General features: G+C 64.3%; 110 protein-coding genes and 1 tRNA gene (2 of these 111 cut by a window edge). 62 read left to right on the top strand and 49 right to left on the bottom strand.

The genetic code is table 11. The features are described from left to right. The 4 genes from KHP60_RS02780 to KHP60_RS02765 form a co-directional block, all read right to left on the bottom strand. Positions 1–605: the 5' portion of an alpha/beta hydrolase gene (locus tag KHP60_RS02780; RefSeq protein WP_213562045.1), read on the bottom strand. Its footprint begins 205 nt before the window's first position; only the first 605 of its 810 coding nucleotides appear in the window; its start codon is at positions 603–605; its stop codon lies beyond the left edge, outside the window. Positions 606–639: 34 nt separating this feature from the next. Then, complete coding sequence (locus KHP60_RS02775; RefSeq protein WP_213562044.1) at positions 640–1761, bottom strand: FUSC family protein; 1122 nt, start codon at positions 1759–1761, stop codon at positions 640–642. A gap of 76 nt (positions 1762–1837) precedes the next feature. Next, complete coding sequence (locus tag KHP60_RS02770) at positions 1838–2020, bottom strand: hypothetical protein (RefSeq protein ID WP_213562043.1); 183 nt, start codon at positions 2018–2020, stop codon at positions 1838–1840. A gap of 69 nt (positions 2021–2089) precedes the next feature. Continuing rightward, positions 2090–2464, bottom strand: coding sequence for an SPW repeat protein (locus tag KHP60_RS02765; protein WP_213562042.1), 375 nt, complete (start codon positions 2462–2464; stop codon positions 2090–2092). A 132-nt stretch (positions 2465–2596) separates the two neighbouring features. Between KHP60_RS02765 and KHP60_RS02760 the strand changes: the two genes are divergently transcribed. Next, positions 2597–2863 (top strand): hypothetical protein, encoded by a 267-nt coding sequence (locus KHP60_RS02760; protein WP_213562041.1) that lies wholly within the window; start codon positions 2597–2599, stop codon positions 2861–2863. 20 nt (positions 2864–2883) lie between these two features. Here the strand turns inward: KHP60_RS02760 and KHP60_RS02755 are convergent, their stop codons facing one another. Next, the gene (locus tag KHP60_RS02755; RefSeq protein ID WP_213562040.1) at positions 2884–3120 is read right to left on the bottom strand and encodes a hypothetical protein; all 237 of its coding nucleotides are present in this window, start codon (positions 3118–3120) and stop codon (positions 2884–2886) included. Between the two features lie 141 nt (positions 3121–3261). On the opposite strand from KHP60_RS02755, the gene KHP60_RS25605 reads away from it, so the two are divergent. From KHP60_RS25605 to KHP60_RS02710, 9 genes are all read left to right on the top strand, one after another. Further along, complete coding sequence (locus KHP60_RS25605) at positions 3262–3645, top strand: response regulator (protein ID WP_213562039.1); 384 nt, start codon at positions 3262–3264, stop codon at positions 3643–3645. Further along, a complete protein-coding gene (locus tag KHP60_RS02745; protein ID WP_213562038.1) occupies positions 3642–4277 on the top strand; it encodes an SGNH/GDSL hydrolase family protein in 636 nt (211 codons plus the stop codon). The genes KHP60_RS25605 and KHP60_RS02745 overlap by 4 nt, the downstream gene beginning before the upstream one ends. A 121-nt stretch (positions 4278–4398) precedes the next feature. After that, positions 4399–4560, top strand: coding sequence for a hypothetical protein (locus tag KHP60_RS02740; protein WP_213562037.1), 162 nt, complete (start codon positions 4399–4401; stop codon positions 4558–4560). A gap of 178 nt (positions 4561–4738) precedes the next feature. Further along, positions 4739–5374 carry a hypothetical protein gene (locus KHP60_RS02735; protein ID WP_213562036.1) on the top strand — a complete coding sequence of 212 codons (636 nt, stop codon included), beginning with the start codon at positions 4739–4741 and terminating at the stop codon, positions 5372–5374. 246 nt (positions 5375–5620) lie between these two features. After that, the gene (locus tag KHP60_RS02730; protein ID WP_213562035.1) at positions 5621–6712 is read left to right on the top strand and encodes an ABC transporter ATP-binding protein; all 1092 of its coding nucleotides are present in this window, start codon (positions 5621–5623) and stop codon (positions 6710–6712) included. Further along, complete coding sequence (locus tag KHP60_RS02725) at positions 6705–7838, top strand: extracellular solute-binding protein (protein ID WP_213562034.1); 1134 nt, start codon at positions 6705–6707, stop codon at positions 7836–7838. The genes KHP60_RS02730 and KHP60_RS02725 overlap by 8 nt, the downstream gene beginning before the upstream one ends. 93 nt (positions 7839–7931) lie before the next feature. Then, positions 7932–8765, top strand: a complete 834-nt coding sequence (locus KHP60_RS02720; RefSeq protein WP_213562033.1) for an ABC transporter permease — start codon at positions 7932–7934, stop codon at positions 8763–8765. Continuing rightward, positions 8762–9676: an ABC transporter permease gene (locus KHP60_RS02715; protein WP_213562032.1), complete on the top strand. Its 915-nt coding sequence runs from the start codon at positions 8762–8764 to the stop codon at positions 9674–9676. Before KHP60_RS02720 ends, KHP60_RS02715 begins: the two co-directional genes overlap by 4 nt. Positions 9677–9691: 15 nt before the next feature. Next, entirely contained in the window at positions 9692–10534 is an 843-nt protein-coding gene (locus tag KHP60_RS02710) for an endonuclease/exonuclease/phosphatase family protein (RefSeq protein WP_213562031.1), read from the top strand. A gap of 561 nt (positions 10535–11095) precedes the next feature. On the opposite strand, the gene rpmG is transcribed toward KHP60_RS02710, so the two are convergent. The 5 genes from rpmG to parE all read right to left on the bottom strand — a co-directional run bounded on the left by rpmG (position 11096) and on the right by parE (position 17636). Next, on the bottom strand, positions 11096–11263 hold the full coding sequence (gene rpmG / locus KHP60_RS02705; RefSeq protein WP_152717461.1) for a 50S ribosomal protein L33: 168 nt from the start codon (positions 11261–11263) through the stop codon (positions 11096–11098). A 381-nt stretch (positions 11264–11644) separates the two neighbouring features. Further along, positions 11645–12370, bottom strand: a complete 726-nt coding sequence (locus KHP60_RS02700; RefSeq protein WP_249688461.1) for an NUDIX hydrolase — start codon at positions 12368–12370, stop codon at positions 11645–11647. Next, positions 12348–12827: a DUF983 domain-containing protein gene (locus KHP60_RS02695; protein ID WP_213562029.1), complete on the bottom strand. Its 480-nt coding sequence runs from the start codon at positions 12825–12827 to the stop codon at positions 12348–12350. The genes KHP60_RS02700 and KHP60_RS02695 overlap by 23 nt, the downstream gene beginning before the upstream one ends. Positions 12828–12845: 18 nt before the next feature. Further along, positions 12846–15170 (bottom strand): ribonuclease R, encoded by a 2325-nt coding sequence (gene rnr, locus KHP60_RS02690; RefSeq protein WP_213562028.1) that lies wholly within the window; start codon positions 15168–15170, stop codon positions 12846–12848. 405 nt (positions 15171–15575) lie between these two features. Further along, positions 15576–17636, bottom strand: coding sequence for a DNA topoisomerase IV subunit B (gene parE / locus KHP60_RS02685; protein WP_213562027.1), 2061 nt, complete (start codon positions 17634–17636; stop codon positions 15576–15578). Between the two features lie 246 nt (positions 17637–17882). On the opposite strand from parE, the gene KHP60_RS02680 reads away from it, so the two are divergent. After that, positions 17883–18068, top strand: coding sequence for a hypothetical protein (locus tag KHP60_RS02680; RefSeq protein ID WP_213562026.1), 186 nt, complete (start codon positions 17883–17885; stop codon positions 18066–18068). Here the strand turns inward: KHP60_RS02680 and KHP60_RS02675 are convergent. From KHP60_RS02675 to KHP60_RS02665, 3 genes are all read right to left on the bottom strand, one after another. Then, positions 18057–18557, bottom strand: a complete 501-nt coding sequence (locus tag KHP60_RS02675; RefSeq protein WP_213562025.1) for an MgtC/SapB family protein — start codon at positions 18555–18557, stop codon at positions 18057–18059. The genes KHP60_RS02680 and KHP60_RS02675 overlap by 12 nt on opposite strands. Positions 18558–18562: 5 nt before the next feature. After that, positions 18563–21271: a type I DNA topoisomerase gene (gene topA / locus KHP60_RS02670; protein ID WP_213562024.1), complete on the bottom strand. Its 2709-nt coding sequence runs from the start codon at positions 21269–21271 to the stop codon at positions 18563–18565. A gap of 137 nt (positions 21272–21408) precedes the next feature. Further along, positions 21409–23046: an isovaleryl-CoA dehydrogenase gene (locus KHP60_RS02665; protein WP_213562023.1), complete on the bottom strand. Its 1638-nt coding sequence runs from the start codon at positions 23044–23046 to the stop codon at positions 21409–21411. 364 nt (positions 23047–23410) lie between these two features. On the opposite strand from KHP60_RS02665, the gene KHP60_RS02660 reads away from it, so the two are divergent. From KHP60_RS02660 to dprA, 4 genes are read left to right on the top strand one after another with little or no spacing between them, the layout of a single operon-like run. Beyond that, positions 23411–24358: an aspartate carbamoyltransferase catalytic subunit gene (locus tag KHP60_RS02660; protein WP_213562022.1), complete on the top strand. Its 948-nt coding sequence runs from the start codon at positions 23411–23413 to the stop codon at positions 24356–24358. An 8-nt stretch (positions 24359–24366) separates the two neighbouring features. Next, complete coding sequence (locus KHP60_RS02655; protein WP_213562021.1) at positions 24367–25659, top strand: dihydroorotase; 1293 nt, start codon at positions 24367–24369, stop codon at positions 25657–25659. 10 nt (positions 25660–25669) lie between these two features. Next, the gene (gene plsY, locus KHP60_RS02650) at positions 25670–26272 is read left to right on the top strand and encodes a glycerol-3-phosphate 1-O-acyltransferase PlsY (RefSeq protein WP_213562020.1); all 603 of its coding nucleotides are present in this window, start codon (positions 25670–25672) and stop codon (positions 26270–26272) included. A 3-nt stretch (positions 26273–26275) separates the two neighbouring features. Further along, positions 26276–27463, top strand: coding sequence for a DNA-processing protein DprA (dprA, locus tag KHP60_RS02645; RefSeq protein ID WP_213562019.1), 1188 nt, complete (start codon positions 26276–26278; stop codon positions 27461–27463). Between the two features lie 5 nt (positions 27464–27468). On the opposite strand, the gene KHP60_RS02640 is transcribed toward dprA, so the two are convergent. Beyond that, positions 27469–27714 (bottom strand): hypothetical protein, encoded by a 246-nt coding sequence (locus KHP60_RS02640; protein WP_213562018.1) that lies wholly within the window; start codon positions 27712–27714, stop codon positions 27469–27471. A 94-nt stretch (positions 27715–27808) separates the two neighbouring features. Then, positions 27809–28735: an AEC family transporter gene (locus KHP60_RS02635; RefSeq protein ID WP_213562017.1), complete on the bottom strand. Its 927-nt coding sequence runs from the start codon at positions 28733–28735 to the stop codon at positions 27809–27811. 157 nt (positions 28736–28892) lie between these two features. Between KHP60_RS02635 and arfB the strand changes: the two genes are divergently transcribed. Further along, the gene (gene arfB, locus KHP60_RS02630) at positions 28893–29315 is read left to right on the top strand and encodes an alternative ribosome rescue aminoacyl-tRNA hydrolase ArfB (RefSeq protein ID WP_213562016.1); all 423 of its coding nucleotides are present in this window, start codon (positions 28893–28895) and stop codon (positions 29313–29315) included. 4 nt (positions 29316–29319) lie between these two features. On the opposite strand, the gene KHP60_RS02625 is transcribed toward arfB, so the two are convergent. The 4 genes from KHP60_RS02625 to epmA form a co-directional block, all read right to left on the bottom strand. After that, a complete protein-coding gene (locus tag KHP60_RS02625; protein ID WP_213562015.1) occupies positions 29320–29688 on the bottom strand; it encodes a hypothetical protein in 369 nt (122 codons plus the stop codon). A gap of 101 nt (positions 29689–29789) precedes the next feature. Further along, positions 29790–30170 carry an SPW repeat protein gene (locus KHP60_RS02620; protein WP_213562014.1) on the bottom strand — a complete coding sequence of 127 codons (381 nt, stop codon included), beginning with the start codon at positions 30168–30170 and terminating at the stop codon, positions 29790–29792. A gap of 112 nt (positions 30171–30282) precedes the next feature. Beyond that, positions 30283–31332 (bottom strand): lysine-2,3-aminomutase-like protein, encoded by a 1050-nt coding sequence (locus tag KHP60_RS02615; RefSeq protein ID WP_213562013.1) that lies wholly within the window; start codon positions 31330–31332, stop codon positions 30283–30285. Then, positions 31329–32381 carry an EF-P lysine aminoacylase EpmA gene (gene epmA / locus KHP60_RS02610; RefSeq protein ID WP_213562012.1) on the bottom strand — a complete coding sequence of 351 codons (1053 nt, stop codon included), beginning with the start codon at positions 32379–32381 and terminating at the stop codon, positions 31329–31331. The genes KHP60_RS02615 and epmA overlap by 4 nt, the downstream gene beginning before the upstream one ends. 200 nt (positions 32382–32581) lie before the next feature. Between epmA and efp the strand changes: the two genes are divergently transcribed. The 5 genes from efp to KHP60_RS02585 all read left to right on the top strand — a co-directional run bounded on the left by efp (position 32582) and on the right by KHP60_RS02585 (position 37443). Beyond that, a complete protein-coding gene (gene efp, locus KHP60_RS02605) occupies positions 32582–33103 on the top strand; it encodes an elongation factor P (protein ID WP_246408201.1) in 522 nt (173 codons plus the stop codon). 141 nt (positions 33104–33244) lie between these two features. After that, positions 33245–34429 (top strand): aminotransferase, encoded by a 1185-nt coding sequence (locus KHP60_RS02600; protein WP_213562011.1) that lies wholly within the window; start codon positions 33245–33247, stop codon positions 34427–34429. Between the two features lie 226 nt (positions 34430–34655). After that, on the top strand, positions 34656–35660 hold the full coding sequence (locus tag KHP60_RS02595) for a Ppx/GppA phosphatase family protein (RefSeq protein ID WP_213562166.1): 1005 nt from the start codon (positions 34656–34658) through the stop codon (positions 35658–35660). Further along, on the top strand, positions 35657–36355 hold the full coding sequence (locus KHP60_RS02590; protein ID WP_213562010.1) for an RlmE family RNA methyltransferase: 699 nt from the start codon (positions 35657–35659) through the stop codon (positions 36353–36355). The genes KHP60_RS02595 and KHP60_RS02590 overlap by 4 nt, the downstream gene beginning before the upstream one ends. 152 nt (positions 36356–36507) lie before the next feature. Beyond that, positions 36508–37443 carry a Gfo/Idh/MocA family protein gene (locus KHP60_RS02585; protein ID WP_213562009.1) on the top strand — a complete coding sequence of 312 codons (936 nt, stop codon included), beginning with the start codon at positions 36508–36510 and terminating at the stop codon, positions 37441–37443. A gap of 147 nt (positions 37444–37590) precedes the next feature. Here the strand turns inward: KHP60_RS02585 and KHP60_RS02580 are convergent, their stop codons facing one another. Both KHP60_RS02580 and KHP60_RS02575 read right to left on the bottom strand, forming a co-directional pair. Beyond that, a complete protein-coding gene (locus KHP60_RS02580) occupies positions 37591–38448 on the bottom strand; it encodes a dienelactone hydrolase family protein (RefSeq protein WP_213562008.1) in 858 nt (285 codons plus the stop codon). A gap of 37 nt (positions 38449–38485) precedes the next feature. Continuing rightward, complete coding sequence (locus KHP60_RS02575; RefSeq protein WP_213562007.1) at positions 38486–39922, bottom strand: DHA2 family efflux MFS transporter permease subunit; 1437 nt, start codon at positions 39920–39922, stop codon at positions 38486–38488. Between the two features lie 175 nt (positions 39923–40097). Between KHP60_RS02575 and guaB the strand changes: the two genes are divergently transcribed. Together guaB and KHP60_RS02565 are read left to right on the top strand one after the other, a co-directional pair. Beyond that, positions 40098–41591 (top strand): IMP dehydrogenase, encoded by a 1494-nt coding sequence (guaB, locus tag KHP60_RS02570; RefSeq protein WP_213562006.1) that lies wholly within the window; start codon positions 40098–40100, stop codon positions 41589–41591. A gap of 21 nt (positions 41592–41612) precedes the next feature. After that, a complete protein-coding gene (locus KHP60_RS02565; RefSeq protein WP_213562005.1) occupies positions 41613–42044 on the top strand; it encodes an MAPEG family protein in 432 nt (143 codons plus the stop codon). 41 nt (positions 42045–42085) lie between these two features. Here the strand turns inward: KHP60_RS02565 and KHP60_RS02560 are convergent, their stop codons facing one another. Continuing rightward, positions 42086–42235, bottom strand: a complete 150-nt coding sequence (locus tag KHP60_RS02560) for a hypothetical protein (RefSeq protein ID WP_213562004.1) — start codon at positions 42233–42235, stop codon at positions 42086–42088. Positions 42236–42357: 122 nt separating this feature from the next. Here KHP60_RS02560 and KHP60_RS02555 point away from each other — a divergent pair, with 122 nt between their 5' ends. Genes KHP60_RS02555 through KHP60_RS02540 form a run of 4 tightly spaced genes read left to right on the top strand, consistent with a single transcriptional unit; the run spans position 42358 to position 46386 of the window. Beyond that, a complete protein-coding gene (locus KHP60_RS02555) occupies positions 42358–43656 on the top strand; it encodes an RsmB/NOP family class I SAM-dependent RNA methyltransferase (RefSeq protein ID WP_213562003.1) in 1299 nt (432 codons plus the stop codon). Positions 43657–43709: 53 nt separating this feature from the next. Next, complete coding sequence (gene guaA / locus KHP60_RS02550) at positions 43710–45266, top strand: glutamine-hydrolyzing GMP synthase (RefSeq protein ID WP_213562002.1); 1557 nt, start codon at positions 43710–43712, stop codon at positions 45264–45266. Positions 45267–45269: 3 nt separating this feature from the next. Then, positions 45270–45617: an ArsC family reductase gene (locus KHP60_RS02545; protein WP_213562001.1), complete on the top strand. Its 348-nt coding sequence runs from the start codon at positions 45270–45272 to the stop codon at positions 45615–45617. Between the two features lie 25 nt (positions 45618–45642). Then, entirely contained in the window at positions 45643–46386 is a 744-nt protein-coding gene (locus KHP60_RS02540) for a hypothetical protein (protein WP_213562000.1), read from the top strand. Positions 46387–46693: 307 nt separating this feature from the next. On the opposite strand, the gene KHP60_RS02535 is transcribed toward KHP60_RS02540, so the two are convergent. Both KHP60_RS02535 and KHP60_RS02530 read right to left on the bottom strand, forming a co-directional pair. After that, positions 46694–48586 carry a TRAP transporter large permease subunit gene (locus KHP60_RS02535; RefSeq protein WP_213561999.1) on the bottom strand — a complete coding sequence of 631 codons (1893 nt, stop codon included), beginning with the start codon at positions 48584–48586 and terminating at the stop codon, positions 46694–46696. 40 nt (positions 48587–48626) lie between these two features. Continuing rightward, a complete protein-coding gene (locus KHP60_RS02530; protein ID WP_213561998.1) occupies positions 48627–49250 on the bottom strand; it encodes a TRAP transporter small permease subunit in 624 nt (207 codons plus the stop codon). 299 nt (positions 49251–49549) lie between these two features. Between KHP60_RS02530 and KHP60_RS02525 the strand changes: the two genes are divergently transcribed. The 3 genes from KHP60_RS02525 to der all read left to right on the top strand — a co-directional run bounded on the left by KHP60_RS02525 (position 49550) and on the right by der (position 52259). Then, positions 49550–50140: an NnrU family protein gene (locus tag KHP60_RS02525; protein ID WP_213561997.1), complete on the top strand. Its 591-nt coding sequence runs from the start codon at positions 49550–49552 to the stop codon at positions 50138–50140. A gap of 84 nt (positions 50141–50224) precedes the next feature. Continuing rightward, on the top strand, positions 50225–50899 hold the full coding sequence (locus KHP60_RS02520; protein WP_213561996.1) for a tetratricopeptide repeat protein: 675 nt from the start codon (positions 50225–50227) through the stop codon (positions 50897–50899). 13 nt (positions 50900–50912) lie between these two features. Next, on the top strand, positions 50913–52259 hold the full coding sequence (gene der, locus KHP60_RS02515) for a ribosome biogenesis GTPase Der (protein ID WP_213561995.1): 1347 nt from the start codon (positions 50913–50915) through the stop codon (positions 52257–52259). 145 nt (positions 52260–52404) lie between these two features. Here der and KHP60_RS02510 read toward each other — a convergent pair whose 3' ends face one another. Both KHP60_RS02510 and KHP60_RS02505 read right to left on the bottom strand, forming a co-directional pair. After that, on the bottom strand, positions 52405–54801 hold the full coding sequence (locus KHP60_RS02510; RefSeq protein ID WP_213561994.1) for an EAL domain-containing protein: 2397 nt from the start codon (positions 54799–54801) through the stop codon (positions 52405–52407). A 737-nt stretch (positions 54802–55538) separates the two neighbouring features. Continuing rightward, positions 55539–56099 carry a M10 family metallopeptidase C-terminal domain-containing protein gene (locus KHP60_RS02505; RefSeq protein ID WP_213561993.1) on the bottom strand — a complete coding sequence of 187 codons (561 nt, stop codon included), beginning with the start codon at positions 56097–56099 and terminating at the stop codon, positions 55539–55541. Positions 56100–56360: 261 nt separating this feature from the next. On the opposite strand from KHP60_RS02505, the gene KHP60_RS02500 reads away from it, so the two are divergent. Further along, the gene (locus tag KHP60_RS02500) at positions 56361–57560 is read left to right on the top strand and encodes a helix-turn-helix transcriptional regulator (protein ID WP_213561992.1); all 1200 of its coding nucleotides are present in this window, start codon (positions 56361–56363) and stop codon (positions 57558–57560) included. Here KHP60_RS02500 and KHP60_RS02495 read toward each other — a convergent pair. From KHP60_RS02495 to rpsF, 13 genes are all read right to left on the bottom strand, one after another. Continuing rightward, entirely contained in the window at positions 57557–58177 is a 621-nt protein-coding gene (locus KHP60_RS02495; protein ID WP_213561991.1) for a LysE family translocator, read from the bottom strand. The genes KHP60_RS02500 and KHP60_RS02495 overlap by 4 nt on opposite strands. Positions 58178–58350: 173 nt before the next feature. Continuing rightward, positions 58351–59094 (bottom strand): SDR family NAD(P)-dependent oxidoreductase, encoded by a 744-nt coding sequence (locus KHP60_RS02490; protein WP_213561990.1) that lies wholly within the window; start codon positions 59092–59094, stop codon positions 58351–58353. An 8-nt stretch (positions 59095–59102) separates the two neighbouring features. Then, positions 59103–60590, bottom strand: coding sequence for an amidophosphoribosyltransferase (gene purF / locus KHP60_RS02485; RefSeq protein WP_213561989.1), 1488 nt, complete (start codon positions 60588–60590; stop codon positions 59103–59105). 110 nt (positions 60591–60700) lie between these two features. Continuing rightward, positions 60701–61306, bottom strand: a complete 606-nt coding sequence (locus KHP60_RS02480; RefSeq protein ID WP_213561988.1) for a CvpA family protein — start codon at positions 61304–61306, stop codon at positions 60701–60703. Positions 61307–61599: 293 nt separating this feature from the next. After that, entirely contained in the window at positions 61600–62616 is a 1017-nt protein-coding gene (locus tag KHP60_RS02475) for an NADP-dependent oxidoreductase (protein ID WP_213561987.1), read from the bottom strand. A gap of 185 nt (positions 62617–62801) precedes the next feature. Beyond that, the gene (locus KHP60_RS02470) at positions 62802–64043 is read right to left on the bottom strand and encodes a calcium-binding protein (RefSeq protein WP_213561986.1); all 1242 of its coding nucleotides are present in this window, start codon (positions 64041–64043) and stop codon (positions 62802–62804) included. A gap of 139 nt (positions 64044–64182) precedes the next feature. Continuing rightward, positions 64183–65583, bottom strand: a complete 1401-nt coding sequence (gene radA, locus KHP60_RS02465) for a DNA repair protein RadA (protein ID WP_213561985.1) — start codon at positions 65581–65583, stop codon at positions 64183–64185. Beyond that, positions 65583–66749, bottom strand: a complete 1167-nt coding sequence (gene alr, locus KHP60_RS02460; protein WP_249688446.1) for an alanine racemase — start codon at positions 66747–66749, stop codon at positions 65583–65585. Before alr ends, radA begins: the two co-directional genes overlap by 1 nt. Next, positions 66746–68239 carry a replicative DNA helicase gene (locus KHP60_RS02455; protein ID WP_213561984.1) on the bottom strand — a complete coding sequence of 498 codons (1494 nt, stop codon included), beginning with the start codon at positions 68237–68239 and terminating at the stop codon, positions 66746–66748. Before KHP60_RS02455 ends, alr begins: the two co-directional genes overlap by 4 nt. A gap of 402 nt (positions 68240–68641) precedes the next feature. Further along, entirely contained in the window at positions 68642–69208 is a 567-nt protein-coding gene (rplI, locus tag KHP60_RS02450; RefSeq protein ID WP_213561983.1) for a 50S ribosomal protein L9, read from the bottom strand. A 23-nt stretch (positions 69209–69231) separates the two neighbouring features. After that, on the bottom strand, positions 69232–70194 hold the full coding sequence (locus KHP60_RS02445; RefSeq protein WP_213561982.1) for a DUF2232 domain-containing protein: 963 nt from the start codon (positions 70192–70194) through the stop codon (positions 69232–69234). A gap of 256 nt (positions 70195–70450) precedes the next feature. Beyond that, on the bottom strand, positions 70451–70711 hold the full coding sequence (rpsR, locus tag KHP60_RS02440; protein ID WP_213561981.1) for a 30S ribosomal protein S18: 261 nt from the start codon (positions 70709–70711) through the stop codon (positions 70451–70453). A gap of 2 nt (positions 70712–70713) precedes the next feature. Further along, positions 70714–71118 carry a 30S ribosomal protein S6 gene (gene rpsF, locus KHP60_RS02435; protein WP_213561980.1) on the bottom strand — a complete coding sequence of 135 codons (405 nt, stop codon included), beginning with the start codon at positions 71116–71118 and terminating at the stop codon, positions 70714–70716. A gap of 642 nt (positions 71119–71760) precedes the next feature. Between rpsF and KHP60_RS02430 the strand changes: the two genes are divergently transcribed. The 5 genes from KHP60_RS02430 (at position 71761) to era (ending at position 75512) form a co-directional block, all read left to right on the top strand. After that, complete coding sequence (locus KHP60_RS02430) at positions 71761–72522, top strand: pyridoxine 5'-phosphate synthase (RefSeq protein WP_213561979.1); 762 nt, start codon at positions 71761–71763, stop codon at positions 72520–72522. Continuing rightward, on the top strand, positions 72519–72917 hold the full coding sequence (gene acpS / locus KHP60_RS02425) for a holo-ACP synthase (protein ID WP_213561978.1): 399 nt from the start codon (positions 72519–72521) through the stop codon (positions 72915–72917). Before KHP60_RS02430 ends, acpS begins: the two co-directional genes overlap by 4 nt. 203 nt (positions 72918–73120) lie before the next feature. Continuing rightward, positions 73121–73897 (top strand): signal peptidase I, encoded by a 777-nt coding sequence (gene lepB, locus KHP60_RS02420; RefSeq protein WP_311924548.1) that lies wholly within the window; start codon positions 73121–73123, stop codon positions 73895–73897. Between the two features lie 3 nt (positions 73898–73900). Next, the gene (gene rnc / locus KHP60_RS02415) at positions 73901–74611 is read left to right on the top strand and encodes a ribonuclease III (protein WP_213561976.1); all 711 of its coding nucleotides are present in this window, start codon (positions 73901–73903) and stop codon (positions 74609–74611) included. Beyond that, positions 74598–75512, top strand: a complete 915-nt coding sequence (gene era, locus KHP60_RS02410) for a GTPase Era (RefSeq protein WP_213561975.1) — start codon at positions 74598–74600, stop codon at positions 75510–75512. Before rnc ends, era begins: the two co-directional genes overlap by 14 nt. A 205-nt stretch (positions 75513–75717) precedes the next feature. Here the strand turns inward: era and KHP60_RS02405 are convergent, their stop codons facing one another. Beyond that, positions 75718–77466 carry a methyl-accepting chemotaxis protein gene (locus KHP60_RS02405; RefSeq protein WP_213561974.1) on the bottom strand — a complete coding sequence of 583 codons (1749 nt, stop codon included), beginning with the start codon at positions 77464–77466 and terminating at the stop codon, positions 75718–75720. Positions 77467–77807: 341 nt separating this feature from the next. Here KHP60_RS02405 and KHP60_RS02400 point away from each other — a divergent pair, with 341 nt between their 5' ends. Then, on the top strand, positions 77808–79583 hold the full coding sequence (locus tag KHP60_RS02400) for an adenylate/guanylate cyclase domain-containing protein (protein WP_213561973.1): 1776 nt from the start codon (positions 77808–77810) through the stop codon (positions 79581–79583). Between the two features lie 56 nt (positions 79584–79639). Here the strand turns inward: KHP60_RS02400 and KHP60_RS24935 are convergent, their stop codons facing one another. Continuing rightward, the gene (locus KHP60_RS24935) at positions 79640–81469 is read right to left on the bottom strand and encodes an OmpA family protein (protein ID WP_249688445.1); all 1830 of its coding nucleotides are present in this window, start codon (positions 81467–81469) and stop codon (positions 79640–79642) included. A gap of 343 nt (positions 81470–81812) precedes the next feature. On the opposite strand from KHP60_RS24935, the gene recO reads away from it, so the two are divergent. Together recO and parC are read left to right on the top strand one after the other, a co-directional pair. After that, entirely contained in the window at positions 81813–82544 is a 732-nt protein-coding gene (recO, locus tag KHP60_RS02390; RefSeq protein ID WP_213561972.1) for a DNA repair protein RecO, read from the top strand. A 66-nt stretch (positions 82545–82610) separates the two neighbouring features. Beyond that, positions 82611–84857 carry a DNA topoisomerase IV subunit A gene (gene parC / locus KHP60_RS02385; protein WP_213561971.1) on the top strand — a complete coding sequence of 749 codons (2247 nt, stop codon included), beginning with the start codon at positions 82611–82613 and terminating at the stop codon, positions 84855–84857. A 154-nt stretch (positions 84858–85011) separates the two neighbouring features. Here the strand turns inward: parC and wrbA are convergent, their stop codons facing one another. The 6 genes from wrbA to hemB form a co-directional block, all read right to left on the bottom strand. Continuing rightward, the gene (wrbA, locus tag KHP60_RS02380) at positions 85012–85692 is read right to left on the bottom strand and encodes an NAD(P)H:quinone oxidoreductase (protein ID WP_213561970.1); all 681 of its coding nucleotides are present in this window, start codon (positions 85690–85692) and stop codon (positions 85012–85014) included. A gap of 575 nt (positions 85693–86267) precedes the next feature. After that, complete coding sequence (locus KHP60_RS02375; protein ID WP_213561969.1) at positions 86268–87014, bottom strand: arginyltransferase; 747 nt, start codon at positions 87012–87014, stop codon at positions 86268–86270. Between the two features lie 271 nt (positions 87015–87285). Then, positions 87286–87768, bottom strand: coding sequence for an RDD family protein (locus KHP60_RS02370; protein ID WP_213561968.1), 483 nt, complete (start codon positions 87766–87768; stop codon positions 87286–87288). Between the two features lie 10 nt (positions 87769–87778). After that, positions 87779–89020, bottom strand: coding sequence for a threonine ammonia-lyase (locus tag KHP60_RS02365; RefSeq protein WP_213561967.1), 1242 nt, complete (start codon positions 89018–89020; stop codon positions 87779–87781). A 29-nt stretch (positions 89021–89049) separates the two neighbouring features. Then, on the bottom strand, positions 89050–90417 hold the full coding sequence (locus KHP60_RS02360; RefSeq protein ID WP_213561966.1) for a branched-chain amino acid ABC transporter permease: 1368 nt from the start codon (positions 90415–90417) through the stop codon (positions 89050–89052). A 172-nt stretch (positions 90418–90589) separates the two neighbouring features. Then, positions 90590–91633 (bottom strand): porphobilinogen synthase, encoded by a 1044-nt coding sequence (gene hemB / locus KHP60_RS02355; RefSeq protein ID WP_213561965.1) that lies wholly within the window; start codon positions 91631–91633, stop codon positions 90590–90592. Positions 91634–92027: 394 nt separating this feature from the next. On the opposite strand from hemB, the gene KHP60_RS02350 reads away from it, so the two are divergent. From KHP60_RS02350 to KHP60_RS02340, 3 genes are all read left to right on the top strand, one after another. Continuing rightward, complete coding sequence (locus KHP60_RS02350; RefSeq protein ID WP_213561964.1) at positions 92028–93080, top strand: enoyl-CoA hydratase/isomerase family protein; 1053 nt, start codon at positions 92028–92030, stop codon at positions 93078–93080. Further along, a complete protein-coding gene (locus KHP60_RS02345; RefSeq protein WP_213561963.1) occupies positions 93080–93541 on the top strand; it encodes a hypothetical protein in 462 nt (153 codons plus the stop codon). The genes KHP60_RS02350 and KHP60_RS02345 overlap by 1 nt, the downstream gene beginning before the upstream one ends. Before the next feature lie 260 nt (positions 93542–93801). After that, complete coding sequence (locus tag KHP60_RS02340) at positions 93802–95061, top strand: murein L,D-transpeptidase (protein WP_213561962.1); 1260 nt, start codon at positions 93802–93804, stop codon at positions 95059–95061. Between the two features lie 98 nt (positions 95062–95159). Here KHP60_RS02340 and KHP60_RS02335 read toward each other — a convergent pair whose 3' ends face one another. Next, positions 95160–95780 (bottom strand): hypothetical protein, encoded by a 621-nt coding sequence (locus KHP60_RS02335; RefSeq protein WP_213561961.1) that lies wholly within the window; start codon positions 95778–95780, stop codon positions 95160–95162. On the opposite strand from KHP60_RS02335, the gene KHP60_RS02330 reads away from it, so the two are divergent. From KHP60_RS02330 to KHP60_RS02285, 10 genes are all read left to right on the top strand, one after another. Continuing rightward, a complete protein-coding gene (locus KHP60_RS02330; protein ID WP_213561960.1) occupies positions 95773–96879 on the top strand; it encodes a hypothetical protein in 1107 nt (368 codons plus the stop codon). The genes KHP60_RS02335 and KHP60_RS02330 overlap by 8 nt on opposite strands. 618 nt (positions 96880–97497) lie before the next feature. Further along, positions 97498–98802, top strand: coding sequence for a serine hydroxymethyltransferase (glyA, locus tag KHP60_RS02325; RefSeq protein WP_213561959.1), 1305 nt, complete (start codon positions 97498–97500; stop codon positions 98800–98802). 216 nt (positions 98803–99018) lie between these two features. Then, the gene (nrdR, locus tag KHP60_RS02320; protein WP_152709242.1) at positions 99019–99528 is read left to right on the top strand and encodes a transcriptional regulator NrdR; all 510 of its coding nucleotides are present in this window, start codon (positions 99019–99021) and stop codon (positions 99526–99528) included. Positions 99529–99584: 56 nt separating this feature from the next. Then, entirely contained in the window at positions 99585–100664 is a 1080-nt protein-coding gene (ribD, locus tag KHP60_RS02315) for a bifunctional diaminohydroxyphosphoribosylaminopyrimidine deaminase/5-amino-6-(5-phosphoribosylamino)uracil reductase RibD (protein ID WP_249688444.1), read from the top strand. After that, a complete protein-coding gene (locus tag KHP60_RS02310; protein ID WP_213561957.1) occupies positions 100664–101299 on the top strand; it encodes a riboflavin synthase in 636 nt (211 codons plus the stop codon). Before ribD ends, KHP60_RS02310 begins: the two co-directional genes overlap by 1 nt. A 177-nt stretch (positions 101300–101476) precedes the next feature. Continuing rightward, positions 101477–101968: a 6,7-dimethyl-8-ribityllumazine synthase gene (ribH, locus tag KHP60_RS02305; RefSeq protein WP_213561956.1), complete on the top strand. Its 492-nt coding sequence runs from the start codon at positions 101477–101479 to the stop codon at positions 101966–101968. Between the two features lie 2 nt (positions 101969–101970). Further along, on the top strand, positions 101971–102453 hold the full coding sequence (gene nusB / locus KHP60_RS02300; protein WP_213561955.1) for a transcription antitermination factor NusB: 483 nt from the start codon (positions 101971–101973) through the stop codon (positions 102451–102453). Between the two features lie 242 nt (positions 102454–102695). Continuing rightward, positions 102696–103682 carry a thiamine-phosphate kinase gene (thiL, locus tag KHP60_RS02295; protein WP_213561954.1) on the top strand — a complete coding sequence of 329 codons (987 nt, stop codon included), beginning with the start codon at positions 102696–102698 and terminating at the stop codon, positions 103680–103682. Continuing rightward, positions 103657–104886 carry an MFS transporter gene (locus KHP60_RS02290; RefSeq protein WP_213561953.1) on the top strand — a complete coding sequence of 410 codons (1230 nt, stop codon included), beginning with the start codon at positions 103657–103659 and terminating at the stop codon, positions 104884–104886. The genes thiL and KHP60_RS02290 overlap by 26 nt, the downstream gene beginning before the upstream one ends. 156 nt (positions 104887–105042) lie before the next feature. Then, positions 105043–107169 (top strand): sodium-translocating pyrophosphatase, encoded by a 2127-nt coding sequence (locus KHP60_RS02285; protein ID WP_213562163.1) that lies wholly within the window; start codon positions 105043–105045, stop codon positions 107167–107169. A gap of 124 nt (positions 107170–107293) precedes the next feature. Here the strand turns inward: KHP60_RS02285 and KHP60_RS02280 are convergent, their stop codons facing one another. Next, complete coding sequence (locus tag KHP60_RS02280) at positions 107294–107746, bottom strand: outer membrane protein assembly factor BamE (RefSeq protein WP_213561952.1); 453 nt, start codon at positions 107744–107746, stop codon at positions 107294–107296. Positions 107747–107848: 102 nt separating this feature from the next. Here KHP60_RS02280 and KHP60_RS02275 point away from each other — a divergent pair, with 102 nt between their 5' ends. From KHP60_RS02275 to KHP60_RS02230, 10 genes are all read left to right on the top strand, one after another. Continuing rightward, positions 107849–108379 (top strand): ubiquinol-cytochrome C chaperone family protein, encoded by a 531-nt coding sequence (locus tag KHP60_RS02275; RefSeq protein ID WP_213561951.1) that lies wholly within the window; start codon positions 107849–107851, stop codon positions 108377–108379. A gap of 12 nt (positions 108380–108391) precedes the next feature. After that, on the top strand, positions 108392–108907 hold the full coding sequence (locus tag KHP60_RS02270) for a DUF177 domain-containing protein (RefSeq protein WP_213561950.1): 516 nt from the start codon (positions 108392–108394) through the stop codon (positions 108905–108907). 143 nt (positions 108908–109050) lie between these two features. Further along, a complete protein-coding gene (gene plsX / locus KHP60_RS02265; RefSeq protein WP_213561949.1) occupies positions 109051–110085 on the top strand; it encodes a phosphate acyltransferase PlsX in 1035 nt (344 codons plus the stop codon). Between the two features lie 12 nt (positions 110086–110097). Then, on the top strand, positions 110098–111075 hold the full coding sequence (locus KHP60_RS02260) for a beta-ketoacyl-ACP synthase III (protein ID WP_213561948.1): 978 nt from the start codon (positions 110098–110100) through the stop codon (positions 111073–111075). 124 nt (positions 111076–111199) lie between these two features. Next, the gene (locus tag KHP60_RS02255; RefSeq protein ID WP_152709275.1) at positions 111200–111511 is read left to right on the top strand and encodes an integration host factor subunit alpha; all 312 of its coding nucleotides are present in this window, start codon (positions 111200–111202) and stop codon (positions 111509–111511) included. Between the two features lie 22 nt (positions 111512–111533). Next, entirely contained in the window at positions 111534–112037 is a 504-nt protein-coding gene (locus KHP60_RS02250; protein ID WP_213561947.1) for a MerR family transcriptional regulator, read from the top strand. A gap of 157 nt (positions 112038–112194) precedes the next feature. Further along, positions 112195–112271 (top strand) — tRNA-Asp (locus KHP60_RS02245). Between the two features lie 482 nt (positions 112272–112753). Then, positions 112754–113119, top strand: a complete 366-nt coding sequence (locus tag KHP60_RS02240; RefSeq protein WP_036351452.1) for an NADH-quinone oxidoreductase subunit A — start codon at positions 112754–112756, stop codon at positions 113117–113119. Then, positions 113110–113694: an NADH-quinone oxidoreductase subunit B family protein gene (locus KHP60_RS02235; protein ID WP_213561946.1), complete on the top strand. Its 585-nt coding sequence runs from the start codon at positions 113110–113112 to the stop codon at positions 113692–113694. The genes KHP60_RS02240 and KHP60_RS02235 overlap by 10 nt, the downstream gene beginning before the upstream one ends. 14 nt (positions 113695–113708) lie before the next feature. After that, on the top strand, positions 113709–113927 hold the beginning of the coding sequence (locus KHP60_RS02230; RefSeq protein WP_213561945.1) for an NADH-quinone oxidoreductase subunit C. The gene runs 384 nt beyond the window's last position; only the first 219 of its 603 coding nucleotides appear in the window; its start codon is at positions 113709–113711; its stop codon lies beyond the right edge, outside the window.

The following is a 113927-nucleotide window of genomic DNA, read 5'->3' as shown; positions in this document are numbered from 1 at the left end:
TTTTCCTTCACCAGATCGATGACAGGCATCTGATGGCGCAGAACCAGTCCTGTCGGCGCCCAGGAGAAATGTTCTTTCGCCAATGCTCTCAAGGAATCGAACGGGGTGACGAGGATCAGTCCGGTCACAGGACGGTGGTGCGCCAGAAAGGATGCAACGCCGCTGCCGATGCTGAAGCCTATTGCAATAACGGGGCGCGGCCGCTCCTGTTGGAGATGGCCGAAGATCGTCAAAGCATCGTCGAACAGAGCCTTCGCGCTCGGCTCGCCGCTACTCGGTGGATAGCCCCGGTAATGGAAGGCGATTACCTCATGGTCGGGAAAGAGGCCATGAAGATAAAGCGCCATGGAATCCGCATTCCAGGCGTTGCCGCCGAAGCCGAGCAGGGAGGGCCTCCGATCTGATGGAGCTCCCAGCCGAACTCCGATCAAGCGGTGGCCGTCGGGTGTCGTCGTCTCGAGCCGTTCGGCTGATGGCGGCAGCAATGGTCGGTTTGCAGCCGCCATCTGCACAGGAAAAAGCATCTTCGTTTGAAGCAGCGCCGCAATCAGCACCAAGCCTGCGTAAAGAAGCGCGATCCCGAGGATCAGGTAGAAGAGCCACATTGGTGCCGACCAGGATTTTCGAGCCACGAGCGGTTCAAGTCTCCGCAGCCTTGTGGGCGGGCTCCAGGGTGAGATCGTCTGCGCGGAGCAGAAGATCGCTCAAGTCCTTCTGGAACTGCTCGAACGCGAAGCCCAGAGCGAAGACCTGTCCGAAGGTTTTCCCTGGCAGATCACGCGTGAGAGCCTCTGACCTAAGCGCTTCCGCCTCGCTGCTGAAGGCATTCAGGGCTTCCTGAAAGGCATGGGGCTCGGGCGGGGCCTTGCGATGCTGAAGTGCCTGCGCGAGATCGAGGAGCAGAGCGCGAGTCGCCTCATGCAGGGCGATGAGAGAAGGGCCGAGCCTCTCCCGAATCGGAACCGGCAGGGGCGTGGAGGCCGCGCGGCCGATCATCACCAGATCATGACGCACCCGATAGAGCGTACGGATGAGCGGCTCCGGATCGGGGGCTTCCGTCAGGTGGCTTTGTCTTTCCCGCGCGGCCTCTTCGGCGGCCGCCTCCGCCTTCTTCAAGGCGGAACGGATCTGGGGGTGGAGCTTCTGAAGGGGCGCGCGTCCTTGTGGGGTGGCCGCCAGCTCCTCGATGAAAACGGAGAACAGCTCGGCGTTCAGGGACACGACCTTGGCCGCAGCGTCGGTCATCAGGGTATGCGCTCGTGCCGGCAGGATAAGGAGGGAGACCGCCACACCGACAATATTGCCGAGTGTGATCTCCAGCACCCGATCGAGCGCGGAGGCAAGGGGGCCTATGGCCTGCCCGGTGGGCGGCAGAAGCATGATGAGCGAGGTGATAGGTGCGACCCGAAACGCAGGGTTCACCGCTGCCAGAAGCGCTAATGGAAACAACGCCAGGGCGATGGCCATTCCCAAGCTCAGAGGGGTAGTATGGGGCACGAGGGCAGCGATCAGGCCGCCATAAATCGCCCCGGCGAGGGTGCCGCTGAACCGTTCGACAGCAGCCTTGAGCGACCCGCCGACGCTTGCCTGCGTGACGACGACGGCCGTAATCACGGCCCAGTAGCCCTGCGGCAGATCGAAAATCTTCGTGACGGCATAGGCGCAGATGCCCGCGATGGTGACCCGCAGCGCCAGCTTCAATTCCGCGGGACGCGCTCCGATGCGGTTGCGTATCCGTTCGATCCACCCAGACGATGCCATGCGATTCTCCGGCCGCAGAGCATAGAGGGCGGTTCACGGGCCCCGCTACGGGAAAGACGACCTGCTTCGTCGTGCCCTATTCGCGCGGCAGCACGACCAGACCCGAACCGCAATCCTCGCAGATACCCAGAACGGGGGATGCGATCATCTGTGTTGTCCGGCATTCGGGGCAGCCTTTCAGCGCCATATGAAGCGACCCGTGCATCTGCCGTGCACTTTCGCGGAACGCCTCGCTCACTTGGACAGCTTGTTCGAACATGGGCGCCTCCCTCGAGAGCCCCGATGCTGCGCCTCTCGCACGCCTTGGTCAACCGAGCAGTCCCAATCTCTAGACAGGCTCCCGGTGGCCGGTCGGCAGCATCGTTTCCATGCGGGTGACGAGGCTGGCCGTGACGGAGAAGAGGCCGAAGAGAACATGCGGCCAAAAGACCTGATCGGAGAAGCCGAACAGGAACGCGGAGGCAGCGAGCGCGCCCCCGCCGATCCCATCGAGAATGAGGTGGAGGGACACCGGCAGAATTTTGAGAACGCCGAACTCATAGGCGGTGAGTGCGGAGTACAGGATCGCACCTAAACCGAAGGTCACGGCTGTCCATTTCGCTGCCGGCACATCGGCAAAGCCGAAGAGCCACGGGGCCGCGAGGAGCGCCAGACCCCAGAGATAGTCGATCACACCATGTACACTGGTGGGTATGAAACGCATGCCGACATCCCCTTGCTCCATCGCGTTCGCACCAACGTTGTTCTGATACGGGCTGTTCCTTGCCCTGTTCGAGGCAGCTTGTGCGGAGACGGGCGTGCTCTAGTTCGCAAGGAGCGAAAGGCAGAGCGGCGGATGAGCAGGATTCGGTGGCAGCAGGACCAGGTGGCCGGTGTGCCGCTCAACCGCCATGTCGGTTTCGTCGGCCCCATCGAGGTGGGAAGCGTGGCTTACGACGGTAGCAACAGATTCTGGATCTGGTCGACGCCCCTGCAGGAGGATGCCTGGGGTTATGGGCCGACGGAACAGGCAGCCAAAACAGCCCTGGAGCTGTGGCTGGTATCTTGGCTCGAAAACTTCAGCTCCTTCATTCGAGCAGACGGGGACCCACCGTCGGCGTGACCGCTGAGGGGACTTGGCCTTCAGATCCGGGTGCTCCGGCCGCGACCCAGGAAGTAGAAGAGCAGGACGGCCACCACCGCGATCAAGGCAATGATCCAGAGCCAGTTCATTCCACCGTCTGCGGCGTCGGTCGTGGTTCCTGCTGGCGGGGCTGTCGCGCCTCCAGGTGTGCCCCCTGGGGTTGTTTGGGCTACGGCGATGGCACTCCACGCCATCAGCACCATCGTCAGTGCGGATACTCTGAATGTCTCCAGCATCTGATCTCTCCTCGGCCCGCTTTCGGGCTAGTGAATCAACGTCTGCCAGGGACGCGACGTTCCTCACACGGATCATCCGGAACAAGGCCGCTTGCGCCAAGTTGTGCCGGCACGGTTTCCATCCCTGATGGAGGAGCACGAGTGCCTTCGATACAACAGCAATCCCCTCTGATCGTGCTCGTGGACGAGGAGCCGACCATCCGCCAAGCCGTTGCCGACCACCTGCGGGGGGCTTCCTTCGAGGTTGTGGAGGCCGCAGACTCGGACGAGGCCGTGGCATTCCTCGAAAAAAGCTCGGCCGTGCAGGGCCTCGTGGTCGATGCTCATGTTCCCGGAAAGATGGACGGGGTCGAACTGGCGGAGAGGGCGCGCATTCACTGGCCGGACGTGGCGGTGGTGCTGATGTCGGGTCATTCGGATGCGACATCGGGCCCTGTACCGGAAGGCGGTGAGTTCATCGCCAAGCCCTACCTGACGACTCATCTCGTTTCGACTTTGAACCGGCTGCTCGGGAGAGACTCATGACCCACGTGGTTCTCCTGGGCGACAGCATCTTCGACAATGGCGCCTATGTGCGTCGTGGCGAGCCTGACGTGGTGGCGCAGGTCCGTGCCAAGCTCCCCTCAGGCTCGAAGGCGACTCTCTGCGCGGTCGATGGAGCCGTCACGACGGGAGTCGCACATCAGGTGCCGCGAACGCCCGCCGACGCCAGCCATCTTGTCGTGAGCGTCGGCGGCAACGATGCCCTGCGCAACAGCGGAATCCTGCGCGAACAGGCTCGTTCGGTGGCGGAGGTGATGACGAGATTCGCGGACGTGCGGGACGAATTCGCCCGCAACTATCGCGCCATGCTGGATGCGATCCTGGAGCGGCGGCTCCCGACGGCGCTCTGCACGATCTACGACGCGCGCTTCCCTGAGCCACAGGAGCAGCGTCTCGTCGTGACGGCCCTGTCGATTTTCAACGATGTCATTACCCGCGAGGCTTTCACCCGCAGGCTCCACCTCATCGACCTTCGCCTGATCTGCGACGAGCCCGACGACTACGCAAATCCTATCGAGCCCTCCGCCAAGGGAGGCGACAAGATCGCTGGCGTGATTGCACAGGTCGTGGCCGGAAACACGATCTTTCCGCGCTCTCAGGTCTATGCTCGTTGAGTAGCCGGCGCGCCACGGGAAAGCCCGAGCACCCGCCGGACGCCGACGCCCGGAACTCCGCGCCGGCCTGCCTGTTCTTTCCGTCCGCGTCGGAGAACGATGTCTACGCTGAGGGCAAAAGATGGAAAAACCCGATACTCAGGACCGGCGGATCGAAGATCTCGTCGTCTTCCTCGATCCTGTTGCCTTCGAGCACGGACAGGATCTTGCCCTGGCCAAGCGGCGCAAGGCGGTGTGGCGCGAGGCAACCAGCCGGATCACTTGCTCCCAGACTTCAACCTAGTGGTTGGCTATGCGAACCTTCCCGTCCAGAAACCGCAAGAAATTCTGACAATCTGTTCAGAAACCCTTGAATTCTCTAAAGAAAGAAGCGCGTTCATCGGCCAAGCTGCGAACCAAAGCTCAGGCTTCCGAATTATTTTGTTATTGAAGGGTATTTGCCACTTCTCATGAGGTTGGTCATGAAAAAGCTAGCGTTACTGGCAGGTGTGGCTGCGATCACCGTTGCGAGCATCGGCTCTGCTGAAGCCCAGCGATGGCGCGGCGGCGGTTGGCACGGTGGTGGTTGGCACGGCGGTGGTTGGCGTGGCGGTGGTTGGCGTGGCGGTGGTTGGCGTGGCGGCTACTATCCCACCTACTACCGCCGTGGCGGCTGGGGCGGGGGCGGTGCGCTTGCCGCCGGCCTGATCGGTGGCGCCGTTCTGGGTGGTCTGATCACCGCCGCAGCTACTCCTGCCTATGGCTACGGTTACCCATATGGCGGCTATCCAGCCTACGGGTACCGGTACGGCTACGGCTATCCGGCAGCCTATAATTACCCGGCCGATGGATACGGCTACCCGTCCTACGGCTACTACTCGGCTCCCGTCACCCGGGTCGTCTACCGGCCTGCCCCTGTTTATCGGACCCGTGTGGTCTATCGCGAGCCGGTCTATAGGACACGGGTTGTCTATCGCCAGCCTCGTACCGTAACGCGTGTCGTTTATCGGGACCGTGGTCGCGTGGTGCGAGCCGTTCGTCGCGACGTGGTGACAACCGGCTCGGTCGGTCGACGAAACGTCAGGCATATCCGTCGGATCGAAGGCGTGTACCGCTGAAACATCGAAGGCGGCCCCGGCTGGGCGGCTCTACCCTGGAACAGACGGAAAACCGCCCAAAGAGGGCGGTTTTCATTTGATGGACCTGCATTGCCCCGATGCGCTCCCTCCTGACCAGGCTTGGTTGTGGGCGGGAGATTCGGAGGGAGGCGAGTGACCGTAGGGTACACTTCCCACTGACATCCAAATGTGATCTTCTCCTTCGATAAGAGACGCGGAAAAGCGCGTTCGGGAGGATACTTAGACGTGGACAGTTCTGTCTTGGCCGCGATCGATGTCGATCACCTTCAGGTCAGTTATGGCAGTCAGCGGGTGCTCCATGGGGTCAGCCTTTCAGTTGCGCCTGGCGAGTTCATAGCCATTCTGGGCTCCTCCGGCTGCGGGAAGACCACATTATTGCGGACCATTGCCGGATTTCAGAAGGCTGCCGGCGGAGCGATCCGCCTGTCCGGCCGGGATGTGGTGAACATGCCGCCAGAGAAGCGCGGCATGGCCATGATGTTCCAGTCCTATGCTCTCTGGCCGCACATGACCGTCCTCGGCAACGTGGGCTATGGCCTCCGCTTGCGCGGGCTCCCCAAAGAGGAGATCCGGGCCCGCGTCGCCAGCGTGCTGAAGATGCTGAACCTGTCCGGCCTCGAAGACCGGAAGGTGACGGATCTGTCGGGAGGCCAGCGCCAGCGCGTGGCCCTGGGGCGGGCCTTGGCCATCGAGCCCGGAATCCTGCTTCTCGACGAGCCCCTGTCCAATCTGGACGCCAAGGTGCGCATCCAGCTTCGATCGGAAATCAAGTCTCTTCAGAACCGTCTCGGCTTCACGGCGATCCATGTCACGCATGATCGGGAGGAGGCCATGACCATGGCCGACCGGATCGTCGTGATGGATGCCGGACGGATTGCGCAGGTCGGGTCTCCGAAGGAGGTTTACGACCGCCCGAACTCGCCCTTCGTGGCCAGCTTCATGGGGGCGGAGAACACCCTCGACCTGGATGTCCGCCCCTCGGGGGCCGGTGTCGAGGTCAGGGTTGACGACAGCACGGCGACGGCCCTCGGCGCAGACGTGCCCGTCGGGCACGTAACCGCCTACTTTCGCGACGATATCGCTTCGCTCGTCGATCCGCATGCACGGATCGACGGCTCGATCGTCCTACCGGGAAAAATCACGCAGAGAACGTATCCCGGAGGACACTACAGGTACGTGGCCGCCATCGGCGACCGTCACTTCACTGTGACGGACGATCGCTATCACGAGCTCGACCGCCCGGTTGGCCTGCGCCTGCCGCTGGCGTCGTTGCACCTGTTTCCCAAAACCCAGACAACGGGAGGACACCATGCATAAAAGCTTACTGGCTGCGGGACTCGCAGCCCTTCTGATGAGCAGTGCGGCGAGTGCGCAGACGCTCAACGTCGCGACTGCCGGCGACCAGAACATGGTCGATTACATCAAGGATTATCTCGGGCCACTCTTCGAGAAGAGCCATCCGGGTGTGAAGGTCGTGGCCGTCGGCACCGGGCCGGGAGACGGCGGATCGCAGAAGATCTTCGAGAAGCTCGATGCGCAGAAGAAGGCCGGCGCCAACGCGGATTTCGACGTGGTGGTCATTCACCAGAAGGCCGCAGGCACGATGGTGAAGGACGAGCTGCTCAAGAAGTATCGCGACTCACTTCCGACCGGAAAGCTGGTGACCCGAGACACGGCCACGAACTCGCTCGGCACGGATGTCTCCGGCTACGTCATGCCCATGTTCCATTCGCAGACGGCGATCGCCTACAATCCGGATCTGATCAAGAATCCGCCCAACAATTACGCCGAGCTGCGCGACTGGGTGAAGAAGAACCCGAAGCAATTCGGCTATAACGGCATCAAGGGCGGTATGTCCGGCGTCGCTTTCGTTACCGGGTGGATTTCCGCCTTCGGCGGCGATGCGGCAAAGCTCGAAAAGGGTCCTTACGATGCCGCCACGAAGGCGACCTGGGACAAGGCGATGGCCGATCTGAAGGAATTCAACCAGAACGTGGTCATCACCCCCGGCAATGCGGGCACGCTTGACATGCTCAACCGCGGCGAGATCGCCATGGGCCCGGTCTGGGTGGACATGTTCTATACCTGGAAGGCCGACGGAAAGCTTCCGCCGAATATGCGCCTGAAGCTCGTTTCGCCCGGCATGCCCGGCCAGCCGATGTACTACGCCATTCCATCAAGGACGGCGCAGGATAAGCTCGCCGCCGAGTTTATCGCCCTTGCGACGAGCCCGGACGTGCAGGCGGAAGGCATCGTGAAACGCTTCAACTGGTATCCGGGCATCGATGCCAAGAACCTGGAAGGCAAGCTCGATCAGGCCGCCTGGAACCAGCTCTTCGCAGACATCCCGCCGGATACGCTCGCGGCGAACGGCAAGCCGTTCCCGATCGGCCCTTACTTCAACGACATTCTCGAGACTTACGAGAGGAAGGTGGCCAACTAGGTCATCCGTCAGAATGCGGGCGGCCTGCAACAGAGGCCGCCCGCGCCTCATGAACCCGATGCGCTTCCTTCGGGAACGGGACAGTTCCAGACCATGGCGAGACCTTCCTTCTTTGGCCTTCTGCTCATCGCACCGGCGCTCGCGATGATCTGCGCGCTGTTTCTCTATCCCCTCGGCTTCTCGCTGGCCGCAGCATTCACGGAGCCGGGAGGGGGCCTGTCGCTCATGCACTTCCGGAAGGCCTTCGATCTCTACTCCACCGACATTCTCTTCACGCTCTTCATCGTCGTCGTTTCGACGCTTCTGACGGGCCTGTTCTCGATCGCGATAGCGGGGATTCTCACGCTCGGCGAGACGCCCTGGCTGGTTGCAGCGCTGCGGGCGCTCTATCGCTGGCCGCTTTTCATCCCCTTCATCGTCGCGGCTCAGTGCATGAGGACCTTCCTGGCCAAGAACGGCCTGATGAACAACTCTCTCGTGGCGCTCGGTGTGATGGAACCGCTCCAGGCCACGAGTTTCCTCGACTGGCGCGGCATCATCATCACGTTCGTGTGGAAGCAGGTGCCTTTCGTAACGCTCATGCTTGCTGGAGCGATGGCCTCCATCGACCGCGCAACCATCGAGGCGGGGCGCAATCTTGGTGCTTCGCGGATCCGGGTTCTGATCGAGCTCGTCCTGCCGCAGGTGGTGCAGACGCTCCTCGTCGGCCTCGTCCTTTCCTTCGTCACCATGCTGTCCGTGCTGTCGGTGCCGATGATGGTTGCGGGCTCGCAACCCACCATGCTCACCGTGGACATGGCATTCCGCATCAACTCCTATGGCGATTACGCCACCGCTAACGCGCTCGGCGTCATCTCGTATGCCATCGCAGGAGCCGTCGCGTGGATCTATCTTCGCCACAGCGTCAAGCGTGAGGTGCAGGCATGAGCGGGCGGCTCCACGTCTCACCTGCGAATGCGGAACCGCTTGCCGTTTCCCGCGACCCTCGAGCCACGTCGCACGAGCCGGCATCATCGGCGGCCGGCGCAAGGGTCTGGGTCCTGGGCTCCACGGTCCTCAAGATCCTGGGCCTTGCAGTCTTCGCCTTCCTGCTGTTCGGGCCTCTGGCCAATCTCGCCCTGTGGTCGGTCGCGGAGCGGTGGTACACTCCGTTCAAGCTCCCTGTGTCCTACGGCATGCGCTACTGGGAAGTCGTCTTCCGTCCCACGGGCGACGCCATGTCGTCACTTATGACGAGCGTGGGAATCGCCTGCCTGACGGTGATGGTAGCGCTCGCCGTTTCGGTTCCGGCAGGCTATGCCTTGGCTCGTCTCAAGCTGCCTTGGCGCACGGCTCTGATGATTCTGTTCCTGCTGCCGCAGGCTTTCCCGTCTGTCGCGATCTACATCAACGTGGCCCGCGTCTTCTATAGCATCGGGCTCACCGGAACGATCACCGGCGTCGTGCTCGTTCACGCGGCCCACGGCCTCGTCTATTCGGTCTGGATCGCCGCCGCCGCCTTCGCGGCCGTCGACAGGGATCTCGAACTCGCCGCGCGCAATATCGGAGCCTCGCCGCTGCGGACCTTCTTCACCGTGACATTGCCGCTCGCCGCACCGGGCGTCATGGCGAGCGCCATTTTCGTTTTTCTGGAATCGCTCGACGAGTTCACCGGCACCTTCTTCGTCGGCGTGCCCCAGATTACGACGCTCCCGCTCCTGCTCTACAATGCAAGCATGGGCGGCAATTACCAGATCGCCTCCATCACGGCTCTCATCCTGCTCGTTCCGTCTGTCGTGTTCATGTTCGTCATCGAACGCTTCCTCAAAGCCGATGTGCTGAGTAAGGTCGGCCAGTAAGGCTTTCGGAACCACATGCTCAGAATCATAACCTGGAACATTCAATGGGGCTTGGGCATCGACGGGACCGTCGATCTCCGGCGAATCGTGGACGAGGCGCACGCCTTCGCGGAGTTCGATGTGCTCTGCCTTCAGGAGGTTTCGGACAATTTCACCGATCTCAAGGGCAGCCGGGGACTGAACCAGTTCGCTGAGCTGGCGCGGCTCCTGCCGGGTTACACCGCAGTCGAAGGTGTCGCGCTCGATGTTCCGGACGGGGCAGGGGGGCGCCGCCGCTTCGGCAACATGATCCTGTCTCGCCTGCCGGTGGCGCAGGTGCTGCGATACACCCTGCCTTGGGAGGCCGCTTCCACCCGCAACATGCCGCGTCTTATGCTCGAGGCGGTCGTCGAAACACCTTCGGGGCCTGTTCGGGTCATGACCACGCATTTGGAGTACTCGGCCGGCAGGCTGAGGAAGGCGCAGGTCGAAGGAATCCGCGAAGCCCATCGCACCGCCTGTGAGCGCGTCGTCACGCCTCGCGAGGACGGTCCCGGCACCTATGCCCTGTTCCCCACCTCCCCATCGGCGATCCTGACCGGCGACTTCAACATGCGCCCGGATGATCCGGTGAAGCGGCGGATCTCGGAGCCTTTCAGCCGTCAGGTGCCTGCTCTTCTTGACGCTTGGCAGGTCGCCCACGGAGGCAGTCCGCACCCGACCTCGTTCTGCCTCTTCGAGCAGTCGAATGGACCTCCGCATTGCTGTGACTTCATGTTCGTGACTGAGGATCTGGCGTCTAAGGTCGGCAGGATCGATTACAACCAAGCGACACAGGCGTCAGACCACCAGCCTGTGCTTCTGGAGCTTGATCTGTGAGGTTCCGGCACAAGTAAGGTTTTACACCTGGTTGTTGCAGAGGCGAGGTCGTGTGAGGCGACGTTCCTCGCCCTCTCTAATTATGAACAAACTTGGTCAGGCCAGGCCCCAGCTGCCACGGCCGGTGCGTTGCATGCGATCGGAGCGAGCTTTGATCCGAATGTGTTGCCCAGCACATCCGCAGTGTGAACTTCGCCGTACCCTGGCAAACTCTGATCGGGGGCATTGATTAGCTTCGTCTACCCCTCGACGTATAAAAAGGGGGCTTATCGTGACCCAAGGCAAATCATCGACCAAGTCGAGCAGGCTGACGGCGGCAGAGTGGGCCATCGTTGCCAGTTCCTTCGCGTTCATCACGCTCTGGCTCGGGATCTCGTTTACCTGACCCGCAGCTCCGAGGAGCTAGGGACTAGATGGGAGACTGCCCTTGCTGCCGGAATTGGCTCCAGAGGGGGCCAGTTTCTCCAGAAAAGCGGCGTTTACGCGTTGGCCCAAACGAAAAAACCGCCTCGATAATGAGGCGGTTTTCGTAATAAGTCCAAAAGCTTAGATGTAAGTGGATTACTTAATCTTGGCTTCCTTGAACTCGACGTGCTTCTTCACGACCGGATCGTACTTCTTCAGCGCGAGCTTCTCGGTCATCGTGCGCGAGTTCTTCTTCGTCACGTAGAAAAAGCCCGTGTCGGCGGTGGAGACGAGCTTCACTTTGATCGTTGCGGCTTTGGCCATGGTCGGGACCTCTTGTTCGGTTCGGCGGTTCGGTTCGCCCCACGGCATGGCCGAAACGCAAAGGCCGGGCGAACCCGGCCGGAAAATCGTGGCATTCCCATGCCCGATTATCGCAGATCAGTCAAGGGCGAAGGGCGGGATTGGAGGAAATCCTGCTGGCTCGGCATTCCAGGGCCACCGAGCAGAACCCGGTACAACGGACAGAAAGTGGCGCTTGAAACTCCGCTGTCATCCGCGCTCAGGTGGAGAGCCATGAAACAACTGACTGTGCCGAATGGCTAAGATCGTGGTTCCGGATCCTGACCTTCGCTGATAGGACAGTGCTCTGCTTATCCCGCGATTCCCGATCGGCTGACGCCGTCCAAGATGACGATAGGTCGGCTACAGCAGCTCCCGCACGAAACGGCCGCGCTGCTGATGGAAAAATGGAACCGGCAGCTGGTGACCGAATCCCGCTGCGATCCTGGCCTCCAGCTCGTCCAGGACAACGGTCGTAATCGGAGGCAGGTCCAGCGCCTTGGCCTGGGCGATGGTGACCCACGCCAGCTCCACGAGTTCCGCCTCCGGCCCGATGACTCCCAAGATCTCATCGGCGATGGCCGTGCGGTCAGCGGCAAAGAATCGAGTGTCGAAGCGCCTGACGCGCTTGGGCGGCGTGATAGCCCGGCCGATGAAATGCAGCGCCTCCAGATCGGGAAAGATCCCCCGTTCCTGAAAAGCCGTCCATACGGTGCCCGCGGGCACGCTCTCCGGCCCGCCATAATCTTTGCTCCCGAGCAGCAGCCCGGTTTCCTCGAAGGTCTCACGGATGGCGGCAAGTGCCAGCGCCCGGCTGCGCTGGGTCGAAGGACGGGTGACGCGCGCCATCAATGCCTGCTCGGCGCGAGGGTGAAGGGCACCCGTGACCGTCATGGACCGGTCGCCTGCCTCGATCCGCCCGCCGGGAAAGACGAATTTGCCCGGCATGAATTTTAGGCCCGCATGGCGCTTGCCCATGAGAACCTTCGGGCTCTTGCCCTTGCGGTCGATGAGGATGAGGGTCGCGGCGTCGACGGGGCGGAGAGTGGGGAGCTTGAGGTTGGTCTCAGTGGAAACGAGGCGGTCCATCTTCGCCAGGGTCTCGGTGTCCGTCACGGGCGTTGTCCTCGTCGGCGTTCTTCTTGGTTCGGGCCGCCCCGAAGCCGTGCATTCCTAGCGCGTATTGCAGTCCCACGACAGCGCCTTTCACCGGCTGAAGGAGGGTCAGGCACAGGATCAGCGTCAGGGCCGGCCACGTCGCGAGATGGATCCACATGGGCATCTCGAGCCTGGTCTCGGTCATGAGGATCCCGTAGCCGATCAGGTGGCCGACGATGAAAATCACGATATAGGGGGGCAGGTCGTCGGCCCGGTGATGGTGAAATTCCGTCCCGCAGACCTCGCAATGGTCCGCAACCTTGAGAAAGCGACCGAAGAGGCGGCCTTTGTCGCAAGCCGGGCAATGGCCCAGGAAGCCGCGTCTCATGGCCGGTATGGCATTTACGTCTCCCGTTGCCGGCGATGCGGTCTCGATCGTCAAAGACATCCGTCAATCCTTAAAATGTCAGGCACGCCCACGCCGCTTGACCTTCACGCGGGTCGGAGAGCGGCCCTTCGGCGTGGGCGCCTTGCCTGCTTTGAAGCCCTGCGGCGGACGCCGCCCGCCCTTCTTGGCGCCTCCCGTCCTGCCGGTGAAGCGGCCCTTGGTGAGAATCTCGAAGCGCAGTGCACCGGCGACGGGCGCAGCCTCGACAAGCTTCACCTCTACCTTGTCGCCGAGGCGATACGTTTCACCCGTATCGTCGCCGCGCATCGAGTGGGTTCTCTCGTCGTAGCGGTAGTAATCGTCGCCGATGGTGGCCGCCGGAACGAAGCCGTCCGCGCCGGTCTCGTTCAGCTTGATGAAGAGCCCCGCCTTCGAGACGCCCGAGATCTGTCCGTTGAATGTGGCCCCGATCCGGTCCGCAAGGAAGTGCGCGATCAGGCGGTCGATTGTCTCACGCTCGGCCGCCATGGCGCGGCGCTCGGCGCCCGAGATCTTGGCGCTGATCTCGATCAGCTGCGCGCGGGTGGTGTCCGGCGGCAGGCCGTCCTTGCCGAGCTTGAGGGCGGTTGTCAGAGCGCGATGGACGATGAGGTCCGCGTAGCGGCGGATCGGTGAGGTGAAGTGGGCGTAGCGGCGGAGGTTCAGACCGAAATGGCCGTAATTCTCCGCCGAGTACTCGGCCTGCGACTGCGAACGCAGCACCACCTCGTTGATGAAGAGCTGATGCTCCGTATCCTCGACGCTGCGCAGGATGCGGTTGAACAGTTCCGGCTTCAGCGCTCCCTGGGTAGGAAGCTTGAGGCCGATGGACGCCAGCACCTCGCTCAAAGCCCGCATCTTCTCGAGCGACGGCTCGTCGTGGACCCGGTAGATCAGGTCGGACTCGGCCTTTTCCAGGCTCTCGGCGGCCGCCACATTGGCGAGGATCATGAACTCCTCGATGAGCTTGTGCGCCTCGAGCCGTTCGGGCACGAAGATCCTGTCCACGGTGCCGTCGGGATTGAGCACGATCTTGCGCTCCGGCAGATCGAGGAACAGCGGCTCACGGACGTCGCGCGCCTTTTTCACCAATTCGTAAGCGGCCCATAGGGGCTTCAGGATCGTGTCGAGGATCGGCCCCGTTACGTCATCCGGCCTGCCATCGATGGCGGCCTGGGCCTGACCATAGGAGAGCTTCTCCGCCGAGCGCATCATGATCCGGTGGAAGCTGTGGCGGATTTTCCTCCCGTCCGGGCCGATCACCATGCGCACGGCAAGCGCAGGGCGGTCTTCGCGCGGCCTCAACGAGCACAGATCGTTGGAGATCCGCTCCGGCAGCATGGGGACCACTCGATCAGGGAAATAGACGGAATTGCCTCGCTCCTGCGCCTCGAGGTCCATGGCCGAACCAGGCCGGACATAGGCCGCGACATCGGCAATCGCCACAGTGAGGATGGTGCCACCCGCATTGTTCGGGTCGTCGTCCGGAACCGCATGGACGGCGTCGTCGTGATCCTTGGCATCCGGCGGGTCGATGGTGACGAGGGGCAGATCGCGCCAATCCTCACGGCCGTCGAGCGATACGGGGCGTGCCTTCTCGGCCTCCTCGAGGACGGCTTTGGGAAATTCATTGGGGATGTTGTGGGCGTAGATCGCGATCAGGCTCACGGCTTTTTCCGATTTGATCGTCCCCAGCCGCTCCTTCACCTTGGCCGTGGGCAGGCCGAAGCGGCCGTGCTTCACGACCGACACGGAGACAAGGTCGCCGTCCCGGGCTTCGCTCTCGTCGCCAGACCTGATCTGCAGTTCCTGATCGCGTGCCTTCTTGTCCACTGGCACGAGCCTTCCGCCGCCCTCGGGCAGGGCCCGGAAGAGGCCGAGCACCTGCGCCTGCTTCTTGGCGATGATCTTGGTCACTCGGCCGGAATAGCGATGGATGTCGCCGGGCTTGAGCGGCTCGACCCGCAGCAGTGCCCGGTCGCCCACGCCCGCCACGGGCATGCCGGGTCGCGGCTTGCGCGGCGAAACGACGATTATCGTCGGGATGGAGCCGTGCTCCTCCTCGTCCCACTCGGTTGGAACAGCGATCAGTTCGCCGTCCCGGTCCCGCTTGGTAATGTCGGCCAGCACCACCGGGGGCAACTGGCCCGCCTTATGAACCGTCTTCCCCCTCCGGTCGACGATGCCGTCAATCTCCAGGTCCTTGAGGATCTGCTTCAGCCAGATGCGATCACTGCCCTTGATCCCGAAGCGCTGCGCGATCTCCCGCTTGCCGACCTTGCCCTGGGCATCGGCAATGAAGGAGACGACCTCCTCCCGGCTGGGAAGGGCGTTGGACTGATCGGTGTTCGAACGTTTGGGCAAGGGAAAAGCTCGTTGGGTTTACAGGATCTTCTCGCATGCAAGCGTGGCTGCGGCTAGTCCGAGCCGTCCGGCATCCATAATGACGCTCGGACAGGACAAGAGATCCGGCAGGCAAGGGGCATTTGGCCAAAAAATAAGGCCCCGATAACGGAGCCTTTGAGGTACCGGCCCGTGGGGGCAGAATGAGCCGGTGAGTTCATAAAACGTGCCGGCTCGAGGTTGGTTCCAAGGGTTCCGCAAATTTTTGAAAATTTTTCAGGTGGCGACTTTGAGCATGTTCTCCGGATGGTCAGGACAGGCTCGGCCATCTTGGTTGGTAAGGCACTTCGCCTCTCCTCTCGGGGTCACCGGCATAGAGCGCTGGTAATAACGGGAGTGAGACAGATTGCTTCTCCGTGCCCTGGTTTAGATGTCCAGATCCGCCTCGTTGGCGAAGGCCGCGCGTTCCTGGATGAATGCGAAGCGTGCTTCGGGCTTGTTGCCCATCAGGCGCTCGACCGTATCGCTGGCTTCCGGCTTGTCGTCGGCTTCCACGACCACCTTCAGGAGCAGGCGCTTCTTCGGGTCCATCGTGGTTTCCTTCAACTGAGCCGGGAGCATCTCGCCGAGGCCCTTGAACCGGCCGATCTCGACCTTCCCGTTGCCCTTGAATACCGTCTTCATCAGCTTTTCCCGATCGGCATCGTCACGGGCATAGGCCGATTTCGAGCCCTGGGTCAGCCGGTAGAGGGGTGGGACCGCAAGGTACAGGTGCCCGCCGTCGATGAGGCGCGGCATCTGCCGGTAGAAGAACGTGATCAGCAGCGAGGCGATGTGGGCGCCGTCCACGTCCGCGTCGGTCATGATGATGACCTTCTCGTAGCGCAGATCGGAATCCTTGTAGTGGGAGCCCGTGCCGCAGCCCAGCGCCTGGACGAGGTCGGAGAGCTGCTGGTTCTGGTGCAGCTTCTCCCTGCCGGCCGATGCCACGTTCAGGATCTTTCCACGAAGCGGAAGCACCGCCTGGGTGGCGCGGTCGCGCGCCTGCTTGGCGGAGCCGCCGGCCGAGTCGCCCTCGACGATGAAGAGCTCGGAGCCCTTGGCGCCTGCGTTGGAGCAGTCCGCCAGCTTGCCGGGCAGGCGCAGCTTGCGGGTTGCAGTCTTGCGGGCGACCTCCTTCTCCTGGCGGCGGCGCAGGCGCTCCTCCGCCCGGTCGATGACCCAGTCGAGGAGCTTGTTGGCCTGCTGCGGAGCCGCCGCGAGCCAGTGGTCGAAGGTATCGCGGATCGCGTTCTCGACGATGCGGCCGGCTTCGACCGTCGCCAGCTTGTCCTTGGTCTGCCCCTGGAACTCCGGCTCGCGGATGAAGACCGACAGCATGGACGCGCAGGTGGCCATCACGTCGTCCGTGGTCACGGCCGCCATGCGCTTCGATTGTCCCACGCGCTCGGCGTGCTCGCGCAGAGCGCGCAGGAGCGCGATTCGCAGGCCGTTCTCGTGGGTGCCACCTTCAGGCGTCGGCACCGTGTTGCAGTACGAGATGGAGAAACCATCCTCGTTGGTCATCCAGGCGACGGCCCATTCCAGCGAGCCATGGCTGCCAGGCTTGGTGATCTTGCCGGAGAAGAGCTGGTCCGTCACCAGCTCCTTCCCCTCGATGTCGTGGAGCAGGTAGTCCTTGAGGCCGTTCGGGAACTTGAAGGTCGCTTCCGCCGGAACGTTCTCGATGCCCTGTATCAGGGATGGCGCACATTTCCAGCGAATCTCGACGCCACCGAAGAGATACGCCTTGGAGCGGGCCATCTTGAACAGGCGGCGGGGCTGGAAATGGGCGTCCTTGCCGAAGATCTGGTGATCGGGCTTGAAGCGCACCTTGGTGCCGCGCCGGTTGAGCACACGGCCCACGGTCTCGATCTTGCCCTGCGGGATGCCGCGAGAAAAGATCTGCCGGTAGAGGGTCTGGCCGCGCGCCACCTCGACCTCGAGAATTTCGGAGAGGGCGTTCACCACGGAGACGCCGACGCCGTGCAGACCGCCCGAGGTCTCGTAGACCTTCGAGTCGAACTTGCCGCCCGCATGAAGCGTGGTCATGATGACTTCGAGAGCCGACTTCTTCGGGAATTTCGGGTGAGGATCGACCGGGATGCCGCGGCCGTTGTCGGTAACGGACAGCCAGCCACCTTCCTCCAGCTCCACCTCGATGAAGGTCGCGTGGCCCGCGACGGCCTCGTCCATGGAGTTGTCGATCACCTCGGCGAAGAGGTGGTGCAGGGCCTTCTCGTCCGTGCCGCCGATATACATGCCCGGCCGGCGGCGGACGGGCTCGAGCCCCTCCAGCACCTCGATGGCGGACGCGTCATAGCCGGCTTCCCCCGGCGTGCCCTGTGGGGGTGCCGGTCGGGAAACCTTGACGGCGGCATTGCGGGCCGAGGCAGGTGCAGCGCGTTTGGCCGCCGCGCCCCCGAAGAGATCGTCATTGTCTGTCATTGGGACCTTGGTCCGAGATGATGATTCGCGTTTCTTTACACTATATCCCATGCCGTTTTTATACGTGAACAAAACGGAAACGGAAAGGGCAGTTCGTTGTCCCGGAGGACAAAAGTGAAAACAGGCTAGCTTGTAAAGGTTACCAGCGAATTCCCCCGAAAGGATGTCTTTCGGCTGTCACAAGGAACTGTTTAAATTCCATTCACGTTGGAATGGTTAAGCATGAGCTTGGCGGGAGATTTGGACGTGACGCGGACGACGATGGGACCGGCACAGAAGCTTCACTTGGACCGCGCCGCGCGCAACGCCGGTGAGGCTTTCGCCTTCGACGAGCCGGATGCGACGCCCGCCGTCCACCGTTCCTACGGAACCAGCCTGATCTGGCTCGGCATGGCTGCCGTCGCCCTGCTGGGGCTCGGGCTAATCATCTAAATCTCCTTCATCGGGTTTGTTGCCGAATATGCGAATGAGCTTCCGCTCGAGGCGCGTGCCGTAGGTCAGCAGAAAGAGCGTGACGAGGGTGCCGGCGATGGTGATGAACCAAGCGCCCAGGCCTGCCGTGACGCCGAGAGCGGCTGCGATCCAGACGGTCGAGGCCGTCGTCAGCCCCTGAACCTCCGTTCCATCCTTGGCGCGCAGGATCGATCCCGCGCCGAGGAAGCCCAATCCCGTCAGAATACCTTGCACGACGCGACTGACTGCATCCTGCCCGAAGTGCAATCCCTCATAGACCGAGCCTGAGAGGATCACGATGGCGGAACCAAGGGCGACGAGGCCCAGCGTCCGCATCCCGATCGGCTTGTTGTGAATGTCTCGGTTGATCCCGATGAGCATACCGGCGAACGTTGCGCTGCAAAGGCGCAACGTCATCTCGAGCTGATCGGCATATTCCACCGATAACCAGGACAGCCACTCCCTCATCGGGATCAGCCTGCCTTGGCCGTCTTTTTGGCAGCTGCCGTCTTGGAGGGGGCCTTCTTTGCAGCTGGCTTCTTGGCCAGACCCTTCTTCGCCGCCGTCTTCGTGGCGGTCTTCTTCGCAGAAGGTGTCTTGGCCGCAGCCTTCTTGGCTGGAGCCTTGCGTCCACGGGCCGATTTCTTCGACGGACCGGCCGCGCGGCGGGCCTTGAGAAGCTCGACAGCCTCAACCAGCGTCACCGCTTCGGCCACGACAGTCCGGGGCAGGGTGGCGTTGGTCTCACCATCGGTCACATAGGGCCCGAAGCGCCCGGCCTTCACCACGATGGGCTTGCCGGATTCCGGATCCTCGCCTAGGGGGCGGCCGGGATCGGCCGCGCCGCGACGGGCGCCGCCCCCGCCGCTTTCCTTGGTGACGATCAGATCGATGGCCCGGTTGGCGCCGATCTCGAGAACATCGTCGCCGGGGCCGAGATTGGCGTAGACCTTGCCGTGCTGAACGTAAGGCCCATAGCGGCCGATGCTCACCAGGATCGGCTCGCCGGATTCCGGATGGGTTGCCACCTGACGCGGCAGCGCCAGGAGCTTCAAGGCTTTCTCCAGGTCGACCATGGCCGGAGACATGCCCTTGGGCAGGGACGAGCGCTTGGGCTTCTCGCCTTCCCCCAGCTGGACGAAGGGGCCGAAGCGGCCGTCGCGCAGCGTCACTTCAAGGCCGGTTTCAGGATCCGTGCCCAGCACCTTCACGCCCGGCGCACCGCCGTTCTCGGAGGAGCCGTCGCCTTCGCCCTCGACGCCGTTGGCGGCAAGCTGACGGGTGTACTTGCACTCGGGATAGTTGGAGCAGCCGATGAAGGCGCCGAACTTGCCCAGTTTCAGAGAGAGCTGGCCCGTGCCGCAGGTCGGGCAGGTGCGCGGATTGGAGCCGTCGCCCTTGTCCGGGAAGATGTGCGGCCCGAGCAGCTCGTTCAGGGCGTCGAGCACTTCGGTGGTGCGCAGCTCCTTCGTCCCGCCGATGGCGGCGGAAAAGTCGCGCCAGAAGTCGCGCAGCACCTGCTTCCAGTCGATCTCAGAATTGGAGATCCGGTCGAGCTGCTCCTCGAGATCCGCGGTGAAATCGTATTCCACATAGCGGCGGAAGAAGCTCTCCAGGAATGCGGTGACGATGCGCCCCTTGTCCTCGGGCACGAGCCGCTTCTTCTCGATGCGCACGTATTCGCGATCGCGCAGGGTCTGCAGCACGGCGGCGTAGGTCGAGGGACGGCCGATGCCGAGCTCCTCCATGCGCTTCACGAGCGAGGCTTCCGAATAGCGCGGCGGCGGCTCGGTGAAGTGCTGGCTCGCATTGATGCGACGGCGTTCCAACGGATCGTTGGCTTTCATCGGTGGCAGGCGGCCTTCATCCTCGTCGCCCTCGTCGTCCTTGCTCTCGTTGTAGAGGGTAAGGAAGCCGTCGAACTTGATCACCTGGCCGGTGGCGCGCAGATCGAGCCTGCGCGGGCCGACTTGGGCCGCGATGTCGGCCGTGGTGCGCTCGAGCTCGGCCGATTCCATCTGGCTGGCGATAGTGCGGGTCCAGATCAGGTCGTAGAGGCGGGCCTGCTCGGGCTCCAGGTACTTCGCCACCTGTTTCGGCAGTCGGCTCATGTCCGTCGGACGGATAGCCTCGTGGGCCTCCTGCGCGTTCTTGGCTTTGGTGGTGTACTTGCGCGGCGCACCCGGCACATAGCGGTCGCCGTATTCCTTGCCGATGACGCGGCGGGCGGCCTGCACGGCTTCGGGCGCCATGTCGACGCCGTCCGTACGCATATAAGTAATGAGACCGACCGTCTCGCCGCCGATATCCACGCCCTCATAGAGGCGCTGCGCGATGCGCATGGTCTGGGCAGGGGCCAAGCCCAACTTGCGCGAGGCCTCCTGCTGCAGAGTCGAGGTGGTGAAAGGCGGATAGGGGTGGCGCTTAGCGGGCTTGGCCTCGATGTTAGCCACGGAGAACGTCGCGAGCTCCAGATCCTTCTTGAAAGCCTCCGCATCCGTGCCGTTGCCGATGTCGAGGCGCTGGATCTTCTTGCCGTCGGCGCCGACGAGGCGCGCATCGAACACGCCGCCGTCCCTCGTGGCCAGGGTGGCGATTAGGGACCAGTATTCGCGCGGCTTGAAGGTCTCGATCTCGAGCTCGCGGTCGCAGACGAGGCGCAACGCCACCGACTGAACGCGGCCGGCCGATCGGGCCCCGGGCAGCTTGCGCCAGAGCACGGGCGAGAGGGTGAAGCCCACCAGATAGTCGAGGGCGCGGCGGGCCAGATAGGCATCGACGAGGGCCTGGTCGATCTCGCGGGGCTGGCGCAGGGCCGCCTGTACCGCGTCCTTAGTGATGGCGTTGAAGGTCACGCGCTCCACCGGCATGTCCTTGAGGACGCGCTTTTCCCGCAGAGCCTCCAGGACGTGCCAGGAAATCGCCTCGCCTTCGCGGTCCGGGTCGGTGGCGAGGATGAGCTTCTCGGCTCCCTTGAGAGCCTTGGCGATGTCGGAGACCCGCTTCGAGCCCCGGTCCTCGAGCGTCCAGATCATACGGAAATCGGCATCCGGGTCGACTGAACCATCCTTGGCGGGCAGATCGCGGATATGCCCGAAGGAGGCCAGGACCTCGTAATCCTTGCCGAGATACTTATTGATCGTCTTGGCCTTTGCAGGCGACTCGACGACGAGGACTTTCATGAACGAATTCCTAAAAGCGGGAACAGGCGGAGGCCCTGTTGCCAAGGCGGATACGGCGGTCAGCCCCTGACCGTCGCAGGGCGGGATAAGTGGTTGATGATCGCCGACAAGTCAAATCGGACTTGTACGTATGTTTCCTATATGGCCACGAAGGCCCGTTCCAGCAAGGGAATTACCGCGGGCCCAAGGTCGTTGGCACCGATCATCCGGGACGGCGCAGCAAGGCGGGTCAAGGCATAAGCCTCGGTGATTTGAGGTGGCGCGGAGCGGGCAAGGGCCGCTGTGGCGGCCAGGATGAAAAGCCGCTCCGCCACGAACCTCGCCTTCGCTTCGGGATCGGAGGATTGTAGGGCTAGAACGATGTCCCGTGCGGTATCCGAGGCTCCCGGAAGACCGGTGACATCCGCCATCAGGCGCTCCAGCACGGAGGCAGCCACCTCGGGCTCCCGGTTCTCGGCGCGGATGATGTCCAGGGCGATCACATTGCCCGAACCCTCCCAGATCGCGTTGACCGGAGCCTCCCGATAAAGGCGGGGCAGGGCGCTCTCCTCCACATAGCCGTTGCCGCCAAGGCACTCCATGGCCTCGTAGAGGAGGCGCGGAGCGGCCTTGCAGATGCCGAACTTGGCGGCCGGGGTGATGAGCCGGGCATAAGCCGCCTCGTGATCGTCGGCGCGTTCGACATCGAAGCTGTGCGCAGCCCGCAGGGCGAGAGCTGTCATGGCCTCGCCCTCGAGGACGAGGTCCGCCAGGACCATCCGCATGGCGGGCTGGTCGATGAGCTTCTTCTGGAAGACGCTGCGATGCCGGGCATGATGAAGGCCGAGTGCCAGCCCCATCCACACGAGGCCGGCCGAGGCCACTGCGCAGTCGAGGCGGGTCAGCTGCACCATCCCGATGATGGTGCGCACCCCACGTCCTTCCTCGCCGATTCTCCAGGAAAAGGCCTCCTGGAACTCGGCCTCGGACGAGGCATTCGAGCGATTGCCGAGCTTGTCCTTCAGCCGCTGCAGGCGAATGGCGTTGAGCGAGCCGTCGGGCCGGAACCGGGGTACGAGGAAACAGGTCAGCCCGCCGGGAGCCTGGGCGAGCACCAGAAAGGCATCGCACATCGGAGCCGACATGAACCATTTGTGGCCGGTGAGGACGTATTCGTCCCCGGCCCTGGCAGCGGCACGGGTAGTGTTGGCACGGACATCGGTGCCGCCCTGCTTTTCGGTCATGCCCATGCCGAGGGTGACGGCGGTCTTCTCCCAGAAGGGGATGAAGCGGGAATCGTAATCTCGAGAGCGGATCTTCGGCAGCCACTCGGCGAGTCGGGTCGCGGAAGCGGCGAGCGCCGCCACCGAGGCATGGGTCATGGTGACGGGGCAGATATGACCGCTCTCGACACCCGACGCCGTATAGAGCCGCGCCGCCCGCGCCACGTGGGAATGACCGGACCCGGGCTCATCCCAGGTCGAGGCATGGAGGCCGTCCTCCATACTGGCCCGCATGAGGACATGATAGGCGGGATGGAACTCGACCGCATCGATCCGGTAGCCTCGCGCATCGTGCGTGCGGAGCTTCGGCGGGTACTCGTTGGCGAGACGGCCGATGTCGAGCCGCTCAGCCGACCCCCAGGCCTCGCCGAAGGCAACGAGGCCTTCCGCCTCCGCGTCGACGCCGTTCGCCTTCAGCGCATCGAGCAGGGGGCGGTTGCTCGCGATCAGGTTCACGTCCCCAAAGGGCGGCGTCTGGTTGAAGACCTCGTGCGTGTCATGGCTCGACGGCATAGCGTGATCCTCGGCGATACACAGCTCTCAATTGTAGTACGTTTCCGAACCCGCAACAGGATTCCCTCCGGCTCGCGGAGAGGGAGAAGCGCGCGAGTGTCATCCCCGGCGGCCCGTGAGGGCCGGGAAGGGGATCCATCACGCGGGGCGTGTAAGCGGCTCCCCTTGCCCTCCGCTGCGTTCCGGCCGGGAATGACACTCTCCCCGTCATGGCCGGGCATGTCCCGGCCATCCCGATCAGAAAAGCACGGCGCCTGACCAAAGCGCGATCACCGGCACAAGGCCGATGATGACATGGTAGGGCGGCGGGCGAGAAACTCGGCTTGCCGCCGTTTCCCGGACCGCCTATAGCCATCGCTTTAAGATGACTGACGCCCCCCGATCCGTTTTTCCCCACCGGCATCTCCTCGGCATCGAGGGGCTGTCTCCATTGGACATTCAGGCGCTACTCGACCTAGCCGACCAGCAGGTCGAGGTGAGTCGCCAGATCGAGAAGAGCAAGTCGAGCCTTCGTGGCCGGACCCAGATCAATCTTTTCTTCGAAGCCTCCACCCGCACCCAATCCTCCTTCGAGATCGCCGGAAAGCGCCTCGGCGCCGACGTGATGAACATGCAGGTCGGATCGTCCTCGGTGAAGAAGGGCGAGACGCTGATCGACACCGCCGTGACGCTCAACGCCATGCGGCCCGACATCATCGTCGTGCGCCATCACGCGGCCGGTGCGGTGCATCTCCTCGCCCAGAAGGTCGACTGTTCGGTGGTCAATGCGGGCGACGGCGCACACGAGCATCCGACCCAGGCGCTCCTCGATGCGCTCACCATCCGCCGCAACAAGGGCCGCATCGAAGGCCTGACCGTGGCGATCTGCGGCGACATTCTGCACTCCCGCGTGGCGCGCTCCAACATGATCCTGCTCGCCGCCATGGGCGCGCGGGTGCGCCTCGTCGCGCCCTCGACCCTGTTGCCGCCCGGCATCGCCCGGCTCGGTTTCGAGACCTTCACCAGCATGAAGGAGGGGCTGAAGGACGCGGATATCGTCATGATGCTGCGCCTGCAGCGCGAGCGCATGAACGGCTCTTTCGTGCCCTCGGTCAAAGAGTATTTCCGCTTCTATGGGCTCGATCAGGAGAAGCTCGCCTTCGCCAAGCCCGACGCGCTTGTGATGCATCCTGGGCCGATGAACCGGGGCGTCGAAATTTCGTCGGACGTCGCGGACGGCCCGCAGTCCCTGATCCGCGAACAGGTCGAAATGGGCGTCGCCGTGCGCATGGCGGTGCTGGAGGCTCTGGCGAGCCATCTGCCGAACCGGTGAGAGGCGTCATGAGCAGCCAACCCATCCTTTTCAAGAATGCCCGCCTCATCGACCCCGCCGGCGACCGCGAGGAGCGGGGCGGGGTGCTGGTGCGCGACGGATTCATCCAGGCCGTCGGCCCGCAAGTCGCGGAAGCGGCCGACGCGCAGGTGATCGATTGCGGCGGACAGGTGCTCAGCCCTGGTCTCATCGACATGCGCGCCTTCATCGGCGAGCCGGGCGGTCCGTACCGCGAGACCCTCAAGAGCGCCGGCGAGGCGGCTGCGGCCGGTGGTGTCACCACCGTCGTATCCATGCCCGATACGAGCCCGGCGCTCGACGATCCGGCGGTCATCGATTTCATCGTCCGCCGCGCGCGCGATACGTCCATCGTCAACATCTGCCCGGCCGCTGCCCTGACGAAAGGGCTGGAGGGGCAGGAGATGGTGGAGATCGGCCGCCTCAAGGAGGCTGGCGCCATCGCCTTCACGGACGGCGCACGCTCGCTCACGAATGCCCAGGTGATGCGCAGGGCGCTCACCTACGCCCGCGATTTCGATGCGCTGATCATCCACCACGTGGAAGATCCCGACCTCGTCGGGCAGGGCGTGATGAACGAGGGCGAGTTCGCTTCGCGCCTCGGGCTGCCCGGTATCCCGCGCGAGGCCGAGACGGTGATGCTCGAGCGCGACATCCGGCTCGTGCGCCTCACGGGCGGGCGCTACCACGCGGCCATGATTTCGTGCGCCGATTCGGCGGAGATCATGCGGCGCGCGAAACAGGATGTGCTGCCGGTCACCTGCGGGGTCTCCATCAATCACCTGGCGCTCAACGAGAACGACATCGGCGATTATCGGACTTTCCTGAAGCTCTCGCCGCCGCTCCGGCATGAGGACGACCGGCAGGCGATGATCGAGGCGCTGGCCGACGGCACCATCGACGTGATCGTCTCTGACCACAATCCACAGGATGTTGAGAACAAGCGGCTGCCCTTCGCCGAGGCGGCCGATGGGGCTGTCGGGCTCGAAACCCTGCTCTCGGCGGCTTTGCGCCTCGTTCATTCGGACCGCATTTCGCTGCCGAAGCTCCTGCGCGCCCTGTCGACGAAACCGGCGGAAATCCTTGGTCTTCCAGGCGGGCGGCTTGCCGTCGGCGCACCGGCGGATCTCATCGTCTTCGATCCGGACGCGCCTTACGTTCTCGACAAGCGTCAGCTCAAATCGCTGTCCAAGAACACACCCTTCGACGAAGCCCGTCTAGAGGGTCGGGTTTCGACAACGATGGTTGCGGGCAGGGTAGTTTTCCAGCACGATACGATGTAACGAGAAATGAATGTCTGACGAAGCCAACCTCCTGCACCTGCTGGCCGCTCTGGTCTTCGGCTATCTTCTGGGCTCTATCCCGTTCGGCCTGATCTTCACCCGCATGGCGGGCCTGGGCGACGTGCGGAAGATCGGCTCCGGCAACATCGGCGCCACCAACGTGCTGCGCACCGGTCGCAAGGGGCTGGCCGCCGCCACCTTGATCTGTGATGCGCTCAAGGGCACGGCCGCAGTGCTGATCGCCGCGCAATGGGGGCCGCAATTCGCAACGATCGCGGCGCTCGGCGCATTCCTGGGCCACCTCTTCCCCGTATGGCTCAGGTTCAAGGGCGGTAAGGGGGTCGCCACGTTCATCGGCGTGCTGATCGGCCTCAAGCCCCTGGCAGCCTTGATCTTCGCCCTGATCTGGCTCGGCGTGGCCGTCGCCAGCCGGTATTCCTCCCTTTCCGCCCTGGTCGCCAGCGCAGCGACGCCGGTCGTCCTGTGGCTCCTCGGTGAGCCGGGAATGGCCGGAACGGCGGTCATCCTCGTGGCGCTTCTCTGGTGGAAGCACAGTCAGAATATCAGCCGCCTTCTCGCTGGGACCGAAGGCAAGATCGGACAGAAGGGATAATCCATGATCCTGACGGATGAGCAGCGTCTCGACTGGCTTCGCCTCATCCGCTCGGAGAATGTGGGACCGCGCACCTTTCGCGCCCTGGTCAACCAGTATGGAGGCGCAGCCGCCGCCCTGGAGGCCTTGCCGGATCTCGCCCGCCGCGGCGGGCGCCTGATGCTGAAGGTCTGCAGCCGGGCCGAGGCCGAGAAGGAGATGGTCGCCGCCGCGCGCCTCGGCGTCCGGTTCATCGCGATGGGCGAGGCGGATTATCCGAAGACCCTGCAGGCGATCGATACCGCGCCGCCTTTGATCACTCTTCGTGGCTCGGCCGACCTTCTGGCGAGACCCTCGGTGGCCATCGTCGGATCGCGCAACGCCTCGGCCTCCGGCCTGACCTTCGCCGAGCGCCTGTCGCGCCAGCTCGGCGAGGCCGGTTACGTGGTGGTGTCCGGACTGGCGCGGGGCGTCGACACGAAGGCCCACAAGGCGACGCTGGAGACCGGAACGGTTGCCGTGCTGGCAGGCGGTCAGGATCGGGTCTATCCGGCCCAGAACGAACCGCTGCTGCAGGCCATCGTGGAACAGGGCGGAGCGGTGATTTCCGAGATGCCCATGGACTGGGAGCCACGGGGGCGGGATTTTCCGCGCCGGAACAGAATTGTGTCGGGTCTCTCCTACGGTGTCGTCGTCGTCGAGGCGGCGCGCCGATCCGGCTCGCTCATCACCGCGCGCTTCGCCCTGGAGCAGGGGCGGGAGGTCTTCGCCGTTCCGGGCTCGCCGCTCGATCCTCGCGCCGAGGGCACGAACGATCTCATCCGCGAAGGTGCGACCCTCTGCGCCGGCGTCGAGCATGTGACGAGCGTCCTGGAGCCGCTGATCGCCTCCGGCCCCCGCCTCGACCGGAGCGTGGAGGAGCCGCATTCCACGCTCGGCTCCGAGGAGCTCTGGGACGAACTGGACCTTCCCGACATCGTCCGCGCTCCCGTGAGGCCGGTCATGCCCGAGACCGGGCTCGATGAGGAAACGAATGCGGACGAGACCGATCTGATCGCTTTCCTCGGACCTTCGCCGGTTGCCGTCGACGATCTGGTCAGGCAGTCCGGGCTGTCGATCCGCAACGTTCAGATGGCCTTGCTGGAACTCGAGATCGCCGGACGGCTCGAACGCCACGGCGGCAATGCGGTCTCGCTGATCGTCGGGCGCTGAACTGCTTAACGGTCCTTTTCAGCTACCTGAAGATTTCTGACGGCCTCCAGCCTCACCATGTCCAGGAGATAGGCCAAAAGATCGAACTTTGCCTCACGGGCGAGGAACGACAGCTCTGCGGCAAATTCGGAAATATATTGAGCCGTCTCCGTCGCCGACATGCCCGGCCGGCCATGGCCAGTCACCCCGGCAGTCGCTTGCAGTTCGTTCGGAGCCGGGACCTGGAGGAATTGGCGCGGGGGTTTCGACATCGAGGCCGACACTGTCTCTCTGTTTCAAATCGGCTAGATAGTAGCACAACCAAAAATAAAACAAGCTGATTTTACCTAACCTTAGGTTGTATATTCAGCCCAGAAGAGAAATCAACAGTGGCATCGAGGCGAGGGCCAGCAGCGTCTGCAGGGTCAGGATCTCGGCCATGAGGCCGGCATTGCCGCCCATCTGGCGGGCAAGCACATAGGCGGCGCTGGCCGACGGTACGGATGCTGCGATGATCGTCACCGTCATGTCGTCGCCAGTCACGCCGATGAAGCCCCCATAGGTCACTGCGATGATCGGCATGAGAACGAGTTTGAGGCCCGCAGCCAGGATATGAGGCAGCCCCGGACTGGCGAGCCTTCGGATGTCGAGGCCCGCGCCGACGATCAGCAACCCTGCCGCCAGCGCCGCCCGCCCCGTCAGCTCGATATATCCGGCGATCGGTTTCGGCAGTGGCGGCGCCAGGAGATTGAGCACGAGACCCACGGCGCAGGACCAGATGAAAGGATTGGTCAGGAACGAGCGCAGGATGTCCCAAGGGCTCTGCTTGGGCCTTCCAGCAAACCGGATGAAGACGTAGAAAGCCAGCAGGTTGAGGAGCGGCACCATGGCCGCGATGACGACCGCGATCAGGGCGATCCCGCGCTGTCCGAACAGGCTTCCCGCGACTGCGAGCCCGACGAAGGTGTTCCAGCGCGTGGCGCCCTGGAAAATGGACGTGAAGCTCGGACCGTCGATACCGAACCTGCGCTCCAGCACAGGCCTCAAGGTCAGCACGAGGGCGGCCATCGTCAGAATGGCGCCGGTCAACGCGCCGCCGACCCCGAGGACCGGAACAGACGATAGGTCGGCACGGGACAGGGTGTCGATGATGAGAGCCGGAAAAAAGATCACGTACGTGACGCGCTCGAGCCCGGCCCAGTGCTGCTCGCTCACGAAATTCGTCGCCCGGCAGAGCCAGCCGGTGGCGATGATCAGAAAGGTGGGGATCAGGCTGGCGAGAATGGCAGACATGGACAGCCGGAAAAGAGGCCGGACCAGGGATCCGGGAAAGCGGGTGCATGAGGCGCTTAAGGTGTCTCGGAGACATCGACAAGTGCCGGATAAGCTTGCATTGGAATTAGGACCACACGCCCCACTTCTTTTCTCCGCGTCCGGTCCGAGGCCCTTGATGATCCAGGTGACGAATTCCATCGCGCTCGATGAGGCGGAACTCCAGGAAAGCTTCATCCGCGCCTCCGGTCCGGGCGGCCAGAACGTCAACAAGGTCGAGACTGCCGTCCAGCTGCGCTTCGACGTGCGCAACTCTCCGTCATTGCCGGACTACGTAAAGGAGAAGCTGGAGCGGTTGGCCGGAAAACGGCTGACGAACGAGGGCGTTCTCATCATCACGGCCCAGCGGTTCCGCACCCAGGAACGCAACCGGGAGGATGCGGTCGAACGTCTGGTCGAACTGATCCGCCAGGCGACGGAGCGCCCGAAGCCGCGCCGCCCGACGCGGCCGACCCTGGCGTCGAAGAAGCGCAGGCTGGAAGCGAAGGGGCGGCGGTCCGAGATCAAGAAGGGCCGCAGCGGTAAGCCCGGGTTCGATTGAGCCGTCACCCTTGAAGAACGATGCCGCCGAAGCCTAACAGATCGGCGAAGACGGCGAACACGACTCCGAGCCCGACGAGGATCAGGCCGGCGAGAAAAAACCGGATCGAGCGGTTGTACCGTTTGAGCTGGAGCGAGGAGACGAGGAGCAGATCCGCGAGAGCCTTGACCTGAAGGGCAAGGCCCAGCGTGATCGAGGCCACCGAGACGAGATCCGTTTGCATCCATTCCCCAGGAAGCGCCGACCAGCGGCTCAAGAACCCGAGGGAAAAGCCGACAACGACTCCGATGGCCGTGATGGAGCCGTTGCGGAAGGTGGAATCGACCCGCTGCTGCTCGTCGCTTTCGACGGGTTCAACCGCATCCTTCGCCATCGTCGGGCTCCGCCTCCGGGCGAGTCCAGAGTTGAACCCGGCCGGAGGCGATCTTACCGCACTTTACGGCCAGGGTCGTCTCAACGAAGACGCTAAAATCATCAGCCGTAGTTGCGATCGACACCGACATCAGCGGTGTCGGATACCGTGTTCGTCGTGAGGGCCACGGCGATCTCGAATACGCCGATGATCAGGTGAGGCCAGAACACCTGATCCGCAAAGCCGAAAAGCCACGGCGAGGCCGCCAACAGTAGACCGCCCGCCGCATCGACGCCGAGATGGGCCCGCATCGGGATCAGCCTCGCCAGCGAGAAGTCGTAATCGGTCATGAGGCTCATGACCAGGATGGCGGCCCCAAGGATCATGGGCACCCATTGGGCCGGCCCGTTATCGGCGAAGCCGAGCACGAAAGGAGCCATGATCAGGGCGAGCCCGGTCAGATAGTCGACGGCACCGTGGATACGGGTTGGAATGAAACGCATGTACAATCCTCATTTGGCTTGGCTGCCTGTGAGCGCGAGGGCGCACCAGTCAAACCCTATTCAGAGGCAGTGTTCCCGAACCGGATGTGCTAACTCTCTGAATTAACTTATGTTATTCCACCGGCGGATAGGTGTGCTCGCCGCCCCTGAAGTCCGAGACCGTAAGGCAGCCTCCATGGTCATGGACGGCATCCGGTCCAATCACGGCTTTGCCGTGGCCGCCGGGAATGTCGAGGATGTAGGTCGGTTGGCAGAGCCCGGAAATCCGTCCTCTCAGGCCCGCGACCAGAGCCCGGCCTTCCTCGATGGTCAGGCGAAAATGGCTCGTGCCGGGGGCGAGATCCGGATGGTGGAGGTAATACGGCTTCACCCTCGTCTCCACGAAGGCCCGCATCAGGGAGGCGAGCGTGTCGGGGTCGTCGTTTACGCCCTTCAACAGCACGGACTGGCTGATCATGACGATGCCCGAATCGACGAGCCGTGCGCAGGCGGCCCGTGCCGCGGGCGTCAGCTCGCGCGGATGATTGGCATGAAGGGCCACATAGGCTGTTTTTCCGCTTGCCTTCAGGGCCGCGACCAAGGCGTCGTCGATCCGCTCCGGCTCGACCACGGGAACGCGGGTGTGGAAGCGCACGATCTTCACGTGATCGACGGCCGCCAACCGCTGCATGATCTCGGCGAGACGGCGGGGCGAGAGCACCAGTGGATCTCCACCCGTGAGGATCACCTCCCAAATGCCCGGATGGTCCGCGATATAGGCGAACGCCTTGTCCATGGCCCCGGGCGAGAGAGTGCCGAGCCCCTGCGGGCCTACCATCTCGCGGCGGAAGCAGAAGCGGCAATAGACCGGGCAGACATGAACGGCCTTGAGCAGCACACGGTCGGGATAGCGGTGGACGATGCCCTCGACCGGCGAATGGGCGATGTCGCCGATGGGATCGGCGCGCTCCTCGGGCGTCACATCCAGTTCGGCCGCATCCGGCACGAACTGGCGGGCGATGGGATCGTTCGGATCGTCCCGGTCGATCAGTGCGGCCATGGCGGGGCTGATCGCGACGGCATAGCGCTCGGCCACGCGCTCGATCCCGGCCCGATGCTCCGGTGCGACGAGGCCCGTCTCGACCAGCTCCGCAGGCGTGCGAAGGGGAAGGATCGCGTTCAACGGCCTGTCTCCGGCACGGGAGCCCAGATCACCTGGTCGATGCGCGAGGCGCCGGTGGCGAGCATCACGAGCCGGTCGAAGCCGAGCGCGATGCCGCTCGCCTCGGGCATGTGGGCCAGCGCCGTCAGGAAATCCTCGTCCACGGGATAGGTTTCTCCATAGACCCGCATCTTTTCCGCCATCTCGGCCTTGAAGCGCCGACGCTGTTCGGCCGCGTCCGTCAACTCGCCGAAGGCGTTGGCGAGTTCCACGCCGCAGGCATAGAGCTCGAACCGTTCCGCCACACGCGGGTCACGGGCGGTCGGACGGGCGAGGGCCGCTTCCGCGACCGGGTACTCGTCCAGGATCGTGGCCCGACCGAAGCCGAGATTGGGCTCGACCCGCTCCACGATGACTCGGCTGAACAGATCCGCCCAGGTATCGTCCGCCGCCACCCGCAGGCCCGCATTCTTCAGGCTGGCGGCTAGGTGCTCCCGATCCGTCCCGCCGCTCCCGTCGATGGAAGCGAGAAGATCGATCCCGGCAAAGCGCTCGAAGGCCTCGGCCACGCTCAGACGCTCCGGCTCCCGGAAGGGATTGGTCTCCCGGTCACGGTAGGTGAGGGTGCGGGTGCCGGCCGTCTCGGCGGCGAGGCCCAGAATTGCGCCGCAATCCTTCATGAGCGCCTCGTAGCTCTCGCCCGTCCGGTACCATTCGAGCATGGTGAATTCCGGGTGGTGCAGGGGGCCGCGCTCGCGGTTCCGGTAGACATGGGCGAAGCAGGCGATGCGGGTTTCGCCCGCCGCCAGCAGCTTCTTGCAGGCGAATTCGGGAGAGGTGTGGAGATAGAGAGACGCCCGCGACCCGTCGAGGCCGATCGCTTCGGTAGCGAAGGCATGGAGATGCGCCTCGTTTCCCGGCGAGGTCTGGAGCGTGGCGGTATCCACCTCCACGAAGTCCCCCGCGGCGAAGAACTCTCGCAGGGCCGCCTGGATGCGGTTCCGGCCCAGAAGAAACGGGCGCCGGTCCGCATGGACGTGGGGCGTCCACCAGGGAGAGGGGGCAGGCACGGGTTGATCCATTCCAAAGGCGCTCGTTAAGGTCGGACTGGCGATTTGCGCGAAGATAGGCTACTTGCGGCTCCGAAAACCGTTTTCGACGCCACTGGGGGCAGGACGACCCGACCCTCACGACGCGCCCCTATCTGTCACAAGGAAAGCCTCCCGTGAAGGTCATCGCCTCTACGCTCCGCAAAGGCAACGTCGTTGATATGGACGGCAAGCTCTATGTGGTCCTCACCGCCCAGAACATCCACCCCGGCAAGGGCACCCCGGTGACCCAGCTCGACATGCGCCGCATCTCGGACGGCGTGAAGGTCTCCGAGCGCTACCGCACCACCGAGCAGGTCGAGCGTGCCTTCGTGGAGGACCGCGAGCACACCTTCCTCTATCAGGACGGCGAGGGCTTCCACTTCATGAACCCGGAGACCTACGATCAGGTGGTCGTGCCGGAGGACATCATCGGCGACCAAAAGCCTTATCTCCAGGAAGGCATGGCCGTGATGCTCTCGACCCATAACGGCGTAGCGATCGCCATCGAGCTGCCGGCCCGCGTGACCCTCGAGATCACCGAGACCGAGCCGGTCGTGAAGGGCCAGACGGCATCGTCGTCCTACAAGCCCGCCATGCTGTCGAACGGCGTGCGCACCCTGGTGCCGCCCCACATCCAGGCCGGCACCCGCGTGGTCATCATGACGGAAGACGGCTCCTACGTGGAGCGCGCGAAGGACTGAGGTTCTTCTCCATCTCTCGTCACCGCCGGCCTTGTGCCGGTGATGACGTCCAGCGATGCAGATCAGACCTTGAAGGGCAGGCGGTTTCGGTGAAGGGTCACCGGACGTCCTGCCCTTGAATTTTTGGAGTCGAACCGTTTCATGGCGTCCGGTCTTGTGAATCCCATCAATCCACTTGTCACGGATGTCGGGAGCCCTCCGATCCCCGAGGCGCAGAGCTGGACCGAGCGCTATGATGGGTCCTTCGGTCCGCTGATCAACCTCTCGCAGGCGGTTCCGGGCAATGCACCCCATGCTGGACTGCTGGAGCGGATGGCGGCTGCGGCCGGCTCCGCGGGCGGTTCGCAATACGGCCCCATCAATGGCGATGCGCCTCTCCGGCAAGCCTATGCGGCCGATCTCTCCCGCCTCTACGAGGGCCGGATCGAGCCGGAGGACACGGCGATCACGGCAGGCTGCAACATGGCCTTCTTCGCCGCCATGATGCTGCTGGCCCATCGCGGCGAAGCGGTGCTGCTGCCGACGCCCTGGTATTTCAATCATCAGATGACCCTCGACATGCTGGGGATCGAGCCGCGTCCGCTGCCCTGCCGGCCCGAGACCGGATTCGTGCCGAGGGTGGAGGATGCGGAAGCGCTGATCGACGGGAACGTTCGCGCCATCGTGCTCGTCACACCCAACAATCCGACCGGGGCGGTTTATCCCGCTCACGTGATCGAAAGCTTCGCGCAGCTCTGCGCCAAGCGCGGCATTTATCTCGTGATCGATGAAACTTACCGGGACTTCCTGCCGCAGGGTATGAACCGCGCCCATGGTCTGTTCATTGGCGAGAAATGGCGCGAAACGGTCATCCAGCTCTATTCCTTCTCGAAATCCTACGCGATCCCGGGGCACCGCACGGGAGCCATCACGGCCGACGCGCTGCTGATCGAACAAATTGCCAAGATTCTCGACTGCATCCAGATCTGCGCCCCGCGCACGGCCCAGGCCGCGTTGCCATGGGCCATCGACGCCTTGCGCGATTGGCGGGAGGACAACCGGGCCGAGATCAACCGGCGTGCACAGGTTTTTCAGGACGCTCTCGCGCCTCTGCCGGAATGGAAGATCGAATCGGTCGGAGCCTATTTCGCCTTTCTGCATCATCCTTTCCAAGGGGCCGGAGCGCAGCAGGTGGCCGAGAAGCTCGCGACCGAGCGGGGCGTCCTGTGCCTGCCGGGAAGCTATTTCGGCCCGGGCCAGGAGGGCCACCTGCGCGTCGCGATCGCCAACGTGGGAGCCGATGTCCTGAAGGGGCTGACCGAGCGCTTCAAGGACCTTCGGCTCTGACGCTCCCCGGGAGGGCAGGCGACAATCTGCAGGGCCTGCCCTTGGCAGGATGGCAGAGGGACGGTTACTCTCTCCTTCAATCAAGGCATCCGATCGGGATGTTCGGGGATTCGTTTTGACCGTCAAAGTGGACGCGACCGCAGAACCAGGAGACCGACATGCGGATCCGTTGAATGGATCCGCAAACGGCGGGGCCTTGGTTGCGGAGCGCCCCTCACCGGCGCGGATGGATCATCGGCGGCGTTCTTCCAAAAGCTATGCGGCGCTCGACCTGGGCACGAACAATTGCCGCCTTCTCATTGCAGAACCTGCACATTTTGGCTTCCGCGTCGTCGACGCATTCTCGCGCATCGTGCGGCTCGGTGAAGGTCTCGGTCTCGGCAATCGCCTGAGCGACGATGCGATCGGCCGGACCATCGATGCTCTTCGTGTCTGCCGCGAGAAGATGGCCGCGAAGGATGTTGCGCGGGCGCGCCTCGTGGCGACGGAAGCATGCCGATTGGCCGAGAATGGCCCGTCCTTCATCGATAGGGTACGCGATGACCTCGACCTCGAGCTCGAGATCGTCGACCGCAAGACTGAAGCTTATCTCGCAGTCACGGGCTGCGCGTCCCTGGTCGATCCCAAAGCGCACTCGGTCATCGTGTTCGATATCGGCGGCGGCTCGACGGAAATCGCATGGCTCGACGGCCGGGCGCCTCACGCCTTCGCCGATCCCTGCAAGCGCATCCGTGCATGGGATTCGCTGCCTGTCGGTGTGGTGACGCTGGCCGAGCGCTATGGCGGCATCGACGTCACCCCCGAGACCTTCGAGGGCATGGTCGAGGAGGTGTCCGAACTTCTGCTCGATTTCGCCCTCGTGGCGGCCCAGGCGGGGCGGGCCCACAACTTCCATCTGCTCGGCACCTCGGGAACCGTCACGACCGTCGGCGGCATTCACCTGGGCCTTGCGCGCTATGACAGGCGCCGGGTCGACGGGATGTGGATGCGCAATGGCGAGATCTCGACGGTAATGCAGCGGCTGCTGCATTCGGATTTCGCGCAGCGTGCGGAGAACCCCTGCATCGGCAAGGAACGCGCCGATCTGGTTCTCGCGGGCTGCGCCATCTTGGAAGCGATCCGGCGGGCTTTTCCCTCGGAGCGCCTGCGCATCGCGGATCGCGGACTGCGCGAAGGAATTTTGATGAAGATGATGCGAGAGGATTCCGTGTGGCGAGGGGGCCAGCGGTGAGTGCGAAGGCAGGTTCCGGGGTCCGCAATCTCAAGCAGCGCGTGAAAACCGCCAACAAGCGGTCCCTTTCCTCGCAGAAATGGCTTGAGCGTCAGCTCAACGATCCCTACGTGGCTCGCGCCAAACGCGAGGGTTATCGCTCCCGCGCGGCCTTCAAGCTTCTGGAAATCGACGAGAAGTATAAGATCCTCAAGCCCGGACAGAAGATCGTCGATCTCGGCGCCGCGCCCGGCGGCTGGTCGCAGATCGCCGCCAAGGTGGTTGGCCCGAAGGGAAAGGTCGTCGGCATCGACCTTCTGCCCATCGATCCGATGGCAGGCGTCGAGTTCATCCAGCTCGACTTCCTGGATGAGAGCGCTCCCGGCAAGCTGATCGAAATGCTGGGCGGTCCTGCCGACGTGGTCATGTCCGACATGGCGGCCAACACCACCGGCCACAAGAAGACCGACCATCTGCGCATCATCGGTCTTGCCGAGGCTGCGATCTACTTCGCCCGTGAGATCCTCGCGCCCGGCGGCGCTTTCGTCGCCAAGGTGTTCCAGGGCGGCACCGAAAACCAGCTTTTGGCCGATCTCAAGCGCGATTTCGCCGTGGTGCGCCACGTGAAGCCCGCGGCGAGCCGCGCCGACTCGGCGGAACTCTATGTGCTGGCGACCGGTTTTCGGGGACGCGCGGACGAGACTCCCGCAGCTTGACAGACCTGATGCATGGTGCGGAAAAGCGGATCCGGTTCTCCACCCCGAACGATGCGTCAGCCAAGAATGATCATCGGATAGACCCCAAAAGCGCTCCCCACTTTTGGGTCTGATGATTCCGCCCGAAGCCTTCGATTGTAAGGACCACGACCATGGCAGCGCACCAGATCGGCATCATCGGCCTCGGCAAGATCGCGCAGGATCAGCACCTGCCCGTCATCAAGGCCAATCCGGACTTCGAGCTGCTGGCGGTTGCGAGCCAGCGCGGGCTGCAGCCGGATGAAGCAAAGTACAGCTTCCAGGATTACCGGGAGCTCCTGAAGATTCCCGAGGTGGAGGCGGTGTCCATCTGCACGCCGCCCCAGGTCCGCCATCAGATCGCCCGCGATGCGCTTCTGGCGGGCAAGAGCGTGCTGCTGGAAAAGCCGCCCGCCGCCACATTGAGCGAACTTGAAGATCTCAAGGAGCTCGCCGCGAAGATGGGCAAGGTTGTCTTCACGACCTGGCACGCCCAGTACAACAAGGCGGTCGAGGAAGCGAAGAAGGCGCTCGCTGGATGGGTCATCAAGCGGCTTCTGGTGACCTGGAAGGAAGACGTGCGCCACTGGCATCCGGGCCAGCAATGGATCTGGCAGGCCGGCGGTTTCGGCGTGTTCGATCCTGGGATCAACGCGCTCTCGATCGTCACCCGCATTATGCCCGAGCCGGTTTTCATCAAGAGTTCCAGCCTGGAATTCCCGGCCAACCGCGATGCGCCGATCGCCGCCCATCTCACCTTCTCGGCAAGTCACGGCAACGGTGACCTGCAGGCCGTGTTCGACTGGCGCCAGACGGGGCCGCAGACCTGGGACATCGAGGTTGAGACCGAGGCCGGCCTGAATCTCAAGCTCACCCATGGCGGAAGCTGCCTCGAGATCGGCGGAAAGCTCATGGTGCAGGAGGAGCCCGCGGAGTACCAGGGCATCTACCAGCGTTTCGATACCCTGCTGAACGCCCGCCAGTCCGAAGTCGACGTCGCCCCGTTTCGGCTCGTGGGCGACGCCTTCATGATCGGCCAGCGGGTGCAGGTTGAGGCCTTCGAGGATTGACAGCTAATGCCGTCATGGCCGGGCTTGTCCTGGCCATCTCGATATGGAAGAGCGCGGCGCCTCAACCGATCGGGATCACCGGCACAAGGCCGGTGATGACAAGTCGGAGTGCGCGCGCAACCTTGGGACGGCGCTGTCAAGACTCCGTTACGCCAGGTTCTTCTTCAGGAATTCGACCGTCCGCCTCCAGGCGAGATCCGACGCCTCCTTGTCGTAGCGCGCCGCGTTGGTGTCGTTATTGAAGGCGTGGTTGGCGCCTTCGTAGACGTAGATCTCGTAGGTCTTTCCCGCCTGCTTCAGCGCCGCCTCGTAAGCGGGAATGCCCGCGTTGATGCGCTCGTCGAGCCCGCCATAGTGCATCATCATCGCGGCGTTGATCTTCGGCACGTCCTCCGGCTTGGGCTGGCCACCGTAATAGGCGACGCCTGCATTCAGGTTCGGCTCGTTGACTGCGAGGTTGTTCACCGCGCCGCCGCCCCAGCAGAACCCGATGGCACCGACCTTGCCGTTGCTGTCCGGGCGTCCCTTCAGGTAGGCCACCGCCGCCTTGCCATAGGTGATGACGTCCGGCTGCTTCAATTGACCAATCATCTCGCGGCCCTTGTCCTCGTCGGTAGGCGTTCCGCCCATGGGCGAGAGATAATCGACCCCGAGCGCTATAAACCCCTCGGCGGCCATGCGCCTCGTTACATCCTTGATGTGCGGGTTGAGACCCCGATTCTCGTGGATGACGATGACGGTCGGCAGCTTGCCCGCGGCATCTTTCGGCTTGACCAGATAGCCCTTGAGCCCCGGAGTGCCAGGGATATCCACGGTTTCGGCAGTGATCCGCGGATCGTTCTCGGGGACCGTCTGCGCCTGGGCATAATTGTTCTGCAGGATCGGCAGCAGGGCCGTCGCGGCCGCCGTGCTTCCGGCCAATGCAGCGAGCTTGTCGATGAAGCTGCGGCGGCTCATGCCGCCATGGGTGAAGTCGTCGTAGAGGTCGATGATGCGCTGATCCATAGGGGCCTCCTGATCCGAGGCAGGAGAGTAGCGCGCTCTAACGGCCGGACATACCGTCTCCGAGGCCCGTCGAAGGAGCTTTTTCCTTCACAATCTTGTGTCCCGACATCTCGGCGCCGGCTGTCGGCGTAAGTCCTACGAAGACGAAGCCGGCCAGGGCGGACACCGTCGCAACGGCCCAAAAGGCCGGGCCGAAATCAGCGGCCGTGATCGTGGCATCGCCATCGAGGCTTGCGGCGGCCTCCAGCACGAACGCCCCGAAGGCCACGCCGATGCTGAGCGAGACCTGCTGGAGGGCGCTCGACAGGCTCGTGGCGTAGCTCATCTCGCGGTTTGAGATTTCCGCATAGCCGATGGCGTTGAGGCTGGTGAACTGGAGTGAGCGGAAGCAACCGCCGACCAGGAGAATGATCATGATCAGCCAGTGGGGCGTCTCGGGTGTGAAGAACCCGTTGGCGGCGACGAAGCCCGCGCCGATGAACGCATTGACGATCAAGAGCCTGCGGAAGCCCGTCCGCTCGAGGATGCGCTTGGCCATGGTCTTCATGAACAGGGCGCCCACGGCCGCGATGAAGGTGAGCGAGCCCGAGGCCAAAGGACTGAGCCCGAAGCCGACCTGCAGCATCAGCGGCAGCAGGAACGGGATGGCACCGATGCCGATACGGAAGAGGAAGCCGCCGACCACGCTGATGCGGAAGGTCGGAATTTTCAGCAGGCGAAGTTGCAGGACCGGATACGGCGTGCGCCGCGCGTGGAAGACATAGAGGACGAGGCAGATCGCGCCGATCACCACGCAGCCGGTCGAGATCTCCGCCGGGATGAGGTGGCGCCCGCCGGAGGCGAAGCCCAGCATGAGCAGCGCGAAGCCGAAGCCCGAGAGCAGGAAGCCGATGAAATCCAGCGGCGGCGTATCATCCTCTCTGATGTTCGGCACGTAGAGGGTCGCCAACACGATGCCGAGGATGCCGATGGGGATGTTGATGAAGAAGATCCAGCGCCAGTTGAAGTACTCGGTGATGAAGCCGCCGAGCGGCGGTCCGACGATCGGGCCGACGAGCGCCGGGATCGTCAGGGTCGCGAGCGCCTGCACCACCTCGCTGCGCTGGACGCTCCGCAGAAGCACGAGGCGGCCGACCGGCACCATCATGGCCCCGCCGGCGCCCTGGACGAAGCGGGCAATGACGAACCATTCGAGGGAGTTTGAGGCTGCGCAGGCGAGCGAGCCTGCCATGAACACGCCGATGGCAGCGGTGAAGATGGTTCGGGCGCCGTACTTATCCGCCATCCAGCCGGAGATCGGGATGAAGATGGCGAGGCTCACCAGATAGGAGGTCAGCGCCAGCTTGAGGGCGATAGGATCCGTCCCCAGGCTTTCCGCGATCATCGGCAGCGAGGTGGAGATCACCGTCGAATCCGTGTTCTCCATGAACAAGGCTGTGGCGATGATCAGCGGGAGAAGGCGGGATTGGCGCATGACTCGCAGGACTTAGCGCCCTGCAACCCCCTTGCAAAGGGTAGAACGGCGCAAGGCAGGTCTTCTGGAGAAGCGCTTCTCGACGCTTTGCGAAACGACAAGCCCGTGCTACGGACCCGTGCCAACTCGCCAAAGCGTTATTCTGTCATCCGCGCACCCTAATAAGGAGTTGGTCATGGCCTCTGTTTTCGCCGATAAGATCATCGATGGACTGACCTTCGATGATGTGCTCCTCCGGCCCGGCCGCTCTGAAGTCCTGCCCAGCGACGTGGATGTGGCGACCCGGCTGACCCGGACCATACGTCTCAACATGCCGATCATCGCCTCTGCCATGGATACCGTGACGGAGGCCCGCATGGCCATCGCCATGGCCCAGAATGGCGGCCTCGGCGTGATCCACCGCAATCTCGAGCCGGACGCCCAGGCCGAGCAGGTCCGCCTCGTGAAGCGCTACGAGTCGGGCATGGTGATGAACCCCATCACCATCCATCCGGATGAGACCTTGGCCGATGCGCTCGCGATGATGAAGCATCACGGCATTTCCGGCATTCCGGTGGTCGAGCGCGGACCCAGCGGCACTAAGGGCAAGCTCGTCGGTATCCTGACCAACCGTGACGTGCGCTTTGCCAGCAATCCTGGCCAGAAGGTCTCCGAACTGATGACGAAGGACCGCCTGATCACGGTCCGTGAGGGCGTCAGCCAGAACGAGGCGCGCCATCTTCTGCACCAGTTCCGCATCGAAAAGCTCCTGGTCGTCGACGACCATTTCCGGTGCATCGGCCTGATCACGGTGAAGGACATCGAGAAGCAGGTCGCCTATCCGAACGCGGCGAAGGACGAGCAGGGTCGCCTTCTCGTCGCCGCCGCCACGACCACGGGCGAGCAGGGCTTCGAGCGCGCCGAGCGTCTCATCGATGCGGGCTGCGACGTGGTGGTGGTCGACACCGCTCACGGCCATTCCGTGAAGGTTCTGGAGAGCGTCACCCGGGTGAAGAAGCTCTCGAACGCCGTTCAGGTCATTGCAGGCAACGTGGCGACGCGGGAAGGCGCTCAGGCGCTCATCGATGCAGGCGCGGATGCGATCAAGGTCGGCATCGGCCCCGGCTCCATCTGCACCACCCGGATCGTCGCGGGCGTCGGCGTGCCCCAGCTCACGGCCATCATGGAGGCCGTCGAGGCAGCCTCCCAGGCGGATGTCCCGGTCATCGCGGATGGTGGCATCAAGTTCTCGGGCGATCTCGCCAAGGCGCTCGCCGCCGGCGCTTCCTGCGCCATGGTGGGCTCGCTCCTCGCCGGCACGGACGAAACCCCCGGCGAGGTCTTCCTCTATCAGGGCCGCTCCTACAAGTCGTACCGCGGCATGGGCTCGGTCGGCGCCATGGCCCGCGGCTCGGCGGACCGCTACTTCCAGGCGGAGGTGCGCGACACCCTCAAGCTCGTGCCGGAAGGCATCGAAGGGCAGGTGGCTTACAAAGGTCCGGTCTCGGCCGTGCTGCACCAGCTTACCGGAGGCCTTCGCGCTTCGATGGGTTACGTGGGCGGTGCGAACCTCGCCGAGTTCCGTGACAAGGCCCAGTTCATTCGCATCACGAGCGCGGGCCTGCGCGAGAGCCACGTCCATGACGTGACGATCACGCGGGAGAGCCCTAATTACCCGACTCGCAGCTAAGCTTCAGTCGAGTTCCCACCCATGAGCATCACCGCCATTCTCCTCCCGGTCTACGTTCAGGTCGCCCTGACCCTCATCCTGCTGCTTTGGATGGGCAGTTCGCGGCTGAGCAGCCTGCGGGCCGGCGAGGTGAAGGTGAAGGACATCGCCCTGGGCGAGCGCAACTGGCCCGGTCGTATCCTGCAGGTTCAGAACGCGTACCATAACCAGTTCGAGCTCCCGGTCCTGTTCTACGTGCTCGTGGTGCTGGCGCTGATCACCCGCAAGGCCGACATGCTCTTCGTGGTCATGTCCTGGATGTTCGTGACGAGCCGCCTCGTTCATGCGGCGATCCATACAACCTCGAACAAGGTAGCCTTGCGCTTTCAGGCCTTCGTGGTCGGGGTGCTGATACTGGCGGCCATGTGGGTCATCTTCGGTATTCGGGTGCTTGCGGCCGAGACTGGCGTTTAGGAAGTGGCGGGATGGGCGTTGCACCCATCCCGCGCATCGCATTAGTAGCGTCGGCCACTCTCGAGCTGCGTCTTGGCGTCGGTCTGCTTGATCGGAGGCGGCGTGAGATCGGCAGCCGGGGCCGTGGCGCAGGCGGCGATGGCGAGGGTCAGGCCGACGGCAATCAGGCCGCGGGTCAGTCGGGTCAACATGGAGAGTGGCTCCAAAGAGGAATCGTGCGGATTGCACGCAGCCTCACCATCCACTGTCGATGGGGACGGAAAATAGGAAACAATGTGTCGTTTATACGGCCAAGCTTAAGTGTGCTTTTTCGATGACACCAGCCGCTCGCATCTCCGCCGCCGTCGAGATCCTGGCCGATATCGACGCCCGCCGCCGACCGGCGACCGACGCCCTGAAGGATTGGGGCCTGTCGCACCGCTTCGCCGGCTCCAAGGACCGGGCCGCTATCGCGAGCCTCGTCTACGACGCCCTGCGCCGGAAGGCCTCCGCCGCCTGGATCATGGGAGAGGGCACGCCGCGCGCAATCATGCTCGGTATGCTGAAACTTCAGCGTGGGCTAAGCCCCGATGCCATCGGGGCCTTGTGCTCGGGCGAGCGTTTCGCCCCGGAGCCGTTGACGGCCGATGAGCGCGAGCGCCTGGAAAGGGCCGACTTGAGCACCGCCCCGGCCCCTGTCGCCGGCGATTTCCCCAACTGGATCGAGCCGTCGCTCCGGCGGCTCTTCGGCGACGATCTCGTGCCCGAGATGCAGGCCCTCACCACCCGCGCTCCGCTGGACCTGCGGGTGAACAGGCTGAAAGTGTCCTCCCGCGATGAGGCGCACGATGCCCTTCCGCATCTCAACGCCATCGAGACGCCGCTCTCGCCGCTGGGCCTGCGGATCGCCCCGAGCGAGGACGGACGCGGCCCGGCGGTCCAATCCGAGCCCGAATTCCTGAAGGGCTGGATCGAGATCCAGGACGAGGGCTCGCAGCTCGTCGCCCTACTGTCGGGCGCCAAACCCGGCGAGCAGGTGGTCGATCTCTGCGCCGGCGGCGGCGGCAAGACCCTGGCGCTCGCGGCTCAGATGGAGAACCACGGTCAGATCTACGCCACCGACAACGATGCCCGCCGGCTCGCCCCGATCCATGACCGGCTGAACCGGGCAGGGGTGCGCAACGTCCAGGTCCGCACGCCGCGTGCGAGAGCCGATGCGGTGACCGATCTGGATGGAAAGATCGATTGCGTTCTCGTGGATGCGCCCTGCACCGGAATCGGCACCTGGCGGCGCAACCCCGATGCGAAATGGCGTCTGCGGCCCGGAAGTCTGGAGGTTCGGCGCAACGAGCAGGCGACGGTTCTCGACCGGGCTGCTGCTCTCGTGAAGCCCGGTGGCCGCATCGTCTACATCACCTGCTCGATCCTGCCCGAGGAGAACGACGACGCGCTCTCCGCCTTCATGGAGCGCCATGCGGGCTTCTCGCCCATTCCGTTCGACACGGTGTTGGAGCAGGCGGGGCTCGGCTCGCTCAAAGCCTCTGTGCGCCCGACCGCGCATGGCCTGCAGCTGACGCCGCACACGACCGGCACCGACGGCTTTTATGCCGCGATCCTGGTGCGAAACCCATGAAAAGCCTCATATTCCGACTGTTGTCCCGACCCTGAAAGCCGTAAGAACCTGCCATGACCCAGACCCACGACAAGATCCTCATCGTCGATTTCGGCTCCCAGGTGACCCAGCTCATCGCACGGCGCGTGCGTGAGGATGGCGTCTATTCGGAGGTGGTGCCGTTCCAGAAGGCCGCTGAGGCAATCCGGACCATGAAGCCAAAGGGCGTGATCCTGTCGGGCGGCCCTGAATCGGTCACGACCGATGCCTCGCCCCGCGCACCGCAGGAACTCTTCGACACGGATCTTCCGGTCTTCGGCATCTGCTACGGGCAGCAGACCATGGCGGCCCAGCTCGGCGGCGAGGTCGAGGGTGGCCACCATTCCGAGTTCGGCCGCGCCGAGGTCGAGGTGCTCACCGAGAGCCCGCTGTTCCAAGGCGTATGGCAGGTCGGCAAGAAGTATCCCGTCTGGATGAGCCACGGCGACCGGGTCACCAGGTTGCCGGAGGGTTTCGAGGTTCTGGCCGCATCGGAGAACGCGCCCTTCGCGGTCGTGGCCGACGAGAAGCACAAGTTCTACGGCGTGCAGTTCCACCCGGAGGTGGTGCACACGCCGCAAGGCGCCCAGCTCATCCGCAACTTCGTCCGCGACATCGCGGGCTGCACGGGCGATTGGACCATGAAGGCCTTCCGCGAGGAGGCCATCGAGCGCATCCGCGCCCAGGTCGGTACCGGTCGGGTGATCTGCGGCCTGTCCGGTGGCGTCGACTCCGCCGTGGCCGCGGTGCTGATCCACGAGGCCATCGGCGACCAGCTCACCTGTGTCTTCGTCGACCACGGCCTGCTGCGCGCCGCGGAAGCCGAGCAGGTGGTGACGCTCTTCCGCGATCACTACAACATCCCGCTCGTGCACGTGCAGGCGCAGGATCTCTTCATCGGTGCGCTGGAGGGCGTGTCGGACCCGGAGGTCAAGCGCAAGACCATCGGCCGGCTCTTCATCGACGTGTTCGACGAGGAGGCGAAAAAGATCGGCGGCGCCGACTTCCTGGCGCAAGGCACGCTCTATCCCGACGTGATCGAGAGCGTCTCCTTCACCGGCGGCCCGTCCGTCACCATCAAGAGCCACCACAATGTCGGCGGCCTGCCCGAGCGCATGAAGATGAAGCTCGTCGAGCCGCTGCGCGAACTCTTCAAGGACGAGGTGAGGGTGCTCGGCCGCGAGCTCGGCCTGCCCGATGCCTTCGTCGGGCGCCATCCGTTCCCGGGTCCGGGCCTCGCCATCCGCGTTCCCGGCGAGATCACCCGCGAAAAGCTCGACATTCTGCGCAAGGCAGATGCGATCTACCTCGAGGAGATCCGCAACGCGGGCCTCTACGATCAGATCTGGCAGGCCTTCGCCGTGCTGCTGCCGGTCAAGACGGTCGGCGTCATGGGCGATGCGCGTACCTACGATCACGTCTGCGCCCTGCGCGCCGTCACTTCCATCGACGGCATGACGGCGGATTTCTACCCCTTCGACATGGGCTTCCTCGGCCGCGTCGCGACCCGCATCATCAACGAGGTGAAGGGCATCAACCGCGTCACTTACGACATCACCTCGAAGCCGCCCGGCACCATCGAGTGGGAGTGAGGGATGCCGGTTACGCTTTATGGCATCAAGAACTGCGACACGATGAAGAAGGCGCGCGCCTGGCTGGATGCCGAGGGTGTGCCTTACACCTTTCACGATTACAAGGCCGAGGGCATCGACCGTCCTCGCCTCGAAGCCTGGGCCGGCAGTGTCGGCTGGGAGACGCTCCTCAACCGTGCGGGAACGACCTTCCGCAAGTTGCCGGATACCGACAGGGCCGACCTCGACGAGCGGAAAGCGCTCGCGCTCATGCTCGACCAGCCCTCCATGATCAAGCGTCCGGTGCTCGATCTCGGCGGGCGCCTTCTCGTCGGCTTCAAGCCGGAGATTTACGAGGAAGCGGTCCGATAGAGCCCGATCCAGCGGGAGAAATGCGATGGGCTGGGTACGCAGGACAGAGTTTGCAGGGATTGTGCTTCTCGGTGCCACCTGGGTCTGTCCCTCCGTGGCAGCCAGCGCCGGATGTTTTCACTTCGGCTATGAACTCGAGAATCTGGACGCGGATGGAGCGGTCTCCTTCGGCAGGATCAACAATCTCTCGCCGCGTGTGAACTTCGTGAAACGCGACGTTTTTCAGAAGGGCTGCCCCAACGACAGTGTTGCCTGCAAGGACAGGGCCTATCTCGTGCCCGGCGATGAGGTGGTGATCTCGGGCGGCAGCGGAGACTTCGTCTGCGCCAGCTATGTCAGCCCGAAAGGGGTGGTGAGGGACGGCTGGCTGCCTCGGGCCTCAATCTCCCCCGTGCAGGAGCCACCCGTCCGACAGCCGGAGGGCTGGACCGGGCAATGGCGGAGCGGTCCTGAGCAGACGATCGTCATCGAAGCAGGTGCCGGGCACGGCAGGCTGAAGATCAAGGGTGATGCCAGCTGGGGAGCTTCCGATCCGGAGCGTATGAAGCGCGGGGCCGTCAATATCGGGTCGCTCGATGGAGAAGCCGTAGCTGAGAGCGGCAGGCTCTCCTTCGGCATGGGCGAGAACGGAACGCTGCCCTACGATAAGGCCGACGAATACGATTGCAGGGTCCAGATGCGCCGCATGGGCTCCTATCTGCTCGTGAAAGACAACAATATGTGCGGTGGCCACAACGTCACCTTCACCGGGATCTATCGGCGCCGGTGAACGCGCCGTTCTCGATCTCAGCGGGCGTATTCTCGTCGGCTTCAAACCGGAGCTTTATGACGAGGTGGTTCGGTAGGACCAAACGCTTCGATTCATTCGCGATCCTCGTCATGGCCGGACTTGTCCCGGCCATGTCGTTTCTGAAGAGCGCTGCGCGTCACCAATCGGGATCACCGGCACAAGGCCCGTGATGACGAGCGGAGGAAGACGACGGCCTTCACTGGCGACAGCCCATAACTTGCCCGGGATCCAAACAAGAAAGGCGGGCCTCAAAGCCCGCCTTTCTCATTTATCGCGTGAACCGCCCTTACTGAATCTTCGGCGGCTCGTCGAAGTTCAGGCCGGGGAGGCCGCCGGGATCGCCGGGATCGCCGAGGCCCGGAACCAGCAGATCGTCGAGCTTCTTCTGCACAGCCGCCGGATCGACCACGGGACCCGTTCCCTTGTAGTGCGTGACGATGCCCGGGAAGGCGATCACGATACCCACCATCATGAGCTGGATGATCACGAAGGGAACGGCGCCCCAGTAGATCTGGCCGGTGGTGACGGGCTCCATCTTCTTGCCGGTCAAGCGGTCGATATACGGCACCTTGGGGGCCACCGAGCGCAGGAAGAAGAGGGCGAAGCCGAAGGGCGGGTGCATGAACGAGGTCTGCATGTTCACGGCCAGGATCACGCCGAACCAGATCAGGTCGATCCCGAGCTTGTCGGCGGCGGGGCCGAGCAGCGGGATGATGATGAAGGCGAGCTCGAAGTAGTCGAGGAAGAAGGCCAGGAAGAACACCAGCGCGTTCACGACCACGAGGAACCCGACCTGTCCGCCCGGCAGCGAGGTGAGCAGGTGCTCGACCCAGATGTGCCCGTTCACGCCGTAGAAGGTGAGCGAGAACACCCGGGCGCCGATCAGGATGAACAGCACGAAGGCCGAGAGCTTCGCCGTCGCCTCCGTGGCCTGGCGCACGAGGGTCCAGTTGAACCGGGACGGATTGTTGTCGAGCTTGCGCTTGACCGCGGCCAGGATGACAGAGCCCAGCGCGCCCATGGCGCCGCCTTCGGTCGGCGTCGCAAGACCGATGAAGATGGTGCCGAGCACGAGGAAGATCAGCAGGAGCGGGGGCACCATCACGAAGGTGACCTGCTGCGCCATGTTGGACATGAGGCGCAGCCCGGTAAAGCGCTCGACGATGCCGACGAACAGCGCGTAGACCGCGCCGGCGAGGATCATTTCGAAGGTCAGGGCGAGACCTTCATGACCCTGGCCGTGCAGATAGACGTACACGCCCACCAGGGCGGCCACCAGGATGGCGGAAATCACGATCCGCTTGGCGCCGAGCATCTTGTTCATGAGGGCGCAGATCAGCGCCACAACGGTGGCAACACAGATCGTCAGGATGACGAAGTCGGCACCGGCCTTGGTGTCGGTCTGCGAGAGAACGTAGTAGCCGACCAGGCCGGAGAAGACGACCAGGGTGCCGAGCTGCCACACGCCCCGCGCGCCGTCCGGCTCGCGGTAGCCGATAGCCTCCGGAGGAAGGCCGGGAGCCGACTTCGGATAGAGAATCGACATCAGCATGATGTAGGCGGCGTAAAGGCCGGTCAGGATCAGGCCGGGCAGGAACGCGCCCTCGTACATGTCGCCCACCGAGCGGCCGAGCTGGTCTGCCATGACGATGAGAACCAGCGACGGCGGAATGATCTGGGCCAGCGTGCCCGAGGCCGCGATCACGCCGGAGGCCAGGCGGCGGTCGTAGCCGTAGCGCAGCATGATCGGCAGGGAGATCAGGCCCATCGAGATCACCGAGGCCGCCACGACGCCCGTGGTGGCGGCGAGCAAGGCGCCCACGAAGATCACCGCAAAGGCAAGGCCGCCGCGCACGGGGCCGAAGAGCTGGCCGATGGTGTCGAGCAGGTCTTCCGCCATGCCGGACCGTTCCAGCACCAGTCCCATGAAGGTGAAGAACGGAACCGCCAGCAGCACCTCGTTCGACATGGTGCCGAAGATGCGGTCGGGCAGGGCCTGGAGGAGCGGCCAGGAGAGGGTAATGGTGTCAGGTGCGTAGGGAGCAAGCTCCACCGCGATGAAGAAGAACAGCAATCCGTTCGCCGCAAGGGCGAAGGCGACGGGATAGCCGAGGAGAAGGAAGACCACGAGCGCGGCGAACATGATCGGCGCGAGGTTCTGGGCAATCAATGCAGCCATTGATGGAAACTCCGGAAAACTTGAAACGGGCGCCTGACGATCAGCTCACGCCGTCGCCTGGCGGCGTGCCGCCGGCGCCGGGCGTATTGACGGTGCCGATTTCTTGTATGAGGCGCTCCGCTTCCGCTTCGACGCTGTGGCCGCTCGTCTCTTCATCGGCAAGCTTGCCCTGCATGATGGCCACGCGCTTGATCAGCTCGCTCAGCCACTGGAAGAACATCGAGATGAAGCCCAGGAGGATGAGGCCCTTGGCTGGCCAGATCAGAAGGCCGCCGGCATTCGAGGAGACTTCGCCGGACCGGTAGGAGTTGATGAAGTACGGGATGCTCAGCCAGAGCAGCAGGGCCACGAACGGGAACAGGAAGAACAGGTGACCGAACACGTCGATGCCGTCCCGGCCGCGCTTCGAGAGCCTGCTCGAGACGATGTCGATGCGGATGTGCTCGTTCGCCTTCAGCGTCCATGCGGCGCAGAGCATGAACACGGCGCCGAACAGGTACCATTGCAGCTCGAGCCAGGCGTTGGACGAGACGCCGAAGATGCGCCGGATGATGGCATTGATCGCCGAGACCAGGATCGCCACCACGATCGCCCAGGCGGCGACCTTGCCGAGGCGCTCGTTGATCGAGTCGATGACACGGGATAGCCCAAGAAGTGCCGTCACCTGTCTCCCCCTTAAATTTTGTCGGTTGAAAATCTTGGGGCCTAGCTATCGGACTTGGTGCGGCGTCGCTAGTGCCGATTTAGTCTAAAGCAAGGTTTGGGGCGGTCCGTAGCGGAGAAATTTTCATGCTGCAAGAGACCCCGTCGTTAAAAGTTTAGGCAGTACAGGACTTTGACGAGAGTCCGAAACTTGCGCCCTCGTGTTGCTGGGGATTCATTCCAACAGAGCTTCCAGCCGTTGGTCTTGACTGGTTTTCCGGAGTGGAATGGTTATAAGTTCCTACCCTCCGGAGGATGCCCGTGACACTGCTGATACTCGGCCTGGTGATTTTTCTCGGCATGCATGCCTTCAGCATGGCGCGGGGCAGTCGAGCGGCCATGATCGCCAGGATCGGCGAGGGGCCGTACAAGGGCCTATACTCTCTTGTCTCCCTTCTCGGCATTGTCCTGATCGCCATCGGCTACGGCCAGTATCGCGCAAGCGGCTACATCCCGGTCTGGGATCCGCCGGTCTGGACCCGCCACCTGGCGCTTCTTCTGGTCTGGCTCGCCTTCATCTGCCTCGCTGCGGCCTATCTCCCCGGTCGCATCAAGGCGCGGCTCAAGCACCCTATGCTCGCCGGCGTGAAGATCTGGGCCCTGGCGCATCTGCTTGCTAACGGCGATCTCGGCTCGATCCTGCTCTTCGGCTCGGTCCTGGTCTGGGCAGTGCTCGCCCGCATCAGCGTCAAGCGCCAGGACGTGGCGGCTCAGCATGGGGGCACCGCGGCACCTGCCGGCTGGCGGAACGATGTGCTGGCAGTGGTCATCGGGACGGCGGTCTACGTCGCGTTCGTGATTTGGCTGCATCCCTGGCTGATCGGGGTTCCGGTCCTGCCTATGCGGGCATGAAGCCTCTCGCCTTGTGCGGGCGTGTGTGTTAGGCGACCTCCTTCGATTGCAGGAGGCGGCCGCGCAGGCCGCATGAGTGAGACGATGGCCCCGAAGGATGAGTTCATTCGCGAAGTCGATGAGGAGTACCGCCGCGACCAGATGGCTCAGATCTGGAAGCGCTACAACGGTATCATCATTGCCGTCGTGGTTTTGATCGTGGCGGGCGTCGGCGGCTGGCGCTTCTGGCAGCATACCCAGGAGACCCGCGCGCAGGAGGCTGCCGTGCGCTACGAGGAGGCCCTGCGCCTGTCCTCCGAGGACAAGGGACAGGAAGCGCAGACTGCCTTCGAGACTGTGGTCAAGGAGGACGGCGCCACCGGCTATGCCATGCTCGCCCGCTTCCGCCTTGCGGCCGAACTCGGCCAGCAGAACGCGGAAAACGGCGCTTCGGCCTATGATGCTCTCACCAGCGACGCCTCCGTTCCGCCGCTCTGGAAGGATCTGGCCCGTCTGCGCGCCGCCTGGTTGCGCATCGACACGGGCGAACCCGCAGGGTTGCGTCAGGCCGTGGAGCCGCTGGCGGCGCCGTCAGGTGCCTGGCGCCATTCGGCCCGGGAACTCTTGGGACTGTCCGGCCTTAAGGCCGGTGATATGGATTATGCCGGTCGTTGGTTCGACCAGATCGCCGCCGATCGCGAGACGCCTTCCTCCTTAAGGCAGCGCCTTGCCATCTATACCGCTCTCGTGGCGGGCGGTCCGGTGCAGGCGACCCAGTAGGATAGGAAAAGACATGACGGCGACCGTCGCCATTGTCGGGCGGCCGAATGTCGGCAAATCGACTCTCTTCAATCGACTCGTCGGCAAGAAGCTGGCGCTCGTGGATGACCGGCCGGGGGTGACCCGCGACCGGCGCGAGGGCGAGGCACGCCTCGGCGATCTCGAATTCCGCATCATCGACACGGCGGGCCTCGAGGAGGCGACCGAAGAGTCGCTTCTCGGCCGCATGCGCGCCCAGACCGAAGCCGCCATCGGCGATGCGGACGTGATCCTCTTCGTGATCGATGCCCGGGTCGGCATTCTGCCGGCCGACCGGCCCTTCGCCGAGATGGTCCGGCGCTCCGGCAAGCCCGTCATCCTCATCGCCAACAAGGCGGAAGGCGGCGCCGGCATGGCCGGTGCCTATGATGCATTCTCTCTTGGCCTGGGCGATCCGGTGCCGCTCTCCGCCGAGCATGGCGAGGGCCTGGCCGACCTCTTCGAGGCCCTGATGCCCTACTTCCCCGATCCGAACGACGGGGAGGAGGAAGAGGACGATCCGAACAAGCCGCTGCAGGTCGCCATCGTCGGGCGCCCGAATGCGGGCAAGTCCACCCTCATCAACCGCATGGTCGGCGAGGATCGCCTGCTCACGGGGCCGGAGGCCGGCATCACCCGTGATTCCATCTCGCTCGATTGGGACTGGCGCGGACGCGCGATCAAGCTCTTCGACACGGCGGGCCTGCGCAAGCGCGCCCGCGTCGAGGACAAGCTCGAAAAGCTTTCCGTCGCCGATGCCCTGCGCGCCGTACGCTTCGCCGAGGTGGTGGTGGTTCTGCTCGATGCCACGATCCCGTTCGAGAAGCAGGATCTCTCCATCGTCGACCTGGTGGAGCAGGAGGGCCGCGCCCTCGTGATCGGACTCAACAAGTGGGACCTCGTGGCCGACCAGCAGGGGCTCCTGAAGGACTTGAAGGAGAAAGCCACCCGTCTGCTGCCGCAGGTTCGCGGCGCGCCGGTGGTGCCGCTCTCGGGATTGGCCGGCAGCGGCATCGATCCGCTGATGAAGGCCGTGCTCCAGGTCTATGAGAAGTGGAACACGCGCATTTCTACCGCGCGGCTCAACCAGTGGCTCGGTGAGGCGCTGGAAGCGAACCCGCCGCCCGCGGTCTCGGGCCGCCGCATCAAGATTCGCTACATGACCCAGGTGAAGTCACGCCCGCCGCATTTCGCCGTGTTCGGCAATCAACTCGATGCCTTGCCGAAGAGCTATACCCGTTACCTGGTCAACGGCCTGCGCGAGGCCTTCGATCTCCCCGGCACCCCGATCCGCGTGTCCCTGCGCATGGGGCAGAACCCGTTCGACAAGGAACGGAAGTAGGGCGTCTTCAGTCGCCGCGTCATCCCCGGCGGCCCGCAAGGGTCGGGAAGGGAATCCATAACGCGATACAGATCGATGAATTCCCTTCCCCTTCGCTCCGCGGGGGAATGACGCTTCCCCCGCCGGAGCGGGACGCAAGGCAGATTCAGTCGGCGGCCGCTCTCCGGAGCGCCTGCGGCAGAACGACGACGTTGTGTGAAATCAGCGGCACGAATTCCTGGATCGGAGCAGGACGGCCGAACAGGTAGCCCTGCGCCTCGGTGCAGCCCTCGAGCCCGAGAAAGCGCAGCTCTTCGGAGGTCTCGACGCCTTCCGCGATCACAGGAAGGCCCAAGCCCCGCCCGAGCCCGAGCACGGCGCGCACGATGGCGGCGGCCTGCGGGTTCGTGTGAACCGACTGGATGAAGGAGCGATCGATCTTGATCTTGTCGAACGGGAAGGCGCGCAGGTTCGAGAGCGAGGAATAGCCCGTCCCGAAATCGTCCATGGCGATGTTGACGCCGAGCGCCTTCAGCCTCTGTAGGGTCTGGAGCGCGCGGTTGGGATCGCGGATCAGCGCCGTCTCGGTGATCTCGATCTCCAGCCGCTCCGGCGGAAGCTTGGTCCCGTCCAAGGTGCTCTGGACGAATTCGACGAAGCCGTCGCTCGTCAATTGCAGTGCCGAGACGTTCACCGCGATGGTCAGCGGGCGCATCCAGGTGGCGGCCTCGCGGCAGGCCTGCCGCATCACCCATTCACCGATCTTCAGGATCAGTCCGCTTTCCTCCGCAATCGGAATGAAGACGGAAGGCGGGACGTTGCCGCGCGTCGGATGGGTCCAGCGGAGCAGAACTTCGAAACCGTTGACCTCGCCCGTGTCGACCTGCGCCTGCGGCTGATACGCGAGGCTCAGTTCGTTGTTGGCGACGGCGCTGCGCAGATCGTGCTCGATGCTGCGGCGTTCCCGGATCTGCGCTCCCATGGCCGCCTCGAAGAAGCGGTAGGTGCCCTTGCCCTCGGTCTTGGCGCGGTACAGGGCAGCATCGGCGCTGGAGAGAAGCTCCGTGCGGTCCTTGCCGTCGGACGGGTAGAGCGCGATTCCGATGCTGACCGATACGAGCCCGGCCGGAACGCCGTCCTGATCCCACTTGAGGCTTCTCAGCAGCGTGTCGGCAAGGTGTCCCACCTGGGCGGGATCGGTCACATGAGGAGCGATGATGGCAAACTCGTCGCCGCCGAGGCGTGCGAGCATCTGCCCGTCGACGAGGACCGACGAGAGATGCTTGGCAATGTCCTGAAGGACCCGGTCGCCGGTCGCATGGCCGTAGATGTCGTTGACCTCCTTGAAGCCGTCGAGATCCAGGCAGAGCAGCGCCATCTGGCGCTTGGCTCGGCGATTCAGGCGGATTTCGCGATCCAGGCGATGATCGAAGCTCGTGCGGTTGTCGAGGCCGGTAAGAGGATCGTGATGCGCCAGATAGCGGATCTTTGCCTCCGCATTCCTGCGGTCGCGCAGATCCCGGAACGCAACCACGTTGTGAAGAGCGCCGTTGTAGTTGATCTGCCGGGCGATCAGTTCCACGGGGAGTAGCGTGCCGTCGCCGTTTCGCAGCTCGGTTTCGACGGCCTGACCGAGGGACGCGAACAGTTTGTCGCGCTTCGAGCCATCCGTAATCCATGCGGCGAGCGACTGACCCACGATCTGCTCGGACGTGAGCCCGGTCAACTGCGCGAAGCTCTGATTGACCGTCACGATCGTATTGCCGTCGCAGAGAACGAGGCCCTCGACCGCCGCATCGGTGAGATCGCGCATGCGCTCCATCTCGAGCGACGCGCGACGGCGCTCGCGGATGTCGAGGCTCAGGGCGACGACAGCGAGCAGGAGAATGGCGAGGCTGACGAACGCCACGCCGATGGCGAGCCATTCGGTACGAATGGACGAAGCGGAGAGCACGATGCTCGGATCCGGCGTGATGGCAACCGCGCCCATGGCGGTGAAATGGTGGCTGCAGATCGCGAGCGTGAGCAGCAGCGCTCCCATGAGCTTGGCGTGAAGGGAGGATGTCCGCAGCGCGACGAACAGGGAAGCCGCACCGATCAGGGCGCCGAGCAGAATCGAGGCGGCCACCAATGCGCGGTCCCACGCGACGGTGCCCGCGACCTCGAAGGCGGCCATGCCGGTATAATGCATGACGGCGATGCCGCCTCCCACCAGGGCGCCGCCGAGCCAGGGCGCGGCCGCGTGTTTGGCCAGGAGCGCGGCGCCGAAGCCGATGCCGGTGAGCGCGACGGCGGCGACCAGCGAGACGACCGTCAGGATGACGTTGTAGGCGGTCGGAAGGGACGGGGAGAACGCCAGCATGGCGATGAAATGCGTGGCCCAGATTCCGAACCCGGTCGAGGCCGCGGCGATGCCGAGCCAGGCTATGCGGCTGCGGTCGGAGCGGCGCACATGATGCATGAGGTTGACCGCCGTCAGCGACGCCAGCGCACAGACCAGAGCTGCCAAAGCCACGAGACTGAGATCGTGCTCGGAAACGATACAATCATAGACTGTCAGCATAACGAACCTTTGCAGGCGGACCGCTGCAGCGATGTCGCGCACGCGGGAAGCCTGTTTGAAACGGAGATTCTGGAAAGTAGCATCCGGTCTTTCGCCGGAATGGCGGGGCGGCATCATGCCTTTGGACCGGCTCGCCGACGTGAGCCCCAATCCGCCATGGTTTTCGGGAAGCTATCCCGATTGGTAAGATGAGGTATCGCCTCGCCAAGTCAACAAAGGCCGGGCGCATGGAGGCGCTTATCGGGCAGCAGGGTTAACGCCGGACGTGCAGGCCTTTGCCGGGTTGCAGCCGCAGGTCGGGACCGGGATCCATCGGGCGGCGCGTGTGAGTGGAATCGGTCCCCATCGCTGCGCGTCCATCCTGGAACGACCTATCCTTAGCCACACACTTTTTCGTCCCGCACCTGCCTTCGTCACACCCTCTGCCGTCATGGCCGGGCTCATCCCGGCCATCCCGATGCTGTGAGGCGCCGGGCTTCAATCAACCGTGATCACCGGCACAGGGTCGATGATGACGTCGGAGGGCCGCGGGCGCTTCGCCGATGCGGGTTCGAGGGGTCGCAGGAGCATCGGGGATCCGGATCAGGGAGCGCGCCAGCCTCGAGACCTTGCTCGGAGGGCGCTGGCGGAGGCGGCCGAAGGATTCGGGCGACGAAGCCGTTCGCGTGCGCGCGCAGCCTTGAACCGAAAAAGCCCCTCCGATCCGGAGGGGCTGGTCTCGACTTTCGACAATGGCCTCAGATCACCGAGAGGTCCTTGTGGGTCAACAAGGCCCTGTTGGCCAGAACGGCAAACTTGATCTGCGCCGCAGCGCCCGTGCCGTCGGGATCAAAGTAGAGCGTGCCGGTACCCTTGTCGTAGATGATGCGGTCCGATGCATCGTGAGCCTTCTTGCCGACATGGAACGCATCCGCCTTCAATGTGCGGGCCGCTTTGAGCTTGCTGAAATCCTGGCGGGACAGGCTGATCATGTCCTCATTCGGGTCAAAATCCATGATGCGGTCGACATTGGTCTTCGCGTTCAGCTTGGCATCGAAGAAGAAGGTGTCGGCCCCGGCGCCGCCATAGAGCCGGTCGTTCCCGGCTGCGCCGGCAAGAACGTCACCGCCGCCGTAGCCGTAAATGGTGTCGTTGCCGCCCATGCCATAGATGCCGTCGAGGTTGTCGGTCCCCTTCAGCACGTCTGCCCTGGGGGTGCCGATCGGGGGAAGAGCGATGGCCGCCTTCTGGCCCCAAAGCGCGTCCACGCCGGCACTCGCGAAGGTCCAGGCGGATTGCGTAGTCTTCTTGCTGCTCATTTTGTGGTCCTCAGTTTGATTCTGCCCTTCGTCCGAAGGAGTGCCGGATAAGAGCAAATAACGGTAAATGCAATGATATGACATTTGGAAGCATCGCCTGTGGCGAATTGCCTTATCCGGACACGGCGTACGCGCGGAAAGGCGATTGCCGCTGAAACCCTTGCGCAGCTTGGGTTTCGTTGGAATAATTTCGCCCTATAACCTCATCCAAGGGATGGATGTGGCCGGATGGGAAAAGGTCCAGCCCAGGAGGGAAGGCCGATGGGTGAGGTGCTGTCGCATCGCAGGCTGTCGGAATTGGTCGGATCGATTTACGACTGCGCCCTCGATCCCGGCCGCTGGGAACCGACCCTGTCGGAGGTCGCGGACACATTCGGCTGCTCCGTCGTGTCCCTCACCCTGAACGATATTCAAGAAAACCGCTTCCTGATCAACAAGGCCGTCGGATGGGAGCCAAGCCTCCTGCGGCTCAAATCGGAACGGCACGTCGGGGAGATCAATGCCCGGCTGACGGAATGGCTGACGCTGCAATCGTCCATCGACGAGATGTTCGTGACCTCGGTCCACCTCAGCCCCGACTACGTCCAGACGTCGCCTTATGTGGAGGAATGCCTGAAGCCCCAGGGCATTGTCGACATCATGCACATGTTCCTCATGCACACGCACCGGCAGTTCGCGGAGATCGGCCTCGGGAGGCACGCCCGGGAGGGCGTCATCACATCGCGCGAGGTCGAACTCGGCCGCCTGCTGCTGCCTCATCTGCGCAAGGCGGTGACGATCAGCGATATCCTGGACGTGCGCTCCATCGAGCGTGCGCACATGGCCGAAGCGCTGGATGCCCTCCGGTGCGGGGTCGTGCTGACCGACGAGCGCGGCGGCATCCTGCACGCGAACCGCTCGGCCGAGCACATGATGAGCAACGGCGGCCCTATCCGGAGCATCCGGCGCGTCCTGGCGGCGAGCGCGTCGTCGGCGAGCCGTGAGCTCCGCAAGGCGATCATGCTGGCCGCCCGCAACGAGACGCAGCTCGGCGAGACGAGCACGGCGATCCGCCTGACGGACATCGACCAGCCTCCGGCCTACGCCCACGTGCTTCCGATGGCAACGGGAGACCTGCGTACGCGGCTGCAGCCCAACGCGGTCGCGGCCGTCTTCGTCGGTGCGCCCGACGAGCAGACCGGGATCGGCCTGCTCGCCAGGGCCTTCAATCTCACCGCCGCCGAGGTCCGGATCCTGGAAAGTCTCATGGCCGGTCATACCCTGGCCGAAACCGCGCAGCATTTCAGCATTGCCCGGTCGACCGCGAAGACTCATCTCGACCATATCTTCGCCAAGACCGGGGTGTCCCGCCAGACGGAGCTGGTCCGGTTGACGATGCAGATGACCCAGCCCGTCCATGCCGGAGCCCTCAACCTGGGGCCGCCCCGGCAACAGCAGGGAGATCTCGGCCACCCGATCTAGACACTGAGACCCCATGCGTTCGCGGCCATCAGCACGCCAAGCCCCCCGAGGATTAGGCCCGAGGCTTTGTTGATGAGGTTCAGGACCGTCACGTTCAGCCGCGAGCGCAGGGCGGCCACGCTGCCGCTCACGATCAGCCACCACGTGACCGATGCGGCGAACACGCCCGCGATCATCGTGGAGGCGGCTGTCGGAGCCGGGGAAGCGACCGCCGGCAGGACGGCCGCCAGCAGGGCCGGCGTCAAGGGATTGAGCAACGCGCAGGCAACGGCGCTGCAATAGGACGAGACGGCTCCCCGTTCCTGCGCGACCGCCGCTGTCAGCGATACGGTCCGCCTGAGAACGCGGGCGCTGAACCAGAGGAGGAGACAGGCGGAGGCGGCCGAGATGAAGGCTTGGCTGTTGCCGAGAACCGGGGTGACGATGGGCCCGACGCCGAGTACCGCGCAGGTCGTGTAGATGACCAGGACGGTCGCCGCCCCGAGGCCGGTGGCGAAGCCCGCAATGGCGCCATAGATCAGCGCGCGCTGAATGCAGAGAACACTCATGGGACCGATGGGCACGGTGATCACGAACCCAACCGTTGCCCCGGATAGGAATGCCGACATGCCGGTCATGACCATGCCTCGCTGAGACGTGTCGCGGCGAGCGTTCGTCCCGGTGCGTGCGGGTCGGAACACCGCCTTTTGCAGGAGACTCGACGCTATCTCGAGGGTCAGCGCGGCGCGTCCACCGTTTGGTGGAGACGGAGCATTCAGGCTGGGGCGGAGGCAGAAATTCTATCGGTCCGTCAGGCCGGCATCTGCGGCTCGACGACCTTACCGTCCTGGGTGAAGTCGTAGATCTTGCCGGTCTCGGCCCATGAGGGAAGGGCGAGCTTCACGATGTGGGGGGCGAGATCTTCCGGCGTCTTCAGGGTCAGCGGATCCTCGCCCGGCATGGCCGTACGGCGCATGGCGGTGCGAAGCGGGCCGGGATTGAGCAGCATGGCCCTGACCGGGGTCGTCGCCGTCTCGGCCGCGTAGGTGCGGACCAGCGCTTCAAGAGCGGCCTTCGACACCGAATAGACGCCCCAATAGGCCTTGTGCCTGTGGGCAGCGCCGGACGTGATGAAGATCGCGCGGCCCGCGTCCGAGGCGCGGAGAAGCGGATCGAGGGAGCGAATCAGGCGGTAATTGGCCGTTACGTTGACGGCCATCACCTCGTCCCAGACCGGCTGGTCGACATGGGTGATCGGGGCCAGCTCGCCGAGCTGGCCCGCATTGCCGAGGAGAATGTCGAGCTTGCCCCAGCGCTCGTGGATCGCGGCGCCGAGCCGGTCGAGGGCTTCGAAATCCTTGAGGTTCACCGGCACGAGTGTGGCCGAGGAGCCCTTGGCGCGGATCTCGTCGTCGAGGGATTCGAGCGCGCCCTGCGTCCGGGCCAGGGCGATTACGTGCGCGCCGGCTTCGGCAAGGGCAAGCGCCGCCGCGCGGCCGATGCCGCGCGAAGCGCCGGTGACGACCGCGACCCGGTTGAGGAGAGGCTTGTCCATGGAGATGCTCAGTCGGCTTCGGCGAGAACGGCGAGACGGCGCGGGGTGGCGACGGTGAGATCCGTCAGCGGCGTCGGGTAATCGCCCGTGAAGCAGTGGTCGGTGAATTGCGGCTGCGCCGGATTGCGGCCCTGCTCGCCCATGGCCCGGTAGACGCCCTCGATGGACAGGAACGCCAGCGAGTCCGCCCCGATATACTGGCGCATCTGCTCCAGGTCGTGGGTGGCGGCGAGCAGCTTCTCCTTCTCCGGCGTGTCGATGCCATAGAAGTCCGGGTGGGTAATCGGCGGGCTGGAGATGCGGAAGTGGACCTCCTTGGCGCCGGCCTCCCGCATCATGCGCACGATCTTCACCGAGGTCGTGCCGCGCACGAGGCTGTCGTCTACGAGCACGATGCGCTTGCCGGCAATCGCCGCGCGGTTGGCGGAGTGCTTCATGCGCACGCCGAGCTCGCGCACCGACTGGGTCGGCTGGATGAAGGTGCGGCCGACGTAATGGTTGCGGATGATGCCAAGCTCATAGGGAAGTCCGCATGTCTGGGCGTAACCCAGGGCCGCCGGCACGCCGGAATCCGGCACCGGGATCACCACGTCCGCATCGGCGGGCGATTCCAGCGCGAGTTCGCGACCCATGCCCTTGCGGACATCGTAGACGCTGCGGCCGTTCACGACGGAATCGGGACGCGCGAAATAGATGTATTCGAAAATGTCGGGGCGGGGAGTCTGCTTCGGCACGAAGCGGAAGGATTCGATGCCCTCGTCCGAGATCACCACGCATTCGCCGTTCTCGATATCACGGACGAAGCGAGCGCCGATGATGTCGAGCGCGCAGGTCTCTGACGCGAGAATGTAGCGACCGTCGAGTTCGCCCAGCACCAGCGGGCGGATGCCCAGCGGGTCCCGGGCTCCGATGAGCTTCTTGTTGGTGAGCGCCACCAGGGCATAGGCGCCCTCGATCTTCTGGATGGCTTCGACGAAGCGGTCGATCACCCGGTCCTTGCGGCTGCGGGCCACGAGGTGGACGATCACCTCCGTGTCCGTGGTGGACTGGCAGATTGCGCCATCCCGGATGAGGTTGCGGCGAAGCGTCAGGCCGTTGGTCAGGTTGCCGTTATGGGCTACGGCAAAGCCACCGCCGTCGAGCTCGGCGAAGAGGGGCTGCACGTTCCGCAGGACCGTCTCGCCCGTGGTGGAGTAGCGGGTGTGGCCGATGGCGGAGAGCCCCTCCAGGCGCTCGATGGTCGCCCGGTCGGAAAAATTGTCGCCGACGAGGCCCAGTCTGCGCTCGGAGTGGAAGACCGATCCGTTATAGGACACGATGCCCGCCGCCTCCTGGCCGCGGTGCTGCAGCGCGTGAAGGCCGAGCGCCGTGATGGCGGCCGCATCCGGGTGTCCGTAGATGCCGAAGACGCCGCATTCTTCGCGCAGGGTATCGCCGTCGAGGTCGAGGTTCACCTGCTTCGGGGTGACCTGCCACGTCTCGGACAAAGCAGACATCGATCAAATCCTTGGGATTCGCGCGCCCACCGGCGCCGCCCTTATGTAATCGGCCATGGGCCGAACGCCAATGGCTAATCTAACACTGTCGGAAACGTGATCCCTGAGACTTAGCTGCGCCGCTGGGGCGCCGGTGGGGCCGCGGGGGCGGCCGGCGCTGCCGGGCGCTGCGGATCGGGCTCCGCCGGCTCGGCTTCCGTCGGCGCTTCCTTGTTGCGCAGACGCTGGAGCAGGGCCTCGGCATTCTCCGGCAGCATGGCGATGATGTTGTCGCGGGTGTTCTCCATCGCCGGCCGGGTACGGGAGGACGCCGCCCATTCGGGCTCCTTGCCCTGGAGCAGCCAGCCCAGGAAGGCCCAGCCGATCACGCAGATGAGGAAGCCGCGCGCTGCGCCGAAGAACAGTCCCAGCGTCCGGTCCAGGGCGCCGATGCGGGAATCGAGGATCAGGTCGGAGACTTGCACCGTGATGATCGAGACGATGATCAGCGTGATCACGAAGATGCCGCCGATGGCGGCGACCAGCGCCACCGTGTTGCTGCTGATATATTGCTGCGCGATCGGAAGAGCCGTCGGATGCAGATACCAGGCCGCGGCGGCCGCGACGACCCAGGCCACGATGGCGAGCACTTCGCGGGTGAAGCCGCGCACGGCGGCAAGAAGCGCCGAGATCAGGACGATACCGAGGACGACGAGGTCCAGAACGGAAAAGGGCATGGGCCGGGCCTACGCAAGATAACAGGGATGGAGCCGCCTTTGCGGGTTCAGAGCCTGGCTCTATAGCGTTAACAAAGGCTTTCGTCACCATTGGAACGCCGGAAGGTTGTGCGAAGGGGAACGGAGGTCTTGTCCCGAGAGGCTCGCTCCTAATCCTCTGGCTCGTCCTGAAAGTCCGGCCGGTCATAGGCAGCAAGGCTTGATCAGCCTGATGGCCGGGCGTGTCCCGATCATCCCGATCCTGTGAAATGCCGCGTCGTTCGGATCGGGATCACCGGCACAGGGGCGGCTCTTCAGGAAACCTGCACGATCAGCTTGCCGAAATTCCGGCCGTCCAGCATCCCGATGAAGGCCTCTGGCGCGCTTTCCAGTCCATCGACGATGTCTTCCTGGTACTTGACCCGTCCCTCGGCGATCCATTGCGCCATTTCCCGGTAGAAGTCCGGGCGCTGTGCGCTGAACTCGCGCTGGATGAAACCGCGGATGGTCAGGCTCTTGGTGAGCACGTCGCGCATGAGGCTCGGCAGGCGATCGGGCCCCTCGAACGGCCCGGTGCTGTTGTACTGCGCCACAAGTCCGCAGACCGGGACGCGGGCGAAGGTGTTCAGCAGCGGAAACACGGCGTCCCAGACCTTGCCCCCGACATTCTCGAAATAGACGTCGATGCCATCCGGGCAGGCTTCCCGCAGATCCTCCGCAAAGTTGGGTGAGCGGTGATCGAGAGCGACATCGAAGCCGAAGACGTCGCGAACCAGTGCGCATTTCTCCGGTCCGCCGGCGATTCCCACCGCTCGCGCCCCTTTGATGTGCGCGATCTGGCCGACGGTCGCGCCGACGGGCCCGCTTGCCGCAGCCACCACCACGGTCTCTCCAGCCTTCGGCTGTCCGAGGGTGAGCAATCCGGCATAGGCCGTGAAGCCCGGCATCCCGAGCACACCGAGCGCAGTCGTGACAGGTGCCTGTTGCGAATCGAGCCTGCGCAGGTCGGTGCCATCGGACAGGGCATAGGACTGCCAGCCCGAATAGGAGAGAACAACATCGCCAACAGCATAATCCGGGTGACGGCTCTCCAGCACCTCGGCCACCGTGCCGCCCTCCATGACCTGCCCAATCTCGACGGCCGCCGCGTAGGATTTAGCCGCGCTCATGCGGCCGCGCATGTAGGGATCGAGCGACAGATACCGGATCTTGAGGAGAACTTGGCCGTCACCTGGGCTCGGGACCGGCGCCTGAACGAATTGGAAGTTGTCGGGCGACGGACGCCCGACAGGGCGCGAGGCGAGAACGATTTGAAGGTTCTGTTCTGTCACTGAGAACTCCTCGGGCGTGACCGGTTCACAACGTCATCGGCCGTCGTGAATGCGATATGCACCGACGACGGTCAGGTGCCAAGTCGGTTCGTTAAGCGTCCGAGGTCTCTTTGAAGCGGCTTGCCCAAAAACGAAGAAGCTCCGGCGGATGCCGCCGGAGCTTGATCATGCGACGACACCCAATCTCAGATGAACAGAAAGTCGTTGAAGGATAGGGAGGCGTCAGGCTTGATTTTCAGGATTTCGATCGGCTTCGCGCTGCCAGAGCCATCGGCATCGAGGTAAACTGTCCCACTTTTCTTGCTGTAGACAATGTAGTCGTTGCCGTCCTTGGCGGTGGTGCCAACGGTGAAGAATTTCTTCTCCAGGTTACCTTCCTTGAAGACCTTGTCGAGCCCGACGGAAGATTTCTTGTCCGGCTTCCCCTTCTTGGCGAGATCGAGAAGATCACTCTTCGAAGCTTTGACCTTGAATGCCTTCAACCCATCGAGGTCGAATTGGATCTTGTCCTGACCGGATCTGAAGTCACTGATTTGGTCGAAATGGCCCTTTTTGAACGGCGCATCGAACACGAAAGTGTCTGAACCGCCGCCGCCGGAGAGGAAATCCTTGCCGGCACCGCCGTTGAGCGTGTCGTTTCCGGCAAGTCCATAAAGCTTGTCGTTGCCGGTGAGGCCGTAGAGGGTATCGTCGCCGGCGAGGCCATAGAGCGTGTCATGGCCGGACATGCCTTTGAACACGTCCGCTCCGTCACTGCCGAGGAGCCGGTCGTTCGTTGCGGTGCCGTTCCGGATGTCGACGGCATCGGACACGTTGATGGTCAGGTTGGCCGTGTGGACGTTACCGTCGAAATCTCTGACCTCGACCATGATCTGGTGCGACTTTGCAGCTTGGTGATCCAGCAGAGAGCCGTCCTTCACCACGAGATTACCGTCCACAATGCCAAAGCGCCCGCCGGCATCGTCGGTCAGGGTATAGGTGAAGGTGTCGTTTTCATCGGGATCGGAGGTCCAGAGGTAACCGATCACGGAACCTGTTTGCGCATGCTCGTCCACGGAGCTGTTCGACAGGATGACCTCGGTCGGAGCTGTATTGTCCGTCACAGAAACCGTGAAGGTCGTCGTCGCGACGACGGTACCCAAGTCTCCGGTGGCGGAAATCTTGAAGGTGAAGTCATTGAGGGCATCGTTCTCGAAATCGAAGAGGCTGCTGCCGTCGCCGTTCACGCTGTTTTTGACGACCAGCACCCAATTCAAGATGCCTTCCTGGGAGATCGGCTTGATTTCGAAGCGGCCGCTGCCCGGATCGATCAATCTGAAGCTGGCGTTCTCGCTGGCACCCTCACCAATGACGCCGATGTAGCCCACAATCGTGCCGACTTGAGGATTCTCGATGACTGTCGAGTTCGAAAGAATAACCGTTGCCATATCGTCCCCCAGGATCCCAGGCCTGTCGCTGTTTCTGCCGATGAGGTCATCCAGCAGACCTGAGGGTGAATGATACACAATATCATTTGCAGATCAAATAGACCGAATGGCCTAGGGCGACTGCCAAAGGAACAAGCCGTCAGGAGGCTCTGCGCCTGCGCGCCGCAATGCCTGCGACAAGATCAGTGATATGGCCGATGGAGGATGTTGCGAGGGGCAGTTTCTCCGGCTTGCCTTTCTCCAGGCGCAGTGCCGGTGCGACGGCGCCGGAAAAGCCGAGTTTCGCCGCCTCCTTCAGCCGCGCCTGCGCCTGGGCCACCGGCCGGATCGCCCCGGACAGACCCATTTCTCCAAAATAGACCGTATCGGGCGGCAGTGGATTGCCTGACAAGGACGAGACCAGGGCCGCGGCCGCCGCCAGATCGGCGGCGGGCTCAGTGATACGCAGACCGCCGGCGACATTCAGATAGACGTCGTGCATGCCGAGCTTCAGGCCGCCATGGGCTTCCAGCACCGCGAGCACCATGGACAGGCGGCTCTGGTCCCAGCCGACGACGGCGCGGCGCGGGGTGCCAAGCGAGGTCGGGGCGACGAGGGCCTGGATTTCCACCAGGAGCGGTCGCGTACCCTCCATGCCGGCGAAGACTGCCGTTCCCGCAGTTGCCATGTCGCGTCCCGCGAGGAACAGCTCGGATGGGTTGCGCACCTCGCGCAGACCCTGGTCCGACATCTCGAACACGCCGATCTCGTCGGTCGGGCCGAAGCGGTTCTTCACGGCGCGCATGATGCGGAAATGGTGGCCCGTATCACCCTCGAAGGAGACCACCGCATCGACCATGTGCTCGACGACGCGGGGACCGGCAATCTGCCCATCCTTGGTCACGTGGCCGACGAGAATGACGGCCGTGCCCGTGGTCTTCGCGAAGCGGATCAACGCCTGGGCGGAGCCGCGGACCTGGGTCACGGTACCGGGCGCGGATTCCACCGTCTCGGTCCACATGGTCTGGATCGAGTCGATGATGGCGAGCGCCGGCGGACGACCCTGGCTCAAGGTCGCGATGATGTCCTCGACATTGGTCTCCGAGGCGAGCTCGACAGGCGCCTGGCCGAGGCCGAGACGCTCCGCCCGCAGGCGCACCTGCGCCACCGCCTCTTCGCCCGAGATATAGGCGACCCGCTCGCCCCGGTTGGCGAGGGCCGCGGAGGCCTGCATCAGAAGGGTCGACTTGCCGATGCCGGGATCGCCGCCGAGCAGAATGATCGAGCCATGCACGAAGCCCCCGCCGGTGACGCGGTCGAGTTCGGCAATGCCGGAGGGCGTACGTGGCGCTTCCTTGGCCTCCCCGGAGAGACCCTCGAGCGGAAAGATCCGGCCCTTGGCGCGGGACGGCCGTGTGGCGACCGGTCCCGCCATCGGACTTGCGGATCCAGCTTCCTCGGCGATGGTGTTCCAGCCGCCGCAGGCCTCGCATTTGCCTTTCCAGCGGTTGTAGACCGCGCCGCATTCCTGGCAGACGAAGGAGGGGTGACGCTTGGCCATCAGCCCTGCTCCCCGCGATAGGTGCGGGCGTAGCGCGATCCGAGATTGGTCAGGATCTCGTAGCCGATGGTGCCGGCGCGGCGGCCGACCTCGTCGAGGCTCAGATCGCCGCCGATCAGAGTGACGGTGTCGCCGCGCTGAACCTGGTTCTCCGGCACATCCGTCACGTCGATCGTGATCAGATCCATGGATATGTTGCCGGCGAAGGGGCAGGGGGTGCCTGCCACCAGGGCCATGCCGGCAAGCAGTTCGTCGCCGCTCTTGCCACGGGCGCTCGCGGCGCGCGGATAACCGTCCGCATAGCCGACCGAAAGGGTGGCGATGCGGCGTTTTTCCAGAGCGAGCCAGCGGCCGTTATAGCCGACACTGTGATCCGCCTCGACCCAGCGCAGCTGCACGATCCGGGCCTGGAGCCCCACGACCGGCTTCATGGGGTTGTCCCGGTCCGGGGTCGGGTTGCCGCCATAGAGCGCATAGCCCGGCCGGGCGAGATCGAAATGCGGCTTCTCCTTCAGGAAAATGCCGGAGGAATTGGCAAGAGAAGCCGGGATGCCGGGGAGAGTCGCCCGCACGGCCTGAAACGCCTCGATCTGCTCCCGGTTGAGCGGGTTCTCGCTCTCTTCGGCGCTGACGAAATGGCTCATGAGGAGGGCGGTCTCGAAATCCTTCAGCGCGCCTGAGTCCTTGAGCGTCAATCCCTGCGGCACGGTGAGGCCGAGCCGGTTCATGCCGGTATCGACATGAATCGCGGCCTTCCATCTCTGGCCTTGGGCACGGCAGAAGCCGGCCCATTCCTCAATCTCCTCAAAGGAGCCGAGGACGGGACGCAGGTCGAATCCCACGTAAGTAGGGCAGGTGCCGGCAAACAGTCCGTTCAGCACGTAGATCGTCGCATCGGGCGCAACGGCGCGCACGCGGATCGCCTCGCTCTGATGAGCCACGAAGAACGTGCGGCAGCCGGCCTTGCCAAGCGCTGGGACGGCCTTCTCGATGCCGATGCCATAGGCATTGGCCTTGACCACGGCAGCAGTCTCTGCGCCGCCCGCGTTGTCACGCAGGGTGCGCCAGTTAGAGGCGAGGGCACCGAGATCGATATGGAGGACGCCGCCGGCTGCGTTCTCAGGGATGCTGCAAGCGGCACTGGTCTGCGAGGTAAGCTTGGTCAATCGCCAATCCGTTCAGGGAGTTTGTCTTCATCCGCAAGGTTGGTGAAGCGGGTGATGTCGGCCTGGAAGGCCAGCTGCACGGTGCCTGTCGGTCCGTGACGCTGCTTTCCGATGATGACTTCGGCCTTGCCGTGGACCTGATCCATCTCCGTCTGCCACTTGAAGTATTCCTCGGTGCCGGGTTTCGGCTCCTTGTTCTTCAGATAGTACTCCTCGCGGTAAACGAACATGACCACGTCGGCGTCCTGCTCGATCGAGCCCGATTCACGAAGGTCCGACAGCTGCGGCCGTTTGTCGTCGCGGGATTCCACCTGACGGGAGAGCTGGGACAGGGCGACGAGCGGCACCGAGAGCTCCTTGGCGAGTGCCTTGAGGCCTGTGGTGATCTCGGTGAGCTCCTGCACGCGGTTCTCGCCCTTCTTGGCGGAACCGGAGAGGAGCTGGAGGTAGTCGACGATGAGGATGTCCAGGCCGCGCTGGCGCTTGAGACGCCGGGCGCGGGCGGCAAGCTGCGCGATGGAGATGCCGCCGGTCTGGTCGATGTAGAACGGGATCGACTGCATCTCGCGGGCGGCCTCGGTGATCTTGTAGAAGTCGTCCTCGCGCATGTCGCCGCGGCGGATCTTGTAGGAGGGCACCCCGGACTGCTCGGCGATGATACGGGTGGCGAGCTGCTCGGCCGACATTTCGAGGGAGAAGAAGCCCACGATACCGCCGTTGACGGTCTTCAGCGTGCCGTCCTGCTGCTTCTCGGCCTGGTAGGCCTTGGCGATGTTGAACGCGATGTTCGTCACCAGCGAGGTCTTACCCATCGCCGGGCGTCCCGCGAGAATGACCAGGTCCGACGGCTGCAGGCCGCCGAGCGAGCGGTCGAGATCGACGAGGCCCGTCGAGATGCCCGAGAGGGCGCCTTCGCGCTTGTAGGCGGCGGCCGCCATGTCGATAGCGGCCGTGAGCGCATCGGAGAAGCGCTGGAAGCCGCCGTCGTAGCGCCCGGTTTCGGCGAGGGCGTAGAGACGCCGCTCCGCCTCCTCGATCTGGTCGCGGGGAGCCGAGTCGACAGGCGCGTCGAAGGCGACGTTCACCATGTCCTCGCCGATATTGATCAGGTTCCGACGCACCGCGAGGTCGTAGATCGTGCGGCCGTAATCCTCGGCGTTGATGACGGTCGTCGCCTCGGCCGCCAGGCGTGCGAGGTACTGGGAGACCGTGATGCCGCCGAGATCCTGGTCGCCCAGGAATGTCTTCATGGTGATCGGAGTCGCGACCTTGCCCGCCTTGATGAGACTCGTCGCCACCTCGTAGATGCGCCGGTGCAGGTCCTCGATGAAATGGCCGGCCTCAAGGAAGTCGGAGACGCGGTAATAGGCATCGTTGTTGACCAGAATCGCACCCAGCAGAGCCTGTTCGGCTTCGATGTTGCTGGGGGGCGTCCGAAACTGCGGCTCGGCAGCTTCGAGGCGGGCGATCAGGGCATTGGCGGTGGCCATCCGGCGCTCCGAAAACAAAAGAAGGGTTAGAGTCTCTTAGACCGCAATTGGTGTCCTAAAGGTTGCCGGGCGGACACGAAGCCGGGACTCTTCCCGATCTGTCCTCGCTGTCCTCGATTCTCACACCGTTCATCTTTTCGCAGGCGTTGCAGCTTGACTCTTCGACAAGCCCGAAACCCAAAAGAAAACGCTCCCCGTCGAATCGACAGAGAGCGCGATTTTAGAACAAATCAAGAACTAGAGCAATTGCTCTAGCTTGCCGTCCTTCCTCGCGTCATCACCGGCCTTGTCCCGGTGATCTCGATCCGTAGAGCACGGGGTCTCACAAGATCGGGATGGCCGGGACAAGCCCGGCCATGACGTCGTGAAGGTTCATTCCCATCCGGGAATGAAGAAGAGATCTTAGAGCTCTTCGTCGCCGCCGGCCTCAGCGAGGGCAGCGCCGACCTCGAGGCCGAGATCGTCCAGGTTGGTCTCTTCACGGGTCGTGACCGACTCGCCGCGCGCCTGACGCTCGGCTTCCTCGGGGCTGCGGGCGACGTTGATCGTCACGCGAACCTCGACCTCCGGGTGGAGGGCGACCGGCACATTGTGCAGACCAATGGTCTTGATCGGCTGGTTCAGGACGACCTGGTTGCGATCAACCGTGAAGCCGTTCTGGGTCATGATCTCGGCGAGGTCGCGGGTGGAGACCGAGCCGTAGAGCACGCCGGTCTCGCCGGACTGGCGCAGGATGATGAAGCTCTGGCCGTTCAGCTTCTCGCCGACGACTTCCGCTTCCTTGCGGCGCTCGAGATTCCGGGCCTCGAGCTGGGCGCGCTGGGTCTCGAAATGCTTCTTGTTGCCCTCGGTGGCGCGCAGAGCCTTGCCGCGCGGCAGGAGGAAGTTGCGTGCATAGCCGGAGCGGACCTTCACGGTCTCGCCCATCTGGCCGAGCTTTGCGACGCGCTCGAGAAGGATCACTTCCATGGTTGTCTCCTTTAGGTTCGTGATCAGGTGGAAAGGGTCGGCGGGGGATTCGGATGCGTGCCGAAACGGCGGCGCAGGCCGAAGACGGTGTCGGCGATGCCGAACAGGGCCAGGGCAACCATGAGGATACCCTGGGTAATGAAGATGAGGACGTACAGAGCCGACAGGATGAACGAGCGGCCGGACTTGCCCCGCGTACGGTCGTGGATGGCGGCGAGGCCCTGCAGGGCGAAGGCCATGAGGAAGGCTCCCGACAGGGCCATTCCCAGCGCGCCCATGAAGCCCTCGAAGCTGGCGACGACGAGGGCGCCGACCAGGATCAGCCCGGCGGACCGCGGCATCACGAGTTCCGGAACCGATGGCCAAGGGCGCGGCAGGCGCTTGGAAGCCTGCACGATCCGGGCGGCGGCCCAGAGATAGAGCGCCAGCACGGTCGCGAAGCCTTGCGCCGAAAGGAAAGGCGTCAGGCGGGCGAAGATGCTGACCAGTTCCTCACGGGTTTCCGCGTCGAGCGCGTCCGGTCCGGATGTGGTGAACTGCGTGTTGACGAAGGCCTCGGACACGGCGCGGGCATTCTGGTCGAAGGCACTGAAATCCCCGCCCGTCGAGATCACGCCGGCGGCGATGATGGTGAGCGCGGCCGTTGCCGCGATCCAGGCCAGGAGCCGCCCGACCGGATACCATTCCATGGTCCCGTCCGGTCCGGGGCGCCCAAGGAGGGCGAGATAGGACAGCCACCAGGCGGGCAGGGCGGTGATGAGGGCAAAGCCCAATCCGCTGAGCGGGGACAGGATCAGCGCGATCGCGAGTCCGCCGACGAGAGCCGCAATCAGCCCGGAGCGCTGGTCCCAGCCGAGGGAAACGATCAGGACGGGAATGGGGGCGAGAAGATACAGCACGGCCGCGAGCGGGGTCGCCTTGACGATCACCGCGGTCAGGAGGGCCGATACGAGGCCCGCGCCTATGCCTGTTGCAACAAAATTCATCGTCTCGCTGTCCCGCTGCTCGATGGCAGGGTTAGGGGCTCTGGCCCCAACTGACCCGGCGGGTTTCCACCGCTGGGCTATGAAAATCTATTCTCCTCGACCTCATCCTGAGGAGCAGCGAAGCTGCGTCTCGAAGGAGGCTCCAGAGAACTCTGGAACCGCCATCCTCGTCCTTCGAGACGCCGCCCATGGCGGCTCCTCAGGATGAGGATGGCTATTCGCATAGCTGTCCGACGGATCGGGCAGCCGGATGGTCTTAGCGGATCACGTAAGGCAGAAGGCCCAGAAAGCGGGCGCGCTTGATCGCTTGGGCGAGTTCACGCTGCTTCTTGGCCGACACGGCCGTGATGCGCGAAGGAACGATCTTGCCGCGCTCGGAGATGTAGCGGGACAGGAGCTTCGTGTCCTTGTAGTCGATCTTCGGAGCGTTGGGACCCGAGAAGGGGCAGGTCTTGCGGCGACGGAAGAACGGACGACGGCTGCCGCCGGCAGCCCCACCAGTAGCACCAAATGCCATGATTAAGCCTCCTCGCCTTCGTTGCCGCCTTCGAAGCCGCCGCCGTCACGCTCGCGGCGCTCCCGGTCCTTGCGCTCGTCACGGTCGCGCTTCTGCATCATCACGGACGGCTCGGTCTCGAGCTCTTCGACCTTGATGGTCATGAAGCGAAGGATGTCTTCGTTGATGCGCATCTGACGCTCCATCTCGGCCACCGCAGGAGCGGGAGCGTTGAGGTTGAACATCGTGAAATGCGCCTTGCGGTTCTTCTTGATGCGGTAGGCGAGGGATTTCACGCCCCACATCTCGGTCTTGTCGACGCTGCCGCCATTCTGCTCGATGACGCCCTTGTACTGGTCGACCATAGCTTCGACCTGCTGCGGGGTGACATCCTGGCGAGCCATGAAGATATGCTCATAGAGAGGCATAATGGGCCTTTCTCAGGTTTGAGGTTCAAGCCGTGGCACTGTTATGAAGAGTGTCCTGGCCGTTTCGCGCGTCCGATCGGCGCCAAGCCCTTCGAGCCTGCAAGGCCCGAGCGATTGTCGAAGGCGGAGACACGGGACGACGGGTCCTGAAAACCCTGCATGGCAAGCCAAGCCGTCCGTTCAGCCCCCGGCCGGAGCGAACGCGAAGCGGGGGCTATAGTCGATCTGCGGCCGGAAGGCAAGGGCGCGGCGGCCTTCGATAGGTCCAGTCGTGCCGGCACAAGGCCGGTGATCCTGACAGGAAAGGCGCCTTACTCCTAGGATTGGGATGACCATCCTCGGATTAAGTCCGGGACGGTGATGACGTGGAGGGGAGAGCCTCGCCAGACTTACTCAGGGTATTGTTTTGACTTTGCGACCTCCGCTCTCGATTCTTCCCTGCAGCGGGGAAATGGCGCGCCGGTGTCAGGCCTGGCGAGCGCGGCGGGGGAGGGGGGCACTCACAAGCCCTGAGTTATGGATTCCCTTCCCCTCCGTTGCGCTCCGGCCGGGAATGATACTGCGCGACGATTTGCCGTTGATAGTCCGTCCGGAGGCTCATGAGGCTCTGGTCAACGGACGGCCGTAGGCTAAAACACCCTTATGAGTGCTGCTCCTCCTCTTCGCCTCGGCGTCAATATCGATCACGTCGCAACCGTCCGCAACGCCCGCGGCGGCGTCCATCCCGATCCCATTCGGGCCGCCCATATGGCCGTGCTGGCAGGCGCCGACAGCATTACCGCCCACCTCCGCGAAGACCGGCGGCATATCCGCGACCAGGACATGGAGCGGCTCAAGCGCCAGCTCTTCGTGCCGCTCAATTTCGAAATGGCGGCGACTTCCGAGATGTTGGCGCTCGCGACGCGGCTTCATCCCCATGCGGCCTGCCTCGTGCCCGAGAAGCGCGAGGAGCGCACCACGGAAGGGGGGCTCGACATCGTCGGTGCCCATGCCCATCTGCGTCCGGTGATTCAGGAACTGAAGGGCGAGGGCATCCGGGTGTCTCTCTTCGTCGAGCCGGAGATCGCGGTCATGGATGCCGCCTGCGACCTGCAGGCTCCCGTGGTCGAGCTCCACACGGGAACCTATTGCGAGGCTGTCGCCGAGGGCGACCAGGCACGGATCGCCCATGAGCTGGAGCGTCTGAAGCGCGCGGCCGAGCACGGGGCCAGGATCGGCCTCGAGATCCATGCGGGGCACGGCCTTGCCCTGGACTCGGTCCGTCCCGTGGCGGCGATCCCGCAGATCGTGGAACTCAATATCGGCCATTCGCTGATCGGCGAGGCCATCTTCCTTGGACTCGACGAGGCCGTGCGGGCCATGCGCGCCGCCATGGACGAAGGTCGGGCACAGGTGCCGGCGTGATTCTCGGCATCGGATCCGACCTCTGCGACATCCGGCGCATTGAGAGGTCGCTCGAACGCTTCGGCGAGCGCTTCACCCACCGCATCTATACCGAGGGCGAACGGGTCAGAAGCGACCGCCGGGCCGCCCGCGCACCGTCCTATGCCCGCCGCTTCGCCGCCAAGGAGGCCTGCGCAAAAGCCTTGGGAACGGGCCTGAGTCATGGCGTCTTCTGGCGCGACATGGAGGTCGTCAATCTTCCCAGCGGCCGCCCGACCATGCAGCTGACCGGTGGAGCCCTGGAACGCCTCAAGGGCATGACGCCTGCGGGGCACAAGGCAGTGGTCCATGTCTCCCTGACCGACGATCCTCCCATGGCTCAGGCCTTCGTGATCATCGAGGCCCTTCCGGCCTGAGAGGCCTGCGTTGCGGCAGGGCGCGCCTTAGGATAGAGCATGGCCGCGGCAGGATGGATTCCGGCCGCCGGAAGTGACTGCAGTAACGAGTGAATGTATCGAGAGTGGTTTGCCCTTGGGGCTTAAGTGCAAACCCCTCTCGACTTGCCACACGGATGAAGACGGCTTCCGCCGTCAGGTTCCAAGAGCATAGGTCGACAGACGTGAGCGAAAAAAGCAGCAAATACGTAGGTAGCGGCGCGAAGAACGAAGAAGGCGGCCTTTGGGAAACCATCAAGGTCATCGTCCAGGCCCTTCTGATCGCGGTCGTCGTGCGCACCGTGCTCTTCCAGCCCTTCAACATCCCGTCGGGATCCCTGATCCCGACCCTGCTGATCGGCGATTACCTGTTCGTTTCCAAGTATTCCTACGGCTATTCCAAGCACTCCATCCCCTTCAGCCCGGCCATCTTCTCCGGCCGCATCTTCGGCGCCGAGCCGAAGCGGGGCGAGATCGCCGTGTTCAAGCTGCCCAAGGACAATTCGACCGACTACATCAAGCGCGTCATCGGTCTGCCGGGCGACAAGATCCAGGTGATCGGCGGCGTTCTGCACATCAACGGCCAGCCGGTACAGCGCGAACGTGTCGAGGATTACAAGACCACCGATCTCTACGGCCGCACGATCTCCGTGCCGCAGTACAAGGAGACGTTGCCCGGCGGCGTGTCCCATTTCGTCATCGAGCGTGACGCCGACCGGGGCTACTGGGACAATACCAACGTGTACACGGTGCAGCCCGGCCACTTCTTCATGATGGGCGACAACCGCGACAACTCCACCGACTCTCGCGACGAGGCGAGCGTCGGGCAGGTGCCCTTCGAGAATCTGGTCGGCCGCGCGGAGATCATCTTCTTCTCCATCGACGAGAGCGCCTCCCTGTGGCGTCCGTGGGAATGGCCGCAGAAGATCCGCTGGAATCGTCTCTTCGAGCGGATCCAGTAACCCGTGGCACGCCGCAAGCCGAACCTCGACGAGCTTCTGAAGAAGCTCGGCTACCGCTTTGAAAAGCCTGAACTCCTGGACGAGGCGCTGACCCATGTCAGCGCGCCGCAGGCATCGGGCCAGAGCTATCAGAGGCTGGAGTTCCTGGGCGACAGGGTGCTCGGTCTTGCCATCGCCGGGCTGCTCTACAAGACCTTTCCCACTGCACCCGAGGGGGAACTCTCCCGACGCCTGGCCGAACTCGTGCGGCGCGAAAGCTGCGCCGAGATCGCCATCGCGTGGGATGTCGGGCCTTATCTCAAGCTCGGCGCCGGTGAGGCGCATTCGGGCGAGCGGCGCAACCAGACCATCCTGGCCGATGTCTGCGAGGCGATCATCGGCGCCGTCTTCCTCGATGGCGGCTACGAGGCGGCCAGCGACCTCGTCGAGCGCTCGTTCCAGGCATTGGTGGAGGCTCCCCGCCGTCCCCTGCGCGATCCGAAGAGCGCCCTCCAGGAATGGGCCCAAGGCAGGGGCCTCCCGCCGCCGACCTATTCCATCGCCGAGCAGACGGGCCCCGATCACGCGCCGAAATTTCGGATCATGGTCAAGGTGAAGGGGACCGAGAGCGCGTTCGGCCAAGGGACTTCGAAGCGCATCGCGGAACAGGCGGCGGCGCGAAGCCTTCTCTTGAGAGAGGGCGTCTGGACGGAGGAAGAGCATGGAACAGCCTGAGCAAACCCAAACCAAGGCCGGTTTCGTCGCTCTCATCGGGGCGCCGAACGCGGGCAAGTCGACACTCCTGAACTCGCTGGTCGGTTCCAAGGTCTCCATCGTGTCGCGCAAGGTGCAGACGACCCGCGCCCTCGTGCGCGGCATCGCCATCGAGGGCGAGGCGCAGATCGTCTTCGTGGACACGCCCGGCATCTTCAAGCCGAAACGCCGCCTCGACCGTGCCATGGTCACGTCGGCCTGGGGCGGGGCAGGCGACGCGGACGTGATCGCTCTCCTGCTCGACGTGCGCAAAGGCATCGACGAGGAGGCCGAGGCGATCCTCGAGAAGCTGCCCGATCTGAAGCGTCCGAAGGTGCTGATCCTCAACAAGATCGACCTGATCGAGCGCTCGCGGCTGCTGGAACTGGCCTCGAAACTCAACGAGAAGGTGCCCTTCGTCCACACATACATGATCTCGGCCCTGAAGGGCGACGGCATCCAGACATTGAAGCGGCAGCTCGCCGGGATGATGCCGGAGGGCCCCTGGCTCTATCCGGAGGATCAGATTTCCGATGCGCCCCTGCGCATGCTCGCGGCCGAAATCACTCGCGAGAAGATCTACGAGCGTCTGCACGAGGAACTGCCCTACGAGTCCACCGTCGAGACCGACCAGTGGCAGCAGCGCCCCGACGGCTCGGTGCGCATCGAGCAGACCGTGTTCGTGGAGCGCGACAGCCAGCGCAAGATCGTGCTCGGCAAGGGCGGGCAGACCATCAAGGCCATCGGACAGGCGGCCCGCAAGGAGATCGCGGAGATCGCCGAAGCTCCCGTCCACCTCTTCCTCTTCGTGAAGGTGCGCGAGAACTGGAGCGACGATCCCGAGCGCTATCGCGAGATGGGTCTGGAGTTCCCGCGGGGTTAGCGCCGCTTGTGGACCACCAACTCCCGATCAGCGGCGTGCCGCCAACATCTCAGTCCCGACATTTACCTCCGCCGTCATCACCGGTCTTGTGCCGGTGATCCCGCTTGGAAAAGCGCGGCGCCTTACAGGATCGGGATGGCCGGGACGGGCCCGGCCATGACGTCAAGGTTTGCCAGCGTAAGGCCGCCGCCTTTCGGTCCGATGTTCAGGCCTTATAGGCTGTCCTCAACCCTCCCCAGTGACGTCCAAGGATCCGGATCGGGGCATCGACCTCCTGCATCATGACGATCTTGCCGCCGCCCATGTCGCGCGCATAGGCCTGCACCACGAAGGGACGCGTGGAGCGAGCGGCCGTGATGCCGGCGCGGTCGTCGAAAATGCGCTTGTTCCGGGCATTGGCCGCGTTCCACACCGGATCTCCGGCGCGCTGGGGCTGCGAATAGAGCCTGTTGTGAACCGGGATATAGCCGTTGCGGTCAATGGCGAGGCAGAAGGCCATAGCCGGGTCGGAGGCCAGACCCTTCTCTAGAATCGAGGGCAGAAGCCGCTCGAAGACGGTCAGATAGGCTGTGCCGTATTGGACCGGATCGGTACCCGGCAGCAGCTTGTAATCCGTGTCGAAGACGGCCTCGCGCGAGACCGTGCCGTGGGTCACCGCCTGCTCGATCAGCATCTCGACCTGACGGGCGGTTTCCTGTGCGAGCAGGATGCGAGGCTTATAGGTCGCCTCGACCTGAGCGACGAAGCCGTCGATGCGGGTCCGGGTCGCGGCATCGCAGTCGTCGAACGCGCAATGGGTGCCCATCCCGCTCGTTGCCACGACACGCAATCCGACCCGGCCGATGGTCTGCACCTCGATCTCGGCCCGCACGCCGGCTGCGATGCGGAGATCGGCGACCGAAGCGAGCAGGATGCCGCCGCGACCGATGTCGATCAGCCGCGTGGAGGCGCTCCGACTGCCGATTCGAAGCGTCGCCGGACGATCGACGGGAAGACGGTCGGATTGCCGCCGGTCGCCGAGTTCACTCTGGCGCATGACGGTGACGAAGCGCTGACCCAGAGCCTTCGCCAGCCCGTCCGCCGTCTTCGTCGCGCGATCGGCCTGATGGGCTCGTCGACCGGCGCCGACGGAAACGGCATCGACTTCGCCCGCCCGCTCACTGACCTTGCCGACGCTGCCGGATGTCGCGCTGGCCAGGCGGGATGCTTCGCGGATGGCCGCGTTCTGCTCGCCGACCGCATTGCGCACCGTATCGAAGACGGGGCCGACCTCCTGAACCACCTCGACCACCTCCGTCACCGCGCTCGTGGACGCCTGCGCCGTCCCGCGCAGATGGTCGATCCGCAGGCGGATGTCGTCGGCGGCCCGGGCGGTCTGGGTGGACAGGACCTTCACCTCCGAGGCCACGACCGCGAAGCCCTTTCCGGCTTCACCGGCCCGGGCGGCTTCGATGGTGGCATTGAGGGCTAGAAGGTTGGTCTGGCGCGCCACCGTGGAGATCGTGTCCACGATGCCGACGATTTCCGCCGTGGCGGCCGAGAGCTGCGTGATGAGGGCGCTCGCCTTGCGGGCCGCCTGAACCGCGTTGTCGATCCGCTCGTTCGCATGATCCATGGCGCGGCCGATCTCGGCCGACGTGACAGCCAGCTCCTCCGTGGAGGAGGCGAGCGAGAGGGTCTCCTCCGAAGCCGTTCTCCCCGAAGAGGCAAGCGCCCCCGCGTGAGCCCGGATCTCGGCAAGGTCCTTCTCCACCGCCGCCACATCTGCGACGGCAAGCGCGATGGCCTGCGTGACCCCGTGGATGGCCTTGAGGACGTCGGCCTCGAGTGCACCCATGACTTCCGTGTCGAGACGGCTCTCGCGCACGACGGTCGGCGTCGGCTCCTCCGGGGCCGTCTGAACAGTATTGTCCAAAGCATCGATGTGTTGAGCGCGCCGCAGAATACCGAACATCGTCGGGCCCCTCGTCTTTATATTCTTAACCTAACGTCAGGCGAAAAGGTTAACGAAGGCAGAATACTTGAAGGGTGTTCTCCTAAGGTCTTAGCGAAGCAGTGTTGTGACCGGAATCATCCCGCCGGCTCCGCCCGCCTAGGGGCCCAATTCGGCACTGCTGCAGTAATGTATGAGAACACTCGAAAAAACGGGATTCGCCTGGATTTCGAGGAGCTTTCCAACGCAACCAGATCAGCCGTAAGGCTTTATCATGAAAGGATTGTAGGAAGGCGTGTTGCTTTCATCAAAACCTTCCTGAAGTAGCCCATCAGTGCCGACGTCGACGTCCTGGAGAGGCCATGAGCAGCTCTTCTGATCAGACGGCGCAAAGACGTCTCGCCGCTGTCCTGGCCGCAGATGTGGTGGGCTATTCAGATCTCATGTCCAAAGACGAGGAAGGAACGCTCGGCCGTCTCAGAGATCTGCGGCGCCAGGTCATCGAACCGCGAATCCGCATCCATCATGGTCGCCTGGTGAAAACCATCGGGGACGGCTTCCTGTGCGAGTTCTCGAGCCCCGTCGAAGCGGTTCGCTGCGCCGTCGATCTCCAGGAGGCGGTTTCCCAGGTCTCTGGCGGAGAGGCTATCAAGCCTCTCCAGCTGCGGATCGGGATCAATCTCGGCGACATCATCATCGAAGAGGACGGAGACATCTTCGGCGACGGGGTGAACATCGCCTCGCGTCTGCAGAAGATGGCGCTGCCCGGCGGAATCTGCCTGTCCGGAAAAGTCCACGAGGAGGTGCGAGACAAGCTGCCGTACCAATTCGAGGATCACGGCGAGCATCGCTTCAAGAACATCGGGAGGCTTATCAAGGTCTATTGTCTTCTGGCAGGACTGGATCCGTCGGCGATGTCGTCCGAAACGCGGTCCACCGCTTCCCTGCGGGACAGGCCGTCCATCGCGGTCCTGCCGTTCGTCAATCTCACCAATGATCCCGAACAGGAGTATTTCGCAGACGGCATCGTCGAGGACATCATCGCCGCCCTGTCACGGTTCAGATCCTTCTTCGTCGTGGCTCGCAACTCCACATTCATCTACAAGGGGCGGAATGTGAGCGTTCCGCAGATCGGGCGCGACCTGGGCGTGCGCTATGTGCTCGAAGGCAGCGTCAGGCGTTCCGGAGAAAGAACTCGTATCACTGCGCAACTGGTCGATGCGGTGACCGGCATGCACCTCTGGGCCGAGCACTACGACGGTGTGGCGGCCGATGTGTTCGATCTGCAGGATCGGATCACGACCAGCGTCGTCGGCTCGATTCAGCCCTCCATCCGCAACGCCGAGATCGAACGGGCGAGGCGGAAACGTCCCGAAAGCCTCGGCGCCTACGATCTCGTCATGAGGTCCCTGCCTTACGTCTGGGCCTTGGAGTTTGAAGCCAACAAGGAAGCGACCCGGCTCATCGACAAGGCCCTTCTGCTCGACCCCGGCTATCCGCTCGCGCTCTCCCTGGCCGCCTGGTGCCGTGGGCAGAGGATCGTCTACAACTGGTCGAAGAATGTCCCGGAGGACAAGCGCGAGACCCTGCGTCAGGCGCAGGCTGCCGCCGCGATTGCCCACGACGACCCGTTCATCCTGACAGTGCTCGGCGCCGCCCTGACGATCACGAGAGAGTACCAGCGCGCCGAAGCGATGCTGGAGCGAGCCCTCACGTTGGATCCGAACTCGGTCTGGGCCTGGAACCGGAGCGGATGGCTGCGCAACTATCAGCACGATCCGGAGGTCGCGATCCAGCATTTCGAGCGTTCTCTGCGTCTCAGCCCGTACGATCCGATGGCGTTCAACTGCGACATCGGGATCGGCTGCGCCCACTTCATCGCCAAGCGATACGATCAGGCAGTGCAATGGCAGGAAAATGGACTGATGGCGAAACCGAGCGCCGCCTGGATCCATCGAACGCTCGCTCCCTCCTATGCCCTTGCGGGTGATCTCGACAAGGGGCGGGACAGTGTCGGCGAGCTGGTGAAGAACTATCCCGGACTTACGGTCTCGGACATTCTCCAGGCCTTGGCCTTCAGCAAGGAGGCCATGAGCCGCTTCGCGGAAGGACTGCGCCTCGCAGGTCTTCCGGAATGACGATCTGAAAAGAGATGGAAGAGCCGGGAGGACGAGGATCCTCCCGGCGTCTTGTCTTACTGCTGGTTCTGACCTTGAAGCAGCGGGGTGATCCGGCGCATGGCCACGCGGCGGTTCTGCCGCTCGGGGCTCTGCGTATCCACTTTCAGGTACTGTTCGCCGTAACCTTGGGTCGTCAGGTTCTCGGCAGGGATCCGGAAGCGCTCCGTGAGAATCGTCGCAACGGTCTCCGCCCGCCGATCGGAGAGGGTCAGATTGTCCTCGTCCGCACCGACCGCATCGGTATGGCCTTCGATCAGGAAGATCTCGTTGGGATTTCGAGACAGGGCAGAGCGGATCGCCTCGGCAATGCCCGTTAGGGCGCCCGCCTGGTCTCCGGCCAGCTCCCAGGAGCCGAACTCGAAGGTGACGGTATCCACGTCAACCCGACGCATGCGTTCGCGCAGCGGCTGGCTGCGACGAACCTCGTCGAGCGTGTAGGACCGCTCGATGCGCTCGACGGGAGGAGCGGTGAAAGCCTCTACCAGATCCTCCTGCGAGGCGTCCTCCACATCCACGATGTACTGCTCGCGTGGAATGCGGACGACCGGCGGCGGCAGCCGCACGACCTCCTCCTCGATATACCCGTACCCGGTGGGACGGCGGTCGCCCCGCCTGTTCTCGATCAGCACAACCTCGCGGCCTGCTGCCTCGCGCCGCGAACGGCGGATCAGGTTGCCGTACTGGTCCCGCACCGTCACGATCTCGGATCCGTCAGGGCGGCGGACGATGGTGACCTCCTCGTCGGCCCCACGCCGCTCCGTGCGGATGTCGGCATCGCGGTAGGTACGGCGGAACCGCTCGGTCTCGTCGTGCCGGATGATGACCTGATTGCCCTCGCGGATGATGGTCCGGTTGCCGGGCTCCTCGATGATGACCCTGTTGCCGTCCCGCCGCTCACGGCGCTGGCCGCGAAGATCCTCGATGCGGACCCGCGATGGATCCAGAGGCTGCGTCGTGCCGGGAGCCGCTTGCTGGGGAGCGGTCCGTCCGGGCACCTGCTGGACCGGGGCTCCCGGAACGGGAGGTGTCGGCTGGGCACGGGTGGCCGGCGCAGGAGCCGCGGGAGCAGGAGCCGCCGGGGCTGCCGTCGGTGCGCGCGGGGCGGGCTGCGCGCCCGCCGGAGGCGTTGCAGGGGCGCTCGGCTGTTCTTGCGTCGGCCGCTGGCCGCGCGTCCGATCGGGATTCTCGGTGTTGTCGGAGCGGCCGGGGCGCTGGCGCTCCGCTGGAGGCGCGGCGTCTGGAGCCTGCCGCTGCTGCACCGGCGCCGGGGGCGCTGCCGGCTGGGCAGCGGGCGGAGGGGCGGCAGGACGGGTCTGTCCGGCCGGGGCCTGAGGCCGCGGACGCTCGGCCGGCGCTTGCTCGCGCTCCTGGGTGGCTGGGCGCTGCGGTCGAGCCGGGGCGTCCGACGGGGACTGCAGTCGCTCGGCGGGAGCCTGTTGTGCCGGACGGGCCGGGGTGGCCGGCGCGGCAGCGGGAGGCGGTGCCGGCCGCTCGGCCGGCGGGCCCGGCTCGCGGCGGGGCCGCGGGGCTCCGGGGCCGTCGTCGGGTCCCTGTGCGCCGGGACCCGCTCCGCGAGGGGGACGCTGACCGCGTTCCTCGGACGCACCGGGCCCCCCCTGATCCTGGCCGCCTTGCCTGCGGTCCGGACCGGGACGCCCGCCACGTTCTCCGTCCGGTCCCTGCCGGCGTTGACGCGCTCCGGGCGGCAGCTCCTCATCGGCCGCCGGTCCAGCCTGAGCCAGAACGAGGGGCGTCGCCGGGGTTGGCTGGAGGGCCGAGACATGCGCCGGCAGGAGCATCAGGGGAAGGGCGGTACTCGCGAGAAACAGACGGGAAAGCTTCATGATCCTCAATTCATCATTTGGCGCACTAAGGTCATCGACAATGACAACGTGCCGGGTTGGTTCCGCTAAAGGGCGGGATTCCGCTTTTGAAACAGAATTTTAGAAGTTCGCCGATATGGTTGGAAAACATGGATGAATGCGGCCTGAATGCTTACATCTGGAATTCAGGGTCTGGCCGGACATGACACACTCTCCGTCATGGCCAGGCCTGTCCCGGCCATCCCGGTTGTCTGAAGCGATGCGCTTTTCTCAATCGGAATCACCGGCACGAGGCCGGTGATGACGAGGGGTGAAACCCGACCGGACTTTCAGGAAACACTCTCGCCGAAGGCAGCCGAGACGGATGCAGTGGACTGATGAAGGCGTCGTTCTCGGCGTCCGCAAACACGGGGAAACGAGCGTCATCCTCGAGCTGATGACCCGTGGGCACGGGCGCCATCTGGGCCTGGTCCATGGCGGCCGCTCGAAGACCCTGCAACCGGTGCTCCAGCCGGGGAACACCGTCCATGTGACCTGGCGCGCGCGGCTCGACGAGCACCTCGGGGCTTATCACGTCGAGGGCCTCAACCTGCGCGCCGCGCGCCTCATGGGCTCCTCCATGGCCCTGTATGGCCTCGCGACCCTGGCCCATCTGCTGCGCTACTTCCCTGAGCGCGATCCCCATTTCGCTCTCTACGAAACCCTGACGGTTCTGATCGATCACCTGGACGATGCCGACCTCGCGCCGGCGCTCTTCGTGAGGTTCGAGCTCGCCATGCTGACCGAGCTCGGCTTCGGTCTCGACCTGTCCTCCTGCGCCGCCACGGGGAGCGAGCGCGATCTCGCCTATGTCTCCCCACGGAGCGGGAGGGCCGTCTCCGCCGCGGCCGGAGAGCCGTACAAGGACAGATTGCTCAAGCTGCCGGGCTTCCTGATCGGCCAGTCCAGGGCGAACCGGCCCGGCGAGGAGGAGATCCGGGCCGGATTTGCGCTCACGGACTTCTTCCTGCATCAGAACGTCTTCGACCCCCAGGGCCAGAGGGCGCCGGAAGAGCGGGCGCGTTTCGTCGCACTGGCCACCGCTGGGGACGAATGAGGTTTGTTTCTGTTATGTTCTCATTTCAGATGATAAGAAGCGATTCGCAGTTGGGGATTTCGAGTCATGGGTAAGCCGGTCAATCCGCCTTCAGGGGGCAAGATCGAGAACATCAATCTCAAGGATGCCCTGGAGGAGCGCTACCTCGCCTATGCGCTCTCCACCATCATGCACCGGGCACTGCCGGACGCGCGCGACGGCCTGAAGCCGGTTCACCGCCGCATCCTGCACGCCATGCGCCTGCTGCGCCTCGATCCGAAATCGGCGCCGAAGAAATGCGCCCGCATCGTCGGCGACGTGATGGGCCAGTTCCATCCGCACGGCGACCAGTCGATCTACGACGCCCTGGTGCGCATGGCACAGGACTTCGCCCAGCGCTATCCGCTGGCGGACGGGCAGGGCAATTTCGGCAATATCGACGGCGATAACGCTGCGGCCATGCGCTACACCGAGGCCAAGCTGACGGAGGTGGCGCGGCTGCTGCTCGAGGGCATCGACGAGGATTCCGTCGATTTCCGCGAGACCTACGACCAGACCAACGAGGAGCCGGTGGTGCTCCCGGCGGCCTTCCCGAACCTGCTCGCCAACGGCTCGCAGGGCATCGCGGTCGGCATGGCGACGTCGATCCCGCCGCACAACGCCGCCGAACTCTGCGATGCGGCGCTGCATCTCATCTCGAAGCCGAATGCGACGTCCGAGCAGCTGATGCAGTTCGTCCCGGGTCCGGATCTGCCGACCGGCGGCATCATCGTCGACACGCCGACCTCCATGGCCGAAACCTATCGCACGGGCCGCGGTTCGTTCCGCGTGCGCGCCCGCTGGGCGAAGGAGGATCTCGGCCGCGGCAACTGGCACATCGTGGTCACCGAGATCCCGTATTCCGTGCCGAAGTCCCGCCTCATCGAGAAGATCGCCGAGCTGCTGCAGGAGAAGAAGCTGCCGCTCCTCGCCGACGTGCGCGACGAATCGGCGGAGGATATCCGCGTGGTTCTGGAGCCGCGCGCCAAGACGGTGGATCCGATCATCCTGATGGAATCGCTCTTCAAGCTCACCGAGCTCGAGAGCCGCATTCCGATGAATGTGAACGTGCTCGCCGGCGGCAAGGTGCCGAAGGTCCTGAGCCTTAGCGAGTGCCTGCGCGAATGGCTCGACCATCGCCGCGAGGTGCTGATCCGCCGCTCCGGCTTCCGGCTGGCCGCCATCGAAAGGCGCCTGGAGATCCTCGGCGGCTTGCTCATCGTCTATCTCGACCTCGACCGGGTGATCAAGATCATCCGCGAGGAGGACGAGCCGAAGCAGGAGCTGATGCGCGTCTTCAAGCTCACCGAGGTCCAGGCCAACGCCATCCTCGACACGCGCCTGCGCTCGCTTCGCAAGCTCGAGGAGATGGAGCTCAAGCGCGAGCAGAAGAACCTCCAGGACGAGAAGGCCAAGATCGAGGAGCTTTTGGGCTCCGAGAAGGTGCAGTGGAAGACCATCGCGGGCGAGATCAAGGAGGTCCGCAAGACCTTCGGGCCCGAGACCGCCCTGGGCAAGCGCCGCACCTCCTTCGCCGAGGCTCCGGATACCTCCGACATCGACTTCGCCGAGGCCATGATCGAGCGTGAGCCGATCACGGTCATCGTGTCCGAGAAGGGCTGGATCCGGGCCATGAAGGGCCATCAGGCCGATCTGTCCGGCGTGCAGTTCAAGGGCGACGATGCGCTGAAAGTCACCTTCTTCGCCGAGACCACGTCGAAGATCGTCGTGGTGGCGAACAACGGGCGCTTCTTCACGCTCGATGCCTCCAAGCTGCCCGGCGGTCGTGGGTTCGGCGATCCGATCCGCCTCATGGTCGACCTGGAGGAGGGCGCAGACTTCATCGCGGCCTTCCCGTACAGGGCCGGCTCGAAGCTGCTGGTGGTCGGCTCCGACGGGCGCGGCTTCGTGGTGCCGACCGAGGAGATCACGGCGAACACCCGCAAGGGCAAGCAGATCCTCAATCTCGACGCGCCCGCCAGGATGGTGGTCTGCGCCGAGGCCGAGGGCGACCACATCGCGATCATCGGCGAGAACCGCAAGCTCCTCATCTTCCCGGCCAAGCAGGTGCCGGAGATGACCCGCGGCAAGGGCGTGCGCCTGCAGCGCTACAAGGACGGCGGTGTCTCGGACGCCAAGGTCTTCAAGCTGAAGGAAGGCCTGACCTGGAAGGACACCTCCGGCCGCACCTGGACGGTCGCCAAGGAAGACCTGCGCGACTGGATGGGCGACCGCGCCGAAGCCGGCCGCCTGCCGCCCAAGGGCTTCCCGAAGTCGAACAGGTTCGGGGCGTAAGATTCAACGGGTAGGGCAGCGCTCCCATTCGACGTCATGGCCGGGCTTGACCCGGCCATCCCGATTGTTTGAAGCGCCGCGCTTCTCCGTTCGGGATCACCGGCGCAAGGCCGGTGACGACGTGGGAGGGTGTCAGGACCGGGGAGATCACCGCTCAGGGCTGCCCCTCCGTCCCGCCCGTCGTCTCCGTCGGGTTGTTCATGTCGGACGGGACCGGTCCGCGTTCGCCTGCTCCACGTTCGAGGCGCGCCGCGATCTCGGCCACGTGCCGGCCCTGGAAGCGAGCGCCACCCAGTTCGTTCTCGCTCGGCTGCCTTGAGCCGTCGCCGCCGGCAAGTGTCGTCGCACCGTAGGGGGTGCCGCCCGTGATCTCGTCCATCTTCGTCTGTCCCGGATAGGAATAGGGCAGGCCGACGATGACCATCCCGTGGTGGAGAAGCGTGGTGTGAAACGACGTGATGGTGGTCTCCTGTCCGCCGTGCTGGGTCGCCGTGGAGGCGAAGACGCTGCCGACCTTTCCGACCAGCGCGCCCTTCACCCACAGGCCGCCGGTCTGGTCGAGGAAGTTGCGCATCTGGGCGGCCATGTTGCCGTAGCGGGTGGGCGTTCCGAAGATGATCGCGTCGTAATCGCCGAGTTCGTTCGGATCCGCGATTGGCGCTTCCTGGTCGATCTTCATGCCGGACTTGCGGGCAATTTCTTCCGGCACGAGCTCAGGCACGCGTTTGACGACGACCTCAGCACCCTCGACGGAGCGTGCGCCCTCCGCGATGGCCCGGGCCATCGTCTCGATATGGCCGTAGGACGAGTAGTAGAGGACCAGGATCTTGGCCATGGCGCACCTTCGTTCGCGTAAGGGTCACGCAACGAACAAGGTGCGGGCGGGGTTGTTCCGATTTCCGCGAACCGACCTGTCGGTTCCTGCAGTGCCAACGCCCGATTTATCCACCCGAGCCTCTCCGTTCGGAGGGCTCGCTCGCTGGGATCTTCCTTTAAGGCAGGGACAGGCCGCGAAGCGCTGGATCGGCTCACGCTCGATTCCAAGGCGAAACGGCGAAACGCCTTTCCCGAAAGGAAGCCTTCATGATCGTCCGTTCCCTGATGATTGCCGGTTTCGCAGGCACCTCCCTGATCGCCGCCTGTCCGGCACTGGCTCAGTACATACCTCTCGGTCCTGCCATGAACGCGGTTCGATCCTCGCAACCTGCTCCCTCGCCCGGAATGCAGGCGCAGCAGCCCAGCGGGGAGCGTCGGAAAGGGGTCGTGACTCGACCTCGGTCGACTGGCCCCCAGCCCTATAGAGACAGGCCGGCCAGGAGGAAGAATCCCGTCAACAGATCCCAGGACAACGGCTGAGTCGGCTTTTCGCCGACGCGGCCCTCAGCGTCCGCACGATGCGCCGGACCGGATCTAGTCCACCCGCTCCCAGCCCTGGGCGAGAAGCCGCTCCTGCGGCTTGAAGCGGGCCTTGTAGCCCATCTTCTTCGAGCCCTCGACCCAGTAGCCGAGGTACAGATAGGGCAGGCCCATAGCCTTGGCGCGGCGGATATGGTCGAGGATCATGAAGGTGCCGAGGCTGCGATCCTGCATCTCCGGCGCGTAGAACGAATAAACCATGGAGAGGCCGTCGCTCATCTCGTCCGTGAGGCCGACGGCGATCAGGTCGCCCGATCCCTTGCCGGTGATGCCGCTGTCGATGCCGCGCCGGCGATACTCGATCAGCTTCGTGTCCACATGGCTGTCCTCGACCATCATGGAATAGTCGAGCACCGTCATGTCGGCCATGCCGCCATCGGCGTGTCGCGTGTCGACGTAGCGGCGGAAGAGCGAATACTGCTCCGACGTGGGACGGTTGGGCAGCGCATGGCCGATCAGATCGGCGTTGTCCTTCAGAACCCGCTTCAGATTGCCCGAGGGCTCGAACTCGTCCACGAGCACGCGAACGGACACGCAGGCGCGGCACGTGTCGCAGGCCGGGCGATAGGCGATGGTCTGTGACCGGCGGAAGCCGCCCTGCGTGAGGATCTCGTTGAGCTCCCGGCCGCGGCGTCCCACGATATGCGTGAAAACCTTGCGCTCCTCCTTGCCCGGCAGATAGGGGCACGCGGACGGGGAGGTGAGGTAGAATTGTGGGGCGTCGCGGGGCTGGCTCGTCAATCGGGAAAGCCTCGTGGAGAAACCTTGAGCGCATGGTCAACGCTCAAGGATAACATTGGTGTCCGCGGCGTCCAGGAAAAGAGGGCGAATGTCACAGGCGTTTGATTGCAAGCGCTCTGCGGCTCACAGTCTTCCCCGGACAGGCATGACATCCACCACGTCACGGCCGGCCTTGTGCCGGCCATCCCGATCGGAAGACGCAGCGCCTCTCGAATCGAGATCACCGGCACAAGGCCGGTGATGACGTGGATGAGTTTCAAAGCATGGTCGCTTATGCCCGAACGACCATCATGCCCGTGAGCAGGTCGCGCAGGAAGCGCCGGTCGTCGCGCACGAAGCCGACGAGCACGTCGCAGGCCCAGAGCAGGAAGGTCGAGATCGCGACATAGAAGAAGAGCGCATGCACCGCCGCGGCCAGCGGCGAGGCCCCTCGGCCGGTCTGCGGGTTGATCACGCGAAGGCCCATGTAGCGCATCCCCACCGTCGCCTGCGAGGAACCGCCGATGGTGACGGCGTTGTAGACGATGAAGATCAGGGCCGTGAGGGGCAGGGCGAAGAACAGCCCCCAGCCGAGGCCGAGCGTAATGATGCCGAGAAAGAAGATCGCGATGGAAATCAGCACGACCCAGAGCGCGATCACCACGAGATCGATCAGATAGGCCCAGAACCGCCGGGAGATGACGCCCTCCGTCAACCGGGTGTCGAGCTCGTAGGACGGATAGTTCAGCGTCGGCGGGTAAGGTTGGTTGACCATCGTTCTCTCCTCAGAAGGCGGTCTCGGGCAGGCTGCGGGATTCGATGCGCTGCGGTGCGAGCCCCTCCGCCGCAAGGGCCTCGAACACCTCTAATGTATGCGCTCGATCCCGCGTTTCGATAGTGATGTCGATGGAAACCCCTTTCGCGGGAACGTCCAGGAACAGGCGACCGTGGGAGACCTCGAGGATATTGGCCCCGAGACTCCCGAGCAGGCTCGCCACGCGCCCGAGCAAGCCCGGCCTGTCGTTGGAGGTGATGCGGAAGGAGGTGATCCGATCGTCCCGTTCCAGCTCGCGCACCATCACGGAGGCCAGGATCCGCGCGTCGATATTGCCGCCGCAGAGCACGAGGCCGACCCGCTTGCCCTGGAAGCGCTCAGGCGCCGCCAGCATGGCGGCGAGGCCTGCCGCGCCGGCGCCTTCCGCCATGGTCCTCTGCAGGGTCGCATAGGCATTGACCGCACGCTCGAGGAGCGCCTCCTCGACCGGGATGATGTCGGACACGAGATCGCGCACGATGGGCAAGGGGAGCTGCCCGACCGTCTTCACCGCTATGCCCTCCGCCAGCGTCGCGCCGCCGATGGGACGGTTCTCGCCCCGGATGGCATTGCGAAAGGACGGGTAGAGGGCCGCTTCCACGCCGACGATCTCGATGGAGGGCTTGATCGCCTTGGCGGCGACCGTGATGCCGGAGATCAGCCCGCCGCCGCCGATGGGCACGACGATCTGGTCGAGATCGGGGGCGTCGGCCAGCATTTCGAGCGCGATGGTGCCCTGGCCCGCCATGACCTTCGGGTCGTCATAGGGATGGACGAGGACGAGGCCTTCGGCCTCGGCGATCTCGCGGGCGCGGGCGGCCGATTCGTAGAGCGTCTCGCCCTCCAGGATCACCTTTGCGCCGTAGGAGCGGGTGTTCTCCGCCTTAACCAGGGGCGTGCCTTCCGGCATCACGATGGTCGCCGGGATATCGAGGCGGCGCGCGTGGTAGGCGACGGCCTGGGCGTGGTTGCCGGCCGACATGGCGATGACGCCGCGCCGGCGCTCGGCCGGCTCTAAGCTCTCCAGCTTGGTCGCGGCGCCGCGCTCCTTGAAGGAGCCGGTCGGCTGCATGTTCTCGTGCTTCACGAAGACGGTCGCGCCGGTGAGCTGCGACAGGCGAGGGGCGGGCACCAGGGGCGTTCGCAGGACCTGGCCCTGGATCGTCTCCGCCGCGCGCTTCACATCCTCGATGGTGATGGCGTATTCGGCCACGTTGTCCTCCGGAGTTTTATTATACCCGTTTATACGGGTCTTGGTGTCGGATCCCTGAATCCCAGCAGGCCGCCGGGCCGAAAGATCAGAAACACGACTAGGGCCGCATAGAGGGCCATGTCACGTGTCTCGATGGGTAGATACGCCGACCAGAGGGTTTCGAACAATCCCACGGCGAAACCTCCCAGCATCGCGCCCGGGATCGAGCCGATGCCGCCGATGATGGCGGCGATCAGGGCCTTGAGGCCGTACTGGAAGCCCCCGGCGAATCCCAGGCCCCCGTATTGCGCGACGATCAGCATCCCCGAGAGCCCCGCCATGGCGCCTGCCAGCGCCAGCGTCTGGATGAGGAGGCGCGGGCCGTTGACGCCCATGAGGGCTGCCGCACGTTCGTCGTCCGCATAGGCCCGCCAGGACCGTCCGAATCGCGTAGCCTGGACAAGCCAGAGGAGGCCGAGAGCCGCAAGCAGCCCGATGGCGGCCGTGATGACCGTGATCGGCGTCAGGCTGACGATGAAGCCGCCCGCCCGCATGAGGGGCCAGGCTTCCGACCAGATCGGCGGCAGCCAGACCGTCACCGGGCTCTGGACGATGCGCAGGTATTCCATCAGGAAGAGTGAGAACCCGACCGTCGCGATCAGGCTCGGCTGCGGGCTCGCGCTGACGATCCGGCCGATGGTGAAGTACCCGCCGACCGCGCTATGGATCGCGCCGGCGAAAAGAGCGGCCACGAGACCGGCCGCCAAGCCGAGAACGGGCGAGCTCGCGCCGAAACCGAGCACGACCGAGGCTCCGGCCACCGTCGCCGCCGAGCCGACGGCCGCCAGCTCGCCGAAGGCCAGGTTGATCCGGCCGCTGAGGCCGAAGACGAGAGCGAAGGCGACGGACAGCAGGGCATAGATCGCCGTTCGCGGCAGGCTCACGAGAATCTGCTGCACCCAGTAGGCGGCATCCATCGGGATTTCGACCACATCGGCAGTCGGTCGGCTGCCGGGATCACCTGCCGATCCCTCCGGCGTCTCGAGGTAGTAGCGCTTCAGGAGGTAGAGGCTGGCACCGGAGAGCGGGCCCTCCTCGGTCGCGAGGCCGCTCAGTTCAGCCTTGTTCGGGGAAAGCCCCTCCGCCACGAACTGGCAAATGGCGAAGCGCTCGAGGATCGGGCGGTCGGGGTGCTGCGCCAGGTAATCCACCCGCAGGCTCCGCGGCACCGGACCCGTCCGGACGCGTTCGACGGTGATCGCCGCGCCGGGATTGAGGGCCGGCAGGGCGGAGCGGCAGACCCGCGCCTGCTCCGCATCGATGGACAATCCGCAGGCGGTGAGCAGGCAGAGACATAACAGGAGAGAAACGGACCGGGCGAATTTCAGGGACCGGCTCCTGAAAGCCTCGCCCGGCATTTTCCCTCGCCCTTGCAGGGAGGGGCAGGGGTGATCCGGTTGGGTGGCCCCCTCCCGCGTCATGGCCGGACCCGTCCCGGCCATCCCGATCCTGTAAGGCGCCGCGCTTTTCCAAGCGGGATCACCGGCACAAGGCCGGTGATGACGAGGCAGGGAACATAGCCAGTAATGGTCAGCCCTGGTTTTTCAGCTTTTCCGCGACCTTGGGGGCGAAATAGGTGAGGATGCCGTCCGCGCCAGCACGCTTGAAGGCCAGGAGGCTTTCCATCATCGCCCGCTCTCCGTCGATCCAGCCATTGTTGGCCGCGGCCTGGATCATGGCATACTCGCCGGAGACTTGGTAGGCGAAGGTCGGAACGGCGAAGCTGTCCTTCACCCGGCGCACGATGTCGAGATAGGGCATGCCGGGCTTGACCATGATCATGTCGGCGCCCTCCTCGAGATCGAGGGCGACCTCGCGCATGGCCTCGTCGGAATTCGCCGGGTCCATCTGGTAGGTGCGCTTGTCTCCGACGAGGCAGGCGGTGGTGCCGATGGCGTCCCGGAACGGGCCGTAGAAGGCGGAGGCGTATTTGGCCGCATAGGCCATGATCTGCACATCCTGGAATCCGGCCTCGTCGAGGCCCGCGCGGATGGCGGCCACGCGGCCGTCCATCATGTCGGACGGGGCGATGATGTCGGCTCCTGCCTCCGCCTGGAACACGGCCTGGCGCACCAGGAGGGCGACCGTCTCGTCGTTGAGGACGCGCTCGCCGTCCATCACGCCGTCATGGCCGTGGCTGGTATAGGGATCGAGCGCCACGTCGCAGATGATGCCGATGTCCGGCACCGCCTTCTTGATCTCGCGCGTGGCGCGGCAGACCAGGTTGCGGCTGTTGAGGGATTCGGATCCGGTCGGGTCGCGCAAGGCGGGATCCGTATAGGGAAAGAGCGCAATGGCGGGAATGTTCAGGGACGCCGCCCGCTCGGCCTCGCGCACGGCCTCGCCGATGGTGAGACGCTCGACGCCGGGCATGGACGTCACGGCCTCGCGTCCGCTGGCGCCCTCGACCACGAAGATCGGCCAGATCAGGTCGTTTGCCGTCAGCACGTTCTCGCGCACCAGCCGCCTCGACCATTCCGCCTTGCGATTGCGTCGCGGGCGGTGGGACAGGTTCAGGGAAGAAGAGGGAGCTTCCTCCGACGAGCGGCGGGGGAACGGCGACAGTTTCGACATGATCCTCATCCGGCCCCGGCTTCGATGCGCCGGCGGTTTCGAGAGGGTTAGCACATTTAAATCGCTCTAAAAAAGGGCTCGAGGTCGCGTTTCGGCCCGTTCCGTGTGAAATTGGCCTCAACCCAGCCATGCACTGACGGCTGCGCTGGTCGGTCGTGCCCGTCCCGGTCTGGAAATATCGATCATGACATCCTCGACGCCATGGCCGGGCTTGTCCCGGCCATCCCGGTTTGAAGAGCACCGCGCTTCTCCAATCGGGATCACCGGCACAAGGCCGGTCATGACGTGACAGAAGCTATCCATCATGCTGATGCTCGGATCGGCAATGACACCGTGTCCATTGACGGCCGGCCCCGGCCTTGTTCTAAGCCGCATCGAGATGAAGGAGTGTTCCATGGACGAGAGCGTCGAAGTGCTCTGCGGGAGGCAGGGCGAGGCAGGCCTCGTCACGCTCAACCGTCCGAAAGCGCTCAATGCGCTGAACCTCGCGATGGTGCGCGAGATGCGCCGGGCGCTCGACGCTTGGGCCCAGGATCCCGCCGTGACCCGGATCGTCGTCCAGGGCGCGGGCGAGAAGGCCTTCTGCGCCGGCGGCGACATCCGGCAGCTCACGGAAGACCTGCGGGCCGGCAAGCGCGACGAGGCGCTCGCCTTCTGGCGCGAGGAGTACCAGCTCAACGTCGCCATCAAGCGCTATCCGAAGCCGTATGTCTCCCTCGTCGACGGGATCTGCATGGGCGGGGGCGTCGGCCTGTCCCTGCACGGCACGGTGCGGGTGGCGGGGGATCGCTACCTCTTCGCCATGCCGGAGGTCGGGATCGGGTTCTTCCCGGATGTGGGCGGGACCTATGCGCTCCCGCGGCTGCCGGGACAGACGGGCATGTACCTCGCGCTGACGGGCGAGCGCGTGAGGCGCGCCGACGCGATGATGCTCGGTCTGGCGACGCACGCCGTGGCGAGCGGGAACATCGACGGTCTGCGGGAGGCGTTGATCGCCGGAGACCCCGTCGAGGTAGCCCTGTCCCGGGTCGCGACCGATCCCGATCAGGCTCCTCTGGAGGCCGAGAGGGACCTCATCGACGCCTGCTTCTCCGCCGACAGCGTCATCGACATCCTGGCCCGCCTCGACCGGTTTGCCGGGGAGGGCTCGGAGTTCGCCGCGAAAACCGCTGCCGGCATGCGGACGAAGTCGCCGACCAGCATGAATCTGGCCTTCGAGCAGGTCCGCCGCGGTGCAGCGATGGATTTCGAGGACGCGATGAAGACCGAGTTCCGCATCGTGTCCCGGATCAGTGACGGCCACGACTTCCACGAGGGCGTGCGGGCGGTCCTGGTCGACAAGGACAACCAGCCGCGATGGCAGCCTGCCTCCCTGGAGGAAGTGGACCGGGCGGTAATCGACCATCACTTCGCAAGCCTCGGCGAACGGGAACTGGAGATCGCCTGATGCCCCGCAACGGCAGCCAGAACCCATCGACCCATGCGGCCCGGGAGTATCTGTCCGACCGGATCGAGGAGCGCCCCGCCGCAACCACCGTCATGCGCTGGAGCTTCGTTCTCACCTGGTTCATGCGGGTCCTGGCGATTCTGTGGATCATGAAGGGCCTGAGCGCCTGGGCGGTGATCCTCGGCGTCTGGACACCGATCGGGCAGTTCGAGGGGCGCTCGACGGGCTATCAGGCCACCATCATCTATTTCGCCCTGATCGACCTGGTCGCGGCGGTCGGTCTCTGGATGGCGAGCACCTGGGGCGGAATCATGTGGCTGCTCGCCGTCATGAGCCACCTGATTCTGGCCGCGTTCTTCCCGGGGATCGTCACCGGCGGCGTCATGACGCTGGCGTTCTTCCTGACGCTGATGGCGGTCTATCTCGGCGTCTCGTGGCTGGCCGCCCAGGAAGGCCACTGATCGCGTGCAGCCTGCCGGCCTCCTCACGCAGAAGTGTATCCTCAAGAACACAGTTCAAAGTTACATAGGCGGGAAAGGCGGTTTCGAGGCGCGTGGCGCACCGGGCAGGCCGGGTTGCCATAAAACGGCCCCGATGTTCCTCGTTTTCGATACCGTTCCTTAATCCTATCCCGGCACTTATCGCTGGGAAGGGGGCAGATGCGGACACCCGTCCGCCGCTTCCATGACCGACAACATCTAACCGGGAAGAGCCTGCGCTCATGTTCTCTCGCCGTACCCTCCTGACCGGATCGCTCGCCCTGATCTTCACGCCGGCTACTGGAGCCCTGGCCCAGAGCCAGGCCGAGTGGTCGCAGAACTACGAGGCGGTGTCCCGCACCCGCGTGCAGCGGACCTCGACCCCGATGCTGTCCGCGGAGGCGCTCGCCGCCACCGAGCAGATGATCGAGTACTACCGCAACATCGCCGCCCGCGGCGGCTGGCAGCCGGTCCAGGGCGTCCAGGGCCTGCGCGTCGGCTCGAAAAGCCCGGCCGTCGTGGCCCTTCGCCAGCGCCTCATCATCACGGGCGATCTCGACCAGGCGGCCGGCGAATCGCCGATCTACGATTCCTACGTCGAGGCTGCCGTGCGCCGCTTCCAGGCCCGCCACGGAATCAGCTCCACCGGCACCGTGTCGGCTCCGACCGTGGCCGCCATGAACGTCCCGGTCGAGATGCGCATCCGCCAGCTCGAGATCAACGTGGCCCGCCTGCGCACCCTCATCGGCAGCGGGCTTCCCAACCGGTACGCGGTGGCCAACATTCCCGCCGCTCTCGTGGAGACGGTGGAGGGCGGCGTCGTCCACACCCGCCACGCCGCCGGCGTCGGCAAGATCGACCGCCAGTCGCCGCTGCTGAACTCGAAGGTGGTCGAGGTCAATTTCAACCCGTTCTGGACGGCTCCCGCGTCGGTGGTGAAGAAGGACCTCATCCCGAAGATGCAGAAGGAGCCGAACTACCTGACGGAGAACCGGATCCGCATCTTCAATGCGGCCGGCCAGGAGGTTCCCTCCAGCCAGATCAACTGGTTCTCGGACGAGGCGACCCGCTACCGCTTCCGCCAGGATCCGGGCGGCGACCTGAACTCCATGGGGTTCGTGCGCATCAACATCCCGAACCAGCACGGCGTGTACATGCACGACACGCCCTCCAAGGGCATCTTCGGCGACGATTTCCGCTTCGTCTCCTCGGGCTGCATCCGCATCCAGAACGTGCGCGACTACATCGAGTGGCTCCTGAAGGACACCCCCGGCTGGTCCCGCGAGCAGATCGACGCCACCTTCAAGTCCGGCGAGCGCATCGACGCCCGCCTGGCGCAGGCCGTTCCGATCCACTGGATCTACATGACCGCCTGGGCGACCCCGGACGGCCTCGTCCAGTTCCGCGACGACATCTACAACAAGGACGGCCTCGGCAACGCGATCCCGGTCGCCAGCCGCACCCCGACCGAGCCGGACGAAGAGATGTTCCTGCAGAACTAAAGAACGGGATGCGAGCCGGTGAACGGCTCGAGTCTTCGCGATTTGAACGACAGGGCGGCTCTCGGGCCGCCTTTTCGTTTGGTCTAGTCGGAACGCCTTCATGCATCTGGTTTATTGACAGAAACGCAATAACGTATATCTACGAAGTCATTGGATTTTTTGGAGATTCCGGTGACTGACCACATTATTACGAACAACAGGATCTCAACCCTCCCAATTGGTGCTAGCGATGTCGTTTTGGTCGCAGCAACAGGGAGCATCAACGTTGCAGGCGCGCGCGCGATCGACTCGGCAGGATCGTCGGGTGCCAAGATTACGATCGTTGGTACCGTGATGAACACGGGTTCGTTTGCCGCAATCGAAACGCAATCTAGCAACATCGTCGTTTCTGGTAAGGTATCAAGTGAAAGGACTGCTGTATTCCAGGGCTCCAGTGGAAATACTCTCAAGAACAGCGGCGATATCAAAGGGTCCATTGCTGTCGAAATGGGTGGAAACGGGAGTTTCGGCAACAAACTATATAATGAAGGGAGTTTAGTCGGAACCGTCGACCATGGTGTGTTATCTGTAGGAGACGGCCTTATCGTTAATTCCGGATCGATAACGGGTGTCAAGTCCGGCCTGCATGTATCGGGACAGGTCTGCACCATCGTGAATACAGGCACGATCATCGGCACAGATCGTTCTGCGATCCGCAGCACCAGCGGTACCATGGTCATACAGAATAACGGTCACCTTGAGGGGGGGATCGTTGGCATCGAGTTCTTCAATGAGTCCGATTTCTACGACGGGCGGTTCGGGTCGGTCAGAGGAGCTCTTTTGCTAAGCGGCGGCAATGATACGGCCTTCGGCGGCGCCTCTGCTGAGACATTCGATGGTGGTATAGGGGACGACTCAATCGACGGAGGCGGGGGCGGCGATGTTGCGCTGTATGTCGGAGCCCGGGCCGACTTTACCATCACCACCCTCAACGGTGTGAGTACGATCAAGGATAATGTAGGCGTGAGCGGGACTGACACCCTGAAGAACGTCCGCTTCGCGAAGTTCACGGATCAGACCGTCGTGCTGTCCAACGCCGCCCCCGACAGCCTCAACCTGTCCACGAGGGTGCTGGCCGAGACGGCCCAGGTGAACACGCCGGTGCTCTCCCTGTCGGCCCGCGACGCGGATGGTGATGCGCTCACCTATTCGCTGGTCGACCCGAGCGGCACGTTCAAGCTCGACGGTGGCAACCTCGTGCTGGTGAAGGGGCTCGATTTCGAGGCCGGCGCCCGTCAGGTGGCCGTCACGGTCGAGGCCAAGGACGCCTATGGCGGCAGGACGAGCCAGGCCTTCACCATCGATATCGCGAACGTCGTGGAGGAGAACCCGCTGACGCTCTTCGGCACGACCGGCAGGGATACGCTCGCCGGCGAGAACGGCAGCGACAGGTTCTACGGCGGGCTGGGCAACGACACGCTGACCGGTGCTCTCGGCCAGGACGTGTTCGTGTTCGACGCGAAGCTGGCGAAGACCAACACGGCGAACAAGCGCTACAACCTGGACCGGATCACCGACTTCAGCGTGACGGACGACACCATCCACCTGAAGAAGAGCGTCTTCAAGGGGATCACCAAGAAGGGCGTGCTGTCGAAGGGCGCCTTCTATGCGAGCACGAAGTCGGCGGCGCACGATGTGGACGACCGGATCGTCTACAACAAGAACACCGGCGCGCTGCTCTACGACCAGGACGGCAGCGGTCACCGCTACCAGGCGATCCAGATCGCCACGCTGTCGACCAAGCTCGGCCTCAAGAACACGGACTTCTTCGTCATCTGAGGCGCCGGACCGACGCTCCGGTCGCCCCGTCATCACCGGCCCTGTGCCGGTGATCTCGATTGTGTGGAGCGCTGCGTCTCACAGCATCGGGATGGCCGGGTCAAGCCCGGCCATGACGTGTGAGGGTGTGATGACGTCTGCGGGCGGATGATGGACGACGCCGGACGAGCCGCAGCCTTTCACTTCTCCCTCCACGTCGTCACCTCCTCCACGTCATCACCGGGCTTGTCCCGGTGATCCCGATCGGAAAGGTACAGCACCTCTCAGTATCGGGATGGCCGGCACAAGGCCGGCCATGACGAGGAGAGTGTGACCAAGGACAGTGGCATGCCCCACCCCGTCATCACCTCCTCGACGTCATCACCGGCCTTGTGCCGGTGATCCCGATTAAGAAGAGCGCCGCGCTCATCCGATCGGGATGGCCGGAACAGGCCCGGCCATGACGTGGCGCGTTGCCTCCCGGCAGCCCGTCGCCCCCGGCGGCCCGTTGCATTTCCGCCGCCGAGTAGGCATGTCTCCAGGGCGGGTTGGCGCGGCCAAGCCAGCCATGATAAAGGCCTGGGCAATTCGGATCGAGCGGCCGGTTCCAGCCGGGCTCCCAGGACAACGAGGTGACCCATGAGCGCGAGTGAAGCGGCACAAAAGCATCTGTCCAACAGCTTTTTCTCGGCGAGCCTCGCCGACAGCGATCCCGAGATCGCCCGCGCCATCGGGCTCGAGCTCGGCCGCCAGCGCGACGAGATCGAGCTGATCGCGTCGGAGAACATCGTCTCCCGGGCCGTCCTGGAAGCCCAGGGGTCGGTGATGACCAACAAGTACGCGGAGGGCTATCCGGGCCGCCGCTACTACGGCGGCTGCCAGTTCGTCGACATGGCCGAGGAACTGGCCATCGAGCGCGCCAAGCGCCTGTTCGACTGCCGATTCGCCAACGTGCAGGCCAATTCCGGCTCCCAGGCCAACCAGGCCGTGTTCATGGCCCTGATGAAGCCGGGCGACACCTTCATGGGCCTGGACCTCGCGTGCGGCGGCCACCTGACCCACGGCTCCCCGGTCAACATGTCCGGCAAGTGGTTCAACGTGGTGAGCTACAAGGTGCGCGAGAGCGACCAGATCATCGACATGGACGAGGTCGCAGAACTCGCCCGCGCCCACAAGCCCAAGGTGATCGTCGCCGGCGGCTCGGCCTATTCCCGCTTCTGGGACTTCGCCCGCTTCCGCGAGATCGCCGACGAGGTCGGGGCCTTCTTCATGGTCGACATCGCGCATTTCGCGGGCCTCGTGGCCGGCGGCGCCCATCCGTCGCCGTTTCCGCACGCCCACGTGGTCACCACCACCACCCACAAGACCCTGCGCGGCCCGCGCGGCGGCATGATCCTCACCAACGACGAGGACATCGCCAAGAAGGTCAATTCCGCGATCTTCCCCGGACTCCAGGGCGGACCGCTCATGCACGTGATCGCCGCGAAGGCCGTCGCTTTCAGCGAGGCCCTGCGTCCCGAGTTCAAGCTCTACGCCCGCTCGGTCGTGGACAACGCCAAGGTGCTGGCCGACACCATGCTGGCCGGCGGCTATGCCATCGTGGCCGGCGGCACGGACAACCACCTGATGCTGGTGGACCTGCGCCCGAAGAAGCTCACCGGCAAGGCGGCCGAGGCCGCGCTCGGCCGCGCCCACATCACCTGCAACAAGAACGGCGTGCCCTTCGATCCCGAGAAGCCGATGATCACCTCCGGCATCCGCCTCGGCACGCCCGCCGCCACCTCGCGCGGCTTCGGCGTGGCCGAGTTCAAGAAGGTGGGCGAATTGATCGTCGAGACCCTGGACGGCCTCGCCCAGCACGGGGAGGAGGCCAATGCCTCGGTCGAGGAATCGGTCAAGCAGCGCGTTCACGAGCTGACCCGCCGGTTCCCGATCTACGGTTGATCGAGGGGTTGGAGTGTGGCCGGATATTCAGCACCTTCGTCATCAAGGGCCTTGGGCCGGTGATGACGATTGTCCGAGGTTCGGCGCTCTTCCGATCGGGATGGCCGGGACAGGCCCGGCCATGACGGCTCGTGGTTGTTCTCAGATGGCCGCCATCGCGTTCCGGATATGTGCGGCCTGGAAAAATGTTGATCTGGATCTTCGGGTAGAAGGCTGATGCGCTGTCCCTATTGCGGGAGCCTGGACACCCAGGTGAAGGATTCCCGCCCCACGGACGATTCCTCGTCCATCCGCCGCCGCCGCATCTGCCCGGATTGCGGCGGCCGGTTCACGACCTTCGAGCGCGTGCAGCTGCGTGAGCTGACGGTCCTGAAGCGTTCCGGCCGGCGGGTGCCGTTCGACCGGGACAAGCTGCAGCAATCGGTGGAGGTTGCGCTCCGCAAGCGTCCGGTCGATCCCGAGCGGGTGGAACGGATGATCAACGGCATCGTGCGCCAGCTCGAGAGCATGAGCGACGGCGAGGTGCCGAGCGAGACCGTGGGCGAACTCGTCATGGAGGGGCTGAAGGGCCTGGACGACGTGGCCTATGTGCGCTTCGCCTCCGTGTACAAGAACTTCCGCGAGGCCAAGGACTTCGAGGAGATTCTCGGCAAGCTGGCCGAAGGCGAGGGAGACGAGGACCTGCCGCCCCCACCGAAGAAGAAGCGCGTACAGACCGAGCAATGAACGCCGCCGGCGCCAAGGGGCAGTCATCTGAGAGAAGCGCGCGGGATCAGCGCTTCATGCGCTTGGCGATCGCTCTCGGCGAGCGCCATCTCGGCCTGACCTGGCCCAATCCGTCCGTCGGCTCGGTGGTCGTGGACGAGAGCGGCGATGCCCCCGTGATCCTCGCTCAGGGCGCGACGCAGCCGGGCGGCCGGCCCCATGCGGAGCGCGTGGCCCTGGCGGCCGCAGGGACGCGCGCGAAGGGCGCGACCCTCTACGTCTCCCTCGAACCCTGCTCACATCACGGCAGGACCTCGCCCTGCGCCGACGCGGTGGTCGAGGCCGGCGTGGCACGGGTGGTCTCGGCTCTCGAGGATCCGGATCCGCGCGTTACCGGGCTCGGCCATGCGCGGCTGCGGGAGGCCGGGATCGACGTGACGGTCGGCTGCCTCGCGAGGAATGCGCGCCGCGCCCATATCGGGCATATCACCCGCGTCACGAAGGGGCGGCCTGCGGTCACGATGAAGCTCGCGCGGAGCACCGAAGGCTTCGCCGGTTCGCGCCGGGGCCCGCGCCTGATGCTCACGGGCGAGGTCGCCAACGCGAAAGTCCACCTCATGCGCGCCCACGCGGATGCCATCATGGTCGGGGTCGGCACCGTTCTCGCCGACGATCCGCTGCTGAACGTCCGCCTGCCGGGTCTCGAGGCCCGCTCGCCGGTCCGCATCGTCGTGGATTCGAATCTGAGGACGCCTCCGACCGCTCGCGTGGTCGCCGGTGCGGGCGATATTCCGACCTGGATCGTCACCACCGTCGCGGCTCCGGTCGCGGCGGAGAAAGCGCTGACGGCGCAAGGTGTCGAGGTGCTGCGGGTCTCGGCCGATGAAACCGGCCGCGTCCTGCTGCCGGAAGCCCTGCAGCTCCTCGGCACGCGCGGCCTCACGCGTGTGTTCAGCGAAGGCGGTCCCGCTCTGGCGGACGCGCTGGCCGAAGCCGACCTCGTCGACGAACTGGTTCTGATCACCGGCCGCTCGGCCAGGGGGCAGGGCGATGTGCCCGCCCTCGGCCCGTCGCTCCAGGACCGGATGGACCTTCTCGATTGCCGGGCCGAGGAGCAGGTCGGCCCCGATCTTTTCATGTTTTGGGAGAGACCCTGATGTTTACGGGTATCGTCACCGATGTCGGTGAGATTGCAGCGGCCGAGGGGGCTCAAGGAACCCTGAAGCGCTTGCGCATTCATTCGTCCTATGACCCCGCGACGATCGCGCTCGGCGCCTCCATCGCCTGCGGCGGGCCATGCCTCACGGTCGTGGCCGTCGGCCCCCGCGAGGGCGGCTGCTGGTTCGACGTGGATGCCGCCGCCGAAACCCTGGACCGCACCACCGTGGGCGACTGGAAGCCCGGCACCCGGGTCAATCTGGAGCGCTCCCTGAAGATCGGCGACGAACTCGGCGGCCACATCGTGACCGGCCACGTGGACGGGGTCGCCACCATCGTGGCCAAGGAGGGCATCACCGGCGGCGACGATCCCTGGGGCCCGACGGCGCGCTTCAGCATCAAGGCGCCGCATGCGCTGGCCGCGTTCATCGCGGAAAAGGGCTCCGTGTGCCTCGACGGCACGTCGCTCACGGTGAACTCCGTGAACGACGACATGTTTTCGGTCCTGATCATCCCCCACACCCTGAGCGTCACCACCTGGGGCGACCGGCAGGTGGGCGACAAGCTCAACCTCGAAGTCGATCTTATGGCGCGCTACGCCGCGCGGCTTGCGGATGCGCGCCGAGCGGAGTAGGTGAACGCCTAACGTTTCCCGTATCCAATACACAGCCCTCATCCTGAGGAGGCGCGTCAGCGCCGTCTCGAAGGATCAGGGCGTCTCCAGTGCTCCCTGGATCCTCCTTCGAGACGCAGCTTCGCTGCTCCTCAGGATGAGGGCAGAGAGACTGTCAGAATTCTGAACGGATTTCTTATGGTCGCGCCTTCCGATAAGCCGAAAAGCCCCCGTCCGCCGGTTCCCGGCGCCAGGATCCTGGTCGTCGAGGCCCGGTTCTACGACGACATCGCCGACGAGCTCTTGCGCGGCGCGAGAGACGCGGTCGAGGCGGCGCAGGCCACCATGGACGTGCTGACCCTCGACGGCGCCCTCGAAATCCCCGCCACCATCGCGATCGCGCTCGATGCCGCCGAGAAGGCCAGCCGGCCTTACGACGCCGTCGTGGCGCTGGGCTGCGTCATCCGCGGCGAGACCGGGCATTACGACATCGTGGCCGGCGAAAGCGCCCGTGCCCTGATGGATCTCTCCGTGGAGCGCCGCATTCCGCTGGCCAACGGCATTCTCACCGTCGAGAATGACAAGCAGGCCTGGACCCGCGCGAGCGTGAATGAATTGAATAAGGGTGGTGGAGCGGTGGACGCGGCTCTCGCCGTCCTGCGCATCAAGCGCCAACTCGGGGAGGCCTGATCATGACGAAGCCAGCAGAGCGCTCGGCCGCTCGCCTCGCTGCCGTCCAGGCTCTTTACCAGATGGACGTGTCCGGCAAGACCGTGCTCGACGCGCTCGCCGAGTTCGAGGCCTTCTGGATCGGCCGTGAGGTCGAGGGCATCGAATTCCAGCCCTCGGACAACGTGTTCTTCCGCGACATTCTTTCCGGGGTGGTCAAGAACCAGCGCGAGATCGACGTGAAGATCGACAATGCGCTTGCCTCCGACTGGCCGCTGAAGCGCGTGGAGGCGGTGCTGCGCGCCATCCTGCGTGCGGGCGGTTATGAGCTGATATTCCGCAAGGACGTGCCGGCCCGCGTGGTCATCACGGAATACGTGGACGTGACCCACGGCTTCTATGGCGAGGACGAGCCGGGCCTCGTGAACGCGGTGCTCGACAAGGTCACCCGCGACGTGCGCCCCGGCGAGCTCGAGAAGAAGGCCGCCGGCCAAGGCAAGCGCTGAACGCGGCCGGACACCGGGATATGGGGCGCAAAGCGGGGCGCTGCCCTCGATGGGAAACGAGAGCGCCCTTCCTTCCCATGTCATTACCGGCCTTGCGCCGGTGATCCCGATGAAGCGAGGCGCCGCACTCTTCCGCACCGGGTTGGCCGGGACAAGCCCGGTCGTGATGCGAGAGAATGCCTCGTCCGCACCCCACCCTGACGTCCTCCTCACTATGGGGAGGGAAGGAGTCGCGTCTGTCCATGAGCGTGCAACGACCTTCGGAGGACAGCCTGATCGCCCGGTTCTTCGCCCCCATCGCGGGTGAGGGCGCCCTTGGCCTGAAGGACGACGCCGCCCGTCTCAGCCCCAGGCCAGGCCACGATCTCGTCCTCACCGTCGATGCGCTGGTGGAGCACGTCCACTTTCTGCCCGAGGATGCGCCCGGGTCCATTGCCCGCAAAGCGCTCGGCGTGAATGTCTCGGATCTCGCCGCCAAGGGCGCCGATCCTGCAGGCTTCCTCCTGAGCCTCGCCCTGCCCGACGACTGGACCGAGAACTGGCTCGCCGAGTTCGCCGCCGGCCTGGGGGAGGCGTCCCGCGAATTCTCCTGCCCGCTCCTCGGCGGCGACACGGTGAAGGCGAGGGGTCCGTTGACCCTGTCCGTCACCGCAGTCGGGCAGGTTCCGGCGGGCCGGATGGTTCTGCGCACGACCGCAAAACCCGGCGACGTCGTCTGCGTCACCGGCACGATCGGCGACGCGGCCCTGGGCCTGAAGCTGCGCACCGCCCCCGCCTGGGCCGACGGCCTGTCGCGCGAGGAACAAGGGCATCTCGCCGACCGCTATCTCCACCCGCGGCCGCGCCATCGCCTCGCGGCAGCTCTGCGCCGCCATGCCAGCGCCGCCATGGACGTTTCGGACGGCCTCGCCGGGGATCTCGCCAAGATGATGCGGGCCAGCGGCGTCGGCGCTGTCGTCGAAACCGACCAGGTGCCCCTTTCCGGTGCCGCCGCGAAGGCGGTTTGGGCCTCGCCGGACCTGGTCGACCTCGCCCTGACCGGCGGGGACGACTACGAGATCCTCTGCACTGTCCCTGAAAAGAATCTCGACAGTTTCCGGAAAGAGGCCGATAGGGTCGGGATCACCCTGTCCGTCATCGGCCGAGTCGTCTCAGGACATGACCTGCCGGTCTTTCGGATCAATGGTCTCGAAAGACGCTACGATGTCGGTTCCTACCAGCATTTCTGACACCTCCTTCCAAGCCCCTTCCAGCGACGCCATTGCCAAGCACAACGCCGTCGTTCTGGCCATCGCCATGGCGCTCGGCGGCTCGAGTCCGGCCATCGTGGTGTCGCTCGGCGGACTCGTGGGACAGGCGCTTGCATGGGACAAGGAACTGGCGACGCTCCCCGTCAGCCTGCTCAATCTCGGCCTGGCGCTCGGCACCATCCCGGCCGCCATGCTCATGCGCAAGGCAGGGCGGCGGATCGGCTACATCATCGGAGCCGGGATCGGCCTCGCGGGCGGTTGCCTCGCCGCCTACGGCATCGCCTCGTTCAGTTTCACTCTGTTCTGCCTGGGCACTCTGATCATCGGCAGCTACGGCTCCTTCAACCAGAGTTATCGTTTCGCCGCAACGGATTCCGCTTCCGATGCCTTCAAGGCCAGGGCGATCTCCTGGGTCATGACCGGCGGACTGGTGGCCGGCGTCGTCGGCCCCCAGACCGTGATCTGGACCCGTGATGCCATCCAGGCGGCGCCCTTTGCCGGGGCCTTCCTGGGGCAGGCGACGCTGGCCTTCCTGTCGATGATCGTCGTGTCGTTCCTGCGGCCGGCTCCGGTCAGCGTTGCGTCGACGAAAGCGGCCGGACGGCCGCTGATCGAGATCGTACGTCAGCCCCGGTTCATCGTGGCCGCGGTGACCGGGCTCGTATCTTACAGCCTCATGACCTTCATGATGACTGCCGCCCCCCTCGCCATGATCGGCTGCGGTCATTCGGTCGGTGCTGCCGCACTGGGTATTCAGTGGCATATCCTGGCCATGTTCGGGCCGAGCTTCTTCACCGGTCGGCTGATCGCCCGATTCGGCAAGGGCAGGGTGACGGCTGCAGGCCTCCTGCTGATCGCCCTTTCGGCCGTCATCGGCCTGTCCGGCATCGGCATCGCGCATTTCTGGGCAACGCTCATCCTTCTCGGGATCGGCTGGAACTTCGGCTTCATCGGCGCGACCGCCCTGGTGACCGACTGCTACCGTCCGGAGGAACGCGCCAAGGTCCAGGCGGCCAACGACTTCCTCATCTTCGGCTCGGTGGCCGTTGCCTCCTTCTCGTCGGGTAAGCTCCTGAGTGCCGGCGGCTGGGAGAGCGTCAACTGGCTGGTCTTCCCACCCGTCGTCGTCGCTCTAGTTCTGCTAGCTTGGCTGCAGAGGACGAAGGCTATCGCACCCGCTTAAAGTATTAAGGCGTTCCTGTGGGTTGTGCTGGCAGGATTCTTGCGAACGGCCTAGTTTTTTGCCACCAACTATAACGTTCGCTGGGGGTAGGGGCCGATCAAGGCCAAGAGACAGGCCTTGATGAGTGGCTTTCTGCTTTCCCATAACAAGGATGGCATGATGGCACTTACCCTAATTATCTTGGGCGGCCTTCTTTCGATTGCCTATGGCTTCTGGGCCATTAGCGACGTGATGAAGCGGGACGCCGGTTCCCAGCGTATGCAGGAAATCGCTGGTGCGATTGCCGAAGGCGCGAAAGCCTATCTCCGAAGGCAATATCTCACGATCGCGATCGTCGGCGTCGTCCTGTTCGTCATCCTTGCCTATTTTCTGGGTATTCGCGTTGCCATCGGTTTCGCCATCGGTGCCATCCTTTCCGGTACGGCAGGCTTCATCGGGATGAATGTGTCGGTTCGGGCCAATGTTCGTACGGCCCAAGCTGCAACCCAATCCCTGGGCGCCGGCCTCGACGTTGCCTTCAAGTCCGGTGCCGTGACCGGGATGCTGGTGGCGGGCCTTGCCCTTCTCGGCGTCGCAATCTATTACGGCTACCTCACACGCATTGCGGGCTTGGCTCCGTCCGACCGCGTGGTCATCGACAGCCTCGTGGCCCTCGGCTTCGGTGCCTCGCTGATCTCGATCTTCGCCCGCCTTGGCGGCGGCATCTTCACCAAGGGTGCCGACGTGGGCGGCGATCTCGTGGGCAAGGTCGAGGCCGGCATTCCGGAAGACGACCCGCGCAATCCCGCCACCATCGCCGACAACGTGGGCGACAATGTCGGCGACTGTGCCGGCATGGCGGCCGACCTGTTCGAGACCTACGCGGTGACCGTGGTCGCCACCATGGTCCTCGCCGCCATCTTCTTCGCCGGCCAGGCGACCCTCGACACCATGCTGATGTACCCGCTCGCCATCGGGGCCGCCTGCATCGTCACCTCGATCATCGGCAGCTTCTTCGTGAAGCTCGGGCAGAACGAGTCCATCATGGGTGCGCTCTACAAGGGGCTCATCGTGACCGGGGTTCTGTCGGCGGCGGCCATTGCCGCGGTCACTTGGCAGATGATCGGCTTCGGCCCGGTCCCCGGGGCGGACTTCACCGGACAGGCCCTGTTCTGGTGCGCGATGGTCGGTCTGGGTGTCACGGCGCTCATCGTGGTCATTACCGAGTACTACACCGGCGTCGGCTTCCGTCCGGTGCGGTCCATCGCCCAGTCCTCGGTGACAGGCCATGGCACGAATGTGATCCAGGGTCTTGCGGTTTCGCTCGAATCCACGGCGCTGCCGACCATCGTCATCATCGCGGGCATCATCATAGCCTTTAAATTCGCGGGCCTCTTCGGGATCGCGATCGCCGTGACGGCCATGTTGGCTCTCGCGGGCATGATCGTCGCCCTGGATGCCTTCGGCCCGGTGACCGACAATGCCGGCGGCATTGCCGAAATGGCCGGTCTCCCGAAGGAGGTCCGCAAGTCGACGGACGCTCTCGACGCAGTCGGCAACACCACGAAGGCGGTGACCAAGGGCTATGCTATCGGCTCCGCAGGCCTCGGCGCCCTGGTGCTGTTCGCGGCCTATACGTCTGATCTGAACTATTTCACTCAGAATGCGGCGCAGTACCCGTACTTCCAGGGCGTGGCGCCGAACTTCTCCCTGACCAATCCCTACGTCGTGGTCGGCCTCCTGTTCGGCGGTCTCATCCCGTTCCTTTTCGGCGGCATCGCCATGACGGCGGTGGGCCGGGCGGCAGGAGCGGTGGTGGAGGAAGTGCGTCGTCAGTTCCGCGAGAAGCCGGGCATCATGGCCGGCACCGACCGTCCGGATTACGGGCGTGCGGTCGACATGCTCACTCGCGCGGCGATCAAGGAAATGATCGTGCCTTCGCTCCTGCCGGTGCTGGCACCGATCGTGACCTACTTCGTGGTCTACTGGGTGGCAGGCAAATCAGAGGCCTTCTCGGCCGTGGGCGCCATGCTGCTCGGCGTGATCGTGACGGGCTTGTTCGTCGCGATTTCGATGACTTCGGGCGGCGGCGCCTGGGATAATGCCAAGAAGTCCTTCGAGGACGGCTTCACCGATGCCTCGGGCACGACCCATCACAAGGGCTCAGACGCTCACAAGGCCTCCGTCACGGGCGACACCGTCGGCGACCCCTACAAGGATACGGCGGGCCCTGCCGTGAACCCGGCGATCAAGATCACGAACATCATCGCGCTCCTGCTCCTCGCGATCCTCGCCCACTCGTAGGGACGGTATTGCCAAAAAGCATGAGACCCCGCGGCGAGAGCCGCGGGGTCTTCTTTTGCAGGCATCAGAAATGAAATGGCCGGGACAAGGCCCGGCCATTCTGTATTCTCGTGCCGATGTCGGGTCAGCTGAACGGGTTGAAGCTGGTCACGCCCTTGAAGATCTGGCCGAGGAAGCTGGCCTCTTCGCCGCCGGCCGGGGTGGTGCGACTGATGAAATCGAAGACCTTGCCGTCCTGGAGGCCGTAAAGAGCGACGCGCTCGACACGCAGGCCCTGGTCGAAATAGACGGCGGTGACCTGCTGGTCCACCACCTGCTCGCCCATGAACTGCAGCGTGCGGCGGGATTTCTGACTGATGTAGTACCAGTTGCGATTGCCGACGGTGGACACGGTCGAAGGTGTTCCGAGGGTCTGGAGAACCTGATCGGCGCTCATGCCCTTCTTCACCTGAGCGATGGCGCGCTCGTCCGCGACGTAGCCGCGTTGGAATTCCTCGCCCACCGTGCAGGCGGCAACGGACGAGGCGAGAACGGTTGCAGTAGCCAGGCGCACCAAAAGAGTATGATATCGACGCATCGTACGGTTCTTCCAGAAATGCGGCGCGGATAAGCTTGCGCCTACGGATGGTGATGGCGTAACCCGAGGCTACGATTTTGACAAGCTTGGAAGGGCAGAGCCGTGATCTTCAGTCTCTTCCGCAAGGATCCCCGGCGAACCACCATTGCGACCCTCTACGAGAGGATCGCGACTGCATCGCGCACGCCTGGTCTCTATGCGGTACTTGGCATTCCCGACACCCTGGAAGGGCGGTTCGAGGCCCTGTCGCTGCACATGGTTCTGGCCCTGCGTGCTCTGCGTGAACTCCCGGATCCCGCCTATGAGGTGGCCAAGGACCTGACCGACGCATTCTTTCAGGACATGGATGCCTCTTTGAGGGAAATGGGCGTCGGCGACACGGTCGTTCCGAAGCGCATGAAGAAGGTTGCCGAATCCTTTTATGGGCGAGCCCATGCCTATGATGCCCCGCTCAACGGTGGCGACGAGGCCGGTCTGGCGCTGGCTCTCGGCCGCAATGTCTACGGCAGAGAGGCACCGGCCACCTCCCTAGCGCGTTATGCTCTCGCAGCCGATCGGGGATTCAAGACGCTGAATCTGGACACCATTCTAGGAACAGGGCCCGTTTTCCCTGGGCCTGAGACCTTTGCTTAAGGAGGCAATCTGATGACACCCGAAACCGTGGGACCTTTGTCGCGGCTCGTCGACGTCATGAAGATCCCGCCCCGTGGGCAGGACGTCCATGTGGAGGCAACGGCCGAGGAATGCGCTGCCCTGGCCCACGACTTCGGCTTGCCGAGGATCCAGGCGCTTTCCGGCGACTACCAATTGAGCGCCTCCGCCAAGGGCATCCATGTGACAGGGGTGGTCAAGGCCTCGATCACCCAGATTTGCGTGACGACCCTCGATCCCTTCGATTCCATCATCGAGGAAGAGGTCGAGGTGGATTTCGCGGAGCCCTCAGGCATGCCGGCGGAGCCACCGACCGAGATCCATGAATATGAGCCGCCGGATGAGATCGTGAACGGTCAAATCGACCTAGGCGCGCTCACAGCCGAATTTCTCGCCCTTGGCCTCGATCCCTATCCGCGCAAGCCTGGAGTCGACTTCAACTATCGGGATCCTTCGGACGAGAAGGATTCGCCCTTCGCAGCCTTGAACAAGCTGAAGGGGAGCAAGTAGGGGGCTGGCGCAACCGGTCCTTACGGCATATCTCCAGCCAATGTCTGCCTGATCCCGGGACTCCAGAATTCAGTTGCGGCGGGAGCGCAAACCGCTATTTTCCGCCCCCTGTTGAATGACTTAAAAAGAAAGAACAATCGTTCATGCCGAAGCCGGTGCGTATTTCGCTTGATGCGATGGGGGGCGACCACGGTCCGTCCATCGTGATCCCGGGCGCAGCCTTGGCCTTGGAGCGTCATCCCGATCTCCGCTTCCTGATGTTCGGCAATGAAACGGTTGTTTCGCCTCTCCTGAACGCTCACCCCAGGCTGAAGGGCGCCACCGAGCTGCGCCATACGGACGTCGCCATCGCCATGGACGAGAAGCCCAGCCAGGCCATCCGGATGGGGCGGGGCAAATCCTCCATGTGGCGGGCCGTCCAGGCCGTCCGTGATGGAGAAGCGGATGCTGCCGTCTCAGCCGGCAACACCGGGGCCCTGATGGCGACCGCCAAGGTCTGCCTCAAGACGATGGCGCATATCGAGCGCCCGGCGATCGCATGCATGTGGCCGACCATGAGGGGCGAGAGCATCGTGCTCGATGTCGGTGCGACCATCGGCGCTGATGCAGGACATTTGGTGGATATGGCAATCATGGGCGCTGCCATGGCGCGCATCGTGTTCGACCTGGATCGCCCGACCGTGGGGCTGCTCAATGTCGGCACGGAGGAGATCAAGGGGATTGAAGCGGTCAAGGAAGCCAGCCGGATCCTGAAGGAGTCGAACCTTCCGCACCTGGATTATCGCGGCTTCGTGGAAGGCGACGATCTCGGCAAGGGCACCGTCGACGTCGTCGTGACCGAGGGCTTCACGGGCAACATCGCCCTGAAGACTGCGGAGGGAACGGCCAAGCAGATCGCCCAGTACCTGCGCTCGGCCATGAGCCGCACCTTGATGGCTAAAATCGGCTACCTGTTCGCGAAACAGGCCTTTAACGCTCTCCGGGACAAGATGGACCCGCGCAAGGTCAACGGCGGCGTCTTCCTGGGCCTCGAAGGTGTGGTCGTCAAAAGCCATGGCGGCACGGACGATCTCGGCTTCGCGAGCGCCATCGACGTCGCTTACGACATGGCGCACTTTGAATTGATGAACACGATCCGGAGCATGTTGGATCATGATCCGGTGGGCCAAACGGCCTGAGGAAGGCGCATCTTGAAACGCACCCGTTCCGTCGTACGCGGCATCGGCTCCTATCTGCCGAGGCGCAAGCTGACAAACCAGGACCTCGAGAAGTTCGTGGAAACCTCGCACGAGTGGATCGTGCAGCGGACCGGCATCGAGGAGCGCCACATCGCCGACGATGACGAAACCACGTCCGTTCTCGGGATCAAGGCAGCGGAAGCGGCCCTGGCGGACGCCGGGCTCACGGCCGACGACATCGATCTGGTCATCTGCGCCACCTCGACGCCCGATTATACGTTCCCATCGACGGCCACGATGATTCAGACCGGGATCGGCATGACGCATGGGGCGGCCTTCGATCTTCAGGCCGTCTGCACGGGCTTCGTCTATGCCGTGGCGACGGCGGACAAATTCCTGCAGTCCGGCTCACACAAGCGTGCTCTGGTGATCGGTGCAGAGACCTTTTCCCGCATCCTCGACTGGAATGACCGCACCACCTGCGTTCTGTTCGGCGACGGAGCAGGGGCCATCGTCCTCGAGGCCCAGGAGGGGGAGGGCACGTCCGGCGACCGTGGGGTCCTGACGTCCCACCTCCGTTCCGACGGGCGCTATCGGGACAAACTTTATGTCGATGGCGGCCCCGGCTCGACCAAAACGACCGGCGTTCTGAAAATGGAGGGCCGCGAGGTCTTCAAATTCGCCGTCGGCATGGTGGCAGATGTGGTGCAGGATGCCTTCAAGGCGACCGGTACCAGCGCCGAGGAGCTGAAGTGGTTCGTGCCGCACCAGGCCAACAAGCGTATCATCACGGCGAGTGCGGATAAGCTCGGCATCGCGCCGGAGAAGGTTGTCATCACCGTCAACAAGCACGGCAATACCTCGGCTGCTTCGATTCCCCTCGCCTTGGACGCCGCCCGAAAGGATGGGCGGATCAAGGACGGTGATCTGGTCATGATCGAGGCCATCGGTGGTGGCTTTACCTGGGGAAGCGCCCTGATCCGCTGGTAGCCTCGAGGCCTTCGACTCGGGTTGTTTCCGGTATTTCTACCTTGGCGGTTGACCGTAGGGAGCCATCTGCATAGCGTCGTCCGGGACGACAAGACCAACGAACTCATTCGCGCTGGGGAGCTCAATGGCTGGCAAGACGATAACGAGAGCGGATCTGAGCGAGGCCGTCTATCAGAAGGTGGGTCTCTCGAGGACCGAATCGGCTGAACTGGTGGAGCGGGTCCTGGGCGAAATCTGTGACAGCTTGGCCGCCGGCGAGACCGTGAAGCTCTCGTCTTTCGGCTCGTTCATCGTGCGCAGCAAGGGAGAGCGTGTCGGCCGCAATCCCAAGACCGGGGTTGAGGTTCCCATCGATCCCCGACGGGTCATGGTGTTCAAGCCTTCAAACGTCTTGAAGGCGCATATCAACGGTGAGACCTTCGAAGGCGAGGATTGATCCGGCTATGGCGAGCGGCGTCATGGACAAGAGCCCCGACGCATTCCGCACGATCAGCGAGGTCGCTGAAGACCTCGATGTCCCTCAGCATGTGCTGCGCTTCTGGGAAACCCGATTCAATCATATCAAGCCGCTCAAGCGGGGCGGCGGGCGGCGCTACTACCGCCCTGACGACGTAGACCTGCTCAAGGGCATCCGCCATCTCCTCTATGGGGAAGGCTACACGATCAAGGGCGTTCAGCGGATCCTGAAAGAGGAAGGGGTTCGCTTCGTTCAGGGCATCGGGCGCGGGGAGCAGAGCGTCACGACGCTTCACCCTGAGGTGGAGCAAGCAGGCGTCGAGGAGCTCGAGCTTCCTGATGGAAGTCACCTCTACGAGGAAGAGGCCCCGGCCTGTGTTCCTCTTCTGCAGGGTTTGTCTCCGGACGCACGTCGCGGGCTCCAGGCTGTCCTCGACGAGCTGTACGAATGCGACCGGGTGCTCGCGTCTTTGAAGGGCCCAGGTGAGGCTTCGCCAGGTGAATGAAATGGCAAGGAGCCCATGCTCGGGCCACCTTCCGGGCCCCTTTCCTATGCAGGCGATGCAGGTTTCCTGCAAGCTTTCGAAAATGGATGCATTGGACTCTTGACAGGGGGTAGGGGGGCCCTTAAACCCCACCCACACCGCTTTGGCGGTCCGATGCGCGGGCGTAGCTCAGTCGGTTAGAGTGCCGGCCTGTCACGCCGGAGGTCGCGGGTTCGAGCCCCGTCGCCCGCGCCACTTTCCCCCGAAAGCGTCAAATCTGTACACGCCTGAGGTTGGCGTCTCGGGATCGGATTGAACGAACCTGTCCGCGGAGCGGTTCGACGTCGGGCACTTTTTCCCTGCAGGCGCATTCTCCCCACAGCTTCATGCGTTCAGCCGAGTTCCAGGGGCTGATCCGGCACGTGCGGCGCCCCAGAACGTGCCTATTGGTATCGAACACCTGACCCGGAAGAAGTTCGACGAGATTCGGAACGAGGACGATGCCAGGCTGAAGCGGCAGCCAAACGCCGGGCGGCTAAAGCTGCCGAAAAGGTGACGTCCTAGTTTGGAATGGTTCTTTTTGCGGCAGTGCAAACACTTGTCAGGGAAGGGGAACTCAGCTAAGCCTCCCGCGCAATCAGCGTGTTGTCGCAGGGGCTTTTATCGGGCCTTTCTGGGGCTTAAATGCGTTTCAGATTGCCGGCTTCGAGCCGGAATCAGTTCCTTCTAGGTGTCGTATGACGAATCTCCTCGCCGACTACCTGCCTCTCGTAATCTTCATCGGCGTCTCGCTCCTGATCGGGGTGGCGCTGCTCGTGGCGCCGTTCATCGTCGCCTACAGCCGTCCTGACACCGAGAAGCTGTCCGCCTACGAGTGCGGCTTCAACGCGTTCGATGACGCCCGCATGAAGTTCGACGTGCGGTTCTATCTCGTCGCAATCCTTTTCATCATTTTCGACCTGGAAGTGGCATTCCTGTTTCCCTGGGCCATCACGTTCGGGAATCTGGGCTGGTTTGGCTTCATCTCCATGATGATCTTCCTTGGTGTCCTGACGGTCGGATTCATTTACGAGTGGAAGAAGGGGGCCCTTGAATGGGATTGATCTCCGAGACCCAGTCGACCCTGGTCGCTCCTGCCCCTCGCGGCATCGTCGACCCGAATACCGGTAAGCCGGTCGGTTCGACGGACCCTTATTTCGTCTCCATCAACGAGGAACTGTCCGACAAGGGCTTTCTCGTTACCTCGACCGAGGACCTCATCACCTGGGCGCGCACCGGTTCGCTCATGTGGATGACCTTCGGCCTCGCCTGCTGTGCCGTCGAGATGATGCAGATGTCCATGCCGCGGTACGATGCCGAGCGCTTCGGCTTCGCGCCACGCGCCTCGCCGCGTCAGTCGGACGTGATGATCGTGGCCGGTACGCTCACCAACAAGATGGCTCCCGCCCTCCGCAAGGTCTATGACCAGATGCCGGAGCCGCGCTATGTCATCTCGATGGGATCCTGCGCCAATGGCGGCGGCTATTATCATTATTCCTATTCCGTGGTTCGTGGCTGCGACCGGATCGTGCCGGTCGACATCTATGTACCGGGCTGCCCGCCGACGGCTGAGGCCCTTCTCTATGGAGTCCTTCTCCTCCAGAAGAAGATTCGTCGTACTGGTACCATCGAGCGCTGAGCAAAGGTCGTTGCATGAGTGCTGAGCTCCAAGCCCTGAGCGATCATATCGCCTCGTCCCTCGGCGAAGCGGTCGAGGACCGGGCCATTGCCTTCGGCGAGCTGACGATTGTCGCCCACCGTGAGGAAATCGTGCGGGTGGCAACCTTCCTGCGGGACGACCCGCAGTGCCGGTTCGTCTGCTTCATCGACATTTGCGGCGCGGACTATCCGGCCCGCGAGAAGCGCTTCGAC

The sequence above is a fragment of the Microvirga sp. 3-52 genome, assembly GCF_018383585.1.
Lineage (GTDB): Bacteria > Pseudomonadota > Alphaproteobacteria > Rhizobiales > Beijerinckiaceae > Microvirga.
The sequence above is the reverse complement of the archived record's forward strand: the minus strand, read 5'-3'. Positions and strand labels throughout refer to the sequence as shown.

Coding starts and splice junctions, on each gene's coding strand:
- KHP60_RS02775 (WP_213562044.1), bottom strand. CDS start 1,761: ATGGCATCGTCTGGGTGGATCGAACGGATACGCAACCGCATCGGAGCG.
- KHP60_RS02770 (WP_213562043.1), bottom strand. CDS start 2,020: ATGTTCGAACAAGCTGTCCAAGTGAGCGAGGCGTTCCGCGAAAGTGCA.
- KHP60_RS02765 (WP_213562042.1), bottom strand. CDS start 2,464: ATGCGTTTCATACCCACCAGTGTACATGGTGTGATCGACTATCTCTGG.
- KHP60_RS02760 (WP_213562041.1), top strand. CDS start 2,597: ATGAGCAGGATTCGGTGGCAGCAGGACCAGGTGGCCGGTGTGCCGCTC.
- KHP60_RS02755 (WP_213562040.1), bottom strand. CDS start 3,120: ATGCTGGAGACATTCAGAGTATCCGCACTGACGATGGTGCTGATGGCG.
- KHP60_RS02745 (WP_213562038.1), top strand. CDS start 3,642: ATGACCCACGTGGTTCTCCTGGGCGACAGCATCTTCGACAATGGCGCC.
- KHP60_RS02740 (WP_213562037.1), top strand. CDS start 4,399: ATGGAAAAACCCGATACTCAGGACCGGCGGATCGAAGATCTCGTCGTC.
- KHP60_RS02735 (WP_213562036.1), top strand. CDS start 4,739: ATGAAAAAGCTAGCGTTACTGGCAGGTGTGGCTGCGATCACCGTTGCG.
- KHP60_RS02725 (WP_213562034.1), top strand. CDS start 6,705: ATGCATAAAAGCTTACTGGCTGCGGGACTCGCAGCCCTTCTGATGAGC.
- KHP60_RS02720 (WP_213562033.1), top strand. CDS start 7,932: ATGGCGAGACCTTCCTTCTTTGGCCTTCTGCTCATCGCACCGGCGCTC.
- KHP60_RS02715 (WP_213562032.1), top strand. CDS start 8,762: ATGAGCGGGCGGCTCCACGTCTCACCTGCGAATGCGGAACCGCTTGCC.
- KHP60_RS02710 (WP_213562031.1), top strand. CDS start 9,692: ATGCTCAGAATCATAACCTGGAACATTCAATGGGGCTTGGGCATCGAC.
- rpmG (WP_152717461.1), bottom strand. CDS start 11,263: ATGGCCAAAGCCGCAACGATCAAAGTGAAGCTCGTCTCCACCGCCGAC.
- KHP60_RS02700 (WP_249688461.1), bottom strand. CDS start 12,370: ATGGACCGCCTCGTTTCCACTGAGACCAACCTCAAGCTCCCCACTCTC.
- KHP60_RS02695 (WP_213562029.1), bottom strand. CDS start 12,827: ATGTCTTTGACGATCGAGACCGCATCGCCGGCAACGGGAGACGTAAAT.
- parE (WP_213562027.1), bottom strand. CDS start 17,636: ATGACAGACAATGACGATCTCTTCGGGGGCGCGGCGGCCAAACGCGCT.
- KHP60_RS02675 (WP_213562025.1), bottom strand. CDS start 18,557: ATGAGGGAGTGGCTGTCCTGGTTATCGGTGGAATATGCCGATCAGCTC.
- topA (WP_213562024.1), bottom strand. CDS start 21,271: ATGAAAGTCCTCGTCGTCGAGTCGCCTGCAAAGGCCAAGACGATCAAT.
- KHP60_RS02665 (WP_213562023.1), bottom strand. CDS start 23,046: ATGCCGTCGAGCCATGACACGCACGAGGTCTTCAACCAGACGCCGCCC.
- KHP60_RS02660 (WP_213562022.1), top strand. CDS start 23,411: ATGACTGACGCCCCCCGATCCGTTTTTCCCCACCGGCATCTCCTCGGC.
- KHP60_RS02655 (WP_213562021.1), top strand. CDS start 24,367: ATGAGCAGCCAACCCATCCTTTTCAAGAATGCCCGCCTCATCGACCCC.
- plsY (WP_213562020.1), top strand. CDS start 25,670: ATGTCTGACGAAGCCAACCTCCTGCACCTGCTGGCCGCTCTGGTCTTC.
- dprA (WP_213562019.1), top strand. CDS start 26,276: ATGATCCTGACGGATGAGCAGCGTCTCGACTGGCTTCGCCTCATCCGC.
- KHP60_RS02640 (WP_213562018.1), bottom strand. CDS start 27,714: ATGTCGAAACCCCCGCGCCAATTCCTCCAGGTCCCGGCTCCGAACGAA.
- KHP60_RS02635 (WP_213562017.1), bottom strand. CDS start 28,735: ATGTCTGCCATTCTCGCCAGCCTGATCCCCACCTTTCTGATCATCGCC.
- arfB (WP_213562016.1), top strand. CDS start 28,893: ATGATCCAGGTGACGAATTCCATCGCGCTCGATGAGGCGGAACTCCAG.
- KHP60_RS02625 (WP_213562015.1), bottom strand. CDS start 29,688: ATGGCGAAGGATGCGGTTGAACCCGTCGAAAGCGACGAGCAGCAGCGG.
- KHP60_RS02620 (WP_213562014.1), bottom strand. CDS start 30,170: ATGCGTTTCATTCCAACCCGTATCCACGGTGCCGTCGACTATCTGACC.
- efp (WP_246408201.1), top strand. CDS start 32,582: ATGGACGGCAAGCTCTATGTGGTCCTCACCGCCCAGAACATCCACCCC.
- KHP60_RS02600 (WP_213562011.1), top strand. CDS start 33,245: ATGGCGTCCGGTCTTGTGAATCCCATCAATCCACTTGTCACGGATGTC.
- KHP60_RS02595 (WP_213562166.1), top strand. CDS start 34,656: ATGGATCATCGGCGGCGTTCTTCCAAAAGCTATGCGGCGCTCGACCTG.
- KHP60_RS02585 (WP_213562009.1), top strand. CDS start 36,508: ATGGCAGCGCACCAGATCGGCATCATCGGCCTCGGCAAGATCGCGCAG.
- KHP60_RS02580 (WP_213562008.1), bottom strand. CDS start 38,448: ATGGATCAGCGCATCATCGACCTCTACGACGACTTCACCCATGGCGGC.
- KHP60_RS02575 (WP_213562007.1), bottom strand. CDS start 39,922: ATGCGCCAATCCCGCCTTCTCCCGCTGATCATCGCCACAGCCTTGTTC.
- guaB (WP_213562006.1), top strand. CDS start 40,098: ATGGCCTCTGTTTTCGCCGATAAGATCATCGATGGACTGACCTTCGAT.
- KHP60_RS02565 (WP_213562005.1), top strand. CDS start 41,613: ATGAGCATCACCGCCATTCTCCTCCCGGTCTACGTTCAGGTCGCCCTG.
- KHP60_RS02560 (WP_213562004.1), bottom strand. CDS start 42,235: ATGTTGACCCGACTGACCCGCGGCCTGATTGCCGTCGGCCTGACCCTC.
- KHP60_RS02555 (WP_213562003.1), top strand. CDS start 42,358: ATGACACCAGCCGCTCGCATCTCCGCCGCCGTCGAGATCCTGGCCGAT.
- guaA (WP_213562002.1), top strand. CDS start 43,710: ATGACCCAGACCCACGACAAGATCCTCATCGTCGATTTCGGCTCCCAG.
- KHP60_RS02545 (WP_213562001.1), top strand. CDS start 45,270: ATGCCGGTTACGCTTTATGGCATCAAGAACTGCGACACGATGAAGAAG.
- KHP60_RS02540 (WP_213562000.1), top strand. CDS start 45,643: ATGGGCTGGGTACGCAGGACAGAGTTTGCAGGGATTGTGCTTCTCGGT.
- KHP60_RS02535 (WP_213561999.1), bottom strand. CDS start 48,586: ATGGCTGCATTGATTGCCCAGAACCTCGCGCCGATCATGTTCGCCGCG.
- KHP60_RS02520 (WP_213561996.1), top strand. CDS start 50,225: ATGGCCCCGAAGGATGAGTTCATTCGCGAAGTCGATGAGGAGTACCGC.
- der (WP_213561995.1), top strand. CDS start 50,913: ATGACGGCGACCGTCGCCATTGTCGGGCGGCCGAATGTCGGCAAATCG.
- KHP60_RS02510 (WP_213561994.1), bottom strand. CDS start 54,801: ATGCTGACAGTCTATGATTGTATCGTTTCCGAGCACGATCTCAGTCTC.
- KHP60_RS02505 (WP_213561993.1), bottom strand. CDS start 56,099: ATGAGCAGCAAGAAGACTACGCAATCCGCCTGGACCTTCGCGAGTGCC.
- KHP60_RS02500 (WP_213561992.1), top strand. CDS start 56,361: ATGGGTGAGGTGCTGTCGCATCGCAGGCTGTCGGAATTGGTCGGATCG.
- KHP60_RS02495 (WP_213561991.1), bottom strand. CDS start 58,177: ATGACCGGCATGTCGGCATTCCTATCCGGGGCAACGGTTGGGTTCGTG.
- KHP60_RS02490 (WP_213561990.1), bottom strand. CDS start 59,094: ATGGACAAGCCTCTCCTCAACCGGGTCGCGGTCGTCACCGGCGCTTCG.
- purF (WP_213561989.1), bottom strand. CDS start 60,590: ATGTCTGCTTTGTCCGAGACGTGGCAGGTCACCCCGAAGCAGGTGAAC.
- KHP60_RS02480 (WP_213561988.1), bottom strand. CDS start 61,306: ATGCCCTTTTCCGTTCTGGACCTCGTCGTCCTCGGTATCGTCCTGATC.
- KHP60_RS02470 (WP_213561986.1), bottom strand. CDS start 64,043: ATGGCAACGGTTATTCTTTCGAACTCGACAGTCATCGAGAATCCTCAA.
- radA (WP_213561985.1), bottom strand. CDS start 65,583: ATGGCCAAGCGTCACCCCTCCTTCGTCTGCCAGGAATGCGGCGCGGTC.
- KHP60_RS02455 (WP_213561984.1), bottom strand. CDS start 68,239: ATGGCCACCGCCAATGCCCTGATCGCCCGCCTCGAAGCTGCCGAGCCG.
- rplI (WP_213561983.1), bottom strand. CDS start 69,208: ATGGAAGTGATCCTTCTCGAGCGCGTCGCAAAGCTCGGCCAGATGGGC.
- KHP60_RS02445 (WP_213561982.1), bottom strand. CDS start 70,194: ATGAATTTTGTTGCAACAGGCATAGGCGCGGGCCTCGTATCGGCCCTC.
- rpsR (WP_213561981.1), bottom strand. CDS start 70,711: ATGGCATTTGGTGCTACTGGTGGGGCTGCCGGCGGCAGCCGTCGTCCG.
- rpsF (WP_213561980.1), bottom strand. CDS start 71,118: ATGCCTCTCTATGAGCATATCTTCATGGCTCGCCAGGATGTCACCCCG.
- KHP60_RS02430 (WP_213561979.1), top strand. CDS start 71,761: ATGAGTGCTGCTCCTCCTCTTCGCCTCGGCGTCAATATCGATCACGTC.
- era (WP_213561975.1), top strand. CDS start 74,598: ATGGAACAGCCTGAGCAAACCCAAACCAAGGCCGGTTTCGTCGCTCTC.
- KHP60_RS02405 (WP_213561974.1), bottom strand. CDS start 77,466: ATGTTCGGTATTCTGCGGCGCGCTCAACACATCGATGCTTTGGACAAT.
- KHP60_RS02400 (WP_213561973.1), top strand. CDS start 77,808: ATGAGCAGCTCTTCTGATCAGACGGCGCAAAGACGTCTCGCCGCTGTC.
- KHP60_RS24935 (WP_249688445.1), bottom strand. CDS start 81,469: ATGAAGCTTTCCCGTCTGTTTCTCGCGAGTACCGCCCTTCCCCTGATG.
- recO (WP_213561972.1), top strand. CDS start 81,813: ATGCAGTGGACTGATGAAGGCGTCGTTCTCGGCGTCCGCAAACACGGG.
- parC (WP_213561971.1), top strand. CDS start 82,611: ATGGGTAAGCCGGTCAATCCGCCTTCAGGGGGCAAGATCGAGAACATC.
- wrbA (WP_213561970.1), bottom strand. CDS start 85,692: ATGGCCAAGATCCTGGTCCTCTACTACTCGTCCTACGGCCATATCGAG.
- KHP60_RS02370 (WP_213561968.1), bottom strand. CDS start 87,768: ATGGTCAACCAACCTTACCCGCCGACGCTGAACTATCCGTCCTACGAG.
- KHP60_RS02360 (WP_213561966.1), bottom strand. CDS start 90,417: ATGCCGGGCGAGGCTTTCAGGAGCCGGTCCCTGAAATTCGCCCGGTCC.
- hemB (WP_213561965.1), bottom strand. CDS start 91,633: ATGTCGAAACTGTCGCCGTTCCCCCGCCGCTCGTCGGAGGAAGCTCCC.
- KHP60_RS02350 (WP_213561964.1), top strand. CDS start 92,028: ATGGACGAGAGCGTCGAAGTGCTCTGCGGGAGGCAGGGCGAGGCAGGC.
- KHP60_RS02345 (WP_213561963.1), top strand. CDS start 93,080: ATGCCCCGCAACGGCAGCCAGAACCCATCGACCCATGCGGCCCGGGAG.
- KHP60_RS02340 (WP_213561962.1), top strand. CDS start 93,802: ATGTTCTCTCGCCGTACCCTCCTGACCGGATCGCTCGCCCTGATCTTC.
- KHP60_RS02330 (WP_213561960.1), top strand. CDS start 95,773: ATGGTCATACAGAATAACGGTCACCTTGAGGGGGGGATCGTTGGCATC.
- KHP60_RS02335 (WP_213561961.1), bottom strand. CDS start 95,780: ATGACCATGGTACCGCTGGTGCTGCGGATCGCAGAACGATCTGTGCCG.
- glyA (WP_213561959.1), top strand. CDS start 97,498: ATGAGCGCGAGTGAAGCGGCACAAAAGCATCTGTCCAACAGCTTTTTC.
- nrdR (WP_152709242.1), top strand. CDS start 99,019: ATGCGCTGTCCCTATTGCGGGAGCCTGGACACCCAGGTGAAGGATTCC.
- ribD (WP_249688444.1), top strand. CDS start 99,585: ATGCGCTTGGCGATCGCTCTCGGCGAGCGCCATCTCGGCCTGACCTGG.
- KHP60_RS02310 (WP_213561957.1), top strand. CDS start 100,664: ATGTTTACGGGTATCGTCACCGATGTCGGTGAGATTGCAGCGGCCGAG.
- ribH (WP_213561956.1), top strand. CDS start 101,477: ATGGTCGCGCCTTCCGATAAGCCGAAAAGCCCCCGTCCGCCGGTTCCC.
- nusB (WP_213561955.1), top strand. CDS start 101,971: ATGACGAAGCCAGCAGAGCGCTCGGCCGCTCGCCTCGCTGCCGTCCAG.
- thiL (WP_213561954.1), top strand. CDS start 102,696: ATGAGCGTGCAACGACCTTCGGAGGACAGCCTGATCGCCCGGTTCTTC.
- KHP60_RS02290 (WP_213561953.1), top strand. CDS start 103,657: ATGTCGGTTCCTACCAGCATTTCTGACACCTCCTTCCAAGCCCCTTCC.
- KHP60_RS02285 (WP_213562163.1), top strand. CDS start 105,043: ATGATGGCACTTACCCTAATTATCTTGGGCGGCCTTCTTTCGATTGCC.
- KHP60_RS02280 (WP_213561952.1), bottom strand. CDS start 107,746: ATGCGTCGATATCATACTCTTTTGGTGCGCCTGGCTACTGCAACCGTT.
- KHP60_RS02270 (WP_213561950.1), top strand. CDS start 108,392: ATGACACCCGAAACCGTGGGACCTTTGTCGCGGCTCGTCGACGTCATG.
- plsX (WP_213561949.1), top strand. CDS start 109,051: ATGCCGAAGCCGGTGCGTATTTCGCTTGATGCGATGGGGGGCGACCAC.
- KHP60_RS02255 (WP_152709275.1), top strand. CDS start 111,200: ATGGCTGGCAAGACGATAACGAGAGCGGATCTGAGCGAGGCCGTCTAT.
- KHP60_RS02250 (WP_213561947.1), top strand. CDS start 111,534: ATGGACAAGAGCCCCGACGCATTCCGCACGATCAGCGAGGTCGCTGAA.
- KHP60_RS02240 (WP_036351452.1), top strand. CDS start 112,754: ATGACGAATCTCCTCGCCGACTACCTGCCTCTCGTAATCTTCATCGGC.
- KHP60_RS02235 (WP_213561946.1), top strand. CDS start 113,110: ATGGGATTGATCTCCGAGACCCAGTCGACCCTGGTCGCTCCTGCCCCT.